The sequence below is a fragment of the Cyclobacterium sp. 10D3-21 genome, assembly GCF_055809755.1.
In genome coordinates this window covers 2,825,898-2,941,240 of record NZ_CM147924.1, presented here as the reverse complement: position 1 = coordinate 2,941,240, position 115,343 = coordinate 2,825,898, and the positions used below count along the sequence as shown (strand labels likewise).

General features: G+C 38.6%; 93 protein-coding genes (2 of these 93 cut by a window edge). 60 read left to right on the top strand and 33 right to left on the bottom strand.

Annotation, left to right across the window (positions count from 1 at the left end; translation table 11 throughout):
• Positions 1-529 carry the 5' end (the start) of a sulfatase-like hydrolase/transferase gene (locus tag AC0L7T_RS11880; RefSeq protein WP_473342852.1) on the bottom strand. Its footprint begins 1,358 nt before the window's first position, so 529 of the gene's 1,887 nt are visible here — the first part of the coding sequence; it begins with the start codon at positions 527-529; its stop codon lies off the left edge, out of view.
• Between the two features lie 269 nt (positions 530-798).
• Here AC0L7T_RS11880 and AC0L7T_RS11875 point away from each other — a divergent pair, with 269 nt between their 5' ends.
• Positions 799-1,767, top strand: a complete 969-nt coding sequence (locus tag AC0L7T_RS11875) for an NAD(P)-dependent alcohol dehydrogenase (RefSeq protein ID WP_473342851.1) — start codon at positions 799-801, stop codon at positions 1,765-1,767.
• Positions 1,768-2,149: 382 nt separating this feature from the next.
• Positions 2,150-2,548 (top strand): GlcG/HbpS family heme-binding protein, encoded by a 399-nt coding sequence (locus AC0L7T_RS11870; protein ID WP_473342850.1) that lies wholly within the window; start codon positions 2,150-2,152, stop codon positions 2,546-2,548.
• Positions 2,549-2,642: 94 nt separating this feature from the next.
• Here the strand turns inward: AC0L7T_RS11870 and AC0L7T_RS11865 are convergent, their stop codons facing one another.
• Positions 2,643-3,518, bottom strand: a complete 876-nt coding sequence (locus AC0L7T_RS11865; protein ID WP_473342849.1) for an AraC family transcriptional regulator — start codon at positions 3,516-3,518, stop codon at positions 2,643-2,645.
• 154 nt (positions 3,519-3,672) lie between these two features.
• On the opposite strand from AC0L7T_RS11865, the gene AC0L7T_RS11860 reads away from it, so the two are divergent.
• The 6 genes from AC0L7T_RS11860 (at position 3,673) to AC0L7T_RS11835 (ending at position 14,477) form a co-directional block, all read left to right on the top strand.
• Positions 3,673-7,170 carry a PVC-type heme-binding CxxCH protein gene (locus AC0L7T_RS11860; protein WP_473342848.1) on the top strand — a complete coding sequence of 1,166 codons (3,498 nt, stop codon included), beginning with the start codon at positions 3,673-3,675 and terminating at the stop codon, positions 7,168-7,170.
• A gap of 22 nt (positions 7,171-7,192) precedes the next feature.
• Positions 7,193-8,053 carry a sugar phosphate isomerase/epimerase family protein gene (locus tag AC0L7T_RS11855; protein ID WP_473342847.1) on the top strand — a complete coding sequence of 287 codons (861 nt, stop codon included), beginning with the start codon at positions 7,193-7,195 and terminating at the stop codon, positions 8,051-8,053.
• Positions 8,054-8,089: 36 nt separating this feature from the next.
• A complete protein-coding gene (locus AC0L7T_RS11850) occupies positions 8,090-9,202 on the top strand; it encodes a Gfo/Idh/MocA family oxidoreductase (protein ID WP_473342846.1) in 1,113 nt (370 codons plus the stop codon).
• A 666-nt stretch (positions 9,203-9,868) separates the two neighbouring features.
• Positions 9,869-11,338, top strand: a complete 1,470-nt coding sequence (locus AC0L7T_RS11845) for a potassium/proton antiporter (protein ID WP_473342845.1) — start codon at positions 9,869-9,871, stop codon at positions 11,336-11,338.
• A gap of 774 nt (positions 11,339-12,112) precedes the next feature.
• Positions 12,113-14,110 (top strand): sensor histidine kinase, encoded by a 1,998-nt coding sequence (locus AC0L7T_RS11840; RefSeq protein ID WP_473342844.1) that lies wholly within the window; start codon positions 12,113-12,115, stop codon positions 14,108-14,110.
• Positions 14,076-14,477 carry a response regulator gene (locus AC0L7T_RS11835; RefSeq protein ID WP_473342843.1) on the top strand — a complete coding sequence of 134 codons (402 nt, stop codon included), beginning with the start codon at positions 14,076-14,078 and terminating at the stop codon, positions 14,475-14,477. Before AC0L7T_RS11840 ends, AC0L7T_RS11835 begins: the two co-directional genes overlap by 35 nt.
• A 148-nt stretch (positions 14,478-14,625) precedes the next feature.
• Here the strand turns inward: AC0L7T_RS11835 and AC0L7T_RS11830 are convergent, their stop codons facing one another.
• The 6 genes from AC0L7T_RS11830 to AC0L7T_RS11805 form a co-directional block, all read right to left on the bottom strand.
• Complete coding sequence (locus tag AC0L7T_RS11830; protein WP_473342842.1) at positions 14,626-15,450, bottom strand: sterol desaturase family protein; 825 nt, start codon at positions 15,448-15,450, stop codon at positions 14,626-14,628.
• Positions 15,451-15,548: 98 nt separating this feature from the next.
• A complete protein-coding gene (locus tag AC0L7T_RS11825) occupies positions 15,549-16,970 on the bottom strand; it encodes a sulfatase family protein (protein WP_473342841.1) in 1,422 nt (473 codons plus the stop codon).
• 183 nt (positions 16,971-17,153) lie between these two features.
• Positions 17,154-18,812 (bottom strand): RagB/SusD family nutrient uptake outer membrane protein, encoded by a 1,659-nt coding sequence (locus tag AC0L7T_RS11820; protein ID WP_473342840.1) that lies wholly within the window; start codon positions 18,810-18,812, stop codon positions 17,154-17,156.
• An 18-nt stretch (positions 18,813-18,830) separates the two neighbouring features.
• Positions 18,831-22,274 (bottom strand): TonB-dependent receptor, encoded by a 3,444-nt coding sequence (locus AC0L7T_RS11815; RefSeq protein ID WP_473342839.1) that lies wholly within the window; start codon positions 22,272-22,274, stop codon positions 18,831-18,833.
• Between the two features lie 159 nt (positions 22,275-22,433).
• Positions 22,434-23,492, bottom strand: a complete 1,059-nt coding sequence (locus tag AC0L7T_RS11810) for a FecR family protein (RefSeq protein WP_473342838.1) — start codon at positions 23,490-23,492, stop codon at positions 22,434-22,436.
• Between the two features lie 310 nt (positions 23,493-23,802).
• A complete protein-coding gene (locus AC0L7T_RS11805) occupies positions 23,803-24,186 on the bottom strand; it encodes an RNA polymerase sigma factor (protein ID WP_473342837.1) in 384 nt (127 codons plus the stop codon).
• 223 nt (positions 24,187-24,409) lie between these two features.
• Between AC0L7T_RS11805 and AC0L7T_RS11800 the strand changes: the two genes are divergently transcribed.
• A complete protein-coding gene (locus tag AC0L7T_RS11800; protein WP_473340714.1) occupies positions 24,410-25,774 on the top strand; it encodes an IS110 family RNA-guided transposase in 1,365 nt (454 codons plus the stop codon).
• Here AC0L7T_RS11800 and AC0L7T_RS11795 read toward each other — a convergent pair.
• Entirely contained in the window at positions 25,694-25,951 is a 258-nt protein-coding gene (locus AC0L7T_RS11795; RefSeq protein WP_473343366.1) for an RNA polymerase sigma factor, read from the bottom strand. The two genes, AC0L7T_RS11800 and AC0L7T_RS11795, sit on opposite strands and share 81 nt — an antisense overlap.
• 298 nt (positions 25,952-26,249) lie before the next feature.
• Between AC0L7T_RS11795 and AC0L7T_RS11790 the strand changes: the two genes are divergently transcribed.
• Entirely contained in the window at positions 26,250-27,812 is a 1,563-nt protein-coding gene (locus AC0L7T_RS11790; RefSeq protein ID WP_473342836.1) for a protein adenylyltransferase SelO, read from the top strand.
• A 558-nt stretch (positions 27,813-28,370) separates the two neighbouring features.
• Here the strand turns inward: AC0L7T_RS11790 and AC0L7T_RS11785 are convergent.
• The 7 genes from AC0L7T_RS11785 to AC0L7T_RS11755 form a co-directional block, all read right to left on the bottom strand.
• On the bottom strand, positions 28,371-28,745 hold the full coding sequence (locus AC0L7T_RS11785) for a DUF3703 domain-containing protein (RefSeq protein ID WP_473342835.1): 375 nt from the start codon (positions 28,743-28,745) through the stop codon (positions 28,371-28,373).
• A 204-nt stretch (positions 28,746-28,949) separates the two neighbouring features.
• A complete protein-coding gene (locus AC0L7T_RS11780) occupies positions 28,950-30,287 on the bottom strand; it encodes a sulfatase family protein (RefSeq protein WP_473342834.1) in 1,338 nt (445 codons plus the stop codon).
• Positions 30,288-30,313: 26 nt separating this feature from the next.
• Entirely contained in the window at positions 30,314-31,792 is a 1,479-nt protein-coding gene (locus AC0L7T_RS11775; protein ID WP_473342833.1) for a RagB/SusD family nutrient uptake outer membrane protein, read from the bottom strand.
• A 45-nt stretch (positions 31,793-31,837) separates the two neighbouring features.
• Positions 31,838-35,299, bottom strand: a complete 3,462-nt coding sequence (locus tag AC0L7T_RS11770; protein ID WP_473342832.1) for a SusC/RagA family TonB-linked outer membrane protein — start codon at positions 35,297-35,299, stop codon at positions 31,838-31,840.
• Between the two features lie 127 nt (positions 35,300-35,426).
• Complete coding sequence (locus tag AC0L7T_RS11765) at positions 35,427-36,374, bottom strand: FecR family protein (protein ID WP_473342831.1); 948 nt, start codon at positions 36,372-36,374, stop codon at positions 35,427-35,429.
• A gap of 151 nt (positions 36,375-36,525) precedes the next feature.
• A complete protein-coding gene (locus tag AC0L7T_RS11760) occupies positions 36,526-37,095 on the bottom strand; it encodes an RNA polymerase sigma factor (RefSeq protein WP_473342830.1) in 570 nt (189 codons plus the stop codon).
• Between the two features lie 282 nt (positions 37,096-37,377).
• Positions 37,378-38,706 carry a Gfo/Idh/MocA family protein gene (locus AC0L7T_RS11755; protein WP_473342829.1) on the bottom strand — a complete coding sequence of 443 codons (1,329 nt, stop codon included), beginning with the start codon at positions 38,704-38,706 and terminating at the stop codon, positions 37,378-37,380.
• Between the two features lie 379 nt (positions 38,707-39,085).
• Between AC0L7T_RS11755 and AC0L7T_RS11750 the strand changes: the two genes are divergently transcribed.
• The 21 genes from AC0L7T_RS11750 to AC0L7T_RS11650 all read left to right on the top strand — a co-directional run bounded on the left by AC0L7T_RS11750 (position 39,086) and on the right by AC0L7T_RS11650 (position 63,084).
• Positions 39,086-40,084, top strand: coding sequence for a 3-keto-disaccharide hydrolase (locus AC0L7T_RS11750; RefSeq protein ID WP_473342828.1), 999 nt, complete (start codon positions 39,086-39,088; stop codon positions 40,082-40,084).
• Positions 40,085-40,588: 504 nt separating this feature from the next.
• On the top strand, positions 40,589-41,686 hold the full coding sequence (locus tag AC0L7T_RS11745; protein ID WP_473342827.1) for a PepSY-associated TM helix domain-containing protein: 1,098 nt from the start codon (positions 40,589-40,591) through the stop codon (positions 41,684-41,686).
• Positions 41,687-42,028: 342 nt separating this feature from the next.
• Positions 42,029-42,370, top strand: coding sequence for a zinc ribbon domain-containing protein YjdM (locus tag AC0L7T_RS11740; protein ID WP_473342826.1), 342 nt, complete (start codon positions 42,029-42,031; stop codon positions 42,368-42,370).
• A 736-nt stretch (positions 42,371-43,106) separates the two neighbouring features.
• A complete protein-coding gene (locus AC0L7T_RS11735) occupies positions 43,107-45,551 on the top strand; it encodes a ligase-associated DNA damage response DEXH box helicase (protein WP_473342825.1) in 2,445 nt (814 codons plus the stop codon).
• A gap of 86 nt (positions 45,552-45,637) precedes the next feature.
• Positions 45,638-46,765, top strand: coding sequence for a PQQ-dependent sugar dehydrogenase (locus tag AC0L7T_RS11730; protein WP_473342824.1), 1,128 nt, complete (start codon positions 45,638-45,640; stop codon positions 46,763-46,765).
• 93 nt (positions 46,766-46,858) lie between these two features.
• A complete protein-coding gene (gene betA / locus AC0L7T_RS11725) occupies positions 46,859-48,529 on the top strand; it encodes a choline dehydrogenase (RefSeq protein ID WP_473342823.1) in 1,671 nt (556 codons plus the stop codon).
• Positions 48,526-50,004: an aldehyde dehydrogenase family protein gene (locus tag AC0L7T_RS11720; RefSeq protein ID WP_473342822.1), complete on the top strand. Its 1,479-nt coding sequence runs from the start codon at positions 48,526-48,528 to the stop codon at positions 50,002-50,004. The genes betA and AC0L7T_RS11720 overlap by 4 nt, the downstream gene beginning before the upstream one ends.
• 144 nt (positions 50,005-50,148) lie before the next feature.
• Positions 50,149-51,558: a high affinity choline transporter 1 gene (locus AC0L7T_RS11715; protein WP_473342821.1), complete on the top strand. Its 1,410-nt coding sequence runs from the start codon at positions 50,149-50,151 to the stop codon at positions 51,556-51,558.
• A complete protein-coding gene (locus tag AC0L7T_RS11710; RefSeq protein ID WP_473342820.1) occupies positions 51,542-52,507 on the top strand; it encodes a nucleoside hydrolase in 966 nt (321 codons plus the stop codon). The genes AC0L7T_RS11715 and AC0L7T_RS11710 overlap by 17 nt, the downstream gene beginning before the upstream one ends.
• Before the next feature lie 91 nt (positions 52,508-52,598).
• Complete coding sequence (locus tag AC0L7T_RS11705) at positions 52,599-54,239, top strand: acetolactate synthase large subunit (RefSeq protein ID WP_473342819.1); 1,641 nt, start codon at positions 52,599-52,601, stop codon at positions 54,237-54,239.
• Positions 54,236-55,633, top strand: a complete 1,398-nt coding sequence (locus tag AC0L7T_RS11700) for an aldehyde dehydrogenase family protein (protein ID WP_473342818.1) — start codon at positions 54,236-54,238, stop codon at positions 55,631-55,633. Before AC0L7T_RS11705 ends, AC0L7T_RS11700 begins: the two co-directional genes overlap by 4 nt.
• A gap of 183 nt (positions 55,634-55,816) precedes the next feature.
• A complete protein-coding gene (locus AC0L7T_RS11695) occupies positions 55,817-56,416 on the top strand; it encodes a YdeI/OmpD-associated family protein (RefSeq protein WP_473342817.1) in 600 nt (199 codons plus the stop codon).
• 45 nt (positions 56,417-56,461) lie between these two features.
• On the top strand, positions 56,462-57,106 hold the full coding sequence (locus tag AC0L7T_RS11690; RefSeq protein ID WP_473342816.1) for a YdeI/OmpD-associated family protein: 645 nt from the start codon (positions 56,462-56,464) through the stop codon (positions 57,104-57,106).
• A gap of 36 nt (positions 57,107-57,142) precedes the next feature.
• Positions 57,143-57,685 (top strand): DUF1697 domain-containing protein, encoded by a 543-nt coding sequence (locus AC0L7T_RS11685; protein ID WP_473342815.1) that lies wholly within the window; start codon positions 57,143-57,145, stop codon positions 57,683-57,685.
• Between the two features lie 137 nt (positions 57,686-57,822).
• Positions 57,823-58,638, top strand: a complete 816-nt coding sequence (locus tag AC0L7T_RS11680; protein ID WP_473342814.1) for an alpha/beta hydrolase — start codon at positions 57,823-57,825, stop codon at positions 58,636-58,638.
• 38 nt (positions 58,639-58,676) lie between these two features.
• A complete protein-coding gene (locus tag AC0L7T_RS11675; RefSeq protein ID WP_473342813.1) occupies positions 58,677-59,384 on the top strand; it encodes an O-methyltransferase in 708 nt (235 codons plus the stop codon).
• Positions 59,385-59,491: 107 nt separating this feature from the next.
• Positions 59,492-59,950 (top strand): DUF1569 domain-containing protein, encoded by a 459-nt coding sequence (locus AC0L7T_RS11670; protein WP_473342812.1) that lies wholly within the window; start codon positions 59,492-59,494, stop codon positions 59,948-59,950.
• Between the two features lie 206 nt (positions 59,951-60,156).
• Positions 60,157-60,501 (top strand): hypothetical protein, encoded by a 345-nt coding sequence (locus AC0L7T_RS11665; RefSeq protein WP_473342811.1) that lies wholly within the window; start codon positions 60,157-60,159, stop codon positions 60,499-60,501.
• Positions 60,494-60,955, top strand: a complete 462-nt coding sequence (locus tag AC0L7T_RS11660; protein WP_473342810.1) for a DUF1801 domain-containing protein — start codon at positions 60,494-60,496, stop codon at positions 60,953-60,955. Before AC0L7T_RS11665 ends, AC0L7T_RS11660 begins: the two co-directional genes overlap by 8 nt.
• 209 nt (positions 60,956-61,164) lie before the next feature.
• Positions 61,165-61,677 (top strand): hypothetical protein, encoded by a 513-nt coding sequence (locus tag AC0L7T_RS11655; protein ID WP_473342809.1) that lies wholly within the window; start codon positions 61,165-61,167, stop codon positions 61,675-61,677.
• Between the two features lie 6 nt (positions 61,678-61,683).
• A complete protein-coding gene (locus AC0L7T_RS11650; protein WP_473342808.1) occupies positions 61,684-63,084 on the top strand; it encodes a carboxylesterase family protein in 1,401 nt (466 codons plus the stop codon).
• Positions 63,085-63,100: 16 nt separating this feature from the next.
• On the opposite strand, the gene AC0L7T_RS11645 is transcribed toward AC0L7T_RS11650, so the two are convergent.
• Positions 63,101-63,988, bottom strand: a complete 888-nt coding sequence (locus tag AC0L7T_RS11645) for a LamG-like jellyroll fold domain-containing protein (RefSeq protein WP_473342807.1) — start codon at positions 63,986-63,988, stop codon at positions 63,101-63,103.
• A gap of 234 nt (positions 63,989-64,222) precedes the next feature.
• On the opposite strand from AC0L7T_RS11645, the gene AC0L7T_RS11640 reads away from it, so the two are divergent.
• A complete protein-coding gene (locus tag AC0L7T_RS11640) occupies positions 64,223-65,800 on the top strand; it encodes a sulfatase family protein (protein WP_473342806.1) in 1,578 nt (525 codons plus the stop codon).
• 21 nt (positions 65,801-65,821) lie between these two features.
• Positions 65,822-69,649, top strand: coding sequence for a PVC-type heme-binding CxxCH protein (locus AC0L7T_RS11635; RefSeq protein WP_473342805.1), 3,828 nt, complete (start codon positions 65,822-65,824; stop codon positions 69,647-69,649).
• On the opposite strand, the gene AC0L7T_RS11630 is transcribed toward AC0L7T_RS11635, so the two are convergent.
• Entirely contained in the window at positions 69,646-70,275 is a 630-nt protein-coding gene (locus tag AC0L7T_RS11630) for a hypothetical protein (protein WP_473342804.1), read from the bottom strand. The genes AC0L7T_RS11635 and AC0L7T_RS11630 overlap by 4 nt on opposite strands.
• 279 nt (positions 70,276-70,554) lie before the next feature.
• On the opposite strand from AC0L7T_RS11630, the gene pdeM reads away from it, so the two are divergent.
• The 12 genes from pdeM to AC0L7T_RS11570 all read left to right on the top strand — a co-directional run bounded on the left by pdeM (position 70,555) and on the right by AC0L7T_RS11570 (position 82,163).
• Entirely contained in the window at positions 70,555-71,238 is a 684-nt protein-coding gene (pdeM, locus tag AC0L7T_RS11625; RefSeq protein WP_473342803.1) for a ligase-associated DNA damage response endonuclease PdeM, read from the top strand.
• A 42-nt stretch (positions 71,239-71,280) separates the two neighbouring features.
• Positions 71,281-72,171: a cell division protein FtsX gene (locus AC0L7T_RS11620; RefSeq protein ID WP_473342802.1), complete on the top strand. Its 891-nt coding sequence runs from the start codon at positions 71,281-71,283 to the stop codon at positions 72,169-72,171.
• 4 nt (positions 72,172-72,175) lie between these two features.
• On the top strand, positions 72,176-72,379 hold the full coding sequence (locus tag AC0L7T_RS11615; protein ID WP_473342801.1) for a DUF3098 domain-containing protein: 204 nt from the start codon (positions 72,176-72,178) through the stop codon (positions 72,377-72,379).
• A 5-nt stretch (positions 72,380-72,384) separates the two neighbouring features.
• On the top strand, positions 72,385-73,179 hold the full coding sequence (locus AC0L7T_RS11610; protein WP_473342800.1) for an undecaprenyl-diphosphate phosphatase: 795 nt from the start codon (positions 72,385-72,387) through the stop codon (positions 73,177-73,179).
• Positions 73,179-73,868 carry a tRNA pseudouridine(55) synthase TruB gene (gene truB, locus AC0L7T_RS11605; RefSeq protein WP_473342799.1) on the top strand — a complete coding sequence of 230 codons (690 nt, stop codon included), beginning with the start codon at positions 73,179-73,181 and terminating at the stop codon, positions 73,866-73,868. Before AC0L7T_RS11610 ends, truB begins: the two co-directional genes overlap by 1 nt.
• Positions 73,855-74,808, top strand: a complete 954-nt coding sequence (locus tag AC0L7T_RS11600) for a bifunctional riboflavin kinase/FAD synthetase (protein WP_473342798.1) — start codon at positions 73,855-73,857, stop codon at positions 74,806-74,808. Before truB ends, AC0L7T_RS11600 begins: the two co-directional genes overlap by 14 nt.
• Entirely contained in the window at positions 74,798-75,493 is a 696-nt protein-coding gene (locus AC0L7T_RS11595; RefSeq protein WP_473342797.1) for a CoA transferase subunit A, read from the top strand. The genes AC0L7T_RS11600 and AC0L7T_RS11595 overlap by 11 nt, the downstream gene beginning before the upstream one ends.
• A 12-nt stretch (positions 75,494-75,505) precedes the next feature.
• Positions 75,506-76,174, top strand: coding sequence for a 3-oxoacid CoA-transferase subunit B (locus AC0L7T_RS11590; protein ID WP_473342796.1), 669 nt, complete (start codon positions 75,506-75,508; stop codon positions 76,172-76,174).
• 59 nt (positions 76,175-76,233) lie between these two features.
• A complete protein-coding gene (gene gldC, locus AC0L7T_RS11585) occupies positions 76,234-76,572 on the top strand; it encodes a gliding motility protein GldC (protein WP_473342795.1) in 339 nt (112 codons plus the stop codon).
• A gap of 617 nt (positions 76,573-77,189) precedes the next feature.
• Positions 77,190-80,081 carry a TonB-dependent receptor gene (locus AC0L7T_RS11580; protein WP_473342794.1) on the top strand — a complete coding sequence of 964 codons (2,892 nt, stop codon included), beginning with the start codon at positions 77,190-77,192 and terminating at the stop codon, positions 80,079-80,081.
• Between the two features lie 13 nt (positions 80,082-80,094).
• Positions 80,095-81,561: an SGNH/GDSL hydrolase family protein gene (locus AC0L7T_RS11575; protein WP_473342793.1), complete on the top strand. Its 1,467-nt coding sequence runs from the start codon at positions 80,095-80,097 to the stop codon at positions 81,559-81,561.
• 5 nt (positions 81,562-81,566) lie between these two features.
• A complete protein-coding gene (locus AC0L7T_RS11570) occupies positions 81,567-82,163 on the top strand; it encodes a nucleotidyltransferase family protein (protein WP_473342792.1) in 597 nt (198 codons plus the stop codon).
• A 150-nt stretch (positions 82,164-82,313) separates the two neighbouring features.
• On the opposite strand, the gene AC0L7T_RS11565 is transcribed toward AC0L7T_RS11570, so the two are convergent.
• Together AC0L7T_RS11565 and AC0L7T_RS11560 are read right to left on the bottom strand one after the other, a co-directional pair.
• Positions 82,314-83,066: a glucosamine-6-phosphate deaminase gene (locus AC0L7T_RS11565; RefSeq protein WP_473342791.1), complete on the bottom strand. Its 753-nt coding sequence runs from the start codon at positions 83,064-83,066 to the stop codon at positions 82,314-82,316.
• Between the two features lie 91 nt (positions 83,067-83,157).
• Positions 83,158-83,466 (bottom strand): hypothetical protein, encoded by a 309-nt coding sequence (locus AC0L7T_RS11560; RefSeq protein ID WP_473342790.1) that lies wholly within the window; start codon positions 83,464-83,466, stop codon positions 83,158-83,160.
• A gap of 157 nt (positions 83,467-83,623) precedes the next feature.
• Between AC0L7T_RS11560 and AC0L7T_RS11555 the strand changes: the two genes are divergently transcribed.
• Positions 83,624-84,784, top strand: coding sequence for an acyltransferase family protein (locus tag AC0L7T_RS11555; RefSeq protein WP_473342789.1), 1,161 nt, complete (start codon positions 83,624-83,626; stop codon positions 84,782-84,784).
• A 209-nt stretch (positions 84,785-84,993) separates the two neighbouring features.
• Here the strand turns inward: AC0L7T_RS11555 and AC0L7T_RS11550 are convergent, their stop codons facing one another.
• Complete coding sequence (locus AC0L7T_RS11550) at positions 84,994-85,461, bottom strand: GAF domain-containing protein (protein ID WP_473342788.1); 468 nt, start codon at positions 85,459-85,461, stop codon at positions 84,994-84,996.
• 107 nt (positions 85,462-85,568) lie between these two features.
• Between AC0L7T_RS11550 and AC0L7T_RS11545 the strand changes: the two genes are divergently transcribed.
• Complete coding sequence (locus AC0L7T_RS11545; RefSeq protein ID WP_473342787.1) at positions 85,569-86,279, top strand: 16S rRNA (uracil(1498)-N(3))-methyltransferase; 711 nt, start codon at positions 85,569-85,571, stop codon at positions 86,277-86,279.
• A gap of 45 nt (positions 86,280-86,324) precedes the next feature.
• Here AC0L7T_RS11545 and kdsB read toward each other — a convergent pair whose 3' ends face one another.
• Positions 86,325-87,059 (bottom strand): 3-deoxy-manno-octulosonate cytidylyltransferase, encoded by a 735-nt coding sequence (kdsB, locus tag AC0L7T_RS11540; protein WP_473342786.1) that lies wholly within the window; start codon positions 87,057-87,059, stop codon positions 86,325-86,327.
• A gap of 161 nt (positions 87,060-87,220) precedes the next feature.
• On the opposite strand from kdsB, the gene AC0L7T_RS11535 reads away from it, so the two are divergent.
• Positions 87,221-89,122, top strand: a complete 1,902-nt coding sequence (locus AC0L7T_RS11535; protein WP_473342785.1) for a CocE/NonD family hydrolase — start codon at positions 87,221-87,223, stop codon at positions 89,120-89,122.
• 168 nt (positions 89,123-89,290) lie between these two features.
• Positions 89,291-89,839 (top strand): ferritin, encoded by a 549-nt coding sequence (locus AC0L7T_RS11530; protein ID WP_473342784.1) that lies wholly within the window; start codon positions 89,291-89,293, stop codon positions 89,837-89,839.
• 223 nt (positions 89,840-90,062) lie between these two features.
• On the opposite strand, the gene pncA is transcribed toward AC0L7T_RS11530, so the two are convergent.
• The 3 genes from pncA to AC0L7T_RS11515 form a co-directional block, all read right to left on the bottom strand.
• Positions 90,063-90,695, bottom strand: a complete 633-nt coding sequence (gene pncA / locus AC0L7T_RS11525; RefSeq protein ID WP_473342783.1) for a bifunctional nicotinamidase/pyrazinamidase — start codon at positions 90,693-90,695, stop codon at positions 90,063-90,065.
• On the bottom strand, positions 90,685-92,166 hold the full coding sequence (locus AC0L7T_RS11520) for a nicotinate phosphoribosyltransferase (protein ID WP_473342782.1): 1,482 nt from the start codon (positions 92,164-92,166) through the stop codon (positions 90,685-90,687). The genes pncA and AC0L7T_RS11520 overlap by 11 nt, the downstream gene beginning before the upstream one ends.
• Positions 92,167-92,229: 63 nt before the next feature.
• Complete coding sequence (locus tag AC0L7T_RS11515; RefSeq protein WP_473343365.1) at positions 92,230-93,051, bottom strand: DMT family transporter; 822 nt, start codon at positions 93,049-93,051, stop codon at positions 92,230-92,232.
• A 154-nt stretch (positions 93,052-93,205) separates the two neighbouring features.
• Between AC0L7T_RS11515 and AC0L7T_RS11510 the strand changes: the two genes are divergently transcribed.
• Positions 93,206-93,649, top strand: a complete 444-nt coding sequence (locus AC0L7T_RS11510) for a peroxiredoxin (protein WP_473342781.1) — start codon at positions 93,206-93,208, stop codon at positions 93,647-93,649.
• Positions 93,650-93,741: 92 nt separating this feature from the next.
• Here AC0L7T_RS11510 and AC0L7T_RS11505 read toward each other — a convergent pair whose 3' ends face one another.
• Complete coding sequence (locus tag AC0L7T_RS11505; protein WP_473343364.1) at positions 93,742-95,085, bottom strand: Gfo/Idh/MocA family protein; 1,344 nt, start codon at positions 95,083-95,085, stop codon at positions 93,742-93,744.
• Positions 95,086-95,114: 29 nt separating this feature from the next.
• Positions 95,115-95,876, bottom strand: a complete 762-nt coding sequence (locus AC0L7T_RS11500; RefSeq protein ID WP_473342780.1) for a 3-keto-disaccharide hydrolase — start codon at positions 95,874-95,876, stop codon at positions 95,115-95,117.
• Positions 95,877-96,152: 276 nt separating this feature from the next.
• On the opposite strand from AC0L7T_RS11500, the gene AC0L7T_RS11495 reads away from it, so the two are divergent.
• The 3 genes from AC0L7T_RS11495 (at position 96,153) to AC0L7T_RS11485 (ending at position 98,668) form a co-directional block, all read left to right on the top strand.
• Positions 96,153-97,334: an aspartate aminotransferase family protein gene (locus tag AC0L7T_RS11495; RefSeq protein WP_473342779.1), complete on the top strand. Its 1,182-nt coding sequence runs from the start codon at positions 96,153-96,155 to the stop codon at positions 97,332-97,334.
• Between the two features lie 219 nt (positions 97,335-97,553).
• Complete coding sequence (locus tag AC0L7T_RS11490; protein WP_473342778.1) at positions 97,554-98,153, top strand: hypothetical protein; 600 nt, start codon at positions 97,554-97,556, stop codon at positions 98,151-98,153.
• The gene (locus AC0L7T_RS11485) at positions 98,150-98,668 is read left to right on the top strand and encodes a 5' nucleotidase, NT5C type (RefSeq protein WP_473342777.1); all 519 of its coding nucleotides are present in this window, start codon (positions 98,150-98,152) and stop codon (positions 98,666-98,668) included. Before AC0L7T_RS11490 ends, AC0L7T_RS11485 begins: the two co-directional genes overlap by 4 nt.
• 341 nt (positions 98,669-99,009) lie before the next feature.
• Here the strand turns inward: AC0L7T_RS11485 and AC0L7T_RS11480 are convergent, their stop codons facing one another.
• Positions 99,010-99,468: a cold-shock protein gene (locus tag AC0L7T_RS11480; RefSeq protein WP_048644070.1), complete on the bottom strand. Its 459-nt coding sequence runs from the start codon at positions 99,466-99,468 to the stop codon at positions 99,010-99,012.
• A gap of 511 nt (positions 99,469-99,979) precedes the next feature.
• Between AC0L7T_RS11480 and AC0L7T_RS11475 the strand changes: the two genes are divergently transcribed.
• Positions 99,980-101,263 carry an acetylxylan esterase gene (locus tag AC0L7T_RS11475; RefSeq protein WP_473342776.1) on the top strand — a complete coding sequence of 428 codons (1,284 nt, stop codon included), beginning with the start codon at positions 99,980-99,982 and terminating at the stop codon, positions 101,261-101,263.
• Positions 101,264-101,408: 145 nt separating this feature from the next.
• On the opposite strand, the gene AC0L7T_RS11470 is transcribed toward AC0L7T_RS11475, so the two are convergent.
• From AC0L7T_RS11470 to AC0L7T_RS11450, 5 genes are all read right to left on the bottom strand, one after another.
• On the bottom strand, positions 101,409-103,142 hold the full coding sequence (locus tag AC0L7T_RS11470; protein ID WP_473342775.1) for an FAD-dependent oxidoreductase: 1,734 nt from the start codon (positions 103,140-103,142) through the stop codon (positions 101,409-101,411).
• Positions 103,143-103,180: 38 nt separating this feature from the next.
• On the bottom strand, positions 103,181-104,338 hold the full coding sequence (locus tag AC0L7T_RS11465) for a n-acyl-d-glucosamine 2-epimerase (protein ID WP_473342774.1): 1,158 nt from the start codon (positions 104,336-104,338) through the stop codon (positions 103,181-103,183).
• 6 nt (positions 104,339-104,344) lie between these two features.
• On the bottom strand, positions 104,345-105,760 hold the full coding sequence (locus tag AC0L7T_RS11460) for a sugar porter family MFS transporter (RefSeq protein ID WP_473342773.1): 1,416 nt from the start codon (positions 105,758-105,760) through the stop codon (positions 104,345-104,347).
• A gap of 298 nt (positions 105,761-106,058) precedes the next feature.
• Positions 106,059-107,162 carry an o-succinylbenzoate synthase gene (locus tag AC0L7T_RS11455; RefSeq protein ID WP_473342772.1) on the bottom strand — a complete coding sequence of 368 codons (1,104 nt, stop codon included), beginning with the start codon at positions 107,160-107,162 and terminating at the stop codon, positions 106,059-106,061.
• Positions 107,163-107,180: 18 nt separating this feature from the next.
• A complete protein-coding gene (locus AC0L7T_RS11450; protein WP_473342771.1) occupies positions 107,181-107,348 on the bottom strand; it encodes a hypothetical protein in 168 nt (55 codons plus the stop codon).
• Positions 107,349-107,368: 20 nt separating this feature from the next.
• Here AC0L7T_RS11450 and AC0L7T_RS11445 point away from each other — a divergent pair, with 20 nt between their 5' ends.
• From AC0L7T_RS11445 to AC0L7T_RS11420, 6 genes are all read left to right on the top strand, one after another.
• Positions 107,369-108,592, top strand: a complete 1,224-nt coding sequence (locus AC0L7T_RS11445; RefSeq protein ID WP_473342770.1) for an S-adenosylmethionine:tRNA ribosyltransferase-isomerase — start codon at positions 107,369-107,371, stop codon at positions 108,590-108,592.
• A 198-nt stretch (positions 108,593-108,790) separates the two neighbouring features.
• On the top strand, positions 108,791-109,648 hold the full coding sequence (locus AC0L7T_RS11440) for an alpha/beta hydrolase (RefSeq protein ID WP_473342769.1): 858 nt from the start codon (positions 108,791-108,793) through the stop codon (positions 109,646-109,648).
• Between the two features lie 468 nt (positions 109,649-110,116).
• Positions 110,117-110,818 (top strand): hypothetical protein, encoded by a 702-nt coding sequence (locus AC0L7T_RS11435; RefSeq protein WP_473342768.1) that lies wholly within the window; start codon positions 110,117-110,119, stop codon positions 110,816-110,818.
• Positions 110,815-113,577 carry a carboxypeptidase-like regulatory domain-containing protein gene (locus AC0L7T_RS11430; RefSeq protein WP_473342767.1) on the top strand — a complete coding sequence of 921 codons (2,763 nt, stop codon included), beginning with the start codon at positions 110,815-110,817 and terminating at the stop codon, positions 113,575-113,577. The genes AC0L7T_RS11435 and AC0L7T_RS11430 overlap by 4 nt, the downstream gene beginning before the upstream one ends.
• A complete protein-coding gene (locus AC0L7T_RS11425; protein ID WP_473342766.1) occupies positions 113,577-114,734 on the top strand; it encodes a DUF4249 domain-containing protein in 1,158 nt (385 codons plus the stop codon). The genes AC0L7T_RS11430 and AC0L7T_RS11425 overlap by 1 nt, the downstream gene beginning before the upstream one ends.
• On the top strand, positions 114,727-115,343 hold the start of the coding sequence (locus tag AC0L7T_RS11420; RefSeq protein WP_473342765.1) for a hypothetical protein. It continues 1,033 nt past the right edge of the window; 617 of the gene's 1,650 nt are visible here — the first part of the coding sequence; its start codon is at positions 114,727-114,729; its stop codon lies off the right edge, out of view. Before AC0L7T_RS11425 ends, AC0L7T_RS11420 begins: the two co-directional genes overlap by 8 nt.

The window sequence follows — 115,343 nt, the reverse complement described above, 5'->3', positions numbered from 1 at the left end:
CGCTTTCATGTGTACCTAAAAAATTGAAAACTGCAAAAAATGGTTGGTCCTTATTTTCTCTGTTTCTCCAATGCGCATTTTTACCAGACGCATCCCAAATTTTGGAGGAATTATAAACCAAGTTATAGTCTTCCTTACTGTTATTCGTACAATAATATCCCGCCTCACGTAAATACTCCGGGTAATACTTAAATGTGTCAGGAAATTTACCCTTGCTCCGCATATGTTGAGAACCAATGGAAGATTGGTGCATGCCAGTGGCAATAGACGATCGGGCTGGCGCGCAAACCGGAGCTGAGGCTATGGCATTGGTGTACAAAACCCCCTCTTTGGCCAACTGATTTAAGAATGGCGTTTTTGCAAATTCATCACCATAACATCCTAAATTAGGGCTGATATCTTCAGTCGTTATCCATAAAATATTGGGTTGCACCGGCTCAAAGGTTTGTCCCTTACAGGACAAGAAAAAACTTATTCCACAGCCAAAAACCAAAGCAATGTAACCTATATTCCTAATTTGAGATCTCATGTAAATGATGCATTTAAAAGGTAGCGTAAACTTTACTAGGTCCTTCCAAAACATTATGCCAAAAGAACACGTCAAAATAATGAGATTAAAAGGCTATTGCAAAATATATTAAAGGGGATTTCCTCCATCCTCTTGTGAAAAGGTCAATTAACGATGATTGTTTTTCATAATCTTCGTGTTTTGGCTATCTTTCTTTTTAAATTATTTTTATTGCTCACAGGAAGAACCAACCATTGTATTTATTTAACCTTTAATGCATCCGCTTAACTATGAAGGCACTCATCTTTGAAAAATACGGCTTACCTGAAAAGGTATTGAAATTAAGTGAGCAAGACACTCCTGTACCAAAGGCCAATGAAGTATTGGTTAAAATCCATTGTACGGCAATCAATGACTACGATTGGAGTATGGTAAGAGGTAAACCATTGCTGTATCGGCTTATGTTTGGTTTGATCAAGCCGAAATCGAAAATAATGGGGATGGAACTTTCTGGAACAGTTGTTCAGCTGGGCGCTGAAGTAGAAAACCTCAGCATTGGTGATGCTGTTTTCGGTGACACTTCGGAACATGGTTTTGGAACTTTTGCTGAATACATTTGTATCCACCACAAAGCATTGGTTAAAAAACCTAAATCCATTTCATTTGAGTCAGCAGCAGCTCTGCCTCATGCGTCTCTTTTGGCGCTACAGGGTTTAAGGGATATTGGCAAGATCAAGGAAGGTATGAAAGTACTAATTAACGGAGCAGGGGGCGGTGTAGGAACGTTGGCTATACAGTTGGCAAAATTGTACCATTGCGAAGTAACGGGTGTAGATAGTAAGGATAAGTTAGCAATGCTTAAGACCTTGGGATATGACCACGTTTTGGACTATAATGAGGAAAATTTTACCAAAAATGGCCTTCAATATGATTTGATTCTTGATTGCAAAACCAATCAATCTCCCCTTTCTTATCCTGGATCGCTGAAGCCAAGCGGTACCTATGTGACTATTGGTGGTAGCCTAATCCATTTGTTAGCAACTTTAATCTGGGGAAAGCTGCTATCACTCTTCTCAAATAAAAAACTGAGTATTCTAAGCCTTAAACCTAATGTAGGCCTGCCCTACATTGCTGAACTTTATGAAAAAAAACAGCTCAAACCAATTATTGACGGTCCATATCCAATGGAGGCTGCCGCTGAAAAACTTCAGTATTTTGGCAATGGACAGCATAAGGGGAAAATTATTCTAAACCTCTAACCCTAAAGACAACCTAGTCAACCCAAAGCAAAGAGGCTGTTTTATGTTCATTTTTATAAATTCAAAAAGGAAGACAATTACGATCGACTAATCTCGAAGTGTTTTTATCACCTTAAGGATTTGCTATTGCCTTTTTTGAACTAAATAAACCCGTTTGGAGAAAATTTGTGGCAATGGTTTCCTGGGAACAACATTTCATTCAGTAAAGGAACTGCATAAAGAATATGGGCCTACGGGGGAGATAGGCTGTATTTTGTCAATTAGAAAGTCAAGCACAAAAGATTTTAATCAGTTTGGCTAGACTCATTATGTAAATTTTTCCTATATTTAATTTTATAATATTAAGTTTTATTAAATCAATTATTATTTAAACCCTATTAATATGAATATTACATTAGCTCAAGCTGAAAAAATCATAGCGGCTGCCAAAGACAAAGCAACTGCCATTGACACAAAAATGAATATTGCTGTAGTGGATGCTGGTGCCAATCTTTTGGCATTTGTACGCATGGATGGTGCTTGGTTGGGATCATTGGATATCTCTATCAAAAAGGCCAAAACAGCACGTTTTTTTGACATGAACACCGGCATAATAGGGGAATTGTCTCAGCCTGGTGGATCCTTATACAATATTGAACATTCCAATAATGGGCTTATCACCTTCCCTGGTGGCGTACCTATAAAAAATAGCTCTGGTGAAGTAGTCGGTGCAATTGGGGTCAGCGGAAGCGCTGTAGAAAACGACCATGCCGTAGCTGAAGCAGGTGCTAAAGCACTTTAAATAAAAAGTATTTAAGCCGGACAATTTGCAAATATTTGTCCGGCCTTTTTTTTATTCCAGAATAATTTTTTTGCTCAAATTGATTGCAATCGAACTATTCATACCTGGTTTGAAAATCTTTTTTATAGGATTTAGGGGTCATTCCAATTCTTTCTTTGAATTGCCGGTTAAAATTTGAAAGCGTATTGAATCCGCTATCGTAACTCACTTCGCTAATGTTTAGATTTTCGGCATGAAGCAGTTTGCAAGCATGACTAATCCTCACTTCTGATAAAAAATCAGAAAAAGATTTATTCATTCTGGACTTGAAATACCGTGAAAAAGAACTGCTCGTCATGTTGATCAAGGCTGCAACCTCTTCCAGTTTAATGTCTTGTTGGAAATGATCCATAACAAATTCGTGAACCCTACTCATTCTATCTTTTTCAGATTCTTTATTGGCATTTGTATATCCTGCTTGCACAATCGTCTTGACTTCACTGGACCTGGAAATCAGCACTAATATTTCAAGTAGCCCGATAATTCTTTCCAAACCTTTCTTTTGAACCAGATTAATCATTTGCATTTTGATTAATTTATTGGTTTCCCCCACTACCTCAAGACCAAGTGAAGCTCTTTTGAGCAAGGTATGCAACTCTTCATATTCCTCTTTGGCATCCATATTCTTTCCTAAAAAGTCTTCAGGAAAATAAACAACTATCCCTTGGGTCTTGAGCTTGCTCTCTTTTTCAAAATACTCCTGATCATTCCTCCAAAGGTGAGGTAAATTAGGACCAGTAAAAACCAGGTCATTTGGTTTGAAAGCCCGCATGTCATCCCCCACAAACCTGGTTCCTCTCCCTTCAAGGACTAAGAAAAGCTGGTACTCTGGATGGAAGTGCCAATTCTTGTCAAAACTAGGCGCTATCAGTTCTTTAACCACGAAAGCGCTGTGTTCAGGAATACGCGATTTTTGAAAGGCCTTCTTCAATAGTAATTATTTTATGTTATATATAGGTTCAAAAATAGTAAAAATTGACAAAAAACAGTCATTATCAGACAAAAAACAGTAAGCATGGTGACAATAAAACGCCCAAATTAGTATCTTGAAATAGGAGTACAATATTACCCAAACTACAATTACAATGAAAAACCTCGGGATAATTGCCATTGCCATGTTATTATGGATGTCATGTGGCACCAAATCTAACAGGATTGAGCTATCAGATGGGCCAAGGAGAGCGGAAATACTATTCCTCGGCCACGAAAGCACGCATCATGATTCAGAAAAATTAATGCCCATTCTTGCCAGGCATTTATTCCAAAAAGGGATCAACCTTACTTATACCGCTGACCCTGATGACCTTAACGAAGAAAAATTAAGACTTTATGATGGCCTTATTATTTATGCCAATCATGAAACCATATCCAAAGAACAAGAGGTAGCACTCAAAAACTATGTAGAGGGAGGCAAGGCATTGATTCCCATTCACAGTGCCTCTTTTTGTTTCCAAAATTCTGATTGGTTTATAGAAACGGTGGGAGGTCAATTTTCTACTCATGGAACCGGTGAATTCACAACTACCATTACAGATCCTTCCCACCCAGTAATGGATGGTATTTCCACTTTTACAACCTGGGATGAAACTTATGTTCACAGCCATTTAAATGAGGACATGACCATTTTGATGGAAAGGGATGAAGGAGACAAAAAAGAACCCTATACCTGGGTAAGAGAACAAGGCAAAGGTCGTGTATTTTATACCGCCTATGGTCATGATGAAAGAACATGGAATCAACCTGAATTTCAAAAATTAGTAGCCAATGGCATTTTATGGGCCATTGGAGATAATATCGCTGAGCAGGTGGCTGAGTTTGACATTCCACAGCCTCAATTTGAGGATGCGAAAATCCCCAACTACGAAAACAATGATCCAGCACCCAGGTACCAACTTCCACTTTCACCCGAAGAATCCATGAAATTGGTACAGGTTCCTGTTGGTTTTGAATTACAGCTTTTTGCTTCAGAACCAGACATTATCAACCCAATGGCCATTGCATGGGATGATAAAGGGCGGCTTTATTCAATTGAGACATCTGACTACCCCAATGAAGTAAGGAAGGATGGAGGCAATGATAAAATCAAGATTTTGGAGGACACCGATGGAGATGGAAAGGCAGATAAAATCACTGTTTTTGCAGAAGGCTTAAATATCCCAACCAGTATGGTTTATGTCAATGGAGGTATATTACTTTCTATGGCGCCAGACTTTATCTTTCTAAAAGATACAGATGGGGACGACAAAGCAGATATTAGAGAAACCATCATTACCGGCTGGGGAAAAAGTGACACCCATGCAGGGCCTTCCAATTTAAAATATGGTTTCGACAACAAGATCTGGGGCGTTTTAGGCTATTCAGGCTTTAAAGGAGAAAAAGAGGGGAAAGCCTTGTCATTCAGTCAGGGAGTATACAGGTTTTCTCCTGATGGCACGAACCTTGAATTCCTCGGCAATACCAGTAACAATACCTGGGGCTTAGGTTTTACTGAAGAATTTAACACCTTTATTTCCACTGCAAATGGTCAGCACAGTGCTTATTTGGCTATGCCCAATAAATTTGTAAAACGACCTGTAAACGGAGGTTCCGTCAATGCTGTTCATGGTATAGACAGCCATTATGATATGCCCCACCTTACGCCATTTCTACGTCAGGTAGATTGGCATGGTAGTTACACAGCTGCTGCTGGACACAATTTTTATACAGCAAGGAGCTTCCCTAAAACTTACTGGAACAAGGTCGCCTTTGTAGCAGAACCAACCGGTAGGGTTTTACACAACGCTCTAATAACCCCCCAAGGATCAGGTTTTAAAGAGAAAAATGGTTTTAACCTATTGGCAAGTTCGGATGAATGGTTTTCTCCTGTCCATGCAGAAGTGGGACCTGATGGCGCAGTCTGGATCGCCGATTGGTATAACTTTATCATTCAGCACAACCCTACGCCCAAAGGCTTTGAAAATGGGGATGGGAATGCCTATATCAATCCTCTTAGAGACTCTAAACATGGTAGAATCTACCGATTGGTTTATAAAGGAGGGGATTATAATACGATGTCCATCGATCCTACCAATAATAATAATCTTATTGATGGGTTGAAAAGTGACAATATGTTTTGGAGAATGACCGCTCAAAGGCTTATTGTAGAAAATCAGAATACCTCAATAATTGAAGACCTCCTTCAACTCCTGGCCGACCAATCAGTGGATGAAATCGGTTTAAATTCTCCTGCGGTTCATGCTTTATGGGCCCTGCATGGAATTGGGGCACTAGATGGAAGCAATGAAATGGCCATGGATGCTGTAACAAAGGCATTGAAGCACCCTGCAGCAGGGGTGAGAAAAAATGCCATTCGGGTATTGCCTAAAAACGAGACAGTTATGCAGGCCATTTTGGCTGCCAATCTGATCAATGATGAAAATCTTAATACCAGAAAAGAAGCACTACTTGCCATTGCAGAGATGCCTGCTTCTGCCGATGTTTCAAGTTTGCTTTTATCTGCTAGTCAAGACGATAAAAATGCTACAGATGCTTATCTTCCTCAAGCATTGTTTGCTGCAGTAATCTCACATCCATCCTCTTTCAACGATTCTTCGATAGCGTATGAACCAATTGATAAACCTGACTCATTGTTATCGTTAAATGAGCGGCTATCCAAGAGCTTAATTGAGGAACAATACAGTTTGGACAGAAGATCTGGAGTTCCATTTCCACCACAAATAGCAGGCAAAGAAATTCGAATCCAAGCCACATTAAGCAAGTCCGATGAACCATTAACAGGGATAATTGTGGCGCAGGGAGACAAGACCAATGGTTATAGCTTGTACATCTTAAATGATCGCGTTTACTGGTTGGTAAAACAAAATGGAAAAGCCTACCAAGCGGTTTCCAGCATAAACTTACCCAAGCAGCAATTTGTATTGAATGCTTCCCTAGAAAAAGGTGGCAAGATGTCGATAAGCATCAATGACAATCAGCTTGCAAAAGCGAAGGCTTCTGGGCTTTTCACCAAGGATTTTGATCAGGAAAGGGTTAGAATAGGGCATGACAATATGGGTACATCTCAGGTGGGGGATTACAAGGATCGCTTTTATTTTAACGGAAGAATGAATTCCAGGTCTTCTTTTCTTAACCTTAAGGTCCCTATAGGAGGTAATGAACCTGAGGCTACTGAAATAGAACAAGGTCAGGATCAAACAAAGAATGCAGGTTCAGTTACCATCAAAATGGGCGTAATTGCCCATGAAATGAAGTTTGACAAGGCCAGCTTTAAGGTTAAAGCTGGGCAGCAAGTAACCATTGATTTTGTAAACAATGATTTTATGCAACATAATCTATTGATAGGTAAATCCGGAAGTTTGGAAACCATAGGCAAAGCTGCAGATGAATTGGCAAGAGACCCTAAAGGCATCGAAATGAATTTTGTACCAAAAATACCGGAAATAATTGCTGCTACTCCTTTGGTGGATCCGGAAGGCAATGAAAGCCTGGTATTCACTGCCCCGAGCATACCTGGAGAATACCCTTTCTTGTGTACTGTTCCCGGGCATTGGAGGATTATGAATGGCGTAATGATTGTAGAATAAGATTTTAAATAAAAGATAAGTAATGGCTTTAGATATAAAATTGGGTGTTAGTACCTGGCTATGGACCTCTCCATTCAGCTCAGATACCATTTCGCTTTTTCCTAAAATAAAGAAGATGGGTTATGATGCTGTGGAAATCCCTGTAGAGGACCCATCATTAATCGATACAGCAATAGTTGACAAAGCCTTAAAAGACAATGGCCTTAGTCCTATTATTTGTGCTGCTTTTGGCCCTAGCCGCGACCTAACGCATGATGATCCTTCATTTCATCAAACCAGTTTTGAATATATACAGGCTTGTTTTGATATAAGTGCAGCCTTGGGTGCGGAATTTGTGGCTGGCCCCATGTATTCGGCGGTGGGCAAGGCACGGTTGGTTTCTCCAGAACAAAGAAAAATCGAATGGGACCGGGCTGTAAATAATTTGCACAAGGTTTGTCAGATGGCAGACAAGTCAGGTCAAAAAATAGCTTTGGAAGCGTTAAACCGATTTGAAACGGATCTGATCAACACAACCACTGACTTGATGCAATTAATTTCTGACATAAATCATCCAGCTGCCAGGGTATTATTGGATGGGTTTCACATGAATATAGAAGAACCAAGTATTGAAGCAGCCATTTTACAGGCCGGTGAAAAGCTGATCCATGTTCAGGTGTCGGAAAATCACCGCGGAACTCCAGGAACTGGACAAACAAGGTGGGAAGACTTCAAATCAGGACTGGAAAAAGTAAAATACAAAGGTACAATCACAATAGAGAGTTTTACTCCTGAAATAAAAGAATTGGCCGGTGCAGTTTGCATATGGAGGCCTTTGGCAGAAAGTCAGGATAAATTTGCTTCTGAGGGTTACAATTTTCTAAAAAATTGGGCCTACAACTAATAAAATTCAATCGTTCAACCCAAATAATTTGTTAACATGAGTAAGAAATTGAATATAGCGATCATAGGACTGGGATTTGGTGCGGAATTTATCCCTATTTATCAAAAACATCCTTCTGCCAATATTTATGCCATTTGCCAAAGAAATAAGGCAAAACTGGATGAAATTGGAGATGCCTTCGGTATAGCCAAAAGGTATACTGATTATGATGAATTGCTAAAAGATCCAAATATCGATGCGGTTCACATAAACACTCCTATCCAGGCACATGCGGAACAATCCCTTAAAGCTTTAAGGGCAGGCAAACATGTAGCATGCACGGTACCTATGGCTACAACCGTAGAGGAATGTCGGCAAATAGTAGCTGAAACGGAGCGAACAGGCCTTACCTATATGATGATGGAGACTGTGATTTACAGCAGGGAGTTTCTTTTTGTAAAAGAAATGTATGAGAGTGGAGCAATGGGTAAATTGCAATTTTTACGTGCAAGTCATCAGCAAGAAATGGCCGGATGGCCCGGGTATTGGGAAGGCCTCCCTCCTATGCACTATGCCACACATTGTGTCGGACCAGTTTTGGCATTGCCTAAAGCAGAAGCTGAATATGTTTCCTGTTTTGGCTCTGGAAAAATTGACGAAAACCTGATTGAAAAGTACGGCTCTCCATTTGCTGTAGAATCCTGCCATATCAAATTAAAGGATTCGGATCTTTCCGCAGAAGTTACCCGATCCCTTTTCAATACTGCACGTCAATACCGAGAGAGTTTTGATGCCTATGGGTCTGAAAAATCCTTTGAATGGACACTAATCGAAGACGAAGACAGTGTGGTTCATACCGGCGAAATACCTGAAAAGGTTAAAATTCCGGATTATGCCCATTTACTCCCGGAAGAGATCGCCCCATTTACTACTGCAGGTGTATACGATGATGGCGACAACCAGCACCTTTCATTTATACAAGGGGCTGGACACGGAGGATCGCATCCACATCTGGTCCATGAATTTATAGCTGCGCTACAGGAAGATAGAGCGCCTTATCCAAATGCCCGGCAATCTGCTAACATTACCTGTGTTGGTATTTTAGCACATGAATCGGCCATGAAAGGAGGAGAAATTATCAAACTTCCTGATTTTACTTTTAATAAATAACAAACCTATTTTACCTATTGTGCCCGGATTCCAACCAATCCGGGTATTTTTTTTGATCGTAAAGAATATTGGCAAAATACAAGTTGCCCAGACCCATTTTAATAAGTCTGTTCATTCATTGATAGAAAGTGATGACAAATGAAAAGAATGTATCGGATAGAAATGGGGCTTTTCAGGTATATGGCCTTATTTACTTTTTACAAGTTTATAATTCAATTTTTCCATCTAACTATTTTTTAAAGTAATGGGGTAAACCTTCTAAGAATTCTTTATTTTTGCTTTTTAGCACGGATTATTCAATAGTTTTCGGAGTGAGGGCCTCAATTTCAAGTAAACAGGACAGCAAAAAAAAACCAGGTGATGACACTGTATAAGTAAAACTGGTAACAGCAAAGGTCAACCAATTTCAGCGTGATACCACCAGATAATAGAATACCTTTTGAATATTTTGAGTTAAATCACTTCTTCAGCTTTTGAGTATAAAAATGAAAGGATTGCCCAAGGCAACACCTTCAAATTTATTTTAGAATCAGGATAAAACGCTATGAACTTCTAATGGCCAATTCCTATTCGAGGAATAATTATTAACACTCTTAATTATTCCTCGATTTAGGTCCCAGAATAATAACTGTTTAACAATTGTTTAAAAGTATAAATTAAGGTTGGATGAATATAACCATTGAGAACATAATACTGATAGGCTCTGTTCTATTACTTATAAGCATAATTGTTGGAAAGCCAAGTTACCGGTTCGGGATACCGACCTTATTATTATTCCTTAGCATTGGCATGTTGGCTGGCTCAGATGGCATAGGAGGTATTTATTTTGACAATCCTGAAGTTGCTCAATTTATAGGTATTGTCTCACTAAATTTCATCCTTTTTTCTGGCGGTTTAGATACAAGGTGGCCTTCCGTAAAACCTGTTCTTAAAGAAGGAATCGCATTGTCTACCTTAGGGGTTTTATTAACCGCTTTAGGTCTAGGCTATTTTGTGTATTGGATCACCGACTTTACCCTTTTTGAGAGTTTACTTTTAGGCGCAATCGTATCTTCTACAGATGCGGCGGCTGTTTTTTCCATTCTCAGGGGAAAAAACCTTGCCTTGAAGAAAAACCTACGCCCCACCCTGGAATTAGAAAGTGGAAGCAATGACCCCATGGCTTATGTGCTGACGATAGCATTTTTATCGCTGGTTCAGCACCCTGACAAAGGCGTTTGGTCAATAGTAACATTGTTCTTTTCACAAATGATTATAGGGGCCATAGCTGGCCTTCTATTTGGAAAACTTAGTAAATGGATAATAAATAAAATTAAACTTGATTTTGAAGGCCTATATCCTGCACTTACCATTGCCTTAATGTTTATTACTTTCTCCGCTACAAATACCTTGTATGGCAATGGGTTTCTCGCGATTTATATTTGTTCCGTTTATCTTGGAAACCAAAACATTATTCATAAAAATACCATTTTAAGAATGTTTGATGGTTTGGCTTGGCTGATGCAAATTGTATTGTTTCTAACACTTGGACTCCTTGTTTTTCCATCCCAGATTATTCCATATATAGGCATTGGTTTAATTATTTCTCTTTTTCTTATCATCGTAGCTCGCCCACTGGCTGTATTCATTTCGCTTATACCATTTAAGATGAAGTTAAAGCGGAGATTTTATATCTCTTGGGTAGGTTTAAGAGGTGCTGTCCCCATTGTATTTGCTACTTATCCTTTATTGGCGGGCATTGACAAGGCCAATATTATTTTTAACATTGTATTTTTCGTTGCTATAAGTTCTGTACTAATTCAAGGAACAACCATATCTTTAGTTGCTAAGTGGCTGAAGGTGGGCTTACCAGAAGGCGCCGTAAAACCTACTCCAAGCCAGGAGTTTCTTGAGGAACATCCCAAAACAATTTTAAGGGAAATAATTCTCAAAAAGGATACTGATGCCATAGGGAAAAAAATTGTGGATTTAAATTTCCCTAAAAATGCCATAATTGCAATGATTGAAAGGGATGAAAATTATCTAATGCCAAATGGCTCGACCATTTTAAAAGCCAACGATAAGTTGGTTGTCTTGACGGATAAACTTGAAAACATCAAAGATGTCTACGCATCACTAAAACTTCACCATGAATAAAACTTAGTAGAAAAAGTTAAAAAGGTTTTACTTTAGGTAGTGCTCAGAAATGGTCTAATTTCCTAAAATTGCCAACATTTTCTAAAAAAAATAGGGGCTAGCTAATACCAAACCATTAGCCTAATCAAAGTTAAAAAAAGTCCTGAAAATATTCATTTACTTCTAACTGGTGGATTAGATAGATTATTTTCTAAACTTCTTTGATTTAGTAGCAAAAATTAAAATCCCGCTAAATTGAAGATAGATTTAAAAAAACCAATATTAAAACTGATAAAATACAACGAAATAATTTTATTTTTCAATTCCTATATGTTTTTAAAAATAAATTTTAGTTGAAATAGTATAATTATTTCTCAAGAAAACTACTACTTATTAGGGTTTAAACTGAAACAAATACCCCCTTATATTAATCCGAAATACTCATATAGCTAGACCAATTCCTAGCAATTGAAAAGAGTAAAAAAGTGTTTCTTGAACGTTTAATATCAGTTTATCAAAAATATTAACTAAATATATGGTACCTTTTGAGAGGATGATGTTCGTGAAACACATCGTTACGGCAAAAAATAATAAAAAAGACGATTTTTTTTAATAAAGGAATCAAATGATTGCTATCATTATATAAATTTAGGAAACGAATTCGCTGTCAGTTTTTAATTTTGAATGGGTCTTGAAACAAGAATTATTATTTTACGCTGTAATAAGTGTACCTATTATGAATAGAAACTTTTTAACAGTAAATTAGTTACCATAATAATTACATTTTTAAATCCTATGTCAAGAACCATTTTTAAAAAACTTAATTTAAATAAAATTGAAAGAGCATTAATTTCAATTTGTTTGGTATTGAGCTTGGCTGTTTTAATTGGATGGTTTATAGGTATTTACGAATTATTGGGTATGACACCTAGTGGTGCCACCATGAAATTCAATACCGCCTTGATTTTTCTTTTAGCTGGTATCCTAATGGCTATCCGTCACAAAAAAGAGAAAAGTTATCGTACTACCTACATGGTTTTAGCCAGTGTTTTAATCCTTATTGGCATTATAACATTAGGGGAATATATAGATTGGGCATTTATTTCAATTGACAATATTTTTGTAACCGACACCTTCTCAGCGAAAAACCCTGGCAGAATGTCTCCTGCCACAGCCATATGTTCAATTTTATTAGGATTAGGTTTTTTAGGAAACTTGATGCCTAATAAAACTTTTGGGAAAATAGGTTTGTATGCTTTCTCATCAACAGCTATAATTTCACTTGTGGCTATTATTGCTTTTATCCTATCAATACCAGTAGCCAACAAGACTTCTTTATTTAAAACGATGGCCATTAATACATCAGGTCTATATTTTTTAATTTCTACCTTACAATTATTTAAAAACCAAAACTCTCCTTTTCACCAAATCTTAACGGGTGATTATGAAGGCAGCAAATTAACACGTAAAATTCTTCCTTCACTTTTTTTGTTTCCTATTTTCTCCAGCTACTTGCTAATTTTAGGAATTCAACAAGACTTCATTACCATCGATTTCGGGCTGGTAGCTTATGCTGCTATTTTCATACCTGTGAGTATCATTTATGTTATATATATAGCATTAGGACTAAACAAGACAGATGCAGAAAGACAGCAACTAGCAAAGGAATTGGAAGAAAATAATCGCTACTATCTCAAACGATTCAAACAAGGAATCGATCGGGTATCCATTGTTTCACTAATGAATACGGATAAAGTAATAACCTATGTCAATGATTCATTTCGAAAGATATCTAAATACTCAAGAAATGAGCTTATTGGAAATACCCATTCCATATTAGATTCAGGGTACCACGATAAACAATTTTTCATCGACATGTATACCACCATCGGTTCTGGTGAAATTTGGGTAAAAGAAATAAAAAACAAAGCAAAAGATGGTACTTATTTTTGGACTTTGACTGCATTTGTTCCTTTCAAAAACGCAAAGGGTGAGATTTCTGAATACATGGCACTAAGTCAAGACATAACGGAACGAAAAGAAGCTGAGGAGTTGAAAATGGACTATGTGAAGAAGCTTGAGTATAAAAACAAAGAGCTCGAACAATTTGCCTATGTTGCCAGCCATGATCTTCAAGAACCTTTACGTACAGTTATCAATTATACAGACCTGCTTGCAAAAAGAAGAACGGATTCATTTGATGAATTAGGTTTAAAAAGCTTACAATTTATTCAGGAGGCAACAGTCCGCATGAGTCAACTAATCAATAGTTTACTGGATTATAACCGTATTGGCAAAGACAATAACCTAACCCTTGTTGATTTTAATGATTTGATAAATGGAATAAAAGTTGATCTTAGCAAAAAAATCAGCGAAACTGGTACCACAATTGTAGTAAATAAATTACCTTCGATTTTAGGCTATGAAACTCAACTAAGAATGCTTTTCCTAAACTTAATTTCCAACGCGATTAAATTCCGAAACGAGGGAACAAAGCCACTAATAACAATCTCAGCAAGCCAACAAGAAAAAGAATGGTTGTTTTCTGTAAAAGACAATGGAATAGGCATTTCCTCAGAACACCAAGAGAAGGTTTTTGTTATCTTTCAACGCCTACACAATAAAAATAAATATGAAGGCTCCGGAATTGGACTGTCTCATTGTAGAAAAATTGTAGATTTGCATGGAGGAAAAATTTGGGTCGATTCGCAGCTAAATGAAGGAAGTATTTTTAATTTTACAATAAGAATCAAAGATCATGAGAAAAAAAGTAAACTGCATCTTATTAATTGATGACGACGAACCAACAAACTTTTTACATAAAATCATTATTGACGACAGTGGTATAGCGGAAAAGGTTGTAGCCGTACAAAGTGGCTATGAAGCGTTAGAATATTTAGAGAAAAAAGAAGAAGGTGAGTACCCTCCTGATATTATCTTTCTTGACATTAATATGCCTGCAATGAACGGCTGGGAATTTATGGAAGAATATGATAAATTAGATGATGGTCTTAAAGGAAAAGTTGTAGTCGTAATGTTAACGACATCTATCAATCCAGATGATAAAGAGAAAGCACTTTCCAGAGGGTTTATCAATGGATTTTTAAGCAAACCACTTACTAAGGAAATGCTTGAAAATATTGTAGACAACCAGCTGTAGTATAATTTCTTTAATATTAAACTTTGTTTTCGGGGTACAATTCCTAAACGGAGCTTATTTAACAGGCAATCTCTTCTTTTTTTCAATGAATGCAAAATTTCAACATCCAATCCAAAAAAAGCAGAAAAAGCGTCTTGGAGACTTGATTTTATTTTCGGTTTTTTGGCTCATATTTAGCGCGTTCAATATTAATAAATGGACTTTTCATAAGGTATAGAAATTTTTGTTTGTTTTTGGAATCAAATTCTTCTAAACCATATTTCATTTTATTTGCATCCATCTTTTTAAATGTGCCAAATAACCGATCCCAAACGATAAATATATCAGCATAATTCGAATCAGTATAAAACTGATCCTGCTGATGATGCACTCTATGGTGGTCTGGCATTACAAAAATCAACCCCAAAGTAGAATTTAACCATCTAGGATAATTAAAATTTGCATGCTCAAAAAAGAAGAATATATAGAGAATAAAATAGTACAATGCTATTGATAAAACATCCGTTCCGAATAACAGAGCAGTAATAATATTCCCAAGGCCAAATACCAAAATTAATTCCATAGGATGAAATCGAAACACTGTTGAAGAATCCATAGTGGTGTCGCTATGGTGAACTCTGTGAAAACGCCAAAGTAAGGGTATTTTATGTGTCCCTTTATGTATCCAATACGCAGTAAGGTCATACAAGGCGACCGAAACAAGCAATTTGGCCCAGATAGGTAGGGAGAACAGATAGAGCAAGCCAATTTGTTGTCCATTCAACCAGCCTATAAGGAAGACTTGGAAAGTCACAAAAAAGATATTGAGAACAACAAGTACAATTTGAAACAACACATTTTGAATAAGGTGTTGCATCCTATTCTTAAAATTAAACCTCGTTTTCATCAACTGCTCTAAGGAAAAGAAAAAGGCGATCAGACCAATGACAATGAAATTTGGGTCAATCCCCAATAGTTTATTTATGAAATCCATAGATGCTGATGTTTTTTCACTAAATAGGCATTAGACAATCTATTAAGTAATGAGATCGCTTTAAAACCAGCCACTTCGAGTTTAAATAACCAATTGATTTATTTCCTATAATCCATTCCTTTCTTACTGTTTTCAACCGATAATAACCATTCAGACAATTCAGTTTCTAACTGCGCTGCAACCTCGGGGAATTCGTTGATAATATTGTTCTTTTCCGACCTATCCTTCAGCAAATCAAATAATTCAAAGTTTTCCAAATTTTCATCAGCAATAAGTTTGTACTGATGGGTCACCCATGACACATTTGGTGTACATATAAAACCCATCGGTTTAATTCTCTCTTCTTCATTGCCTTCGATTGCATCCAATATACTAGTACCGTCCAATGCCCGCTCTTCAGGATAATCTAATCCCAAAAGATCAAGAATGGTGGGTAAATAATCACTGGTAAAAGCAGGGAAATCTATTTTTCTGCCGCCTTCTATTTTATTCTTCCAGATCACAAAAGCAGGCACCCTTACTCCACCTTCATACAAACTCCTCTTTCTACCCCGGAACACCCCTGCGCTACCTGGAGTCCCGTCCTCAGGTCCATTGTCACTACAGAAAAACACAATGGTTTCCTCTTCAATTCCTGCCTTTTCCAAAGTTTCCCATAATCTCCCAATTTGCTTATCCATCGCTGAAATGGTTCCGTAGTACAATTGCTCCGGTAAATCCATGTCAGCATATAAACTCCTGTCTAAACTATCACTGACTACCGGTAAATGAGGAGTATGAAACCAAATGGTGGAGAAGAATGGCTGTTCCATTTTTACTGAATTTTCAATAAAAGGTACCACACGATCCATTATTACGCGAGAATCATCTCCTTGCACATTACTGGTATCCATTTGATTTTCTCCTTTCCAATAAACGGTACCATAATTATTTGTTGAATCATTGCCTTCTACAGCTCTCCACCCATATCGCATGCTTTCTCCTGCTATGAATTCTTTTGGAGAGACCATAGGGTCATAAGTTGGGACTTTGGACTCTGTACAAAAAAAGGTGTCATAACCATGATCAGATGGAACGGTATAATCCTTAAGAAATTTTTCCTTGCCCCCTCTATTAGCGTCGGGAATTGATTTGGACAGTGTACCAAGGTGCCATTTCCCAAAGTGTCCCGTAGCATATCCTTCTTTTTGCAACAGTTCTGAAATAGTAATTTCCTCTTCCTTCATGTGTCCAGTATTGGCATAGGGAATGTCCATTCTTAGTGGATTTCTACCTGTGATCAAACTGGCCCTGGTAGGTGAACATACCGCAGAAGCTGAGTAAAACCGATTGAAAACAACTCCGTTAGCGGCTAGTGAATCCAAAAAAGGCGTCTTTAAAGCTGTATTTCCATTAAATCCTGCATCATACCAGCCTTGGTCATCTGTCATGATTAATATAATGTTTGGCTTTTTGCCAGGATCTTGACAGGAGGAAGCAAAAACCCCTAAAACGAAAAAAAGTTTTAACAATCTACTCATGGTATAGGTTATTGAATCAAATTCTTGAAAATTCAGCAATTCAATATACCTACTTTTAGCCTATTTTGGGCAATAAACGTTCAATGATTCCCATTGTGGCAGACTGTATCCTCTAAATTCAAAAAAGCCCTGACCAAACAGTTTTACCAGTTTAATCAGGGCTTTATTATTTTATTAAAACCACTATCTGTTTATCCATCCTGGATTTTGTTCCATAACGACATCCTTGTTCCTATCGATTACACTTTGTGGAATAGGCCACAGATTAAAATCAAAGTTAAGCGTCAAAGGAGTGATTTCATGTAATGCAAACTTTCTGATTCGATCCACAGCTACAGTACCACCCATTCTCAAGAGCGTGTTCCACCTGCATTCTTCACCGAAAAGCTCTCTGGTTCTTTCATCCAAAATAAAATCAATATCCACATCACCAGCAGAGATTAATACATCACATTGAGCCCGGGTCCGGATTAAATTGATATCATTGGCAGCACTCTGGTTGTCACCTTTCCTATGGTAAGCTTCAGCACGCAATAGAATTGTCTCCGCAAGGCGAATAGCATATTCATCCCTAAAGAGATTGGACCTATTTTGTCCTTGATCAAGACCTACAAACTGATCGGTGGTAAGTTTAAAAATTATGGGATATACCCAACCTCTACCTGCATTTGTCTCATCGATCACATCCTGAGGCACTTCCTTACCAAAAAGATCTGGAAAATTGGGATCATTGTATATAATGGTTCGGATTATATTGTGTTCTGCACCACGTTGATCATTGGCCGAGATGGCTTCCTCCCACACAATATCCCCAGCATAAGGGGTTTGCCTGAAAAAGGCTACACCACGACCACCCGCATCTTCGGCTACACCATCAAATCCTATAATGGCTCTGTAAACAGGCATATAATACCTGGGATAATTCAAAAAAGATTGACCGTCCTCAGCAAGGAAAGCATCAAAATCTACTTGAAATGTCCAGATACTTTCCATGTTTCCATCATTGTAATTGATGTTGTTGATACGAAAAAGGTCCCAGTAAACATCTTTGCCTAGTTCATTCATTCTTTGTCCAAATCGCTCAGTCATTAAACCAAATGTACCACCATCTATCACATCAGAGGCGTGTTTAATCGCCTGATCATAAGCTGAGGCATCGGAACTCTCAATGCCTAGCCCCAAGTAAAATTCAGCCAGATAATGCTGTGCTGCACCCTTTACTATCCTTCCATCCTGTGTTGTGGTCTGAGGAAGGTCCCCTATTATAGCTTCCAGTTCATCAATCGCAAATTGGTAGGTGTCCGCCCGGGTCTCCCGGATATAATCGAACCTTGGCTCAGTAGCTATTTCTTTCACGATTGGCACACCACCAAACAATTCTGCCAACATTCCATGGGCATAAGCGCGGAAAAACCTTGCCTGTGCCAATGTATATGCCCTTTTTTCATCCGACTCGAAGGTAATCTCTTCAAGATTGGCCGCATAAATAGCTGTATTGGCTGTAGCTATCAATTGGTAATAAAAGGTATAGGTATTGCGAAATTCACCTCTTTCAGGGTTGATCCTACTGTAGTCACCGAAGGTAGTAGAAAGCCTGAACTCTGGAGCATCCATTACATCAGTACTAAAGCCTTTGGCCTGGTAGTTTGTGGTTCTGAAATTCCTCACCCGAGAATACATAGTGATCAATAGTTGATCCACCTGGGATTCAGAAGAGAATATGTTCTCGAATGTATAAAAGGTTTTTGGCTCCTCCAGTAAGAATTCGTCATCATTACACCCTACTGCAAAAACCAGAAACAATAGTGAGAAAAGTTGAATTTTATATTTATATATCTTCATGTTTTCTGTCTTTATTTGTTAAAAGCCTACTTTTAAACCCATAGAATAGGTGGTCGGTACAGGATAGGCATTGTCACCAGGCCTAATCCCCGATTCTGCGTCCCCTCCACCATACCAATCCGTAAAGGAGTATAGGTTGTAAATGCTACCATATAACTTTAAAGAGGATACGCTTATCCCGCTAAGCATGCCCTTAGGTAGTTCATAGGATAAGTTAACGTCCTGGATTCTAAGAAAGCCTCTGGACATTAGACCAAGGTACCTGTTTCCATTGAAATCTGGTCTTAGGTAATACTCACTCTTGTTCTCAGGTGTCCACCAATCATGGTCGATTTCATTGGTATCGAACCTATTGTTGAAGGAATTGTGACGAGGGTTTTCCCTTTGGTAAAAGTTATCCTCTCCACCTCCAAAAATACCTGAAAGCATTACATAAAAGCTGAAATTTTTGTATTTGACAGTATTTGACAGACTAAGTCTAAAATTCTCTTGTCTGTAACCCAGTATTCTTCGATCATAATCAGCAGTAATGATACCATCTGGAATACCTTCGGGACCACTTAGGTCTTTAAACTTTGCATCTCCTGGAGTGGCTCCTGTATTGGCGATGTATTCAGTATCAGCCTCCTGAACTACTCCATCATATTCATATCCGTAAATACCATTTAAAGGTTTACCTATAAATAATCTATTGGAAAGGTCATCGTCCTCTATACCATCACCATCATTGTCATCACCATACAACTCAACTAATTTATTTCTGTTTTTCCAGAACATAAGTCCAGAGGTCCATGTGAAATCCTTCTTTGAAATATTGGTAGTTCTTAGGCTTATTTCAATCCCTCTGTTGTCCACTTGACCAAGACTTGATATAATGGAGCTAAAACCTGTCATAATAGGTATTTGCCTCACAAAAATCTGATCGGTTGTGCTGGAAAAATAGAAATCGAGATCCAAAAGAATGTCTCCATTCAACCAGGCAGACTGGAATCCGCCATTAAATGCCGTAGTGGTCTCCCAACCAAGATTTGGGTTCCCCAAGGCGTTTTGTGATATCCCGTACAAAATTGTAGAAGGTGCGTCTCCAAATTCATAGCGAATTCCACCCCCACTTCCACTGGCAAAAGGGGCTAATGTACCATAAGGAGATACGCCCTGATTACCATTTTGGCCATAGGATGCTTTTACCTTCAGGTAATTCAAATAATCCCCTCCTTTGAGGAACTCTTCTTCTGAAAGCGTCCATGAAACACCAAGTGATGGGAAATTACCCCATTTTTTTTCACTACCGAAAACTGATGATCCATCTCTTCTAACAGTAGCAGTCAGGTTATACCGATCTAAATAGGAGTAGCCAATACGGCCTACATATCCAATATTTGCTCTTTCAACAACATTCAGATTATTTCTTTGAATAGTTCCTTTATGGATTCCATTGATACCCAATAAGGTATTGCCGTTATCGGAATAATCATTCCCACTTGCTTCAACCAATTTAGTGTAAGAATAATCCCTTGTTGCTACGAATGTGGCATCGAGATAATGGTCTCCAAATTGTTTGTTATAGTTTATTATATTGTCCATCACATAGGTGTGATAGTTTGTTCTACGATTGGATCCATTTGCCTGAGCCAATGTCTTAGCTACCTCAGTAGGTGAGTATCTTTGGATAAAAGGTTGCACCAATTGTTCCTGGATATAATAATTCTCGTGATAGAACCTGTCCTGAATATTATTATTCGCATTAATGGAATAATTGAATCGATAGGTAAGCCCGTCGATCTTAGGAACTTTAACCAATGCATAAGTTGCTATTCGGTAAAAATTTCTTTTGTCAAGGTCATCAACCCCTTCGCTCAAATCCCATAATGGACTTGGGATAGATGATCCGGTTGGATACCTTTCCAGAAGCGTCCCCGTATTGGATTGAGGATTTTCAGGCATGGCATCCCATCGATAGGGATATCCTTGCGGAGCCATTGAATAAGCCCTGCCAACATTCGCTCCAAGACCTGAATAATTATTATTGTTGTAGGCACCGTCTATTCCTACCTTCAGCCAATCGGTCACCTCTGCATCCAATTTTGAACGCACAGAAATTCTTTGGTAATCGTCACCTACGATAGCACCTTCGTTGCTATTGTAACCACCTGAAAAGTAATAGTTTAATCTATCAGACCTTCCAGCTACAGACACTTGATGGTTTTGGATAGCGCCATTTCTTGAAATCAAATCCATCCAGTCAGTGTCCACACCTTGGGCAAAAAGTCTGGTTCTGGTCACATCATCAAAAACAATTTCAGAGGGTGAATTGATAGAGGGAGTTTGGGCCACATATTTCTGGGTCCACCGATCAAGGTTCATCATGTCAAATTGATTTTGCCAACGGTTGACTCCAAAAGAACCATCATATTTTATGATTGGTTTGTTGGTTTTCCCTCTTTTTGTAGTGATCACAATCACCCCATTTGCAGACCTTGATCCATAAACTGCGGCAGCTGAAGCATCTTTAAGTACATCAATAACGGCTATGTCATCGGGATTAATGTCTGTAATACTTCCCAGATAAATAATCCCATCCAATACGATTAAGGGAGAGTTTGATCCATTAATGGAATTTTGCCCCCTTACCAAAATACCAGGAGTGGAACCCGGGGATGTTTGGGGAGCTACATTAACGCCTGCGATGGTTCCTTGTAATGACTGAAGCGCATTACTGGAAGTCGAAAGCGACAATTCTGAATCTTCCAATTTTACAGTTCCCACTGCACCACTTATGTCTTTTCTACGGGCTGTACCATATCCTACAACCACCACTTCATCCAACGAGGCGATATCTGTAGAAAGTTCTAAATCAATTACTGTCTGATTTCCCACTTCCACTTCTTGGGGAGAAAATCCCAAATAACTAAATATCAAAACGGAGTTGTTATCTGGGACAGTAATAGAATAGCTACCATCAATATCTGTGACCGTCCCTTGAGATGTTCCTTTCACAATAACATTGACACCAGGAATCGTCTCTCCATTTTCGTCCGAAATGGTACCGGTAACCACTTTTTCTAGTTCCACAAATAGATTACTTCTGGATATTTCAGGAGTTGTCAATATTATGTATCGGTCCCTTACAGCATGTTCTACATTGGTCCCAGCAAACAATTGGTTTAAAACGTTGTCAATGGATTCATCGCTAACATCAATGGACACCTTTCTGTTTACATCCACTACTTTCTCACTGAACATAAAATAAAACTCACTTTGAGCTTCAATATCATGGAGAACCTCTCTTATTACATCATTTTCAAAAACCAAGTTAAGTTTCTTCGTTTGGGAGTAGGTTTTTCCAGCAAATACTGTGATGGCTGAAAAAACGATTAAGAAAGAAGTTAATTTAATAATTCTAACTGCTTTTTGGAAATTGGGAATTTCCCCTCCCCTATAATTACGGTTATTTTGTTTCATACTCTTGTAGTATTACGATTTGAAATTGCCCTGTGCAATTCTTCAGGGTTTATAGTAAAATTTAATTGTAGAAATTGTAACATTCCTACCTTTGTAGTAAAACATATTATTTCATAGGCATTTGCTTTTAGGTTAGGTTAAAAATGTATAAATGCGGTATTACCGCTTTTCTATTCGAATTTTCTGTTTTGAAAAAGAACCATCAGCTTTTTTGATCCTGGGGTAAACTTTATAGCTGATGTCGGTAACCTCCTTCATTAAATCAAGGATAACCATGAGTGGATCATCCTCTAAGGTTACTGTATAGGTGTAATCCCTAATCTCATCATTAATTTCAAAATCAACATTAAATTTTCTCCCCATCTTTTCAGCGATGTTGACAATGAGTTCATTCTCAAAAATCATTTTCCCATCTTTCCAGGCAATGTATTTTTCTATGGCGCCAACCGAAGAGGTTATTTCTCCTGAATTTGTATTTATAGTTACATGCTGACCGGGCACTAACCCACCAATCGATTGATTTTTACCTTCAGTCATGCTTCTTTCAACAACTACACGCCCTTCTTCAAGGGTAGTGGCGACAAAATCATCGTTTTGATAAGCAGAAACGTTAAAAGAAGTTCCTAGTGCTTTAATGGTTAGCCCTTTAGTTTTAACAACAAAAGGCTTTTCAGGATTATGAGCCACTTCAAAAAAACCTTCTCCTTGTAGGCTTATTGTCCTTGTGTTACCGCTAAAAATGCGTGGATATTTAATTTTACTTCCGTAATTAAGGTTTACTTTTGAGCCGTCAGACAATTGGACAACCACTCGACTACCAATAGGTGCAATTATTTCCAGTGTATCCACCGAACCAGCAGAGAAATATTGTCCTTGATAATTGTTGGATAACATCAAGAAAACCAAAGCCCCTATCAGTGGTAAAAATAAAACTGCCGCAACACGGCTAAACCAATTAATTACATGTTTTTCTTCCTTTATAGAGATGTCATTAGAATGACTGCTAATATTTATTTCATGGTGTATTTTGTCTAGAATGGCGGTAAATTTTTCCGGGTTATTAATATCCTCTTCTTTATCTGAAGCCTCCCATTCCTCTAAACACCAGTTTTTAAATTCATCCTCATTTTCTCTGGATTTTAACCAGCCAGATAGCTCCTCAAATTCCTGATAGGTACATTTATTATTTAAGTATTTGCCAAGTATTTTTTTATTCATAAACCCACTGAATGCATCCTTCTGAAATGTATAAAATATTAGATTTTAGCCTATAATTAAAATTTAATTTTGTCTCAAACCCTATTATATAATACGCATGGGCCAAATTAGGGGACTAGATAGAATGGAAACTTTCTTAGCAAACCGGACAATTGAAGAAAAAATTATAGCAACTTGATAAACGAATAAAAACGCCTTGACCACCTCACTATAAGTGATTTAAGTAACACACCTGAGACTATAAATAGGTATTCGTAATTGTTATTTTTTAGTCTTATTAATTAGGAAGTAAAACAAAGGCCAGATTTACCTAAATCATTAAATATATAAAAAAGGTATTGATAGCTAATTCATTGTTCAAATTAGATTTTAAAAATTTCAATGCGGTTACTAAGTGATTTTTTACCGTGTTTTCAGATATCCCCAACTGTTGTGCAATTTCTTTGTGACTAAATCCCTTATCACGGCTCATCCCATATATCTCCTGCTGTCTTGAAGTCAATTGAGACAACAAATTTTTAACATTTGCAGTAAGCTCATTAAAGTGGATTTCATTGATTACATTGTCAGGACTTGTAATGCCTTGAACAGCCATTAAATACTCCCTGCTGTTGGACTCGGTAATCTTTTTACGAAGAAGACTAATGGTTGCGTTATAGGCAATCCTCCATATATGAAACACATTTACTTTCAAAGCTAACGGGGTGTTGCATCATCCCGACATTTTCTTAAATTAGTAAGGCTCTTTGTAAGGCCGATTTTTAAACTGTTGCTTCTGATTATTCGGAAAGCACGGGCGCAATCCTGGTTGGGATGCTTGCGATTACTTTAGTGGCGGTTCCGGTTTTTACCGGAAACCCCGTTCAGAATATTTTCTTGCCAAAAGCACATCCCCTTAGAGCCTAAGTTGTCTCATTATGGAACAGGAATTTGTATCAATGCAAGTCATTAATCCGCAGGCTGCGGGTATCGATGTAGGCAGTCGCTCCCATTGGGTGGCTGTGGGGCAATCCGAAAAGGATGTGCGTGAATATGGAGTCTTTAATCAGGATCTGTTCGCTTTGGCAGATTGGTTAAAAGAAAAAGATGTCAAAACAGTGGCCATGGAGAGTACCGGTACTTACTGGCAAAACTTGTATGCGGTTTTGATTTCCAAAGGGCTTCATGTGGTGCTTTGTAATGGAAAGTTTACCAAAAACATCAAAGGTAAGAAAACAGATATAAAGGACTGTCAGTGGATTCAGAAACTGCATACGCTAGGGCTTTTGACCAGTAGTTTTCTGCCTGATGGTAAGACAGAAGAACTCCGGACCTACTGCAGGCAAAGGGCTAATCTACTTCAATTAGCCGCCTCTACATCCAAGAAGATGCAAAAGAACCTTAGGTTGCTCAACTTAAGATTGGACGTAGTGGTCAAGGATATCTGTGGGCTGACTGGTCTGTTGATTATTAGGGCTATTTGTGATGGTGAAACTGATCCAGAAAAACTGGCCTCTTTCAGGCACGGAAACTGCCGGAAAAGTGAAGAAGAGATAGCCAAAGCCTTGCAGACCAATGGCAGGAAAGATTACCTTTTCGCACTCCAGCAGGAACTGGATACCTACGACCACCTCCAAAATAAAATCAATGAGTGCGATATGGAAATTGATAAGATGCTAAATGAAATCATCAATTCCGATGACAATAAGCGACAGCATTTTATCGATGCGAAGCCCCACAAAAGAGTCAACAAAAATACCCCAAAGGACATTGATCTTAATTTGAAGTCCTATCAAATGTTTGAAGGTACTGACCTGCTTGCAATTGAAGGGATGAGTTATTCTACTGTTCTGGCACTAATGAGTGAGGTTGGCCTTGAAGGAATTAGGAAATTCAAAACAGCCAAGCATTTTACATCATGGCTGAGGCTTGCACCTAACAATAAAGTAAGTGGGGGAAAAGTACTTTCCAGTAAAGTTCCAAAAGGAAGCAACAGACTGAAAATCGCATTACGGAATGCTGCCAATGCCATTGGGAACCTGAAGGATTCTACACCACTACGAGACTTCTTCCATAGAATAAGCTTTAGAAAAGGAAGGGTTTCGGCTATAAGTGCCACTGCCCGTAAGCTGGCGGTTATCATCTGGAATATGGTGGTGAAGGGAGTTCCCTATATTAATCCGGAAGGCTATCTCTTCCTAGATCAGAAAAGAAAATTGGGTTTAGTTAAACGGATAAAGAAACAAATCGATAAATTCGGTCTGACTAATGAGGACCTTGGGCTCGAAATTGAGCCAATTTGAAGGTTTTTTTGTAACGTTAGTCAGAATGGTAAAAATAAATGAATCAAAAGATCGGTAAACATCTATTTTATCCCTGTTCTCCCAAATTTTAATAAAAACTTCCTGAACCATACCTTCAGCATCTTCTTTTTGCTTCAAATACCTAAATACAAACCTGTAGAGTTTATGACAGTACATATTGTAAATAGCATCAAAAGCGGTCATGTCTCCTTTTTTTAGGAGTGCTACTAATTCAAGTTTATGATTCTTAGTTTTCAAAAATTTAGATTGTTAACAATCTCAAAAGTACTCATTCAAATGTATAATACAATATTTTTACCGACTATCAGGATGGAAAACCTTTGAAAACAATAATAAAAGTTAAATCAGACAGTATATTGGGTGGAAAGAAATATTGGAAAGCCTTCTAGAACTACTTTTATGCTTTAACCGTTTGTCTTTATAGAATAGCGACGAAGTCAATAGAATAAAAATAATGAATCTTAATCTAAAAAACACTTTCATACAAGAATTACCTGCGGACCCAATTTTGGAAAATAGCCGCAGACAAGTTAAAAAGGCTTGTTTTTCTTATGCTACACTGAAAAAAACTGCAAAACCTGAGCTTTTACATGTCTCTAACGAAATGCTGAAAAACCTAGGTTTGACAGAGGCCGATAGTAAATCCACGGCCTTTTTAAATGTGTTGACAGGAAATACTGTAATGGAAAACACAAAACCTTATGCCATGTGCTATGGAGGCCATCAGTTTGGAAACTGGGCAGGCCAATTAGGTGATGGTAGGGCCATAAACTTATTTGAAGTAGTACATGATCACAAGCAATGGACCGTTCAGCTTAAAGGAGCAGGTACAACGCCCTACTCTCGGACAGCAGATGGATTAGCGGTATTACGCTCCTCAATTCGAGAGTATTTATGCAGTGAGGCCATGCACCACTTAGGCATACCAACCACAAGAGCTTTATCTCTGGCATTAACAGGTGACGAGGTAATGCGTGATGTATTGTACAATGGCAATGCAGAATATGAAAAAGGTGCCGTGGTTAGCCGTATTTCCCCCAGTTTTATACGCTTTGGTAGTTTTGAGATTTTTGCTTCAAGACAAGATACAGAGACACTAAAAACATTAGTAGACTATACCATACGTCACCACTTCTCCCATTTGGGTACTCCTTCGAAAGCTGTTTATATCGCTTTTTTTAATGAAGTCGTTCAACGGACTTTAAGCATGATTGTCGATTGGCAGCGTGTTGGTTTTGTTCATGGAGTAATGAATACGGATAACATGTCCATTTTGGGTTTGACCATTGATTATGGCCCCTATGGTTGGTTAGAGGGTTTTGAAGAAGGTTGGACACCAAACACAACCGACATTCAGCACAAAAGATACCGATATGGCAACCAGCCCAATATAGGCCTATGGAATTTATACCAATTGGCCAATGCCTTGTATCCATTAATTGAAGAGGTAGAACCTTTAGAGGCAGCATTGAATCAATACAGAACAGAATTCCCTAAAGCCATGGCTCAAATGATGTGTGGCAAAATAGGTTTAAAAACAAATGATCAAAAGGACAATGCTATAATCCAGCATTTGGAGACCCTTCTTCAACTAACGGAAACCGATATGACGATTTTCTTTAGGAAATTGGCAGCCTTTAAAAAAGACCAACCGGATGAAGGCCTGGAATTGATTAAAGAGGCATTTTACACTCCCACAGAAGTAACCGATACCATTAAGCAACAATGGAAAGATTGGTTTCAACATTATGCTACCCGTTTGCAAGTGGAAGCAGTCTCGGATTCGGAACGAAAAAAAGCCATGAACGCAATAAATCCCAAATATGTATTGCGCAATTACATGGCTCAACTGGCCATTGATGATGCCGACAAAGGTGATTACGCGCTTATTGATGAATTGTATCAAATGCTAAAAAACCCCTACGCCGAGCAACCTGAAAATGAAAAATGGTTTGCCAAACGACCTGAATGGGCAAGGCATAAAGTGGGCTGCTCCATGCTTTCCTGCAGCTCATAACAAGCTTCTTGTTTGGTAGCTTATTACAAATATTTCATTCACTACTAATGACCCAAGTTCAAGCCAAGATCTTAAGACCGACTAAATCGTCACTGCGAACCCTTTTTTTGGGGCCACTGAGGTGGGAAAGGGTGTGGCCCTCTCTTATTGCTGAGAATTAACACAGTTTTCTCCACGAAATACCCTCACTGAGCCACGAAATGAAGGATTGGTTAGGAAATCAAAGAAATTTAAGTCAATGACAATTTAATTTTCATTATATAGAAACCAACCATGTTATTGGGTTTTATTCACAAACTTCCTATTGGGTATTCTGAGGTACTGTATTCCGATAAAAAATATGTGCTTACGCGTGCGGATTTTAATAGTGGGAAGAGTATTAAAATTTACGCCCAAGAATTGGGGGGCACCAATTTTATAAGTTTAAATTATTATATAACCTCCAGTAAAGAATTGCTAAAACCCTGCGAAATGCCTGAAGAGAAAGTTATTCATTTTTTAAAAAACCTTCAGGTGATAGGTTAATTTCAATCCAATATATAATTCAGGTATTCCTTTTCACTGTTTCACCCCTGTTTTTGCAAAAATATCCTGCAATTCTTTTTCAATTGGAAAAGGCTTTAAAGGGGGCACATTTGCTCCTCCAGGATTGCCCACAGGTACTTTACCTACAAAGGACTTCACTCCTCCAAAAATCAATCGCGGAATTTGTCCGAAGATTTCTTTCAAACTTTTAATCTTAAAACCAAATTGCAACATTTTCCAGTGAACATAACTGTGTGCATAAGGGTATCTTTGTCCCAATATATGGGCTTTTTCCAAATGCATCCATGCATTTTCCAGATTTCCAGCATTGTACTCAATGCTATACTTCTTAATCTCCTCTTTAAAATAAGGTGCTAATTTAGTGGGAATCGAAGTGTAAAGTTTCATACCAAAAACTATTAGGATTTATATTGGAAATATACCTTCAAATCCCTAACGATTTTTACCCACCAAATGGTTGAGAGTAAATCACTTTTTTTAATAAAAAATCATTGAACATATAGGTTATCGTTCAAAATCAGTAAGCAAAAACAAAAGCTAATCCAAGCTAAAAAAACAAGGAAAGGGATAAAATCCCTTTCCTAAATAATATTATTTACCCCACCAATTATCCAGTGAAGCAGTGAGTTTCTTCACTACCTCAGGATGTTTATCGGCTAAGTTGTTTTCTTCCAATGGATCCTTAAGAATATCGTAAAGCAAAACCTCCTGCGTATCCTTATTGGCTACGCCTGGGACTATAATCTTCCATGGACTGGTGATAAGAATTCTGCTTTCAAGCGTTTTTTCCTTAGCATTTACCCCTTTCATGTCATGGGCAAAATCCTGACTGTAAATCACCTTTCTCTTCTTCAGTGCTTTCTTATCCATAATATTGATTCCTTGCATATCCGGAAGCGGATCAAGGCCTACAGCAGCCATAGTAGTCACAGCCATATCAATACTACTGGTCAGATTGGAATGATCCATCTTGGGTTTTATTTTACCTGGCCACTTGTATATGATAGGTGTTCTAATGCCCATGTCTTGTGGGGCTTGTTTGGAACCTTCCACATATTTATTGGGCACATTTGGATCTTGTATCCAACCATTGTCCGTGACAAAAACTACCAAAGTATTGTCAGTAAGTCCTTTCTCCTCCACCCTGTCCAGGAGCTGCCCAACAGTAATGTCAAACCACTCGCACATGGCCCAATAGGCCGCAACTGATTTGGTAGGCGCTAAAGGCAAGTACTTCTGGAGTAAGGAATCCGGTGGATTGTGTGGGGAATGAGGTAAGAAGGGTGCATACCATACAAAGAACGGTTTGTCCTCATCAATCGCATGATCCATAAAATCGAATATAGGATCCATGCCTTCCCGGCCTATTTTAAGCCCTTCATCTCCATGTCTTCCCCCTCGGCTTGGATCACCATGTGTCATTCCATCTGTAAATCCACCCTCTTTGTAGTTTCCACCCCACCATTTCCCAGCCTGAAAAGAAAGGTATCCCAATTTTTTCAAAACCATTGGTATGGTAGGATGTTTCTGAAATTCATCCAGGTAATCCTTGTACAATCTGGATCTGGCCATTTGCCAATCATTATTGTATCGCTTTCCCTTAAAATCAAATTCCGGATCATTTCCGGTAATCCCATGTTGATAAGGATACAATCCTGTAATGATACTGGCTAAGGAAGGACTGCAAAGTGGTGCTGTCACATAACCTCTGGTGAATGTATGTCCTTCACCAGCCAGTTTGTCTATATTTGGCGTTTTAATATGTGGGTGCCCAGTAAATCCATAATCATTCCACGATTGATCATCCGAAAGAATATAGATAATATTGGGTTTCTCTCCTTGGGCATAGGAAGTCATTTTGGTAAATGACACCAAAATAAACATTATTATTACCCATTTTAAAGGACGAATCCTACTTACTTTTTCCATTCTAAATTATTTTGGTTATTGCGTTTTTAATAGCCTGAATTTTGTTCTAATCTGTTAATTAAAATCTGCTCGGCAGGAATAGGTGCCAACAATTTATTTGCTGTCACATTAAAGGAGGCATCAAATAGGAAGGGTTTCATTTCTTTTTCCCTGATCCCATGAGCTGACATGACCTCCACTGCTTTGCCACTTCTCTTTAAATCGTACCACCTTTGGTTCTCGAAACAAAACTCTACCTGGCGTTCATTCATAATCAAGTCTTGTAAACTTGTTTGATCATATCCGTTCAGCGCATCTGTTAGTCCGGCACGGTCTCTCACCATTTCTACATACGGAATGGCTTCTCCTGTTCTGCCCAAACCATTCAAGGCCTCGGCGTACATTAGTAAAACATCTGAATAGCGCAATACAGGCATATTGTCCCCACATCTATCATCAGGTGCAGAAACTGGTGGTTTGAATTTTCCAATATAGGACAATTCTCTTGTTTCACCGTCCCAATCGGGTCCTGTCCAGGTGTTAATTGAAACAGCTTTTCTTTTGTCGCCATCCTCAAAAGCATTTATTAGGTCTTCAGTGGGCATATTCCAGCCTGCAGACACCATACTTATATTCGGTCTGTTTGTGATCTCTCCTTCAGAGCTCCAAGGGGCAAACATAAATATAAACCTATTGGAAAGCTCCCTGTTATTTTCAGAAAACTGGATAGAAAAAAGCGTTTCAGTGAAATCAGGATTAGAAGGATCATACAAATCAGCATATTCAGGAAGTAAACTGTATTGATTGGAATCAATCACTTCTTTGAGAATACTTGCTGCTTCGGTGTAATTTTTTTGGGTAAGATAAACTTTACCTAAAAGTGCCTGGGCCGCATATTTATTGGCTCTACCATCTTCCTGAACAGCAGTAGCATTGGAGAAATGAGTTGTTGCGTTTGTAAGGTCACTGATGATTTGCTGGTAAACCTGCTCCTCAGTTGATCGGTCTATATTGACCGCTTCCTGAGCGGTAATTGGGTTGGTTACCAAAGGAACGCCTCCGTATTGTCGCACCAAATTAAAATAATAGAGGGCCCTTAAGAACAAGGCTTCTCCTTCTGATCTGTCTTTATAGGCTTCATTTGACCAGGATACTCCTTCTCTGTCAATTTCTGCCAACAGCTTATTGCAACGGGTGATCCCATTGTAGGATTCATCCCAAAATTGCCCATAACCACGGTTGTCGGAGGTGATGATAAACTGGTCAATTACACCTCTTACAGCTTCTCCTGTTCTGATATTGTATTGAAAACTCGTATTGTCGGATATCAACTCTGCCAATACCCAATGCAAATCCTTTTCATAATTTCTCATGGGCACGTAACAACCGTTGGCCAACAGGATAAACTCTTCCTGGGTCTGATAGAAATTGCCTTCATTTAAAGTCGTCTCTGGGAAGATCTCGAGAAAATCCTCTGAACAAGAACTCATTCCCAAAAAGACAAGTATATATAGTAACTTTTTCATGTCTGAATAATTTTTGTGAATCTCAGGTTTCGATTACAAATGCGTTTAAAAAGATAAATTAATACCTATGGAAATGGTTCTGGAGAGTGGATAAGAAGTCATATCAAATCCTGGAACCAAGGTATTGTTCTGGTTAGCCGCCTGCCCTTCAGGATTGGCGCCTTTATAATTGGTAAACATGGCCAGATTTTGAACTGTCATGTAGATCCTAGATCCTTTTACCACCTTCAAACGCTCCAGAAAATCACTTGGCAGGGTATATCCTAAAGTAAGATTGGATATTCTCACATAGGAAGCATCTTCTACCCATAAACTTGAAACCCTGTGACCCCAACTAGGTCTGACTTGAGGAATGCCTGAATGAATCCCATCTCCAGGAACTTCTGTGCTCCTCCATCGATTTTCCCAGTCTTGGTCCACATTGAAAAAGCCCTGAAGGTTATCTGTTGTTTGGCGCAGACCATTCATTACTTGTCCGCCACTTTGCCCATTGACTATTATACCCAGGTCAATGTTTTTGTAAGCAAAATTATTGGTGAGCCCAAATATAAAGTCTGGATGAGGGTTTCCAATAATGGTGTAATCCAATACATCATTGATCAGGCCATCTCCATTAACATCCCTATACTTCACATTGCCTTCGTATACCTGAGGCGTTTTTACAATATCAGGATTTTCCATATCCTCTGGCGTATACACTCCCTCTAATACAAAACCGTAAAACTGCCCGATAGGCTTACCTACTACTGAAACGTGAGTGGGATTACCATCATTATTTCCTGCCAGGATCCTAACCGTATTGTCATTTAGAGACATGACTTTGTTTCTATTGAAGGCAATATTGGCATTAATGTCCCAGGTAAAAGCCCCAACATAAGGCGAACCACCCAAGGCAATTTCTAGTCCCATATTTCGAACATTCCCCTGGTTAATGGTTTGTGAATTAAAACCTGTTATGGTAGGAATGACATCATTCAACAACATGTTATTACTTTCCCTTCGGTACAAGTCTATCAATAAGCTAAGTCTGCTTTCGAGGAATTGAAAATCCAGTCCAAGGTCAAATTGATTGGATTCCTCCCATGTCAAAAATGGATTGGCAAGTCCTACGGTAGAAGCGGTTACTTGATTGGTGCCAAACACATATGATCCTGCACTAATGGAGGCAAGGTGCGCATAGTTACCAATATTATTGTTGCCACTTTTACCATAACTTCCCCGGATTTTAAACTCATCTACCCAGTTGATATTTTGGAAAAAATCTTCCTCTGAAACTCTCCATGCTGCAGCGATAGAAGGGAACATGGCAAAGCGGTTTTGATTGCCAAACCTTGAAGATCCATCAGAACGGAAGGTAGCTGTCAACAGGTACTTGTCTTTCAACGCATAATTCACTCTTCCCAAATAAGAAATCATGCTCCACTCGTTGATTGCTTCTCCCCAATTATCAATACTTTGGGCCGCATTAATGGTGGTTATAAGGTCGTTCGGAAAAGGACTTGCTCCTAAGGAAATATTATTGGAAGTAAACTTCTGTGTAGTGTATCCAAGCAAGGCATTGATTCGGTGGTCACCTCTGGTTAAATCATAATTTACCGTATTTTCTATCAACCAATCAAAACTATTGCTTCTGGAGTTATAGGAAGAACCTGTTCCTGGTGTTGGAGGCCTGTTGGACGCGCCAATGGAACTTGGAATATACTGCTCATATTTTGACACTTCAAAAATAGTATTCAAAGAAGACCTGAATCTTAAATTAGGCAGAATCTCCAACTCAGCAAATGCCAATCCAAGGTTTTGGAAAGTGTTTTGCTGCATTTTTATCTCCTGTAAGGCGAATAAAGGGTTCACAAAACTCCATGCAGAATGGAATCGACTTTGAGGGGCTACAATGTATGGCTTAATATTTCCATTGGCATCATAAGGAGTTGAAATGGGATTGGCCCATATACTTACTCCCAATATATCATTTCTATTTAAATTGGTATTTGCTCGGTCTTGCTTGATAAAAGTTGGTTGAATAGATGCCCCAATTTTAAGTTTGTTAGTTACATTGCTTTCAATGCCCAGATTGCTACTAAACCTTTCTATTCCGGTATGTTTCAACACACCCTCTTGCTTGAAGTAACCTAAACTAAAATTTATCCTGGAATCTTTGGTGCCTTTTTGCATGCTAAAATTATGGTCCTGAATTTTAGCTGTCTGTAAAACAAGATCATACCAGTCTGTTCCCTTACCTAATAGGGCATCCAAATTCCTGTATTCCTCAGGGTAATCGGCCAAGGTAGGTTCCCTTCCTTCAGTTTGCCTAACTCCGATATCAATTCTATCGCGTTGGAATTGGGCAAATTCTCTTTGATCTAAAAGTTGTGGTCTTCCCTTCTGTGGCGCTTGCTGTACCCCTACCATTGAAGAAAAATTGATGGTTGTTTGATCAAGTTCACCCTTTTTGGTCGTAATCATTATCACTCCATTGGCACCTCTGGAACCATAAATGGCTGTAGAAGAAGCATCTTTAAGGATCGTTATGGACTCAATATTATTCGGATCAATAAACATCAAAGGGTTTAGGGTTTGATTCATCCCAGAGGAATAAGGCATTCCATCAATCACATAGAGCGGTTCATTGCCTGCTCCAAGGGATCCACTACCCCGGATTTTGACTGAGGTACCTGCTCCTGGCGCACCTGATACTTGCTGGATTTGTACACCTGCCACTTGTCCCACCATTTTCTGGTCCAAGGAGGAAACAGGCAAATTTTTGATCGCTTTCTGATTGACCGATGAAACCGCTCCTGTGACATCCTCTTTTTTCTGGGTTCCATACCCTACTACTACCACCTCATCCAAGGCAGCCTGATCATCCATCAAGGTGATTGAAAAAGTAGTTTGATTGCCTACAATGAATGTTTGGCTTTTATAACCTATAAAGGAGATTTTTATCACCGCACCAGCGTCTGCATTCAAAGAGAATTTTCCATCAATATCAGTTACTGTTCCGGTGGTGGTGCCATCAATAATTACTGTTGCACCGGGGATAGGGTTTCCACCTTCATCCAGTACTGTTCCATTGATAGGTACAAACGCATCCTCGGCATCGTTTATAACTGAAGTGAAATCTGACACTTCCCCTTCCTCATTTTCGGTCGCAAGGCCGGGCTTGACATAAATTGTATTGTTTACTCTTTTAAACTCAAAAGCCGTAACCTGTGCCAGGTGCTGGAGCACTTCTTTCAGGTTGCTTTTCTCATAAGAAAAGGTAAATCGATTGTTATCCTTGACTACTTTTTGATTGTAGGTAAAGTTAAAAAGGGTTTTTTCCTGGATTAGTCCCAGTACCTCTTTAAAAGTATTCGATTGAACGCTAATACTTAGGCTAACATCCTCTAAGTTTTGACTTTTTGAGGTGGTAGCCATTAGAAATTGCATTGCAATCACCTGGACAAGGAAGGCATATAAAAGCCTCTTTGATACCATGATCAATAGTTTTAGTAAATTAATTTCCATAATTTTAAATGCTTAAAATTCTTTTCGGGTTAGTTAATTGATGAGTGTTTTGAGTTGGATCCAGGACTGTTACAGCAGTTTCTGGATCCTTTTCTTATGCGTTGTTCATTACATAGGCTATAAAGATTTATTTACAATTTTTAAGATCAATCGTGATTGTTTTGGTACTTATATCCGTTTGGTATTCAAAATCCAATATGTGTCGCAATCCCATTAAAATCGTTTCTATTCGCTCTCCGGTGTAAGCTCCAGTGATGACACATTCAATCTCTTTTTGTGGCATCTCCACTTCAATATTCACTCCATAGGCACGCTCCAGAATAGAGAAAACAGAAGCTACTGACTCGTCCTCAAAAACCAATTTCCTAGTATGCCAACCAATAAAGAAATCTGGATTCACTTCTTTCACCTGGATTTGATCGGTATTTATAATGGCCTGTTGTCCTGGATTTAATTCAACGCCTTTATTGGATTTTAAATTGGCTACTTTGACCTTACCGCTTGTTACAGTAATCTCAGGCTGATGGTGGGTATTCACATTAAAAGAGGTACCCAAAACAGTTATCTCAGAGGATCCGGTAACCACTTTAAATGGCTTGCTTGGATTTGGCTTGATATCAAAAAAAGCTTCCCCACTCAAATGGACAATGCGCAACTCTTCTGCAAAAGTTTCTGGAAATTCAAGACTGCTATTTTCATTTAAACGTACCTTACTACCATCTGAAAGTGTAACTGTTGAACGCATTCCCTGCTCAGTCCTCTTCACCAACATCGGGATTTCAGCTGCTTGATTTGACATTTCCCAAACAGCTAAGCCTACCAAGGCAAAAAAGAAAAGTACAGCAGCAAATTTTCTAACCATTAAGAATATTCTCCTGCCAGATGATTTTGGCTTTCCTGTGGAGCCTATTTTTTTCCACACGTTTAATTTTGCTGCATTCATTTCATTTTGGGAAGGAGCTTTACCCAAATGTGCCAATTCATCCAATAAAGAATCGAATTGTTCCTTTCTTTTGGGGTCTAACTTCTCAGATCTGTACTTATTTGCCCACTTAATTAATTGCTTCAATTGCATAAAACTCCAAAGGGTTATATAGGGAAGTACCAGAATACCGAAGGATCAGCTAGTCGGCAACGAAAAAAAAAAGATTTTTTTTTCGTTTAGGCTAAATAAAGTGCTGAATTTGATTTAAATGGGGCATTAAAAGAAAAAATTAGGCAACAAATCAATACCAACTAACCAGACAAATTACGATGAACTCTAAGGATTGTCTTAAGAGGTACAAAGCTTTCTTGATGTGATTTTCCACCGTAAAAACAGAAATCCCTAATTTTTCAGAAATCTGTTTATTGCTTAAATAACTAAATCTGCTAAGGGTGAAAACATTTCTACATTTTACAGGCAATTTTTGAATCCCATTCTCCAGCTGCTTACGGGTATCCCTTTCTTCAAGGTACTCATCAGTAGAGCAAATACCTTTTGTATTTTCAATTAAATATAGCTGCTCTTTGTTCCACTTATTTTTTCGGATTTCTTTTGCAATCTGATTCCTTGCAGCACCAAAAAGGTAAGGGAGTACTGTAGGATGACTCAGGTTTGGTGGCTTTCTCCATATGGAAATAAAGATGTTTTGAACTACATCTTCTGCAGTCTCCCTGTCTTGCATGACCTTGAATACAAATCCAAAAACTGGATCAAAATGGCGCTGATAGAGTACTTCAAAAGCCTTATGGTTTTGATGCTCTCCAATCAACTGCAGCAGTTCCTGGTCACTATGATTTGTAATTCTGGTCAATTTTGGGATTTGAACAACTCAACTAGTAATACGCTAATTAAAAGAATAAAATGCACATTCCAAATAAAGATTTTGATAAGAGAATAGGAATTTCAGTATAATCCCAAAACATCAACCTCACAACTTTAGAAATAAAAAGGATTATGCAGATTTATCAAATTACGACCAGCTTTGCTATTGTTTGTATAAAGCTATTTGGAACAAATTAAATTCTTATTAAAAAAATTATAATTATATAGCCAAAAGAAATTTTATCAGTAATATTCTAGCATTAGTTATAAATTAAACTTTCGGAAAATCCCATTCTCCATGGTAATCTGGTTCGATGAACTGGTTTGCTGCCTTATTCCCTTTAAAATTACCTGAGGCTTCATTCCAGTTTAAAAATTGGGTACCAGACCTGGCCGCAATATTTCCCATATGGGCGTACAATGCTACATTTCTACCCGTTTCTATTGGGCAATTGGTAACACCTCTACTTCTCACACAACTTAAAAAATCCAGGACATGAAATTCCATATCGCTTTTCCCTTTAAAATCAAAATTAGCCTTGGCCAATTGTGTGGCTTTTTCACTTTCTCCTTTGTCTCCCTGCCGGATACTCCAATCGCCTCTATCTGCCAAAATAATTCCATTGTCCCCTATGAATTCCACCCCATAGGCTTTGTCATACGGACCTGACTGTATCCCTGCTGTATGTGACCAATGGATCATATAATCGTCCATGGGATAACTGACATCCATAATTTCATAGGTCTCCCGGTAATAAGGGTTCATGTTATAATTGGCCGCAGAAGCAAGCACAGTTTTTGGTTCATCGCTTATATTCTTGGCCCAAAGTGCCATGTCCAACAAATGGACGCCCCAATCGGTCATTAAACCTCCTCCATAATTCCAGAAATGCCTCCAACTACCATGCACATGGTTGGGATTATAGCCTCTTTTTTCTGCTGGACCCTGCCAAAGTGCATAATCCAATCCTTTTGGAACAGCTTGGTTTGGTACTTTAGGTGCTCCCATACCATAAGGAAAATTCGCCCACACATTTACTTTCTTAATTTCTCCAATACCTCCCGCATGAATGTGTTGCATGGCACTATTCCATACTTCCCCACTCCTTTGCTGTTGGCCAACCTGGACTACTCTGCTGTATTTATTGGCTGCGGCCACCATCACATTGCACTCAGCAATACTGTTCGCCAATGGTTTTTCAACATATACATCTTTTCCTGCCTGACAAGCGTATACCGTAATCAGACAATGCCAGTGGTCTGGCGTACCAATAATCACAGCATCTATTTCATCGTTTGCCAGCAACTTCCTGAAATCCCCATAACCTGCTGGGGTTTGCCCGAATTCGTTGTTTACATCTGCTATTCGCTTTTCTAAAACATTTTTATCTACATCACAAATACCCAGGCAGTTGACCTGACCCGTTTTCATCAAGTGACTTAAAATATTGAACCCCTTACTTCTTGCCCCAATCAAGCCAATATTAATTTTATCGTTTGCAGAAAAACTGGGAACACCAAAAGAATTTGAGTGCATTAGCCCTATTCCTGCAACCGTTAAAGTACTGTTTCTAAGAAAAGCTCTTCTGGATTGCTTCATAGTTTTCAAAATTTTATAAATTGAATATATAGATTATACGCTAGTTATGCCATGAATTTAAGTTTTATACTCTATAATTAATGAAAAACCGATGAATAGGCATATTAATTTAGTTTTGGCAATTGGTACACGGGGTTTAATCAAATGGCAACCCAACAATTTTATATTAACGAATTTTCTAGTCCAACGAAAAATTTTTTTCATGTTATAAACTTGAGAATCATCATTTTAGATTAGCGTAAATAAGCAGGGCTATCTACCAAAGCCACAAAGTATTTATTGAAGAAAAAAGTCTAAGAATAGAAAAAAATTTTTACATTCAATATTTATTCTGCTAAGTGACCTTAAACCTTAACAAATAACTCAAAAATAACACAAGATGAAACATATTTTAAGTTCTCTCCTATTTCTCTTTATTGCCATTAATAGCTATGGCAATACCCTTTCAAACAATCAAATGGCCAACCCATTTTTAGGCATGTGGGGCCTGGAAATCGAAGGTGGTGGTATCGGATGGCTTCACGTAAATGAAGACCAGGGTTTTCTAGACGCCGAACTTCTGTGGATTGGAGGAAGTGTATTGCCAGTATCAAACGTTTATCTGGCAGATGAAAACACACTTGTAGTCACTAGAACCAATATTTCAAAGAAAAGTGATGACCGAAGCCATACCATTACCAATACACTGAGAATTGAAAAGACTGGAAACTCTTTAAAAGGAACCATGTCTGGCCCACGAAGAAATGGGGAATACGTAGCAAATTTCACGGGTTTTCCCATGCCTCCAATGCCAGATAAACCAGACCTTTCAAAAGTGGTGTATGGCCAACCAATATCATTGTTCAATGGAAAAGACCTAACGGGTTGGGAATTGATGAACCCCAATCAAAAAAATGGTTTCAAAGTAGAAAATGAAATATTGGTCAATGATCCAGTACAGCCTGAGAATGGAAAGCATATTTCTTATGGAAATATCCGTACCCAGCAAGAATTCAAAGATTTCAACCTCAAACTTGAAGTAAATGTACCGAAGGGAAATAACAGTGGTGTTTATCTCAGAGGAATTTATGAAATTCAGGTGGTAGACTCTTATGGAAATGATTTGGATTCGCACAACATGGGTGCTTTGTACAGCCGTATTCAACCTAGCCAAGCTGCAGAAAAACCTGCAGGAGAATGGCAATCAATGGACATTACTTTAGTCGATCGTCATGTAACCGTAATATTAAACGGTGAAAAAATCATTGACAACCAACCCGCATGGGGACCAACAGGCGGTGCCATGAGTGCTGATGTACTCGCTGCAGGCCCCATCTATTTACAAGGGGACCACGGAAATGTAAGTTACCGCAATATCGTATTGACACCTGTCAAATAAGCAGGATTAGTCGACTTACTTCTAAGGCCTAGAAATTAATAAAAACCACAGGCTTGTTTCTGTGGTTTTTATATTTAAGCATTGGGCTTTAAGTGAAATACTTAATTCAATATGCATCAAAACCACATAGTTTTTTTCTGTCCCAACTTATTTGGCTTACTACTCCCCTATAACGGCATCTCACTTTAATTCGAAAGAAAAACCATGCCTAAACAATATTTAAAAAAATAATATTTAAATTCAAGGCTTTAAACTCGGATTCTGCCAAGTAATTCAGTATTCTATTCCCGATAATAGATTAGGAAAGTGGTTTAATCGCAATGAAATCAGTTCAATTGGCAACTTAGGCACAACACCGCTGTGCCGCTGCCGGAAATAGAGGCGATTGACTGATTATGAATCGATTGCAACACTTCCCCTAAGCACGGGACAGACTAGTACAAATTCTAATGCATAACCCGATTTAAAATTAATCACCCAAATCACATTAAATTTTATTCATTGATGTCCATTAGAAAAGTCCTTGCCAAAATACACTTGATAATTGGCTTGGGAACTGGCTTTCTATTCTCAATTATAGCCCTGTCTGGAGCTTTATATACCTGGGAACCTGAGGTAAGTCGCATTATCTATCAGCATGAAGTTGAAAAACAGGAAAAGCCTTTTGTCACTATTTCAGCAATTAAAAATACCATAAAACAAGCCTTACCTGAAGGTGATTTCCGTACGGCGCTCTACCGCGATCAAGAAAGTAGCATCGAAGTGTTATTGTATGTTCCAGGCACCTATTACCTGGCGCAAATCAATCCTTATACAGCTGAACTCATTCATTTACAAGACATGAAACAGGGTTGGCTCAACCATTTAAAAAACCTGCACCGTAACCTTTTATTGGGCGATATAGGTAGAGAAATTGTACATTGGGTGACATTATTGGCACTACCAATGTTGATTTCTGGCCTGGTATTGTGGTGGCCACTCAAAGGCTGGCCTAAAAAAGAGAAGTTTCAAATTAAATGGACTGTCTCTCCAAAAAAATTAAATTATGATCTCCACAACATCCTGGGTTTTTATGCCACCTGGATCCTGATTTTTAGTATAATCACAGGACTATTTTGGGGATTTGCAGTTGTAAAAAATGTCACCAAGGAAATCAGTGGAGAAAATAAAATGGTCTATGATAGCCCCAATTCCAAGGTTCCAAGTAATGTACAAGAATTAAACACCAACGAACTTTTAAACGAATTGATCAAAAAGTACCATGCTCAATTTTCTGAATCCCAGGTAAGGATAGGTATTCCCCATCGTAAAGATGAGGCCATCCACCTTTCGGTAATTGATCCGTATAAAGGTATCAATGCCGTCGATCATTTTTATCATGATCAATACAGTGGTGAACTTATTCAAGGTGAATTTTTAAATGGTTTATCTGGTGAAAGAAGTACATTTAATTTAATAAATGGAATGGTTTATGACATTCATTTAGGCGGAATCATGGGGCTTCCAGGAAGAATTCTGGTGTTTTTAGCTTCCCTTATTGGCGCCTCACTCCCAATAACAGGATTTATATTCTGGCTTGGCAAAAACAAGAAAACCCGGTAAACTCATAAATCAAGTCAAGCGCCACTATAAATCAAAAGGTAAGTGTTCAACCATGTAATACTTATTGCTCACTTAGATCCTTTACGACATTAAATTTTTTACCAGAAACTAGCGTTGCCCGGACAAAACTCATAATCCATTTAAGTAACTGATTGCTATGAATTAACGATCAATCCATTTGAATGAAAATGTCCAATTAATCTGGCAACTAAATCCTCACTGATCGTTCGAAATATTGCTATTAATGATAATTAATAGCCTTAATTTGAATGATTTCATAATAATGGCATCGAAAAATTGATTTTTTTTGCCTTATTTGCACTAAATCTTAATCCAGAAAACATGTCACAATTCCCACCTTGTCCAAAATGTCAATCTAAATTTGCTTATTCCACTGGAGGTCCATTATTGACCTGTCCAGAATGTGGTCATGAGTGGAACCCCGAAGAAGCAGAAGTAGTCGATTCTGGATTAGAGGTAAAAGATGCAAATGGAAATGTCTTAGTGAATGGAGATTCCGTAATTGTCTTGAAAAATTTGCCTGTAAAAGGATATCCTCAGCCAATAAAAGCGGGCACAAAAGTAAAAAACATTCGTCTTACGGACGGGGATCACAACATTGATTGTAAAATCGCAGGTTTTGGGTCAATGGCTTTAAAGTCTGAATTCGTAAAGAAAGGCTAAACATTATTGACAACTCAAACTGGCTAGAACCATCAATATGGCACAAATTCTATTCGATTGATTTAAGTAAGGTACTATGAATTTAAAGGGCTTCCTGTACCAAAGTTCACAATAGAATTTGTGCCATTTGTCTAAGCATTTAATTCCATACCAATTGGCTTAAGACAGATTTTTAACCTCTCATGATGCTTCTAGGAGTATGGATGCCGCCACATTTTTTAGATTTTAATTTCAAGCCTGTATTTTTTCAGGCTTGAAAAAGCCCAAACCAAGTTAAAGTACATTGCCTAATACTTTAAACGGGAAAAAATTTTCGGTTATATCAGCTAAAAACATTGCTTAACTTAATTGTGGCAAAGAAATAATATTTTTTAAAAGCTATTCCTAACGCTAAAATCACTCACTATCTAAATCCTTTCCCTGAGAATTTTCATCCTCTCAAAACATTTGGGATAATTCTTGTTATACCTTTTGTAATTCGGCCCTATTAGAACAAAACAATTGATCACAAATAGTGTTTTTCATATTACTACCGTTAATTGGTTTTAAAGAAAAACACCTGACATTTAAAGGTGCCTGAGTTTCGGTAATGATTTACAGCTTCCTTGCTAATGGGACACAACAAATACCTGATTTTAGATGGCTTACAATACAAACCTTGTTGATTATTGTTTTTTTAAATTTAACCTCAATTTATTTGAAGGAATAGCATTTCACTTTACTGGAGTTAAGAAACATGAAAAATAATTGGGTAAAGGATTGGTATTCTTCAAAAAATAGAACTCCATACGATTTCCAGAAAGCTTGCCTCAAAAATTACGGCGAAGGAAAAAGTGGCCTATTGAATGCCCCAACAGGCAGTGGCAAAACAATGGCCCTTTGGATACCCATACTCAATGAATATGTAAGTCAATATCCGGACAGTTGGACAAAGCCTAGAAAGAATGGCTTACAGTTGATTTGGATTACGCCGTTACGAGCACTTGCCCAAGACCTAAGCCAAGCCATGATAGAGGTTTGTCAGGAAACTGGCTTGCCATGGAGGATTGCTGTACGAAACGGAGACACCTCTACTAAACAAAGGCAGCAACAAAAAAGAGCCATGCCTGAGTGTCTGATAACCACGCCTGAAAGTCTTCATTTACTAATTGCGCAAAAAGGGAGTCAAGATTTATTTCAAAATCTGAAAGCCATTGTTGTTGATGAATGGCATGAATTATTGGCCAACAAGCGCGGGGTTCAAGTTCAATTGGCCATTAGTTATTTGAGGACCCTTGTCAAAACCCCACTTAAAGTCTGGGGAATATCAGCTACTATAGGTAACCTATCCCAGGCCCACACTGTCTTGTTAGGCCCTCAGACCCCGATATTAATCATAAGGAGTAAGCTTAAGAAAAAGATAAAGGTAACATCTGTTTTACCAGATGAAGTAGAAAAATATCCTTGGGCTGGACATTTAGGTGTTAAGCTATTGCCTAAAATTATTCCAATAGTAGAAAAGAGCCAAACCGTATTGCTCTTTACAAATACGCGTTCTCAGACGGAAATTTGGTATCAAAAAATCTTGGAAGCAAAACCAGAATGGGCAGGGATAATGGCCATGCATCATGGTTCTCTGGACCCTCAAGTTCGGGGATGGGTAGAAAACGCACTTCATGAGAAAAAATTAAAGCTTGTGGTCTGCACTAGCAGTTTAGACCTTGGGGTAGATTTTCGGCCTGTGGACACCATTATCCAGGTGGGTGGACCAAAGGGGGTTACCAGATTTGTACAGCGGGCAGGGCGTTCTGGTCATTCCCCTGGAGCTACCAGTAAAATTTTCTTTGTCCCTACCCATTCCCTGGAATTAATAGAAGCCAGTGCCTTGAGAAAGGCCATAAATAAAGGTGAGTTTGAAGACCAGATCCCCATGGAGGCATGCTATGATGTAGGGGTACAGTTTATGGTCACACTTGCTTTAGGGGATGGATTTGAATCAGAAAAGGCCTACCGAATAATTAAAAGCTGCTTTGCCTATAGAAACCTTTCAAGAGAACAATTCGAATGGATGTTAGCTTTTATTACCGTTGGAGGTAAAGCATTGGGAAACTATGCGGAATTTTCAAAAGTCAGCCTGTCAGAGCAAGGGCTTTATCAGGTAACTGACAGAAAAATAGCCATGCGTCATAGGCTCTCAATTGGCACGATTGTAAGTGATCCTATGATCCAGGTAAAGTTCATTACAGGTGGTTATATAGGCTCAGTGGAAGAGAGTTTTATTACCAAGCTAAAGCCTGGCGACTCTTTTTGGTTTGCGGGACGGAACCTTGAATTTCTAAAAATCAAGGAAATGAAAGCATTAGTAAGAAGGTCAAAAAAGAAAACAGGAACGATTCCCCGGTGGATGGGCGGAAGAATGCCGCTATCTTCAAGGCTTGCGGAAATGATTCGACAGGAGTTACAAAATGCCTCATTAAACCAATTGGACTCCATAGAGTTAAAAACCATACTGCCCATTTTAGAACTTCAAAAAACGATTTCAAGAATACCCGATCAACAATCCTTGCTGATCGAAAAATGTCAAAGCAGAGAAGGCTACCACCTATTTTTCTATCCTTTTGAAGGAAGATTTGTTCACGAAGTTCTCGCTGCTTTAGTCGCTTATAGGATCAGCGTAAGCCATCCAATAAGCCTCAGCATAGCCATGAATGACTATGGCTTTGAATTACTTTCAGAAAGCCCAATTCCCATTGAGGACAGTTTGGAGGAAGATTTATTTCGGATGGAAAATTTAATGGAGGACATATTCGCAAGTATTAATGAAAGTGAAATGGGTAAAAGACGGTTTAGAGAGATTGCGGCAATCGCTGGTTTGGCTTTTCAAGGGTACCCAGGCAAAAATGTACCTACCAGACATCTTCAAGCCAGTTCTGGGATTATTTACGGTGTATTTGAAAGTTACGATCCTGATAACCTGTTGTTAGAACAAGCCCGACAGGAAGTAGTCCAAATACAAATGGAAAAAAACAGATTGTATCAGGTAGTTGAGCGGGTTAACAAACATGAGATCCACTTGATTAACACAAAAAAAATCAGCCCATTTGCCTTTCCTATAATGGTGGATAGACTTAGCCGAAACAACATAAGCTCAGAAAATCTGACCGACAGAATCCTTCGACTACAAGTTGAACTGCTAGATTAAAACTTGTTTAGGAGCATTTTTAAATTTAAATTAGCTTTTTAAATACCAAAATAAATCTAACCTATTCCATTATTTACTTAGTCCTTATGAAATCATTATTACTTACCCTTTTGGTGATCAGTTCGTATATGACCTGTATGGGTCAAACACCACCCAATGGCCCCGAAGTTACGGATCCTGAATGGAATGCTTATGACATAGAAACAGTAGTTGATGGTTTCAATATACCATGGGGATTGGCTTTTTTACCTGATGGAAGTATGTTTATCACGGAGAAATCCGGTGATTTAGTACATTTCAAAAACGGTCAGAAAACCAATATTAAAGGATTGCCTGAAATTTGGGCAAAAGGTCAGGGAGGTCTTCTTGATGTGGCTTTACATCCGGACTTTGAAAACAATAAATGGGTTTATATTTCTTACGCTTCTTCAAGAGGTACTGGAAAAGGTGCTCACACGGCCATAGGCCGCGGTCAATTAGAAGGGAGCGAATTGGTTAATTTTGAAAGACTGTATAAAGCCTCACCTAACACGGAAGCTGGTCAACATTATGGATCAAGAATCGCTTTTGATAAAGAAGGTTACTTGTATTTCTCTATAGGAGAAAGAGGTAATAAATTTGAAAACCCACAAGACATCACCCGTGATGGCGGAAAAGTTTATCGCCTATACGATGACGGAAGGGTACCAGAAGACAATCCATTTTACAATGAATCTGGTGCAAAAAAGGCAATTTATTCTTATGGACACAGAAACCCTCAAGGTATGGCTGTTCATCCAAAAACTGGAAAAGTATGGGTAAATGAGCATGGACCTAGAGGAGGTGATGAAATCAATGTTGTTAAGAAAGGAGCTAATTTTGGCTGGCCAGAAATCACTTACGGCATTAATTATGACGGAACAATATTAAGTGAAGAGACTTCTAAACCAGGAATGGAACAACCATTGTATTATTGGGTACCATCCATTGCTCCTAGTGGTCTAGCTTTTATATCGGAAAGCAAATACCCTGAATGGGAAGGTGACGTATTATCAGGATCATTGAAGTTTGGTTATTTAGAAAAACTTACCATAGAAAACAATAAGGTCACAAAAAGAGAAAAGATTATTGACGGAATGGGAAGAGTTCGAAATGTCGTACTTGGCCCAGACGGAATTATTTATGCCGGAATAGACGGTAAAGGGATTGTCAAAATTGTCCCAAAAGGAAATTAAAATTTAATTGTTCGAACAATTGTAATTGCTGCTGAAAAATTGACTTTTAGCAGCAATTGCTTTTTTGACAGGATAATTGTCCTACATTACAAAATGTCCAAAGAAAAGTATGATTTTATAATTATTGGCGGAGGTTCTGCAGGTAGCGTACTAGCCAATAGATTAAGCAAAGATCCTTCAAATAAAGTACTTGTCATAGAAGCAGGAAGACCTGACCATGGTTGGGATTTTCGAATTCATATGCCTGCGGCCCTTACCTATCCGCTAACCAATAATTTTTACAATTGGGGTTACGAATCCGAGCCAGAACCACACATGCACAACCGAAGGATATTCCAACCTCGTGGAAAAGTATTGGGTGGTTCAAGTGTTATCAATGGAATGATTTTTATTCGTGGCAATGCCATGGATTATGAAAAATGGGGCAATGAAAAAGGGATGGAAAAATGGGATTATTCCCATTGTCTACCTTATTTCAAACGACTAGAAAACCGCCTTATTGGTGGTGACACCTACAGAGGGGATAAAGGCCCCCTTTACTTGACCACACCTAAATGTGACAATCCATTATTCAAAGCTTTTTTTGAATCTGTTCAGGAAGCTGGATATCCTCTGACTGACGATGTCAACGGCTATCAGCAAGAGGGCTTTGGAAAGTTTGATGCCACCATCTATAAAGGTAAAAGATGGAATGCCGCAAGGGCCTATGTCCACCCTATTAAAGACCGTAAAAACTTAACGATTCACCTAAAGTCAACTGTCAGCAAAATCTTGTTTGAAGGCACTACTGCAATTGGCGTGGATTATATTAAAAACGGAAAAAAAGCACAGGCCTTCGGTGAAAAAATTATTTGTTGTGGTGGAGCCATTAATACACCACAAGTGCTACAACTTTCTGGTATAGGCAATGGCAAGGAGCTTAAAAAATTAGGCATACCTGTAGTAGCAGACCTCAAAGGTGTAGGTGAGAATTTACAAGACCACCTGGAAGTGTATGTGCAATGGGCGGCTAAAAAACCTGTTAGTCTTTACCCTTCACTAAAATTTTATAACCAACCAAAAATAGGCCTTGAGTGGTTGTTCAAAGGAACCGGTGTGGGCGCAAGCAATCATTTTGAGGCTGGAGGATTTATCCGCGGAAATGATGCCGTTGCTTACCCTAATCTACAGTATCACTTTTTACCTATAGCCATTCGATACGATGGTTCTGCACCAAATGAAGGCCATGGCTTCCAATTACATGTAGGCCCTATGAATACGGATGTTAGAGGTCATGTGAAAATAAAATCTTCAGATCCGGGAATGTATCCCAGCATAAAATTCAACTACCTTTCCACCGAACAGGAAAAGAAAGAGTGGATAGAAGCAATCAAGGTTACAAGAAAGCTAATCAATCAAACTGCTTTTGATGAGTTAAGGGGAAAAGAATTGTCTCCAGGAGCAAGTGTAGAAACAGATGAGGAAATCCTTGATTTTGTTGCTCGAGAGGGCGAAAGTGCCTACCATCCTAGTTGTACAGCCAAAATGGGCTATGATGACATGTCCGTAGTAGATGCCAATTTAAAAGTCCATGGCATAGACAACCTATATGTTGTAGATGCTTCTGTAATGCCTCATATTACCAATGGCAATATCTATGCTCCAGTCCTTATGATTGCCGAAAAAGCGGCCGACATACTTCTTGGAAATACTCCTGAGGCTCCTCAAGAGGTTCCTTATTACAAATACCTTCCTGAAAAAGAACAAAACCAATCTTCCAATTGATCAAAACTACAAATCTATATATAGATGGTTCCTGGCAAGATGCCATTTCAAAAGAAGTCAGAACCATTTACAACCCATTTGACAATCAACCTTTAGCTACTGTAGCAGAAGGTGATAGAGTAGATGCACAGAATGCCATCAAAAGTGCCAAAGCTGCTTTTGAATCTGAAGAATGGCGAAATCTTTCTGCGACTGAACGAGGAAGGATGGTCTATATTTTAGGAGACCTTATTGAGAAGAATAAAGAAGAACTAGCAGAACTAGAAACTTTAAATACTGGAAAAACTCTTGCTGAAAGTCTTTGGGACATGGAGGATATCGCAGGGATATTTAGGTATTATGGGGGGCTTGCTGACAAAAATGAAGGAGAGAGCATCGCCAGCCCAAATCCCAATAGTCAAAGCCTATTGGTAAAGGAACCGATAGGTGTTGTGGGCATGATTTGCCCCTGGAACTACCCCCTTCTTCAGGCGGCATGGAAAATAGCACCAGCATTGGCTGCTGGATGCACAATGGTGATTAAACCAAGTGAATTCACGCCATTAACTACCCTTTTGTGGGCGGGTTTGACAGAAGAGGTAGGATTCCCTAAAGGGGTTGTCAATATCGTTTTAGGTCCAGGTCATACTATAGGTGCTGAGCTTGCCGAAAACTGGGAGGTAGACATGGTCTCTTTCACAGGAGGAGTAGTCACTGGTAAAAAAATAATGCAGGCAGCTGCAGGTAATGTCAAAAAAGTTGCACTGGAACTTGGGGGTAAAAACCCTCATATTCTTTTTGAAGATGGAGATTGGGAGACGGCTATAGATTTTATATTGAACGGCGTATTTTTCCACGCAGGACAAATTTGCTCTGCAGGCACCAGAGTAATGGTGGCTTCTTCTATTCATGACAAGGTGGTAAAACACCTGGAACAAAGGATAAGTAAAATTCGTCTCGGAAACGGAATGGATAAGGACACACAAATGGGTCCTTTAATTTCCCAAGCCCAATTGGATAAAGTGACAAATCACGTTCAAAAGGCCATTAAGGAAGGTGCTGAATTAGTTGTTGGAGGCAAGAAACCTACCGACCCAGCATTAATAAACGGTTTCTTCTATGAGCCTACCTTGCTTACTGGTTGCACTGCCAATATGGCGATTGTAAAAGAAGAAGTGTTTGGCCCTGTAATCCATGTGGAGAAATTCGACACGGAGGATGAAGCCATCAAAAAAGCAAATGACACCATTTATGGTTTATCAGCAGGTTTCTGGACCCGTGATGCTCAAAGAATAGAAAGGGTATCAAAAGCGCTTCGATTTGGCACCATTTGGGTCAATGATTTCAATGTCTATTTTGTGCAAGCCCCCTGGGGTGGCTACAAACAATCAGGCCAAGGCCGAGAACTTGGCCATGCCGGATTGGAAGAGTTTCAAGAAATAAAACATATTTATCAAAACTTCAACCCCTCGCCCTTAAACTGGTTCGGAAATTAAACCACCAAAGTTATCGATACCAAGACCTTAGGAATCCTCATAACAGTAATATTTTATTTAATTATTCTTTACATTGGATATTATGCCAGTAAAAAAGAATCCGGTGACCAAACATCACAAGGGCTTTTACTAGCTGGTCGCCGAATGCCCGCCTGGATCGGGATTTTCACCATGACTGCAACATGGGTAGGTGGCGGATACCTCATAGGCACAAGCGAAGCCGTATATGATAGCGCCAGAGGACTGGTTTGGGCGCAAGCTCCTTGGGGTTATGCCTTAAGTTTAATATTGGGGGGCTTGTTCTTTGCAAAAAAAATCCGAAGTTTTGGGTATACCACATTCATCGATGTATTCGAACATAAATACGGCAAAAAAACTGCTGCAATTTTATTTATCCCAGCGCTTATAGGGGAAATTTTCTGGAGTGCTGCTATTCTGGCAGCCTTGGGAATAACCTTCGCCACCATTTTTGAATTGGACCTGGAAACATCTATTTTGGTTTCAGCAAGTATAGCTATAGGCTATACCATGATGGGGGGATTATGGTCAGTAGCTTATACGGATGTAGTCCAACTTATTTTCATAATAGTAGGCTTAGGCATCTCTATTCCATTTGCTTTGGATAAAATCGGTGGAATAGATGCTGCATTGACCATTTATGACCAACAAATAGCAAACGGATTCACCTTATTCCCAAGTCTAAACGCCTTTACAGGAAATGATCCGGCATGGGGAAATAGTATATGGGTGTGGCTTGATTTTGCCTTGCTCCTGATCATGGGTGGAATTCCCTGGCAGGTATATTTTCAGCGGGTCTTGTCTTCAAATTCGGATAGGTCAGCGGTCAGGTTGTCCATTTTGGGAGGAATATGTTGTGCTTTAATGGCCATCCCTGCGATACTAATTGGCGTTGCGGGTGTTGGCTTCGATTGGACGCAATCTACCTTAGGGGTAGCCCCTGAACCAACCATGGTCCTACCTTATGTATTGCTAGAAATGACTCCTCCAATCGTTGCAGCATTGGGGCTTGGGGCTGTAGCGGCAGCGGTGATGTCTTCAGTAGATTCTTCCATATTATCTGCTGCTTCAATGTTTACCTGGAATTTTTACAGACCATTGATCAACCCTTCCTGTACGGACAAACAAATCAAAGGATCAATTAGATTGGCCATATTGATAATAGGTATGATTTCTACCTGGCTTGCCTTAACACTTCAAAGTGTATATGAGCTATGGTACCTTTGTGCCGATCTCGTATATGTTGTCTTGTTCCCTCAATTGGTGATGGCATTGTACTTTAAAAAAGCAAATAAAAATGGAGCCATTGCAGGAATAATCGTTGGTTTATTATTAAGGTTTGGTGGCGGTGAACCCATCTTTGGGATTTCTCCATTCCTACCTTACCCGATGGAGGACCCTATTGCAGGAATTCAATTTCCATTTAGAACATTCTCCATGGTTTGCAGTTTAATAACTATTCCAATAGTATCTTTGCTTTTTCCTGATAAAAATCAGATTGATAAACCCACTTTAATAAATGAATCTTCAAGTTAAATTATTCTTTCTTTTACTTTTTGCTATTTCACTACCTCTAAAAGCACAGGTACCCATCATCCTCGATGCCGATTTGGATTCTGACGTAGATGATGTTGGCGCTTTGGCAATGCTCCATACTCTGGAAGACAATCAACGAATCAAAATTTTAGGTGTGGTTGTCACTAGTGATGATATAGATGCTGCAGGCTGTGCCGCTGCAATCAACACTTATTACGGTAGACCTGATATACCGATTGCTGTCGAAAAAGGGCTTGCTCTCAGGAGTTTCTCAAAATACACGAAAACATTAGCGACAGCATTTCCTCATCCTTTAAAACAAGACCGGGAGCCTGAGGACGCCACTCAACTTTACAGAAGATTGCTTGCCAATTCTCCTGACAATAGCATTATCATTATAAGCATTGGCCATTTGACAAATGTGCGTAATTTATTGGAATCCAAGCCTGATAAAATTAGTCCATTGGACGGCAAGGAACTGATCAAAAAAAAGGTGAAACTTTGGTCCTGCATGGGTGGGCAATTTCCAAATGGAAAAGAAGCTAATTTTTATCGACCTGATCCAGAGTCTACTCAAGTTGCTGTAAAGAACTGGCCAGGAGAAGTGATTTTTTCTGGTTGGGAAATAGGTAATGACATCATCACTGGGGCTGATTTTCTAAAAAATGCGCTTCCTGCTGACCATCCTGTTAGCCTTGCCTATAAATTATTCAATGACTATTCAGGAAGACAAAGCTGGGACCAGACTTCCATCCTTTTTGCCCTTTCTGAAAAAAAGTATTGGGAAATGAGCCCCAAAGGCAATGTTCTCGTTAATAAAGATGGAAGCAATACCTGGCAAGAAGATCCTGAAGGATTACATCGATACTTGATTGAATATTTACCTCCTTCTGAAATTGCAAAAACAATTGATTCTATAATGATTGGCGTTTATAGGCCTGGTTTTTGAGGCATTTAGTGCTACTTGAGTTATTTATTCAACGTTCGGTTTTATCAATCATTAAATAGAAACTGAGACCATAACCACAAACTTTTATTGTATGAAAGCATCTGATTTATTTGTAAAAGCACTGGAAAAAGAAGGTGTAGAATATATTTTTGGTCTTCCAGGAGAGGAAAATCTCGATATTTTAGAGTCCTTGACCCACTCAAAAATAAAATTAATCTTAACAAGGCATGAGCAGGGAGCCGGATTTATGGCGGCTACTTATGGAAGGCTTACAGGAAAACCAGGCGTATGCATGTCCACATTAGGTCCTGGTGCTACCAACTTGTTTACTCCGGGAGCTTACGCACAATTGGGTGCGATGCCAATGCTCATGATTACTGGACAAAAGCCCATTAAGAAAAGCAAGCAAGCACGTTTTCAAATAATAGATGTGGTCGATATGATGAGACCGATCACCAAATACACAAAGCAAATCGTAGATGGCAATGTTATCGCTTCTAACATCCGTGAGGCTTTCCGTTTGGCGACAGAAGAACGACCAGGAGCTGTTCACCTTGAACTCCCTGAAGATATAGCACAAGAAGAAGTTGATGACCATGTTTTTGAGGTAGTAGGCCATTTATCACCAAAACCAGATGATGCTGCGATTCGCTCCGCAGCTGAAATGATTCAAAATGCTAAAATGCCTCTTTTACTTATAGGGGCAGGAGCCAACCGAACAGTGATATGCAAAGCACTTGCTGAGTTCGTTGATAAAACGGGAATCTATTTTTTCACTACACAAATGGGTAAAGGAGTAATCGACGAAAGACACCCTAAATACCTTGGTACTGCCGCGCTGTCCAGCAATGATTTTGTGCATGCTGCAATTGATGAATCTGACTTAATCATCAACGTAGGCCATGATGTGATTGAAAAGCCCCCTTTCTTCATGAAACAGGGTGGTAAAAAGGTTATCCATGTTAACTTTTCTGCTGCAGAAGTAGATCCAGTATATTTCCCACAACTAAACGTTGTCGGTGATATCACTAGTTCTGTAGAGAAATTATCCGAGACAGTGAAACCTTCAAATGGCTGGGATTTTAGTTTCTACAAAAAAGTAAAAAAAGAAGTTTCGGCACATCTTGGTAAATACTTCGAGGACGAACGCTTCCCTACCCTACCCCAAAGATTAGTGAATTTATTGAGAAATAAACTTGGGGGAAAAGACGTGATTACGCTGGACAATGGTGTTTATAAAATATGGTTTGCCAGGAATTATACTTGTTATCATCCCAACACCCTTTTACTAGACAACGCATTGGCAACCATGGGCGCTGGGCTACCATCTGCCATGTGTGTAAAATTGTTAAACCCGGATAAAAAGGTGGTAGCTATATGTGGTGATGGAGGATTTATGATGAATTCCCAGGAACTGGAGACCGCCGTTCGTCTTGGACTAAATATGGTCGTAATCATCCTTAATGATGAATCGTATGGAATGATCAAGTGGAAACAAAAAGACATGGGATTTAAAGATTTTGGTTTAGATTTTAAGAATCCTGACTTTGTCCAATATGCCAATAGTTATGGCGCACATGGCCACCGTCCCGAAAGTGACAAAGAATTACAAGAAATTCTGGATAAAGCACTTAATAGTCCGGGAGTACATGTAATCGACCTAAAAGTTGATTACTCTTTAAACCACCCGATTTTAAATGTAATGTTGAAAGAAAAAATTTCGAAGTTATGAATGACCAACTAAAAGTATATTCACCTTATGACAAAACGCTAATAGGTACATTACCTATGGCCAACGAAGATGAGTTGGAGCAAAAAATAAAAACTGCTCATGCCCTTTTTCAAGATAGAAACCAATGGATTCCAGCGCATAAAAGAATTGCTATTCTGGAAAAAGCAAGGGCTTTGATGGAGGAAAAAGTAGAAGAATTAACCAATAAAGCTGCTCAGGAAGGCGGAAAACCATACCAAGACTCCAAAGTAGAGGTAAAAAGAGCGATAAACGGATTGAAAATCGCTACAGAAGAAATCTCTCATATGAAAGGTGGACAAATTCCAATGGGAATTACCGAATCTTCCGTGAATAGATTGGCCTTTACTATCCGTGAACCAATTGGCGTGGTCGCTTCTTTGTCTGCATTCAATCACCCTTTAAATCTAATTGTTCACCAGGTAATAACAGCTTTCGCTGCAGGTTGTCCGGTTATCGTCAAACCAGCCAGTAAAACACCATTTTCCTGCCTGGCACTGGTAGAGATACTAGAGGAGGCTGGCGTTCCGGATGGTTGGGTACAAACCATCAATTGTAGCAATCAGCTTTCGGAAAAATTGATTAGCGATAAACGAATTAATTTTCTATCCTTTATTGGCTCTGCTAAAGTTGGCTGGTCACTAAAATCAAAAATGGCACCAGGAACAAGGTGTGCATTGGAACATGGAGGGGCTGCACCTGTGATAGTAGAAGCAGACGCTGTGATGGAAGACATGTTACCCTTATTGGTGAAGGGTGGTTTTTACCATGCAGGACAAGTATGCGTTTCTGTCCAAAAAGTGTTTGCACATCGATCCATTGCAGAAAAACTAGCAAAAGACATTGCTGCCTCTGCTAAAAAATTAAAAGTAGGTGATCCATTGGCAAAGGACACAGAGGTTGGTCCATTGATTCAAACCGGAGAAGTAGATCGTGTAGATGAATGGGTGAAAGAAGCCATTTCTGGTGGTGCTAAGCTGCTATGTGGTGGTAAAAAAATCAGTGACACTTGCTACGAACCTACGGTATTACTCAATCCATCAAATGAGGCCAAGGTTTCAAAATTAGAAATTTTTGGCCCTGTAGTATGTGTCTACGCCTATGACGATAGAGATGAAGCCATTGCATTGGCCAACAGTCTTGAATTCCACTTTCAAGCGGCTGTCTTCACAAAAGATTTAGACGTCGCCTTAGATACGGTTCATAAATTAAATGCTACTGCTGTTATGGTAAATGACCATACTGCCTTTAGAGTAGATTGGATGCCTTTTGGGGGAAGAGATGTATCGGGTGAAGGAATGGGAGGAATACCCTACTCTATGCATGAGATGACCCGTGAAAAACTCATGGTTTTTAAAAGCAAATTATTACCTTGATCTTTATTTATTATCAACATAAAAAAGGCTTTTCAATTGATTTGAATAGCCTTTTTTATTTCAACCTAGTAGCAATAGCAAAGGCTTATTCGAGCAAAATTAAGAGACCACAATAATTTATTTTTTGCATCCGTGCAGATATTGTGATATTTTAGAGTACACTTATTTTAATCAGCTGTTGCTATGAATACTGATGTCAATTTTTATTTCGTCAAAGCCAGAAAGTGGCAAGCAGAAATGAGTCTATTAAGAAAGGTCATTTTGGAATTCCCATTGACCGAAGAGTTAAAATGGGGTGTTCCCTGCTACACAATGCCCTCAAAAACCTCTGAAAAGAAGCATAATAATGTGCTTTTGATTCATGCTTTTAAGGAGTATTGTGCTGTATTGTTTATAAAAGGGGCACTACTAATTGATACCGACAAGGTCCTTGTCCAGCAGACTGAAAATGTGCAGTCAGCTAGACAAATGCGATTTACAAATGAAGAAGAGGTGAACAGGCTTTCACCAACCTTAAAAGTTTTAATCGAAGAAGCCATTTCAATAGAGAAAAAAGGCTTAAAAGTACCAAAGAAAAAAACAACAGAATATGCCATTCCTGAAGAATTTCAGATGGAACTAAATAAAGATCCTGGCTTACAGGCTGGTTTTAAATCACTTACTCCTGGGAGACAACGGGCCTATCTATTGTACTTCTCTTCTGCAAAACAATCTAAGACCCGATTCACAAGAATAGAAAAATACAGGAACAATATCCTTAATGGCAAAGGCTTGGATGATTAAAAGACCAATTGCTCCAAATAAAATCAGTAAAACGAAAAGAAATCCATGAACTTAGGTGTTGACCATTATTTAAAAGATGGCTGTGGGCGTTGCCCATTGGGAGCTACCCCCGCCTGTAAAGTCAATAACTGGCAGCAAGAGTTGAAATATCTAAGAAAAATCATTCTTAGCTGTGGCCTGACGGAACAGATAAAGTGGGGCGTTCCTTGTTACACTATTCATAATCCCAAAACAAGCAAGTCAGAAAGCAACGTACTAATAATGAGTGCTTTTAAAGAATTTTGCGCAGTAAGTTTTTTTAAAGGGGCTTTGCTCAAAAATGCGGACAATATCCTTGAAAAACCTGGTGAAAACACACAGGCAGCTCGAATAATAAAATTTACCAATCTCCAGCAAATATTGGATAAAGAAGGTCAATTGAGAAATTGGATCTTTGAAGCCATAGAAGTAGAAAAATCAGGTTTAAAGGTGAAAATAAAGGATACCTCCAATGAAGTTTTGCCCGAAGAATTAAAGTCAAAATTTACCGAATATCCAGACTTTAAACTGGCTTTCAAGGCATTAACTCCAGGAAGGCAGAGAGGCTATATTTTGTATTTTTCGCAACCAAAACAGTCCAAAACCCGGGTTTCCCGAATAGCAAAATGTATCCCCAATATATTGGATGGAAAAGGTCTTCAAAACAAATAGCTTAATAAAAAATTCAATAAATTCACACCAAAAAACATGGAGAAGAAAGTCGCGATTTTAAGAGGAATTAATGTTGGCGGAAAAAGAAAAATCCTAATGGCAGACTTAAAAGCCTTGTTTGAAAAATTGGGATTTAAAGAGGTCTTGACCTATATTCAAAGTGGAAATGTTATTTTCACTTCTGAAAATAAAACTAGCAAAACCGAAATGGCCGATTCAATCGAAAAATCAATTAAAAGTGAGTTCGGCTTCGATGTTCCGGTCATTGTAAGAGCTGCTCAGGAATTACACAATACTTTTAAAAACAACCCTTTTTACGGGGAAGCTGGTACAGAAATTTCCAAACTTCACATAACATTCCTAAACAATGAACCTGAAAAGGAACACCTTGAGAAAATTCAAAGATTGGATTTTAATCCTGATAAATTCATAATTAAAGGAAAAGATGTTTTCATTTATTGCGAAGGCAAATACCATCAGTCCAAGTTAACCAATAACTTTTTTGAGAGTAAACTTAAAACCTCTGCAACTACAAGGAACTTAAAAACCGTCAAAAAACTTTGCGAATTAAGCCTATAAACCCACCCAATGAAAAAGGATATGAACTCATTGCTAATGAAATCCTTAATTATTTTAAGTAATTTAAAAATTCAATTGACATATTTTTAAAAATCAAGCATTTATAAACTCCCAAAATATTTAACCAAACTTATCCCATGAAAAGAATTGTATTGATTTTATGCTTTGCCTTATCGGCATTGTTTACCTATGCGCAGGGAGACAACTATGAAATCGCTGAGAACATCCCGTACTATAAGAATGAAATAAGAAAATCAGACGCTTACTTGTCTGAACGATGCGTTCTGGATATTTACTACCCAAAAGGCGTAGAGAATTTTGCCACAGTAGTATGGTTTCATGGGGGAGGAATTACAAATGGTAAAAAAGAAATCCCTGAAGCCCTAAAAAATAAAGGTATAGCTATAATTGGTGTCAATTATAGGTTATCCCCAAAGGTGAAAGCCCCCGAATACATTAAGGATGCGGCAGCAGCGGTTGCCTGGGCCTTTCAAAACATAGCGGACTATGGAGGAGACCCATCTCGTATATTTGTCTCCGGACATTCTGCAGGTGGGTATTTGGCGAGTATGATAGGTTTAGATAAATCTTATTTAGGAACCCATGGAATTGACGCTAATGACATTGCCGGATTGATTCCATTTAGCGGCCACACGATTACCCATTTCACGGTGCGTGGGGAACAGGGGATTCCTGGAGAACAACCAACCATTGATAAATATGCGCCGCTATTTCATGTTCGTAAAGATGCTCCTCCGCTTTTATTGATTACCGGGGACCGTGAACGCGAACTTTTGGGCAGGTATGAGGAGAATGCCTATCTAATGCGTATGATGAAAGTGGTGGGACATAAAGAAACTGTCTTGTATGAAATGGATGGATATGGACATGGCATGACGCATCCTGCCTTTCCTTTATTAATCAATGAAATCAAAAGAATTACGGAAAAATAATCCTTGCTAAATTGCAAGTCTCTAATTGTGCAGCTACTTTGAAAAAGGGATGCATTGATGTAAAATACAAAGCCTTAAAAAACCATTTTGGATTAGAAAACCAGTTGGTCGAAAATAAAAAAATAAATTTAGCTAAAACCATACCTATGGATCAGTCCAATATTAAAGACATTCCCTCAGCATACCCAAAAATTCAAGCCAAATCGGAGGAAATTGGCTTTAGCATGCCCTCTGATTTGTACATTGGCAGTTTGCTAAAAACACTTATTTCCTCTCGTAAAAATGCCAATATTTTGGAATTGGGTACAGGGATTGGTTTGTCATTGGCCTGGATGGTGGATGGATTGGGAAAAGATGGTTTACTTACCACCATTGATAACGATCCTAAATTAACGAAAATTGCGCAGGACTTTTTTGGAACAGACCCAAGGCTTTCTATCCTTTGTGAAGATGGCGAAAAATGGATAAAAGGCTATTCGGGCCCGCAATTCGATTTAATCTTTGCCGATGCATGGCCAGGGAAATACAGCCAGATAGATGAAATATTATCTATGATAAAAGTCGGTGGCTTTTACATAATTGATGACATGAATCAACAGACAAACTGGCCAATAGGACATGCGGAAAAAGCCGAAAACCTAGTTAAATACCTTGAAAAAAGAGAAGACTTTAACCTAACCAAAATGAATTGGTCAACGGGTGTAATTCTTATGACAAAAGTAAAGCAGACTAAGGGAAAACATTAATATTTCAAATATAAACCTATCCCAAAGAACCGTAAGAAATCGCATTTAGAGGACTCGTTTTGGTCTAAAAATCGTAAATAGCACATTCAAACTTTAAGGACATTAAAATGGCTTTACCCAATATATTTAACAAAAGTGTGACCGATGAAATGATTGCACGAATCAATAAGCTGAAAGCGGATACAAAACCTGCATGGGGTAAAATGTCGGCTCCTCAAATGCTTGCCCACTGCAATGTGACATATGAAATGGTGTACGAGAACAAACACCCCAAGCCAAATTTTTTCTTGAAGTTTATTTTAAAAACTTTCGTAAAAAACATAGTTGTTGGAGAAAAGCCATACAAACGCAATTCCCAAACAGCTCCGGCTTTCCTGATTACAGATTCAAGGGATTTTGATTTAGAACGTAAAAGGCTCATCGATTACCTGAAACATACACAGGAACTAGGAGAAGAAAGCTTCGACAATAAGGAATCTCATTCCTTTGGCAAGCTTAGCAAAATAGAATGGAACAATATGTTTTACAAGCATCTTGACCACCATTTGACGCAATTTGGGGTTTAAATAATTTTACTATATTCTTTTTTTTCCAAATTCGAGAGGTGCTAACAAAATGTATCGGTCCAAGCCTAGGAATTTAAACGCTCCAGAGATTTTAATTTAGGAAACATCATTTGTAAATTATACTTCTTAAATACTTATAAATTTGGGTAGGTTAGAATTTCAACACTGCTTATAGAGGAGTTGGTAAAACATAGAATAATTTAACGATGAATAGGCCTACAAATAAAAATCTTTTACCCTTCCCGGAATTTGCTAAACGGGTTATCAATTATGGATCCATTGCTTCTGCCATTCTTATAATCTCTCTGGGAATAGGCATATTGGGTTACCACTTTATTGGTGAATTGGAATGGATCGACAGTTTGTACAATGCATCAATGATATTGACTGGTATGGGGCCTATTGATGAAATGTCTACTGACGCAGCCAAGATATTTGCTTCAGGCTATGCGCTTTTCAGTGGCGTAATATTTTTAAGTACAGTCGCCATTTTTTTTGCTCCTTTTGCGCACAGGTTGATGCATTTATTCCATATAGAATCAAATGATTAAGGCTAAAAAATCAATTCCTTATAATCATTTGATCCGTACAGAAAACTTGTCCTATACTATTAATACCATCAAACAATCCCTTAACCAATTGAAGAAAATAGACTCTTTTTACCACAACACGCCTGAACCTGAGCGAAGTGTATTTTTGGCTATCAGTAATTTCATACTATCTCTGGATGGAAATATCAGCACTGATTTGAAATACGGCATGCCCTTTTTTAGCTTTAAGAATAAAATGTGTTGCTACCTGTGGAAAGACAAGAAAACAAATGAACCCTATATCGGAATTGTTGAGGGAAATAGAATTAACCACCCCCAACTAGAAAAAGGCAATCGAAGTCGGATGAAGATTTTACGCGTTGACCCTAATTTAGACATTGACATAGAGACCATCGGTGAGATATTAAACAGCGTAATTGCCCTATATAAAGATGGGACCATCAAAATCAAATAATTGAAGTGCTCAATTTTCTGCAGGGATTTTGGTAGCAAAAATAGCTAAGCTATTATAATCAGAATTTCAATCTAATGTTAGTCATTCACCAATAAACAAATGGTAATAAAGCCTTTAGAAAGTTAAAATTCCCACTATATATTTCTATTTTCCACAGTAATCGCCTATTATAGTGGTTAATTCTTCCAACTAGCCCAAAAGGACCAAACATGCAATTTTACAATTACAAGCGAAGAGATTTACGCGTTGGAGCACACCTTTTAGGTGCAATCCTACTATTGATAAGTGTTTTCGTCTTACTTAGTCCCCTTTTTATTGAAGCTGGAGATAATTTGCAAAAAACCTTATGGGTTGGATCAATTTCTTTCATTATTGGACTCCTTATTATCAATACCTATGAGGGCACCTTGATTAATCTTGATGACCATAAAGTCAAGGATTACTTTTCATTTTGTGGTTTTAAAACTGGAGATTGGAGAAAACTACCTTTGGTTAAAACCATCAAGTTGGTCCCAATAGAACAAAAAACCACCAATACACCGAATGGAATAAGTCCGACCTTTAGCACGATTAAATCCAGTTATGAAATCATCCTCTTTTTTGCTCCTGAACATCCTACTTATGCCTTTTCCTATACCAATAAATCTGTAGCTCAAAAGAAGTTGAAACTACTATCAGAAAAGCTTTTGGCAGATGAAATTCATGGAATCAACGTAAATTAAAATTTTATGAAGCGATTGTTTTTCTTGTTCGGTATATTTTTCATTGGGTTGCTCCTTATTGCAATCCTATATCAAAACATTTTACTTTATTTTATTAGCAATTCCATTTATGGACTTCCTTCCTTCGGAAATTGGTTCTTGGTTGTTACAAGCATGGGCATGGTTGCCAATGGCTTTGGACTTGCCTATTTTTATCACAAAGGGTACAACCAACCCCTTCTTTTAGGTGCATTATTGGCTCTTCTTGAGATTTGCCAAGGCATTATTTTATATTTAATTGTTAATAACAATGCATTTGCGCAATTGGAATCTTACTTTCTTTATGTAACTGGATTTAAATTGATTGCCGGACTTCTATATGGTTTCAGCCTGGTTCTATCTAAAACAAGGAAAGTTATTTATTTGAAGGTAATGGGCATACTCATTTTGATTATAGTCGGAATAGCTTTGGCCATTTTTTCTCTGGTAGTGAAATATCCAGCCCTGAAAGAAAACGAAACCATAGAATTCATTTCCTTGGGGTTATCCTTTGCAGGGCTATTAATACCAATACCCTTGGCGCTTTTGTTTTACCATGAATCAAAGGGAAGCAAAGAAAATGAAGAAATAAAAACCAACCCTGATCCTTATTATGCCCTTGCGGTACTGGCGGTTGTGCTTCTCCTTATATTTGGCGGAAAAATAGGTACCCAAGCCTATTGGAAAACACACATTTCTCCCATTGCAAAAAGGCTTGCAAAACCTTTTGAACATAGAATATATACCAATAAAAACGGTGATAAATTAAATTACCGTTTGCTCACTCCCTACCAATTAGACTCTTCAATGGCCTATCCCCTTGTTGTTTCTTTGCATGGTGGGGCAGGTTGGGGTACAGATAATTTCAAGCAAATTGAAGGATCACTGTTTGCCAGAATGTTTTCAAAAATAGAAAACAGAAAAAAATACCCTGCATATATTCATGTACCACAGGCTCCATCAGGTTCTTCATGGGGAAATCTGCCAAACCATACCACAATAGACAGCTTGGTATTTGAGTCCATCAAGGCTTTAGAGAAAGAATTTAAAATTGATAAGAAGAGGATATATGTTGTCGGACATTCATTGGGAGGATATGGGGCCTGGCACTTTATTGAAACAGCTCCTGACTTATTTGCGGCAGCTATTCCAGTAGCAGGGAAAGGTAACCCTTCAAAAGCTTCAGCATTGGCCAATTCCAAAATATGGGCTTTTCATGGAGCCAATGATAAGAATGTGCCTGTAAGTGGTTCAAGAGACATGATAGCGGCAATAAAAAAAGAAGGTGGCCACCCAAAATACCACGAAAGTCCCAATGCAGGCCATGGCTGGGAAATTATCGATGAAGAACCAGGATTACTGGATTGGCTTTTTGAGCAAAGGAAATAAAACCACTTAACCAGGCTTAATCCTGGTTAGCCATGAAATCATTTTCCACCATTGTTTGCTGAAAAATCTCATCTATCTCTTTCTCCTCTAAAACCTTGTCAAAAACAGCCAATCCTCCAATTAGTCCATTGAAAAAATTCCCCATCCCTCTGGAAAGTACTACTGCCCCCACTGTGAAATCCGAACCGTTATTTCCTATACCCTCTTTAAAAAGATAGGGGTTTTTGGAATGAACCAGGCCATCAGGAAGTCCTTCAAAACCTTTGGTATTATTAATAGGCTCAGGTGCTCTTTCCTGAAACTCCCCATCTAAAAAGGCCTTAATGTATTCACCATCATAGGTAAAAGCAATATAGTGCCATTTCCCTTTGGTTAGTTTTTGCTTACTTGCTGCATAATCGCAACTGTAAGGAAATGGTGGTGTAGGGCCACCCGAATAAGAAATATGGCCACAAACCTGAGCTGCACCATTATAATGTGGGAGGTCTACAAACAATCCATATTGGCGTTTACCTCCATCCGTATATTCATTCCACATTCCGCCGACAAATCCAGTTTTGCCTTCCCACTTTACCCATGCCATTACCGTAACACCCTGATTTTTACCATGGATATTGAGTTTATCCGTTTTTTCATGAGGCAGAGAGAAATAGGCCTCATTTTCCATTCGAACTGAATATCCTGACAAAGGCCCTTCAGCTACTCTTTCCACTTTTCCATTCATTTCCTTGAGTGGAAATTCTCCCTTGCCTACAGCTAACCTTTCATGGCCTGCCTCTTCTTCAAAACCCCAGGCAGCTACAAGGCCTTCCCTTTCTTGAAGTTGAGTCAAGAGGTTACTTTCCTTACAGCTGAGTAGAAAGAATGCAGGAATTAAAAAATAGGCGTATTGTGAAAATCTCATAGCAGGTAATTTATTAGTTGATCAAATATAACAAAGGGACCCGATTCCACAAAGGCTATTGCCAGTCTCAAACTCTTTCTGTGTTTCTTTTAACTTATTACAATTCACAGCAGGGAAATTGGAAAATAAAATTTGTAGTAAGGTTTTGCACTTAACTATTCCTAGATCACCCAATATTCTATATATTGTTCACTTCTTTAGGTATTTATAATTAAAGAAATGAAATTCATCAATATGAAAAGACTACCTTATCTGCCATGGATGTTAAAAGTTTACTTTTTTTTCGTCCTTGTAGTTTTAGCAGGATGTTCTGGGAAGCAAGTGGTTGAAATAGAAGAAGCCAAAGCGCCTAATATACTGTTCATTTTCACAGATGACCATGCCTATCAAGCCATAAGTGCTTATCAGAGCCGGTTGGCAGATTTGGCCCCAACCCCCAATATTGACCGTATCGCAGCAAACGGTATCCTTTTTAACAAAGCTTATGTAACCAATTCCATATGTGCTCCTTCAAGAGCTTCAGTACTCACTGGTACACATAGCCATGTAAATGGGCATAGAACAAATGGGGATACATTTGACGGCAGTCAAATCACCTTCCCCAAGCTGCTCAGAGAAAACGGTTATAATACCGCATTGATAGGCAAATGGCACTTAAAATCTGTTCCCACAGGTTTTGACCATTGGGAAATTCTTCCCGGACAAGGGCACTATTACAACCCAGATGTTATTTCAGCAACAGACACCAGCATAGTAAAAGGATACGTCACAGATATTATTACGGACAAATCTTTGAAGTGGCTCTCCGAAAATCAGGATAGTGGAAAACCATTTATGCTAATGTTGCAACACAAAGCACCTCACCGAAAATGGGAAAAAGGACCTGAGCATTTGGATCTTTATGAAGACGTTACTTTCCCGGAACCAGAAAATTTATTTGATGATTATGCTACCCGAGGTACCGCGGCCAAAACACAAGACATGAGTTTAAATAAAACCATGGATTTGGCTTCTGATTTAAAGATATGGACAGATGACAATAAAAATGGTCCAATATTTAAGCGTACCTATGAGAGGATGGATGATGCACAACGCTCCAATTGGGATGCCACCTATGACCCTATAATTGAGGATTTCCAAGGTAAAAACCTCAAAGGTGATGACTTAATCCGTTGGAAATACCAAAGGTACATGAAGGATTACCTTGCCACTATAAGATCAGTGGATGACAACGTAGGCCGTGTATTGGATTACCTAGAAGAAAATGGCCTCAGCGAAAACACTTTGGTGGTTTACACTTCTGATCAGGGGTTTTATTTGGGAGAACACGGTTGGTTCGACAAGCGTTTTATGTATGAAGAATCTTTCAGAACTCCCCTATTGATGCAATGGCCAGGAAAAATCCCGGAAGGGATTACCAGTAACAAACTGGTTTCTAATCTTGATTTTGCCCAGACATTTCTCGACTTGGCAGATGTGCCTGCCCCAGACCGTATGCAAGGCCGAAGTTTAGCCCCTTTGATGATGGGGAATGAACCACAAAATTGGAGGGAATTTCTTTATTACCATTATTATGAATTTCCTGCTGTTCACAGTGTTAGAAAACACGAAGGTGTAACGAGTGAAAGGTATAAATTAATGCATTTTTATGAATTGGATGAATGGGAACTCTATGACCTTGACGAAGATCCAATGGAAATGAATAATATCTACAATGACACTTCTTATGACTCCATTAAAACGGCCATGACGGATCGTTTAAAAAGGATTAAGACCCAATATGGAGTGATCGTACCCAAAAGCAATTATTAAATCAAAACAAAGCCTAAAACCATGCGAATAACCTATTCTCTAGTCCTGATTGCATTCATTGTTTTCGGTTGTGGAAAAAACATTAAAAATGAAGAATCCAAAGCATTAACCGGAGCTGATAGCCTTATTGTTAAGCTTGGCGAATCAAATGAACAAATACAGGTTTTTAGGAAGGGAGAATTGGATCAACCAATACTAACGCAGGTGGTGGAAGCAGGTTTCAGACCCTACATTCACCCACTAGTGGCTCCAGATGGAAAAGGCATTCTGACAGAGAAAAGCCCCGATCATCACAAGCATCAAACGGGTATCTATTGGGGTTTTACCAGGGTAAATCAAAGGGACTTTTTCCATAATCCAGGAGCAGACTATTGGAGAAAAGTCGCTGTGAACCTATTGGAAGAAGAAGGTGAAAATGTGTCCTGGCAAACGGTCTATGAAATGCTGGACAGCCTGGGTAATCCATTAATGACAGAAACGCAGACCTGGACATTAAAAGCTCAAGGGGAAGAATACCTTTTGGATTTGGATTGGAATGGTAAGGCACAACAGGACATTAGGATAGGCAAGTATGATTATGGTGGATTATTTGTCCGCATGCCCTGGAAGGAAGGCATGAGCGCAGCAATCACCAATACTACCAGGCATATAAATGAATTGGCCGAAGGGAAAAATTCAATGTGGATCAACCTGGGCATGCAGGTAGAAGGAAGAGAGAACATGGCCAATATTGCCCTGTTTGATCATCCTGACAATAAGGCTTACCCACAAAAATGGAGAGTAGACAGCCAATTTGGGATGGGACCTGCTTATACAAGGGACGAGGATTGGGAAATTGATAGCGGTGCCAATGAACACATTAAACATAGGCTATTTTTCTACACCGAAGAATTCAATGATGTAGCTATTACTGAGGCCTGGGCCGAATATACAGATCGAAAAGGCAAGTACAACACTGCCTCATTGTGGCAAATGGCCAGAGATGAAGGTAGAAAAGCCAAATTTTTAAATCCGCAGGAAGCAGTAGGTGAAATGACAATAAAACCTGGTTTTAAGGTCAATGTATTTGCTTCAGAGCCAATGATCACCCAACCCATGGCATTTTGTTGGGATGATAAAGGAAGGCTTTGGGTAGCTGAAAACAAAGATTATGAGTCTCGCCAACATGGTTTTTCAAACAGTGGTAACAGCCGCATTTTAATTTTGGAAGACAGCGATGGAGATGGTCAAGCGGATACCAAAAAAGTGTTTATGGAAGGCCTGGCCTTTCCTGCTGCATTGGCAGTGGGTTTTGATGGGGTATATGTAGGTGCGCCACCAAACCTCCTTTTTATCCCCGACAGGGATCAGGATGACAAAGCAGATATAAATGACATCGAAGTATTGCTTACTGGGTGGGGGATAAGAGACCGACATGAAACACTAAACAGCTTACATTGGGGGCCTGATGGATGGCTTTATGGTCTTCAAGGTTTTGCTACACCTTCCAAAATAAGAAAACCGACCGAGGAGGAGAAAACAAAATTGTATTACCATAAAGACCCCTTCCCTGAAGACTTATTAGAAGCCGATGGTGTGGATATTAATGGTGGCGTTTGGCGGTATCACCCTACAAAACACAATTTTGAAGTAGTGGCTCACGGATTTAGTAATCCCTGGGGAATAGATTACGATGCCAAAGGCCAACTCATTATGTCAGCATGTGTAATACCCCACCTTTGGCATGTGGTTCCTGGCGGTATTTATCATAGACAGGGAGGACAGCATTTCAATCCCTATATATATGAAGACATTAAAACAATCACCGATCATAGTCATCGCTCAGCCCACGGCGGCGCTCGAATCTACCAGTCAGATGCTTTTCCTGAAGAAGAAAGAGGTAAAGTTTTTATGGCCAATATTCACGAACATGCTGTTTTAACAGATAAATTGGTTCCAAATGGTTCGGGCTTCGTAGGCAAACATGCCGATAATTTCTTAATGGCCAATAATGCACAGTGGGTTGGCTTTAGTATGGAAGTAGGCCCTGAAGGCGGGGTTTATGTATTGGACTGGCACGATGCTGATATTTGTGGGCAAGAGGTGCTTAACGGTGAAACAGGAAGGGTTTTCAGAATAATGCCCGAAAAGAGCTTGGCTGAAAACTGGAAAGGCCGATATTCAGACCTCAATTTACTTTCTGATTTAGAACTGGCTGAATTGCAAACCAGTGAAAGTGATTGGCATGCCAGAAGAGCCAGAGGTGTCCTTCAAAAAAGGGCTGTCACTAGCGAAATAGAAGAAAAAGCGATAAAAGCCTTAAAGAAACTTTTTGCGAATGAAGAAAATTCCGACTTACGATTAAGAGCCCTATGGACTTTGCATCAGACGGGAAATTGGCAACCAAGTGATCTGATTCAGAACCTAAAGGATAGTGATCCTTATGTTCGTTCCTGGTCAATTCAATTGCTTTGTGAAACCAAAAACCCACCCGAGGAAGCCCGAAAATTGTTTCTGGAAATGGCCAAAAGTGACCCCTCACCTACTGTACGGCTTTACCTGGCTTCTGCATTACAAAGGATTCCTGAAAACTGGAAATGGGACCTGACAGCTGATTTATTAAGCAGAAAAGAGGATAGCAATGACCATAATATTCCCAAGTTAATTTGGTTTGGCATATCTGACCTAATTGAGAAGGATGCCGAAAGATTCTTAGAATTGGCTAACCAGTCAGAAATTCCGTTGCTTACCGGGTACATGGCAAGAAGAGCCGTGGATGGTGATCAATTAAAGCCCCTCGTTGCCAGCATCCAAAAGGCCACAACCAATAAAACCTTATTACTTGAGGGTATGATCAGTGGAATGGAAGGAAGAACAGATTTAATCGTGCCTGATAATTGGAAAACGCTGGAGAGTCAATTAAAAGGCAACAATGCCACGGGCAGGCTTACTGAGGACATTAGTGCACTCTTTGGTGATGCTGAAGCTACCCAAAAAGCCCTGGCCAATTTACAAAACAGTTCCGTAAGTCAGGCAGACAAAATAAAGTCCTTGCAATTATTGGCTGCCAGACAAAAAAATGAACTGGTTCCCTTACTTCTTGATTTATTTAAAGATGAAGGCTTACGCACTACAGCCATAAGAGCTGCAGCAGCATTCAATAATGATGATTTGGGCAAAGCACTGATAAAAATGTATCCAAATGCTTCAGCTGAGAACCAAGTAGAAATCCTTCAAACCTTGTCCACACGACCCAGTTATGGCAACTTACTTCTTGATGAAATAAAAGCGGGAAATATTGTCAAAAAAGAAATCCCTGTTACCTTAGCCAGACAGCTTCACCGTGTAATAGGTAGTGGATTTGTAGAATTTTGGGGTCCCATAGAGCATGTGCCCAATGATGCGGCTGCCTACGACAGCTATCGGTCAATTTTGACAACAGAAGCATTGAAAAAAGCAGACCTTAAATCAGGAAAACAGCTTTTTATGCAATCTTGCGGCACTTGTCACAAAATATTTGGTGAGGGGGCTGAAATTGGACCTGATCTTACAGGTTCTAATCGGGGGAATACTGATTATATTCTTTTGAATGTTCTTGAGCCTAGTGCTGAAATTCAGGACGCCTATAAATTGGTAGTCATCACGACAATGGACGGCCGCACTTATGCCGGCAATGTAGTCGCAGAAAATCTCAAACAACTTACTTTAAAGATTGCTGGGCAGGAACCGGTGAAGATTAATAAATCAGCGATTCAAAACAAAGAGGTTACCAACGTTTCATTAATGCCACCAGGCTTATTTGAATCACTTTCCGACAAAGAGGTGGTTGATTTAATGGCCTACTTAAAAAGTCCAAAAAAAATTAATTAATAGAAACCAGTGCTAAATTTAATTCTAATACCTGCTGAATTGGTCAACAAATGGCTCCATTTTGAGGATAGGTCTCCCCAATGAGGTTGATCGCCAAGGTAATATCCCAAGTCATAAGATAGCTTGTAATAGATGGCCAGATTTGAGTTCAAGTCAAAATTTACTCCTACTTGGGGCACAAGAATAGCTTTGGTGAAAACCTTGGTTGCCCTTTCCGAAGAAATGACAACTTTCTGATCTGATTTTAGATTAATAAATTGAAAACCTACTTCTCCTCCAGAAAACAAAGAAATGTAATCACTGATAAAATAATCATAGCGAAACAAAGCTTTTGTTTCAAATAGTTGTTGGAATTGAGAGGACAAGCTTTCTTCAGTAATGATCCTATTCAGATTAAAAACACCGAAATTAATTCCATAATTAAAAGAATGAGCCAAACGGTAATCATTCAATTGGTGATTAAATCCGAGCTCATATCCTATTGCAGGTTTATAAGTATCCTTTTGCTCGCCTAGCAATACCTTTTGCGTAAGTCCGCCACTTATTTCAATTTGTTGCGCCAAAACATTGTCTACGGACAAAAATAACAAATAGCTTAAGAGAGTGATAATGGCTATTTTCTTCATGAATTTTAATCTCCTATGATCCTGGTTTGAAATAATTTGAATTTCTAATACCGCCAATGAGAAGACAATTTCTATTCCAATATTGATGGAATAGAAATTTTTAAAAGAATAGGCTTTTTTTGAAAAAAGTGACAATTCTGGGTAATCTTTATTCCATTAAAATTCGACATACAACTCAAAGGCAGCATTTAAAAATGCTTCTTAAGCGCTAAGAATTGATAAAGGGTGTCTCTTTACCCAAAGAAAAAACTACCTTTGTGAGCAAAATTTCTAAAGCCTTTGACAACATTCGACAACGGAAAATACATTTGGGATCATGAGCTGGTAACCTTGCATTTATTAAAGGAAAAAGCCATTTGGTTAGCGAATGAGAATACTCTCTTATTGGCCGACACTCATTTTGGTAAGGCCTCTCACTTTCGCAAGGCAGGTATTCCTGTTCCTGAAAATATTCATTTAGAAGATTTTGCCCGAATCCATGAACTACTGAGCAGCACAGGAGCGTCAAAAGTGATTTTCTTAGGTGATCTGTTTCATAGTGATGCCAATGAAAGTTGGTTTACCCTTCTTGAGTTTATTGAACTTCACCCCAAAATTAGTTTTCAACTGGTTTTGGGTAATCATGATATTTTACCCGAAAACCTTTACCAAAACAGTCCATTAAAAACACATTCAGGCGGTCTAATATTGGGAAATTTACTTTTAAGTCACAAACCTCAGGAAGGACTCCCAAAAGATACTTTAAATATTTGTGGCCATATTCACCCTGGCATCGTATTAAAAAAAACAAGTAAACAAAGGTTCAGGCTACCCGCCTTTTATTACAAAAACAATTCATTGATCATGCCTGCTTTTGGCCAATTTACCGGCTTATTTTCCATGGATGTAAAAAGTGCTGAAAGCGTCATGGTTACCACCCCAGAAAGGGTAATTCCAATCAAATTAAATAATAAGGTTGGTTAAGTAAATATACCTGATTAATTTTGACAAACACATTATTATGTGATGGCCAAATTAAAGAGAAAAAAAACAAGGCTGGGGAGTTATAAATTCACCAGCGTACTATTCAGCATTACCCTATCTTTGCTAATGATGGGATTATTCGGTGTAATTGCCATTCAGGCAAAAAAGCTGACTTCCATCATCCGTGAAAATATAGAGGTGCAGGTATTTCTAAACAAAGAAATAAAGCAATCTAGTATTGATAAGCTTGTTGGACAAATGGGCAAAAAACCCTATGTCCTTCAAAAAGAAGAGGTACCGGTAATTAAGTTCACCAGTAAAGATGAAGCGGCAGAGGTTTTTCTAGAGGAAGTGGGTGAAGATTTCACCAAATTCCTTGACGACAACCCTTTAAGGGATTCTTTTACATTCTCAATTAATGAAGAATTTCAAACCCCTGAAAAAATTGATAAAATCGTAACAGAGATAGAAGCAATTCCGGGTGTTTTTGAAGTCACCTACATGCAAGACGTCGTTTCTTCCATAAATGAAAACCTGTTAAAAGTGGGTATTGTTTTGGGAGCTTTGATATTAATTCTACTGGTTACGGTGGTTATCTTAATAAGCAACACAATAAAATTAGCCTTATTTTCACAACGGTTTTTAATCCGAAGCATGCAATTGGTAGGTGCCACTAAAGGATTTATCAGAAGGCCGTTTTTGTGGAGAGCTTTCTTATATGGTGCTTTGGCTGGCGTAATTGCATCAGGCATTATTTTTAGTCTATTGGAATATGGTAAGAACTTCATTGAAGGTTTACAATTACTTTATGACATAGAATTGCTTGCCATGTTATTTGGCACCTTAATTTTATTAGGGGCGCTTATGTCCTGGTTAAGCACGTACCGCTCCATCAATAAATACCTCAACATGTCTTTAGACGAATTATACTAAGAATATGAAAAACAATCCATTGCCTTTTTCGAAAAAAAATTACCAGCTTATGCTTATAGGCATAGCCATTATCGTGGTTGGTTTCACCATTATGGGAATGGACAATACCCTTCATGGTTTTGGATTTATGGGTTTGACCTTAGGTCCTATCGTAGTATTGTCAGGTTTTCTTTTTGAATTTTACGCCATTTTTTATAAATCAAAATAAAAATAATGACCATTTTTGAAGCAATTATTTTGGGCATTGTTCAGGGCCTCACTGAATTTTTACCTGTTTCCTCCAGCGGCCATTTAGAAATAGCCGGAGCGCTGTTAGGAAGCCAATCTGTACCCGAAGAAAGTTTACTATTTACCGTCGTGGTTCATTTTGCTACAGCATTAAGTACAATCGTGGTGTTTAGAAAAGATGTAGCAGACTTATTGGCAGGGTTATTTCAATTCAAAAACAATGAAGAAACACAATTTTCTCTGAAGATTATTGTCTCTATGATTCCTGCAGTGGTTGTAGGTTTACTTTTTGAAGAACAACTAGAACAGTTATTTGGAGGTAAAGTGGTTTTTGTAGGTTTCATGCTGTTGATCACGGGCCTATTACTTTTCCTTGCTGACAAAGCAAAAAACACGGGTAAGCCAGTTTCCTTTTTTAATGCAGTAATCATTGGCTTAGCTCAGGCAATTGCAATGCTGCCAGGTATATCCCGGTCAGGAGCAACTATCTCCACTTCGGTTTTATTGGGAATAGATAAAAATAGAGCTGCAAGATTTTCCTTTTTAATGGTTGTTCCACTCATCTTAGGTAAAATCGGAAAAGATATCCTCTCTGGAGACCTTACCTACCAAAGCGATCAGTTTGGCAGTATGGCCATTGCATTTGTTGCTGCATTTATTGCAGGACTTGCGGCATGTACCTGGATGATCCAGTTGGTAAGAAGAAGCAAATTGAGCTATTTTTCAGTTTATTGTGTCATAGTCGGAATACTAGCCATCGTTGCTGGAACATATTATTAATGGACAATCAGCAAAAACCATACGGAGAAGTATTTCTTGTCAATAAGCCTTACCAATGGACTTCCTTTGATGTTGTAAAAAAACTTAGGAATGCGCTTAAGGTAAAGAAGGTAGGACATGCGGGCACCCTTGACCCTTTGGCCACCGGACTCTTGATTATTTGTGCAGGAAAAGAAACGAAGAACATAGAAAAATACCAGGCCCAAAAAAAGGAATATACCGGCACCTTTGTGTTGGGTAAAACCACTGATTCTTTCGATTTAGAACAGGAGGTTATAACTGTTGCAGATCCTTTCCATTTGACAAAAGAGGAAATTTTAAAAGCTGTTGCCACCCTTACTGGTGACATTATGCAAATTCCTCCGAATCACTCTGCGATTAAAAAGGACGGAAAGCGCGTTTACGAGTCAGCTAGGAAAGGCATAACCGTAATACTAGACCCCAGACCAGTTACGGTAGAAATATTTGAAATAACTAGTATTGAACTTCCCGAAATACATTTCAGAATAGTCTGTTCTAAAGGCACTTATATTAGAAGCCTTGCAAGGGATCTGGGAGACGCCTTGGGTGTAGGTGCCTATATGTCTGCACTTAAGCGAGATGCAATTGGTGAATACACTCTTGATAAAGCTTGGGAACTTGATCAATTGATAGAAAAAATCAAAAAAGAGCAAAATGAAAATTTATAAATCTCTTGATGATTTCCCTAATATTGAAAAACCTGTAGTCACCATTGGCTCTTTTGACGGTGTGCACCTTGGACATCAGAAAATACTTAAAAGGATCCATAAAATTGCCAAAACCATTCAGGGAGAAACCGTATTGGTCTCCTTTTGGCCACACCCAAGAATGGTATTATTTCCTGAATCCCACGGAATTAAATTGCTGTACAGTTTTGAGGAAAAGGCAGCACTTTTGGAAAGTTTTGGGGTAGACCATCTTTTAAGCATTCCTTTTACAAAGGAGTTTTCCAGAATGGAATCGAAGGATTTTATTGAGAAAATTTTAGTAAATAAAATCAAAACCAAAAAACTGGTCATCGGCTATGATCACAGATTTGGCAGAGGAAGAGAAGGTAGCTTTGCTCATCTGGATGCAGAGCAAGACCGGTATAATTTTGACCTGGAAGAAATCCCTCGAAAGGATATCGATAATATCGGCATAAGTAGTACTAAAATTAGAAAAGCGTTAGGGACAGGCAATATAGTTCTTGCCAATGAATTTCTGGGCAGGCCTTATAACCTTCAGGGAACAGTTATAGAAGGAGATAAAATTGGTCGGACAATCGGTTATCCAACAGCCAATATCCAACTTGAGGAACCCAATAAATTGGTACCCATGGATGGTGCCTATATTGTTAGGGTTATAATAGGTGAAGAATCCTATAAGGGCATGCTCAATATAGGCATGCGACCAACGGTATCAGGTGAACGTAAGAATATTGAAGTAAACATTTTAGATTTCAATCAAAATATTTACGGTAAAACCATCAATCTGCAGTTATTAGAATTTTTACGACCAGAAAAAAAATTCGAAGACCTTGATGCATTAAAAACGCAATTAAGTAAAGACCGAAAACAGGTGGTAGATTTCTTTTCAACGTTAAATAAGAAGTCTAATGATAAATAAAACTGTTAAAGACGGCATTGAAGCAATATCCGATATAGAGAATGGCGCTGTTATACTTATCGGTGGGTTTGGATTATGTGGCATTCCTGAGGCAAGCATCAATGCACTTCTAACCACAAATCTTAAGGATTTGACTTGTATTTCAAATAATGCAGGAGTGGACGATTTTGGTGTTGGATTGCTCATAAAGCAACACATGCTTAGAAAATTAATTTCCAGTTACGTTGGTGAAAATCTGGAATTTGAAAAACAATATGCAGCAGGAACGCTAGAATTAGAGTTGATCCCACAAGGAACACTAGCTGAACGAATCAAGGCTGGAGGAGCTGGTATACCTGCTTTCTATACACCTGCGGGTATAGGTACCCATATGGCTGATGGAAAAGAAGTAAGAGAGTTTGACGAACGTTTATTTTTATTGGAGCGTTGGATAAAAGCAGATTTTGCACTAGTTAAAGCTTGGAAAGGCGACACAGCTGGAAACCTGATCTATAAAGGAACAGCCCGAAACTTCAACCCACTTATGGCTACAGCAGGTAAAATAACAATAGCCGAAGTCGAAGAGCTAGTACCTGTTGGTGAGCTGGATCCCAATCAAATTCATACTCCTGGGATTTATGTGCAGCGTATTTTCCAGGGAAATAATTATGAAAAAAGAATAGAAAATAAAACCGTTAGAAAATAATCTTTACTAAGCATGCTAAGCAAAAAACAAATAGCTCAGAGAATAGCCAGTGAGATCAAAGACGGTCAATACATTTACCTGGGCATAGGCATTCCAAATTTGATTGCCAACTATCTTCCAGAACAGCTAGAGGTGGTTTTCTTATCTGAAAATGGCCTTTTGGGTATAGGCCCATATCCTGAAAAAGAGGATATGGATCCAGACATAATCAATGCCAGTAAAGAAACAATATCCATGGTTAAGGGTTCTTCTCTATTTGATTCAGCAGAAGCATTTGCCATGATTCGGGGAGGCCATATTGACTTATCCATTTTGGGAGCATTGGAAGTTTCAGAAAATGGCGACATCAGCAACTGGAAAATTTCTTCAGGACTTATCAAAGGTGTGGGTGGCGCATTGGATCTGGTAGCCTCAGAGGCCAAACTTTATGTGGCCATGCATCATTGTCACAAGGATGGTAGCTCCAAATTGCTCAAGCATTGCGAGATGCCCATAACTGGTATTAAATGCGTACAGAAGATATTCACTGACTTGGGGGTTTTCACAATTCTGCCTGAAGGTGGTTTTAAATTGTGCGAAAGAGCCCCAGGAGTAACTATTGAAGAAATAAAGGCTAAAACAGAGGGAAGACTTGTTATCAAGGGAGAAATAAAGGAAATGGAATTGTTTGCACAGGATTAGTAAAGGACCTTTGCCAATTCTTTCTTAATTTTGCATGAATTAATAGAATAATTATAAAAATGAAAAAATCTGAAATCAAATTTACCGTTTCACTTGACGAGGGTAATCTACCAAAGAGTATAGAATGGGATGCTACTGACAAAGAAACCGAAGGGCTAGAATCAACCAGAAGCATTAGTTTGAATATTTGGGATACCCTTAACCAAAGCACCTTAAGAATCGACCTTTGGACAGGAGAGATGTCAGTTGCAGAAATGAAAAGGTTTTATATTGACATCTTGGGTGGTATGGGTCAAAACATATTAAACAGTACTGGAGATGAATATTATTCCGAAGAGATTAAGGCCCTTTGCGACCGCTTGGTGAAACATGTTAACGAAGAAAACGAAAAGAAATAATTATTTTCATTCTCTATGAAAATAAAAGCAAATGGATAATCCTAAATGGGTTATCCATTTTTTGTTTTTGTAAAATAAATCTCTTCGTTTTAATATTCCCGTAAAACTATTTTGAGAGAACCTTCACCATTGATACCTATTACAATTCTTGTTGTAAAGGGGAAGCCTTCAGTCTATTTAACACCGCTTACCTATACTTTCAATGCGGAACAGTCTCTAATATTTCTTCTCCTTGGTGAAGGGACTTCTTGTAAAAGACTCAATCAAACTTCTATGCATCTAATTACAGAACATAAGGTTGAAACCTATGTTGCCTTTTCTAATTTCTGGTAGCTGTATTAAATTAATTTGGGAGTAAAACGCACAATTTTCCAAGAAAAGATTTACCGAAGAAAACACTTGATAGGGAACACTTTAAACAACCAAACCTGTATCAAAATAAATATTCAGCATTTTAGCTATCTTATTATTATATTAATTCGTAAATTTTATTGTAGATTATAGAACACATTTAGACGGATAACATCTTTGCGCTATTGTTTTCAATAATAATTGATCAGGATGATACGATGTAAATTGTTTTGCATTACCCATTTGACACCTAATCCCAAAGTGCCATGAATACGAACCAACAACAAAAGGGTTTCCATTATTATTTACTTTTTGTTTTGCTATTGATTGTCCCTGTAACCACCTCATTCGCACAGGAATCCACCACCATATCGGGGACCGTCAAAGACCAGGATACAGGCGAAACATTGATTGGTGTAAATATTCTCGTAAAAGGGAAAGTTTCGGGTACCATCACCGATGTAAAAGGTAATTTCTCTATTACTGTTAACAGTCCTCCACCCCTTACTTTGATCTTTTCAATGGTCGGTTTTGCCAGTCAGGAAGTACTCATTTCTACTTCTAATCCTTCACCTTTAGAAATCATTTTGGCGGAACAAACATTTTTGGGACAAGAAGTTGTAGTGTCTGCTTCTCGGGTAGAGGAGAGTATTCTTCAATCCCCGGTTTCCATTGAAAAAATGGATATTCTGGACATAAGGGAAGCACCTGGGGATTCTTATTACAAATCCATAGGCAATTTAAAAGGAGTAGACATCACGAGTTCTTCTATAAATTTTCAAATTCTAAATGCCCGAGGTTTTAACTCTACTGGTAATACCCGCTTTGTTCAACTTACCGATGGAATGGACACTCAGGCGCCCTCTTTGAATTTCCCCATTGGAAACCTCAATGGGCCTTCCGAGCTCGATGTAGAAAGTGTTGAATTTATACCCGGTGCCTCATCTGCACTCTATGGGCCAAATGCCTTTAACGGCATCCTACTGGTAAATAGCAAAGATCCTTTCGATTATCAGGGATTAAGTGCCTATTACAAACAAGGCGTCAACCATATCAGCTCGAATTCAGGTGAGCCTGGATCGGCACAACCTATGTACGAAGGGGCCATAAGATATGCAAAGGCTTTTAATAATAAATGGGCTTTTAAAATAAGTGCATCAATGATGCGGGCTGAAGATTGGTATGGCACAGATGAAACTGACCTTAATTCAGTTTCCCAAGGAGATTTACCATTCAACCCCGGAGCAAACCTTGTTCACACCTTTGGAGATGAAGTATCCAATAATATAGGCTTGTTTAGAAATGTGAGTGCTCTGCAGCAACAAGCCAATGCGCTTGGAATAGGGGCTTATATAGGAAGTATTCCTGACCAGGTTGTTTCAAGAACGGGCTACCCTGAAAAGAATTTGGTGGATTATGGTGCCCGAAATTACAAATTAAACGGTGCTTTACATTACCGAATTTCTGACAATGCGGAACTATTTTATTCCTTAAATTACGGTTCAGGAACTTCTATTTACACAGGTGCACAGCGGTATTCTCTTAATGAATTTTTCATTACCCAGCACAAACTGGAATTGAAAGGAGACAATTTTTTTGTCCGAAGTTATACCACCAGAGACAATTCCGGGAAATCTTATATCTCTGACTTAAATGGAATTTTGGTCAATGATACCTGGAAGGACAATTCAACATGGTTTGGTGAGTACACGTTAAATTACCTAGGGGCACTGGCAAATCAACAGGTTGTTCCAGGTACTTTAGGAACTGTTCAGCAGCAAACTGCTGCCCATCAATTTGCAAGGCAACAGGCAGACACAGGAAGGTACCTGCCGGGAAGTACTGAATTTAATACAACAGCAGAAAATATTCGTGCAGATTTCATTCCTAGTGGCTCATTGTTTTATGACCGCTCCAGGATGTATCTCACTGAAGGTCAATATGACTTCAAAAATGAAGTGGATTTTATTGACCTTCAAATAGGAGCTGCCTACAGGCTTTATGAATTGCGGTCCAACGGGACCATTTTTGCCGATGGCGGGGGAAACGACATCACTATTTCAGAAATAGGTGGTTATGCCCAAGCATCCAAACGTTTGCTTCAGGAAAAATTAAGGGTAATAGGTTCCTTAAGGTATGATAAAAACGAAAATTTTGATGGTCAGTTTAGTCCGAGAATTTCGGCAGTATTCACTGAAAACAATCATAATTTCAGGTTATCCTACCAAACAGGTTTTAGAATGCCATCTACACAAGCGCAGCACATTGACCTCAACGTAATATCTGCCCGGTTGATTTCAGGTTTACCTTACTATAGAGAGAAATATAAAATATATGAAAATGGATACTCATTGGCTTCCGTTCAACAATATACTGCTGCTGTAGCTGAAGGAGCCAGCCCAATTGCGGCATCTGCTACTGGGCTATTAGAACCAGTGACTTCCCTTCCCGCATTGAGTCCTGAAAAAGTTAAAGCGATAGAAGTCGGCTATAAGGGCTTGCTAATGGACAACAGACTATTAATAGATTTTGCCTACTATTACAATAGATACAATAATTTCATTTCTCAAACGGCTATTCGAAAAGCACCAGGACCAGTATTTCCTGGTGCTGACCCAAGTTCAGATGAAGGAGCCATTAATGCCATCAATGCACCTTCCCTTCTTACCCCAGTGACCACCCCAGGACAAGAGAATACCTTTCAATCCTACACCAATATTGTAGACAGAGAGGTGCGTGCGCACGGTTTGGTTTTAGGTATCAATTTTAATCTGCCTGGTAATTATACTATAGGTGGCAATTATAATTACAACAAACTATTAACTGAATTTGAGGCAGGGTATCTTTCTGAATTCAATACCCCTGAACACAAAACGAATATCATCTTTGGCAACCGAAAACTCACCGACAAATTTGGATTTAATATAGCCTATAGGTACCAGACTTCATTTAGGTGGGAATCTAGCTTTGCAAGAGGAAATGTTCCTGAAATCCATAATCTGGATGCTCAAATATCCTACAAAGTAAAAAGCATGAAATCCATCCTAAAATTGGGCGGGTCCAATGTGCTAAATAGCCGGTATTTTCTAAATTTTGGTGGCCCTACCACTGGCGCCATTTATTATCTGTCCATCACATTTGATGAATTGCTAAACTAAACCAATTAAAATCATGAAACGATTTCAAACGTTTTTTACCTATTTGGCCATTGGTTTACTCCTCTCCTGTCAATATGAATTTCCAGAACCTGACCAATTAACACCTGATTCCGGACAGGCGGATTTTACCAAAATGGTCACTATTGGAAGCTCAATTACCGCAGGTGTTATGGATGCTGCATTGTACGATAGGTCACAACAAAATTCCTTTGCCGTTATTTTGGCCAACCAATTGAAAGAAGCTGGCGGAGGAGATTTTAATGTCCCTGACATTAATGCACCCGTAGGAGATTTAATCCTCACGCCAACAGGTGGGAATTTAGGGCGTTTAATACTTACAGTGAATGCAAATACTGGCAGCATTTTGCCCTCCCCAATTGTACCGGGAAATGCAATAACGTCCTATACTGGAGATAAATCTGCCATTAATAATTTCGGGATAAGTGGGCTGTCTTTGGCAGGTGCACTTCTGCCTGCTTCCGGAAACCTACTAGAGCCTACCCATCCATTGTTCAACCCCTATTATGCACGATTTGCCAGTGACCCAGGAACATCAACACCTATAGTTGACGCGGCAACGGCATTGGCAGATGGAGGGACGTTTTTCGTTTTTTGGTTAGGAAAAAATGATGTTTTGCCCTATGCGTTGACAGGAGGTGCCATTCCCGAATTATTGACCAGTGAACAGGATTTTTCACAACGCTATCAAGTTGCTCTTGGAACCATACTTCAGGCCAACTCTGAAGCCAAAGGGGCTATAGGAAATATTCCCAATATTAATGAACTCCCTTACTTTAGTACAGTAACATGGAATGCTTTACCCCTATCGGACGGATTGGCCAACCTGGCCAATGGTGCCTATATTGGCTATAATTCTGGTCTGGACAACCTTGTAACCGCTGGGATGATTAGTGAAAGTGAAAGGGAGCTAAGAAATATTAATTTTGCTGCAGGACAAAATGGTTTTGTTATAGAAGATAAAACCCTGACAGATCTATCGGGCCTGGGATTACCTTCAATAAGACAAAGCAATGAAGCCGACAAAATTGCCCTAACGACCGGACAAATATTGGGTCAAACTCCTGGAAATGATCCCACTTTAATCTATGGTGTCACAGTGCCCATTGGAGACGGATACGTCTTGCTTCCATCTGAACAAGATTTAATGACCGAAAAGATAACTGCATTCAATCAGATTATTGCAGCAGCCGTATCCGCCAATGCCGATAGATTGGTTTTGGTTGATGCCAATAATTTTATGGACAATATTGGACAGGGGCTGGTATCAGCAAATACTGTACCCCTGACAAACTCCATAAGTCCCCCCAATGGTGTCTTTTCTACTGATGGTGTTCACCCAAATGCGAGAGGAAGTGCGGCGCTAGCGAATCATTTCATTACGACCATCAATGAGAAATGGAATAGTACCATACCGTTAACCAATCCAAATGCATTCATAGGCAACGATCTTCCACGTTAGGTTTCATGAAAACAGGTACCATCCTATTGGCTGCCGGGAATTCCAGTAGATTAGGAATCCCCAAACAGTTGATTAATTTTAATGGCAGTACCCTTCTGCAAAGCATTACTAGTATTGCCCTGAACGCCACATTAGAGCCGGTAATCGTAGTGGAAGGACATGATAATTACCCACTTATTCCACACCCAAGACTTAAAAAGGTGGTTAACATGGATTGGGAAAAAGGAATGGGAAGTTCCTTAAAATTGGGACTAAAAACGCTATTGGAGAATTATTTACCAGACCAGGTTTTGATTCTTTTATCAGACCAGCCAATGGTAAGTAAAGAATTGATTCAACAATTGATAGATTCAAAGGCAAATAGCAAATTACCAATAGCGGCTTCCTATTATCAAAATTCCCCTGGAGTTCCAGCCATTTTTGACAAGTCAGTTTTTGATAAGCTAAAATTAATGCCAGATAAGGAAGGTGCGAAAAAGATACTCATTTCCAATCCAGACTTGGTGTCGTTGGTCAATTTTGAAGCTGGAAAGATCGATATAGATACCCCTTCTGACTTGATCGCCTTCAAAAGGTCAGATTGGAGCCATTTTGACAGCTAAAAACAACCTTAGAATAAAATAGCTGTGACATAAAAAGCAAATACGCCATCACACCAAAAAAAATAAATCGTCACAAGCGCATTGTTTAGGGTTTAAACTTTTGAATATCCTTCAAAGCAATGCGCTTGCGACCAATTGGCTAGACAATATCTAGTTCACTGTAATGGTGGCATCTAGGAGAGAAGCAGCCGCTTCGTCCAGATAGATACCGCAATCTCCATGTTGTTGCAAAATACTTGCAGGAAACTCCGGACTAACTTCATTTTCAAGACAGGCTTTGACTGCCTTAGCTTTTCTTTCATCAGGTACTGAACAGATAATCTTTTTAGCTTTCATTATCTGCTGTATAGACATGCTTATTGCTCTTTTTGGCACATCTTCTAAAGTTGGAAACCAGCCTTCTCCAAATTGTTGTTGACGGCAAGCCACATCCAAGTTCACAACCAAATAGGGCGTTTCAATTTCAAAATCAGCCGGAGGATCATTAAAAGCCAGGTGGCCATTTTCTCCTATACCTACCATCGCTACATCTATTGGGGATTTGGTAATGAGGTCATTCAATCGCTTGGTTTCTTCCGCAGGATCCTTCTCGCCATCGATAAGGTGAAAGGCCTTTAATTCTTTAACCTGATCCAAAAATCTTTCTTTAAGGTATTTCCTAAAACTTGCAGGATGAGTGATAGGTAAACCAAGGTACTCATCTAAGTGAAACATGGTGACCTTACTCCAGTCAATCTCTTTATGTGTCAATATCGTTTGAATTGTTTCAAATTGACTTGTTCCGGTAGCCAAAATAATATTGGCCTCACCATTATTTTGGATTGCTTCCAAAATTGCAGCTGCAGCATGATCTCCTGCTAACTTGCCCATTTCAGCTGGGTCTTTTCGATTATAAATCTTCATTTAATAGGTATATTTGTTTGATATTGAATTTATTGTTGACCTAAATTATCGATATCGGTCAATCCTTTTTGGCAAAGAACATAAATATTTGCTACCCATGATCAGGTAAAATATTGGTATTGCCTCCAAGGGACAAAGTTACATCTACAGGGGTATTGTTTCTCCAAGCGCCTCTGGTAAAATCGGGAATATTGAGTGTTTCTCCTCTATTGGCTACAGACCTTTCACTTAAAGGCCCTATAACACTCCAGGCCGCCGCTTCATATACGTCCATATCCAATGGGCGATGGGGGCTTTTAACTTTAATATTTTGAGTTTTTATATCAGTGCCCAATCCAGTCAATGCAACCAAATCAGTCAAACTTCCTATTTTTAAAAAATATCTTCTTTTATTCATCATAATATTATAATACCAGATATTATCAAAACTTACCCCTTCCTTCCCATTTCTTTTATGGTTAATGAAATAAAATTCCTTTTTAATTACAAAAATTTAAAATAAATTGGGAGTATTAAGTTATTTAAATAACTCCCCAAATTTACTGAAAGTCTTCGTCATGACAAACCCACCCATCAATCAAAATGGTCCAGAGAAAAATTCTCCGGTTACTTCTTCACCCACAGCTTCCAAAAGGCTACTCTCTATAGATGCATTAAGAGGGTTTGACATGTTGCTTATTGCAGGAGCTGGTTCATTTATAGTACTTTTAAAAGGTAAAACAGGTATATCAGCCGTAGACTGGGTAGCTGGACAATTTTACCACCCCGCCTGGAATGGGTTTTCTTTTTATGATTTTATTTTTCCTTTGTTTTTATTTATTGCTGGGGTTTCGTTAACGTTCTCTCTCAACAAGGGCAGATCATTGGGTATGTCCAAAAAAACCCTTTATAAAAAAACATTCACAAGAATGCTGGTTCTCATTCTTCTGGGGATTTTGTTTAAAAACTCACCTGTCCCATTTTTCGAACCCTCACAAATAAGATTTGGGAGTGTATTGGGTAGAATCGGTATTGCTACTTTTGTGTCTACTTTGATTTATTTGAATTTTGATTTCTATAAAAGATTAGGTGCTGCAATTATAATCCTTTTGCTTTATTATGCTGCCTTATTTCTAATTCCTGTTCCTGGATATGGAGCGGGTGATTTAAGTTTTGAAGGAAATTTAGTCGGTTGGTTTGACCGTACTTTTTTACCTGGAATTCTTAAACAAGATATTTTTGATGAATTAGGCATTTTAACTCAAATTCCTGCGCTCTGCCTAACCCTATTTGGCACATTGGCTGGAGAAATTCTAGGAAAAGCATGGTTGGATACCAAGAAAATAAAATACCTGGCCATTGCAGGAATTACGGCTATACTATTAGGTTTGGTATGGGGATTACATTTCCCAATCAACAAGCACTTGTGGAGCAGCTCTTTTATCCTATTAACTAGCGGTATGAGCTTCTTAACTCTACTTTTGTTCTACGTGGTAATAGATGTTTGGAAAATAAGAAAATGGGCTTTTTTCTTTCAGGTAATAGGCCTTAACTCTCTAACCATTTATTTTGCTTACAGTTTTATCAACTTTCGCTTCACTAGTGAGAAGTTATTTGCTGGTCTTTATTCCCCACTTGCTGAAGAATGGCATCCTGTTTTTCAAGCCTTCGGTGCGCTCCTTCTGGTTTGGGTGTTTTTATACATCCTTTACCGTTTAAAGATTTTTGTGAAGGTATAATAAAATTAACCCCCCCTTACCCACTCACATAGAAAAGCCCCTCAATTATAACTCTCATTAAAAGGGTTAGTATTGAGAGGCTTTTTTACAAAATATACTTGATATTTGAAGGCTAAAGCTCAATTTTTATCGCTATTGAATAAAACAGCAATGAGTTACTGTTATTTTCTATGCTGTCACTAAAGGGCATGTCTAATGCCTATTTAATATTAAGCCTTTACTTTTGTGGCTAAGGCTGCAGCTATCTCCATCAAAGCTTTCGTTTCTTCCTCATTAAATTCATAGGGATCTTTCATTGCTATACCCAAAGTACCATATAGCTTCCCTTCTAAGATCATAGGGGCTGTGATGGCTCCTTCTACCTTTGTGTCTTTAGCACCTGGCCTCACTACTCCTGAATCATCTGTTTGTAAATTACATACTTGGACTGCTTCCATTCTTTCAGCAGCAATTCCAGCCATACCTTTGCCCACAGGAATGGTACTCATTTTTGGTAAGAGAAAGTCTGGAATTCCTACCTGAGCCTTAAGCTCTAATAGTCCAGTATCTTTATTTAATACATGCAATGTACCCGTTACACAATTAAACGAAGCAAGAGTTTCTTCAAGCCAGGATTGCCACTCCAAATTGCTTGTATTAAAAATCTTTTGGGCAAGATCAGAATTGGTTACCATCATTAAATTTATTTCGTTTTCAACAAACAGATTTCTATTACAATAATAAACAAATCCTGTTTAACCTTTGCGGTTAATTTTATAAATTCGTAGGAATAAACGACAATACCATGCAGCTTTTTTATGAAGAGGAGATTAACGGGGACGTATTTACATTGGATACTCAGGAATCCAACCACTTAGGTAAGGTATTAAGGAAAAACATAGGAGACACCGTGTTGTTCACGAATGGAAAAGGGTCTTTGTTTACCTGCCATATTGAAGACAACAACCCAAAAAAATGTCGACTAAAAATAGTGGAGCAGCGCTTCACCCCTATGGATAAATACCATATTCACCTGGCCATCGCTCCTACTAAAAATATGGACAGGATGGAATGGATGCTGGAGAAAATCGGAGAGGTAGGATTCAATGAAATTACCTTTCTAAAAACTGCGCATATTGAACGGCCAACCATTAAACTGGATAGACTTCAGAAAAAACTTATTTCTGCTTGCAAACAGAGTTTTAAAACATGGTTACCCATAATAAACCCTATTGTAGACTACGACAAATTCATTTCTGACGCAGCTTTTCAAACACATGAACGCTTTATCGCCTATGTAGATAAAGACAATGGCAAGCACCTTATCCATCAAACTACTCCCAATCAATCCTATTTGGTGTTGATAGGTCCTGAAGGTGATTTTAGTCCTAAAGAAATTACTTCCGCTATTGAAAATGGATTTAAACCTTGTTCCCTTGGCAAGCACCGTTTAAGAACTGAAACTGCTGGCTTTGTAGCTGTACACACCTTGAACTTACTGAACCTGGAAGAATAATCCTGACCTTAGTTATAGTACCCTCCGAATGCTATTCAAAAAAGTTTATTTGGAAAAGTGTTTGTCGTAATAAATAAGCGCCCTTTCAAGATCCTCAGGAACATCTATTGCTACCGCCTGATGGTTAGTAGATACCATTTTTATGCGAATACCATTTTCTAACAATCTCAATTGTTCAAGCATTTCAACATTTTCCAATAGGGACTTTTCCCATTTGGTAAATGACATCAAAAGCTCCTTTTTATAGGCATAAATCCCTATATGGCGGAAATACTCAGGAGAAGAAGTTTCATTTCTCTGGAAAGGTATAGGGGAACGACTAAAGTAAAGGGAAAAGTTATTCTTGTCAGTAACTACCTTCACAATATTGGGGTTAATTATAAGGCTAGTTTCCTTTATAGGTGACATAAGTGAAGCTACCTCCACGGTTTTATCCTCAAATGCTGCAACCAAGTTAGATAGTGACTCCTTGTCTTGAAAAGGTTCATCTCCTTGCACATTTACAATTATGTCTGCTTCAATCGAAGCTGCTGCCTCTGCTATCCTATCAGAACCACTTTCATGTGCCTTTTGACTAAAAAACACTTTACCTCCTTCTTTGCTTACAGCATCGGCGATTGATTGATGATCTGTCACCACCATAACCTCATCAAAAACACCCGTAGCCAGTGTACTCAAATAGGTTCTGGCGATCAATGGTTTTCCTCTCAAATCCGCTAACAACTTTGCAGGGAAGCGAGTGGCTCCAAATCTTGCAGGAATTAAGGCAATGGTCTTCATTTATTGGATTTACAAATTCAACTTTAACTGTTTATCAATGATTTAGAATAAATTCTTTGTACGATTTTATCCTAAATCAATAAAATAAGGATTATATTAATAGCAAAGCTAAGCAATTTGAGAGCAATTTAGGGTAAAATACAATATCTTTATTAACAGCAATGGACACTAATAAACAAAATATGAGCCTGAAAAACATCCGTACCATTTTGGTCCTTTTAACCTTATTCCTGGTCTGCCTACATCCTGCATTTACCCAAGAGGTCAATGAGGTAGGTATACTATATGAAAAATCAGAACATGACATTCCTATGCGGGATGGGGTCCATCTACACACCGTTGTATATACTCCTAAAGACAAATCAAAGCAATATCCTATTTTGATGCAAAGGACGCCCTACAGTGCAGGCCCCTATGGACTGGGTAAAATGAAAAACAAACTGGGCCCCTCTCCTTTTTTAATGGAGGACGGCTATATATTTGTTTACCAGGATGTGAGGGGCAGATGGATGTCTGAAGGCTTGTATGACAACATGCGCCCCACACTTTCAGAAAGAAGGGTTAATTCTAAGGAGATAGACGAAAGTACCGATACCTTTGACACCATCGAATGGTTGCTCGCCAATGTAGAAAACCACAATGAAAAAGTCGGTATCTGGGGAATAAGTTATCCTGGGTTTTATAGTGCTGCTGCCCTTCCGTTTTCACATCCCAATCTCAAAGCAGTTTCCCCCCAAGCACCAATAGGAGATTTTTACTTTGATGATTTCCATCACAATGGCGCATATTTGTTAAGTTACTGGTTGGCAACAACAGTTTTTGGCTACCAGAAAGAAGGCCCCACAGAGGAAGCCTGGTATGGCATGGTTAACCCAGAAACCAATGATGGCTACCAATTTTTCATGGATATGGGTTCACTCAAAAATGCCGATAAATGGTATGGTGAGGATAATTTCTTCTGGCAACAGTTAAAGGATAACCCCGATTACAATTCCTTTTGGCAAAAGAGAAGTATCATTCCTCACCTAAAGGATGTGAAACCAGCAGTATTGATTGTAGGTGGCTGGTTTGATGCAGAGGATCTTTACGGGCCACTTACTATTTATAAAACCATTGAAAGCAACAATCCTAACACCTATAATGCCCTCGTTATGGGTCCATGGTCTCACGGCGATTGGTCAAGGGAGACAGGCCATCAAATTGTTTCAAACATTTACTTTGGTGATTCTATTTCTTCCTGGTACCAAAAGAATATAGAACGTGAATTTTTCAATCATTTCTTAAAGGAATCTGCCGAGGGTAAACCAGCCCTTCCAGAAGCATATATGTTTGATACAGGAAAGCATAAATGGGAAAAATTCGATGAATGGCCTCCAAAAAACAGCCAATGGAAAAGTTTCTACCTGCAAGATGAAGGCAAGCTTTCAACAACAATGCCTAAAGGAGACAGGTTTTCTACTTATATATCCGATCCCGCCAAACCTATACCCTATAGCCAGGACATTAAATTAAACTTCACCCCTCGAAAATACATGGCAGATGATCAACGGTTTGCAGCCAGAAGGCCCGACGTTTTAACCTTTGAAACTGAGGTCTTAAAGGAAGACATGACCTTAGCTGGCGAGATTATGGCTCGTTTGAAAGTAGCCACTTCTCAAACTGATGCAGACTGGATCGTGAAATTAATAGACGTATACCCTGGGGATTACCCCAACCATGAGTATGTGTTGGATGGTGTTGATTTGGGCAATTACCACCTTATGGTTCGATCAGAGGTGCTCAGAGGAAGGTATAGGGAGAGTTTTGAATTTCCAATACCATTTGTTCCAGACCAAATATCTGCGGTAGATTTCAGGTTACAGGACGTATTTCACACCTTTAAAAAAGGCCATAAAATCCAGATTCAGGTGCAAAGTACCTGGTTCCCTTTGATAGACAGAAATCCTCAAAAATACATTGAGAACATTTTTGAAGCTGAAAATGAAGATTTCATTAAAGCAACACACAGGGTATTCCATACAATGGAATTTGCAAGTAAAATTGAATTTATGGTACTTCCTTAGAATGGTTTAAAATTAGGATTTGCACATTCACATTTGGAGAATGGCCAATGAAAATAACTATATTTATCTTTTAATATGCAACTAGAAAGTGATGGAAAGTGAATAATGCAGCCAAAAAGCTTTAAAAAAAGAGGATAGTTGCTCAATTAACCTAGAAATAAAACAATTATGAAAACTAAAGAAAAAGAAATTGTGACCTTAAAAAGGTCATTACTGATGGATACTGAGGAAAAGCTTAACAAACAAGTGGAAATGGAAGGCAAATCTTCTGCCTACTACCTCTCTATGGCTTCATGGGCAGAGATGCAGGGATTTTCCAATTCTGCTCGATTTTTGTATGATCATGCAGAAGAAGAAAGAGGGCATATGCTTAAATTATTCAGGTATATCAATGAGGCCGGTGGACATGCAATCCAACCCGAAGTCACGAATATCAGGCAGCATTTTAATTCTCTAAGAGAGGTTTTTGAATTGATTCTTGAACATGAAATTGAAGTTACAAAGTCTATCAACATCATTGTAGATCATTGTTTCAACGTGAAAGATTTTGCCACCTTCAGTTTTATGCAGTGGTATGTCACTGAACAACGTGAAGAAGAAACCCTTGCAAGAAGAGCCTTGGAGATTTTCGATATAATAGGTGAGGAAGGTATTGGGCTATGGACTATCGACCAGGAAATGGGCAAATTACACGCAACCAAAGAGCCTGAAGTTTAATTCAAAAACATATACGTATAATTTAAAACCCTTCAGTTACCATTTCTGGAGGGTTTTTTATTACCTCTTAATCAACTTTTTTCGATTTTATTTTAACCCAATTTTTTAATAGGCTTGTCCTCCATTGTATGATGAAATGAGCTGTCAAAAAGGGAGGGACAGGCTGGCAGAATTACTATTACGATATCCAGATTAGCGAAGGATATCAATAATATTGAGCTGGTTAAAGCAATGCACTGCTTTGAATTAGAATGGCTCCCTTATTTTCCATTTCTTTGAATGCGTCTTTTGTATCGTTCGGGGAAATATTCACACCTTTGGTAGCGTCCTTCAATAAATAGGTTTTGAATCCTAAATCCAAAGCATCTAGCACGGTATATTTGACACAATAATCAGCTGCTAAACCAGTTACAAATACTTTTTCTACACCTTGACTTTTTAAGAAGTCACCTAATCCGGTTTCTTCTATCTTCCCATTATCGAAAAAACCACTGTAAGAATCAACTTCAGGATTGGTGCCTTTTTTAAATATTTTGTTCCAGGTTTGCCCCTGTAGCGACTTAGGAAAACCTGCCCCTTCTGAATTTTCTACGCAGTGGATGGGCCACAAGTACTGATTAACACCCTTTAGGTTTATGAAGTCACCAACTTCTTTACCGGGATGATTGGCAGCAAAACTTCCATGGTTGGCCGGATGCCAATCCTGAGTAGCAACTATCAGGTCAAATTTATCCTGAATGCTATTGATAACGGGTATAACTTCATCCCCGTCACCTACAGCAAGTGCTCCCCCCGGCAAAAAGTCATTTTGTACATCTACTATGATGAGGGCACTCTTTTTCTGGTCAATTACCATTGTCCATTGCTTTAGCTTTCAATACCAATGCTGTCCTATACTCATACAAATTTGCTTCCAGTCCTACTGGATATATGTGTGGGTTAATTAGCCTTTTATGGGTTTTATCAAAAATGGCTAACTGGTCCTGGGTACGTTGCCTGATTTGTTGGAGACTTGGTCGATTGTAAATTTTTTCCCCTTTGCTGAAAATCGGCTTTAGAAGCACCTCTACTTCAGCATGGTCTACAGAAATCTTTTTCCTTCGGGTAGGGTCAATAGGGTCTATAATGGTAACGGTATCACTTTGATCCATACCCTCAAGGTAAATCATATCCGCTATGGCTTTCCCTTTAGAAGTATATCTCAATACATTATGGAACCCGGGTATATTTATTTTTATAGATTGTTGGGACAATTTAATTTTTGGAACCCAGTCTCCGTCTTTACTTTTCAAAGCCGATAACTTGTATACCGCACCAAGAGCAGGCTGATCATAAGCAGTTACCAGTTTCGTCCCTACCCCCCAAATATCAATAGACGCTTCCTGCATCTTCAAAGAGGTGACAATATGTTCATCTAGGTCATTACTGGCCACGATCTTAACATTGGGGAACCCTGCTTCATTTAACATTTTTCTAGCGAGGTTACTAAAGTAAGCCAAATCGCCAGAATCTATTCTTATTCCTTTTAATTCTTTGCCTTTTTCTTTTAGCTTCTCGGCTATCACTATGGCATTTTTGACACCTTGAACGATATCATAAGTATCTACCAATAAGGTTGTATTGTCTGGGAAGGTTTCAGCATAGGATTCAAAAGCTGACAATTCAGTATCAAATGACATGATCCAACTGTGAGCATGTGTTCCAGAAACCGGTATACCGAAAAGCTTGGCCGCCATAACATTTGAAGTAGAGGCACAGCCGCCAATATAGGATGCCCGACTGGCTGCAAGTGCTCCATCGATCCCTTGCGCCCTTCTCAAGCCAAACTCCATTACAGGGTCGCCATTGGCCGCCAAAACAATCCTTGCAGCCTTAGTGGCTATCAAAGTTTGGAAATTGATGATGTTCAACAAAGGAGTCTCTAAAAGCTGGCATTGGATCAATGGGCCTTTGACCCTTACCATTGGCATGTTTGGAAACACTACTTCTCCCTCCTCTACCGCATCTATGTCACAGCTAAAAGTCATGTTTTTCAGGTATTCAATGAATCCGCTTTCAAAAACTTTTTCACCATTGGTCTCTTTCATTTCAGCTAAAAAAGCCAGGTCATTGTCACCAAACTTCATATTTCTGCAATAATCGATCACATAATCCAGGCCTGCTGCTATTGTGAATCCACTTTGAAAAGGATTTTTTCGAAAAAACAGGTTGAAGATGGCCTCTTCCTCTGCTTTACCCGCTTTCCAATAGGCATAAGCCATGGTAAATTGGTAATAATCAGTCAGTAGGGTTAGAGAGCTGTGATAAAGGTCTTTGGTGATTTTCATATAATGCGGTGCTATAAATCTCAAATTTACGGGATTAAGCGGCTTAAACCACATTTTGACCCATTATTTTGATTTTGGTTTTCTTACATATAAAAAGTTAAGGATAACTCCTGAAAGAACCAATAACATGCCCCCGTAAGTAAATAAATTATAGGTCTCGTCAAAAAGAATGTATCCAAAACCTAAAGCATAGATTATCCCAATATAATTAAGGTTAGCCACTTTTGCCAAATTTGCATTTTGATAAGCCATGGTCATATAATACTGCGCTAGTTGAGTCAAAGCTCCGATCAAAAGCAATAAAGCCCAATCCCAGCCTTCAGGCTGTTTCCAGAAAAAATAACTAAGCACTCCCGCAACAGGAATAGTGACAAGTGGAAAGTAAAACACAATCACCAATGGATGCTCGGTATTTTTGAGCTTTCTGATCACATTGTATGCCAAGCCAGAAAACAAAGCAGAGACAATCCCTATTCCTAAAAATAAGATATCAATTCTGGGGTCAAATCCTTCGATCGTTATTACCCCTAAAAAGGCAATTGCAAAAAAAACGAATTGCATGGGTTTAACTTTCTCTTTTACTATAAAAATGCCTAAAATACTCGTGAAGATAGGGCCTAGGTATTGAATGGTTACCGCACTTGCCAGGGGAATATTCTGTAAGGTATAGAAAAATGTAATTAAGCCCACGGAGCCCACTACACCTCTTATCACCAACAATCGCTTGTTGTTCCCCAATACTGGAACATGTTTGCGCTTTAAAACCAGGTAACTAAAAACAAGGCTAAATACAGAGCGAAAAAGGATTATTTCAATGGCAGGAATATGGGGCAAAAACTTCACAGCTACATTCATCAGTGCGAAAAAACACACCGCCAGCAACATGTGCTTTACACTTGAATTACTCAAACCGTCTTATTTAATCGTAAATAAAAATTACCCCATTAAAAGCACTTTCTATAAAAATTGGTTCCTAAAAACAGATAAAAGGAGCAAAACAAAACTAATTCTCTTAAAATTTGTTTAAGTGTTTAAAAAAATGGGATTAAGAAAAGGACAAAAAGCACCAGACTTCACGTTACCTTCCACATCAGGTTCTGATTTTAAGCTTTCTAGAGATCTCTTCGGTAAAGCATGTATTATATATTTTTATCCAAAGGACTTTACAGGTGGCTGTACTGCCCAAGCCTGTGAATTTAGAGATCAATTTGAGGAATTCCGAGATTTAGACCTTCCTGTTATCGGAATTAGCAGGGACGATATGGAAACCCATCTACGCTTTAAAAAAGAAAATAAACTGCCATTTGAGCTGTTGTCAGACATGAGTGGCGAAGTGTGCAAAAAATACGACGCATTGGTGCCTATCCTTGGTATTCCAAAACGAGTCACTTATTTATTGGATAAAGGACATGTCATTAAGGATGAATTTCAAGACATGTTCGACGCCAAAGGGCATATAAAAAAGATGTTGGAAAACTATTGAACCGAAAAGAGTATTTGTTTTTAGGTCGTGAAAGATATTTCAAAAAAAGGGATGCATGAATGCATCCCTTTAGATTGTAAATTAAATTTTGATTACACTTTTGGTAACTTCCACCCGTTGTTGTAATTGGCTTTAATTAATTTATTTGCTTTGCCACTTGTAAATTGGCCTTTGTCTGCGTCCCAATAAATTTTCTCACCTAATTTATAGGCAATATTCCCCATATGGGCATTTATTGCCGCAATGGAACCCGTTTTAATTCCGCAGTTTAGCATGGAAGGATCATTGGCTTTCATCGCTTCCACGAAATTCTTACAATGAATCCTCTGAGCAGACCCCTCAGGTTTAACAAGTTCCATGGCCTCAATTTTCTCTTTTTTGGTGCCATTTACGTTTTCAGTTTCGGCGATCACTTTCCAACCACCTCGGTTTACCACAAGGGTGCCATTGTTTCCAATAAAAGCGATCCCCTCAGTAGTGCCATAATTCCCTCCATCAATACCTGTGGCATGTTCCCATAGCATATTAAACCCGTCGTATTCATAGACTGTTTGCAAGGTATCAGGTGTTTCTGAAGCGTCATCCGGATAAGCCAATTTGCCTCCTGAAGCCATGATAGATTTTGGAGCACTTACTCCCATAGCATGCAGGGCAATGTCAATTTCATGTACACCCCAGTCTGTCATCAACCCACCGGCATAATCCCAAAACCAACGGAAATTGAAATGAAATCGATTGGCATTGAAAGGTCTGTCTGGCGCAGGTCCAAGCCACATTTTATAATCTACACCAGCAGGAGGCTGACTATTGGGTAACTTTGGAACAGGATTCATCCATCCTTGGTAAGCCCAGGTTTTGACCAACCTGATATTTCCTAGTTTACCTGATTTTACCATTTCTATGGCTTGAGCATATTGCGATCCACTTCGTTGCCACTGTCCCACCTGAATCAATTTACCGTATCGATCAGCGGCTTTAACCATCAGGTTACATTCTTCAATAGAATTGGCTAAAGGCTTTTCGGTATAGGCATGCTTACCTGCTGAAAGACTATCTATCAAGTTCAGGCAATGCCAGTGATCGGGTGTACCGATAATTACCGCATCAATGTTGGGATCTTCAAGCATCAGCCTGTAATCCTTGTATTGTTTAGGCCTTTTTCCTCTTAGCTTATAAACATCTTCCGTACGTTTATCCAATACGCTTTGGTCTACATCCGCCAATGCTACACAGTTGACTTCAGGTATACGCAAATGGCTGTGCATATTTGACCACCCCATACCATTGCAACCAATCAACCCGAAATTAATTTGGTCATTTGCTCCTATTCGGGTAGCACGCGCGCTCAAATGCTCAGCTGACAAAAAATTAGGCAAAGTTGCTAGCCCCGCAGAGGTAAGCAACGATTTATGAATAAATTTTCTTCTGGAATTCATCATTAAGTATGTTTAGACAAATGAATGGATCAATCTAACTTTCTGGCCCATATATTTCTAAAACTAACTGGGTTCCCATGATCTTGGATATGAAATGGTAACTCCGCGTCATGCGCTACATAATGAGGTATACCTATATATTGTGTTGGACCTTTAAGTGTTACATTGTTTTGAACAAGGATTCCATTGTGAAAAACTGTAATTCTCGCTGGGCTTATTAACATGCCTTTCGCATCAAACCGAGGGGCAGTAAAAACCACATCGTAAGTATTCCATTCACCAGGTGGGCGGGTAGCATTTACCAAAGGTGGGTGTTGTTTATAAATACTTGCAGCTTGTCCGTTGGAGTAGGTTTTGTTATCATACGAATCCAAAATCTGTAATTCATATTTCCCCATTAAGAAAAAGCCTGAATTACCACGGCCTTGACCGTCTCCTTTAACTACACTTGGAGAACGCCATTCTAAGTGTACCTGAACATCACCAAAAGTTTCTTTGGTCTGGATTCCTCCAGTTTTGGCTACTACGGTAAAAACACCGTCTTTCACTTCCCATTTAGGAAAGCTCCCATCCTTCTCACTTACCCAGGCATCCAAACTACTTCCATTAAAAAGCACTATGGCATCTGCAGGGGGCAGGTGATTCTCGTTCCCAGGACTCACTGGTTGCACAACCGGCTCATAAAATTCAGTAGCTTGGGGTGGTAATTTAATTTCTTTTTCCTGAGCTGTCACAGAAAAGGTTCCACTGACACCCAATACTAAAAACAAATAAAAGAATTTTGATTTCATTGGTATATTTTTGGTTTATGAATTTGTAAATTTCAAATTAAGTGATTTGTACCAGATAAACCCTAAAATAAGGGCATTAATTTTATCATACATGGACAATTCAATGGATGACTACCCAATAATTCTCACTAAAAAAATGTTTTAAACCCACCTTCATTGATAAGGGTTTCATTACAGGACTTATTATGATTACTTTTGTTTTTCATCCTATTAAAACCAACTATTACTGCGATTAACTGTGCTAGAAACAGGATATTTCCATTTGTATTATTAATTATGAACAACCGACAGTTATTTTTATCTCATTTGGCTCAAACCACTGATTTCCCTCTGATGATAGAAATAGAAAAAGCAGAGGGAGTATTTCTGTATGGTCCAAATGGTGAAAAATACATGGACTTAATTGCTGGAATTGGGGTAAGCAACATTGGCCACCGTCATCCAAAAGTTTTGGCAGCTATCCAGGGTCAATTGGATAAATACCTTCATTTGATGGTCTACGGAGAATACATCCAGCAACCTCAAACACTTCTGGCACAAGCATTGGTAAAGACTCTTCCTAAAGAATTAGACAATGTATACCTGGTCAATAGCGGTAGTGAAGCGATCGAAGGTGCTTTAAAACTAGCGAAAAGATACAACAACCGGAGGGAAATCATCTCCTGTACAGACGCTTACCATGGTTCTTCACACGGAGCATTATCAATCGGTGGGAATGAGCTTTTCAAGCGAGCTTACAGACCCTTGCTACCTGGTATAAGAAATATAGCCTATGGAATCGAAGACCAACTTAAGTTTATTACCACAGAAACGGCTGCCATAATATTAGAAACAGTACAAGGTGAAGCAGGAATTAGGGTGGCAGACAAGCATTATTTCAAGGCCTTGCGTGAAAAGTGTGACGAGACTGGAACGCTACTTATATTCGATGAGGTGCAAGCTGGGTTCGGTAGAACAGGGAAGTTTTGGGCTTTTGAGCATTTTGGAATACAGCCAGATATTTTGGTATGTGCCAAGGGTATGGGTGGTGGAATGCCAATTGGGGCTTTCATTTCTTCTAAGGAGATCATGGATGTTTTCAAGGAAAACCCCTTACTGGGTCATATAACTACTTTTGGTGGACATCCCGTGAGTGCCGCAGCATCTCTGGCTACCATCAAAGCGATTTTAGATGAAAACTTAGTCGAACAAGTTGATGAGAAAGCAGAATTGTTCAAAAGCTTGTTGAAACATCCCAAAATCAAGGAGATTAGAAATAAAGGACTGATGATGGCAGTAGCTTTCGACTCTTTTGAAGTATTAAAACCAATTATAGACCGCTGTATAGAAGGTGGAGTCATTACAGACTGGTTTTTATACTGTGACAATGCCATGCGCATAGCACCACCACTTACCATCAGTAAAGAAGAGATTCGTATGGCATGTAATTGCATTTTACAATCCATCAATGAGGATTAATCTGAATTTAAAATAAACTAGATTTGGAGTTACCTAAATAGTGAATGTTCATAAAGGTAGATTTTTATGGATCACTATTGTTTGCATTTAAATTTTGATTCAAAAATGGAGATGCAAATTGTACTGAGAACAAATGGACAAAACATTGAAATTTTGTTTATTTTGCACAGAAATTGATTATACAAGAATAGATTAATTAAAAAATTAACCAATTGCATTATGATGATTCGCTATTTTTTATTCACCTTATTTCTATCACTAAGCTTAAAACTATCTGCTCAGGAACAACCTGCTGCTGAATCTGAAGGGTTAGAAAATGGTACGATCGAACAACAATTTGACTATTTAAAAAAGGTTTCAACAAACTACCAAGAGTACAAAGTAATCAAATTCCGTTCCCTAGAAAAACTGCAATCCAATATATTGGACTCTATAAAAGGATACCAATCCACTATACAGGAATTAAAAACCACACTGCAGGAAAACAAAATGCAAATTAACGATTTAAATCAGCGGCTTACCACCACCATCGCTGATTATGATAGGGCTGTTGAAGAAAAAGATAGCTTTAGCATGTTTGGTATGTTATTGCACAAGAACTTTTACAATAATCTGGTATGGGGTATAATAATACTCTTAATTTTAATATTGGCTATTTCTTATTTCCGATTTAAGAGAAGTCATCAAATAACAGCTGAAACACAGCAAAGCCTTGAAGACCTTAGGGAGGAATTCGATTTGCACCGAAGAAACACATTGGAAAGAGAACGGAAACTTAATCGCCAATTGGTTGATGCTTTAAATAATAAAGATTCATGAAAACCATTGCCATAGATATGGACGGTGTACTGGCAGATGTTTATCAGCAATTTATTGATATGCATTATACTGAAAGCGGCATAACCCTACAAAGAAGTGACATGGTGGGAATGTCTGAAGCAGAAGCCTTTCCTCACCTTTTAAAGCATGTGAATACCATAGGTTTCTTTGAAACAGTTCCACTCATTCCCGGAGGACAGGAAGTTGTAGAGGAATTATCAAAGCAGTATAAAATTTTTATTGTCTCTGCTGCCACTGAGTTTCCGCTAAGTCTGTCAGAAAAACACACTTGGCTTAACAGATATTTCCCGTTTATCAGCTGGCAACAAATGGTATTTTGCGGCTCAAAAGAGATAATTAAAACGGACATCATGATCGATGATCATTTTAAAAATCTCAATGGTTTTGCTGGTAAAACTTTTCTTTTCACACAGCCTCACAATGAGCAATCCAATCCGGGAAAACATGAAAGGGTAAATACTTGGGACGAAATAAAAAAAATTCTATTGGGATAAAGCCCATTTTTAATGCTGGTATCAAATCACCCTATTTATTTAACCTAATATAGGCGCATTTCCAACACCATTCTAAACACCCAAAAACCACCTCAAATTCTGTTATTTGAATGGTCTTGAGGTGGTTTTATATAGCCATGTAAATGTAAAAAATTGGGCTGGACAAGAATTTATTGTAAATAAAAAATCCATCCTTGCAAAAACCAGAACACGATTTTTTTTGGATGGATTTTAACAATTTAATGGTGCCTATAGGCAAATATTTTCTTAAGCAAAAAGATGGTAGCGCAATAGCTGTTCCACGTCTTAGCAAAAGGAATTTATATAAAATGATTTAAGGATTAAGTGGCCAATTTTACATCAATAGCACTTAAACCTTTAGGAGTTTTCTCAGTTTCAAAGGTTACCTGATCATTTTCTCTGACATCATCAACCAGTCCTTTTACATGGACGAATATACTATCCTGAGATTCTAAATCTTTGATAAACCCGTATCCTTTGGATTCATTGAAAAAAGTAACTTTACCTTTTCTTCTGAGATCTTCCGGATCAATCGGTGCTTGCTTAGACACACTTACTTCGATGTCTTCAAGCTCAATTTTTTTCTTCTTAACTGTAGGATCAGGAGGCGTTGAAGTGATATTCCCATCTTCGTCTACATAGGCAATCATATCATCCAGGTCTCCTCCTTTATTGGAATTGGATTTCCTTACCTCTTTTTTTTCTTCCTTCTCTTTCTTCTTCCTTAATCTTTTTTTCTCTTTTTCTTTTTTATTAAAAGTTTCTTTCGATTTTGCCATAAATTATTTTTTGTTCTTACGTTAGTTTCATCCAGATATTAACCCGATCTTCCAGTAAATGCTTCCCAAATAATTGAAATGTTATTCATCAGGAAGAGCAAGTGTTCTGAAAAAAACCCATGTCAATCCAGTACTATCTTCAAGATAATTGGGTATTATTTCTCCGGGTAGCCACAAATTTGGCCAAAATAATGGATTTTTCCTATTTCAACTCATTAATATATTTTTAAAATCGTCTGCTAATGGCCTATTAACCTAATTTAACCTTCAACTTGAATTAAGTTTTGAATAAAGTTAAAAATTCTTAAAAACTTAGATGAGTTGAAACATGCGGTTTGGGAAAATCCTGGTGAAGACAAAAGGAGGAATTGACAATGAATTTTCACGCATCATTACCCTAGAAAAGCAGAATTATTGTATTTTCGGGATTAAAGAATGCTACTATTCTATAAATGGATTAATGAACCATAAAGCAGTAGTTTTTACCAATTTTAACCAAAATCATATATCAATGAAAAAATGTTATTTCTTATTACTTTTCGTTGGACTAATCTTCAGCCAACTAGCCTTGGGACAATCCCAACAAGGCCAGCTTATCCGAATAATGGTAAGCCCCTCTTCTTCAGACATGATTTATCAAAAAGGCGATAACATTTCATTTAATGTGGCGGTATATAAATTCGGGAAGTTAATAGAAGGGGCTGAAATAGAATATGAAATTGGTCCGGAAAAAATGGATCCGGTCTTAACAGGAACCAGCACCCTAAAAAAAGGGACGACCACAATTAAAGGAGGGAAACTAGATGTTCCTGGTTTTGTCAGGTGTCAGGTAACCTATAAAGAAAATGGAGAAACCTATAGAAACACAGGCACTGCTGGTGTGACACCTTTGGCTATCCAACCAACGACTACCTTACCTGATGACTTCAAAGCATTTTGGGATGAAGGCAAAGAGGCATTAAAAAAGATTCCTTTGGAACCTGTACTCACACTAATGCCAGAACGTTCAACCCACCATACCAATGTTTACCATGTTTCCTTTAAGAACATCAGTGGTGACATTTACGGGATATTAACCAAGCCTAAAAAACCTGGGAAATATCCTGCCATTCTACATGTGCCAGGAGCCGGAATCAGACCTTACTCTGGGGCCAACTTTAATCAGGATGTCATCTCTTTACAGATTGGAATTCATGGCATCCCTGTCAATCTATATGAGTCCTCTTTGTATCAGGATTTAGGTGCAGGTGCCTTAAATGGCTACAATAGAATCTTTCTTGATAATAAAGACAAATATTATTACAAGAGGGTATATTTAGGTTGCGTGAGAGCCGTAGACTTTATTTTTGCACAAGAGGAATTTGATGGTGAAAATATTGGCGTGATGGGCGGAAGCCAGGGAGGTGCCTTATCTATCATTACCGCAGGCCTGGATGAAAGAATCAAATACCTGGTGAGCTATTATCCAGCTCTATCAGACCTTACAGGTTACCTACACGGCCGTGCCGGAGGTTGGCCTCAATTATTCAAAGACGAATGGAGCAATCAACCTGATAAAATTGAAACTTCAAAGTATTATGATGTTGTTAATTTTGCAAGATTTGTAAAAGTTCCAGGGTTTTATTCCTGGGGTTTTAATGACAATGTATGCCCTCCAACTTCCATGTATTCTGCCTATAATGTAGTACCTGGTAAAAAGGAATTGTCTCTCTATCACGATGCCGCACATTGGCGTTATGCTGAACAAAGCCAAGAAGGACACGATTGGTTAATCCAAAAAATCGGGGTTAGATAATTTTTAACAGAAAGTTTAAAGTGCCTGAAAATGCAATATTTTCAGGCACTTTTTTTGGCAATTGAATTCACAATAGCCATTGTCTCCTTTCGCGTGAAATGGCATAATCTCATAATAAAAGGACATAGCCTATTACAGATATAGCCTACTTATCAGTCGCTGGCCAAGCCGTCTCAATCCCTTGTGACCTTACAAAGGACTGAAATTCTTTTAACAAATCGCTATCCTCTCTTACTGCCTTTGGCCTCACTTTCTTACTTATCGCAAATGGAACCAACATACCTACTGCCTCTCCAATACTCCATTCTACAGGGTGCAAACGGTAACAACCATTGGTAATATGTGTGGTCCCAATATTTTTATTCGCTGGTAAAAGATTTTCCGTTTCCTGTGGGATCAATGCTCCTAAAGGAATCTGAAATGGCAGGGAACCAAAATCTATGTAATTGTCTCCACCACAACTTGGATGTAAATCGATATGGTAATAACCAATCCCCACACTATCATAAAAATCTGCAGCTTTTAAAGCCTTTCCTTCAAGTCCTGAAACCTGGGCACGTTGGGCAGCCCCCACATGCTCTTCTTTCACAGTAAACAGGGCTTTTATTCTCCTGGCCTCTCTCACATAAGGATATTTTGCCAAGCCATCTTCCGTACCCATTAAGTCATTTCTCAACCTGAGTCCAGGCCAGCCCTTGCCACCATCCGATCTAGGGGCTTCCGTTTGCAACCAATACAGCAAAGACAAGCTTTGTTGCTTGCCAGCATCCAGGTGTTTTTTAAATTCATCCTCACTTACATCTACAATATTTCCAGACACATAATCATTTTGTGGCCAATTGACCAAGGTGGCATCGCCTTGATAAAACCCCGGCTGATGGTTGGCTTGAGAGATAATCTTTCGATAAACCATCAAGTTCAAACTATTCCCTGTCTTTATTCCCTCAGGGTGAAATCCAAGTTCCTTGGGTTCCAGATCTTTTGGGCTGCTGTAGTTAAGTTCAAGCATTTTTCCAGACCAGGGAGGGTTCATCTCAGGAGTGAAATTTTTCCAATAATCGTAGTCTGAAGGTTTAGGAATTGTCCAATCCTCCCCTTTTACATAATCAATTGCAAAACAAACCGTAAAGGCTTGATTGTTATCTGGCCTATGGGTCACTCCAGCATGCCATTCTCCAGTGTCACCTTTGGCTTCGCTACCAGTAACATAGGCCGTACCGGTCAAAGGAAGCAAGTCACCCAACTCCGTGGCATCCACAAAATACTCCCCTTCCAAAAGTACATTCTTGTTTGTATGCAAGTTTTTAGCAATCAATGCCTGCACTCTTTTCCCAGCTACTTTTGCCCTTACTACCTTGTGATGTTTCAATAAAATAAGTTTGCGAGAACTTTCATATGCCGCAAACATTTCCTGCAAAACCATATGCCCAACCTTTGGCTCGAAGCAAAGACGCGAAACCGATCCACCACCTGGGTTAAGTAATTTGTTTGACGCTGCTTCAGGGGTTAAAGGGTAATACCTTTTGTAATAATCCCTGATTTTCTCTCTAAAAATCCTGTACAATTCAGGTGCACCATGTGACTCGATCCATTGGTGTTCATCGGGGGGAACACCCTGTTGGGATAGTTGCCCACCTAACCAATCTGTCTCTTCTGTCATCACTACAGTCAAACCATTTCTTAGGGCTGCGAAAGCCGCCGCACAGCCACCTAGTCCAGCTCCAGCTACCATCAGATCTGCTTGTAATATTTTTCCACTTTCGTTTATGGCCACACTTTTCCTGTTTTGACTAGCATGTACCGGTAAACCTGTAAGTGTGGCTGAAGCGATGGTTCCACCACCCAATACCACCTTACCCATAAAGTTTCTTCTATTCATCTTATCTATATTTAATAGGCTAAAAATTGAATATTGTATTATTTGATTTTCTCTAAATTTTTCCAGACTTGATACAATCCCCGTGGTACATGAAAACAGCCTTTCCATTTGCCACCTTTTAAAGGCAATTGCACTTTACCGTATCTGTCCAGATAGCCAAACCACTCCGGAGAATCGGGATCTTTAAAATGTTCCCAAGTATAGTCATGTACTTTATTAAACCATTGAAGGCACTCATTATTGCCTGTGATGGCATATGCCTTGGATAAAAAGACCAATGTTTCCAAATGAACCCACCATAATTTTTGGTTCCATTCTAACTTTTCGGATGGGTGGCCGCAAATATCCAGGAAATAATATATGCCTCCATACTCCTCATCCCAGCCATATTCAAGCGTTCGTAAGCCAGTAGCGATTGCTTTCTGGCACAAGTCCTCATCATTGTACTTTTGGCTTAGGTCAAGCATAAACCACATTGCCTCGATGGCATGCCCCGGACTTGTTAATCTACCTTCATAAGAATCAGAAAAACTTCCATCCACATTCACATTCTCCAATATCAATCCTGTTTCTTCTTGAAGAAACACCTCCATCACTTCATGGATAACACCTGGAACCAATGTTGCTACTTTATCCTCATCCAGCAAAGACTCCATTTCCAGGGTTAAATTGCTCAAAATCATGGGCAAAGCAAAGCTTTTTAAATTCCTTGTGCCTGGAAAGGTTTTGTTGTAAATGCCTTTTGGGTTGTCCCTACGTTTCAAAATATTTTCAAAGGTCTTCAAGGCTATTTCTGCATACTCCTCCGAGGGTGCCACTTTGTGCAGAGCAGCAAAAGCCATGGCTGCAAAGCAATCAGAAAATATATTATATGGCTGAACCAATGGATTCCCTTTTTGATCTAAAGAAAAATAAAAGGCTCCATTTTTATCCCTACCATGTTTAATTAAAAAAGCAGCGCCGTTCTTGGCCAAATCAAGCCATTCTTTATTTGGTTTTACCCGGTCGTACAACACGGCAAACATCCATACTTGTCTGGCTTGCAACCAAACGAATTTATCTGTGTCATATACTTTCCCATACCTATCAAGACAGGTAAAATAGCCTCCATTGATTTTATCAGGGCTATTTTTCTCCCAAAACGGAATCACATTGTTTAGTAGTTCCTCTTTGTATAAATTCAAATATTGCTTCATTACTAATTATTTATTTTTTATCCCTTTTCCAAACCAGTAATTTTCTATCTCCTCCAAACTCTTACCAGCTGTCTCGGGTATTTTTTTCCAGATTATATACAAGTAGGGAAAGCACATCAATGCAAAAAACAGAAACGTACCTGAAGGCCCCAAATTTTCCAAAAACCAAGGGGTCAATTGACCTACTAAATAGGTGCCCACCCAAAGGGAGAAACCAGCAATTGACATGGCTAATCCTCTTACCTTATTGGGGTACATTTCAGATAGCAAAACAAAAATGACTGCAGAGATCGATATGGCTGTAAAAAAAATGTAGGCCAGAAATAGAATCAATAAGAAAAGGGATGGTAAGCCATAAATTTCGCTACCATAAAAATAAAAGCTTATCAAAAGTAAAGAAAGAACCATCCCAGAAACGCCAAAGTAAACCAGTTTTTTCCTTCCTACACGATCTATAATAAACAAGGCCAGAATGGTTGTTAAGACGTTGACGACTCCTACCATCACCTGATAATAAAGCGCATCTCCCCCACTCAAACCAGACTGCTCAAAAATACTTGGCCCATAATACAGCACAGCATTGACGCCCATAAATTGGCCTAGAATGGCAATGGCCATTCCTAGCAGTACCGGCTTTAGAATTTTCGGGTTTTTTAGCAGCCCCCAGCTACTTTCTGAGATCTGGTCAGCCTGTTTCAATACTTCCTCTACTTTTTGTTTTCCAATAACAGCGGAATGGTAAAGTTTCGCAAACACATTTTCTGCTTTAGCGGTTTGATTGTTAATAACAAGCCACCTGGGACTTTCTGGTATAAACAACAGCACGATAAAAAACAGGAATGCAGGAATGATTTCCATGCCCAACATTGCCCTCCAGACTTCCTCATGAAAAACCTGGGACAATAAGGGGCTTCCCTTGAAAAGTTGCGTTTCAGCGATGCTCAATAATTCAAAATTCATTAAAAAGGCACCCAAAAACCCAATGGTAATGGCCAACTGATACAAAGAAACCAGGCTCCCTCTAATAGCTGAAGGAGCAACTTCAGATATATACATTGGCGAAACAATCGAAACCATCCCAATACCCGCTCCTCCTATAATTCTATATAAGATCAATTCATTATAACTACTGGCAATGGCACAACCTATAGCTGAAATCGAAAATAAAACTGCTGAAAGGAGCATCACTTTTTTCCTTCCGTATTTATCTGAAAGTCCACCGGCAAAGCTTACACCGATTATCGACCCTAATAAAGCACAACCAACATACCAGCCTTGAGCGATTACAGACAGCTCAAATTGTTGACTCACTTGACTAATCGTTCCTGAAATAACAGCAGTATCATACCCAAACAAAAACCCTCCAATGGCTGCCACAAGAGATAAGAATATTATATAGGTGTAAGAAGGGTTTATCTTCATAGAATGTGCATTTTTTATTTTTAAAAGAGATAAAGTGAAACAGTCTATTTGAGCGTTTAAAATACGGTACCTAAAATAGTTGATTATACTTGATATATGCAACAGCCTTTATACGAGCTGATCAAATTGCTAGAAATAATAAATTGAGTGCTAATTTTCAATCTCCAACGGACCTTGTTTTTCTACCTATCCATTGATTATTTGGAAAGGCTTCTATCCCAAGAGTTCCTCTGTGAATCATGGGCTAAGGATAAAATGCAGCTAACCTGGAATAAGTACCCTATAGCAGAACCTGAATTTAATCGTTTAATATTTCAGGTAATTTCCAATCAAGCTTGGTATCATAGCCTATTTTACCTTTTGAGATCTTCAATGGAGAGTCTACATTGTTATGGTACAATTGTCCCGTGCCCAAGCCTTGAGGCATTTCACCTTTCAATGAGGAGGTAAGTTGGGCAATTGCATTTAACCCAATATTACTTTCCAAAGCTGAGGTCATCCACCAGCAAGTACTTGTTTGTTGGGCAAGGGCCACCCATTCTCTAATAGCTACTATACCACCAAGTAAAGTAGGTTTTAGAATAAGAAATTGAGGCCTTATCGATTCAAGGAGTTGAAGCTTATTTTCTCGACCATATATTCCTATCAGTTCTTCATCCAGAGCAATTGGGATCGGGGATTTCTTACATAATTCACCCATTTCAGCTATCAATCCAGGTTGAATGGGTTGCTCAATACTATGAATTTCAAATTTGGCTAACCTTTCCAGTTTTCCCAGGGCATCTTGAGGAGCAAATGCGCCATTTGCATCTACCCGGATAGAAATTTTATCCTTAGAGAAACGAGAACGTATTTTTCCTAGAAGCTCACATTCCTGATCGAAATCAATGGCTCCTATTTTCATTTTTATACAGTCGTAGCCTTGCTCGATCTTTTGATCAATCTGCCTTTCCATAAATTCCTTCTTCCCCATCCAAACCAATCCATTTATGGGTAGTGGGGAACCTGTATCGTAAAAACTATTGTCTAAAATTTTTCGACGGCCTCCATTGATCAGATCTAACAATGCTGTTTCCAGCCCAAATTGGATACTTGGAAAATTCTGAAGCATCATGTTGTCAATCTGACTGAGAAGCATTTCCTGACTAGCCTGGAATTCCATTTTCTCCACTAATTTCAAAATCTTAAAGGCTTCTTCCAGAAAGTTAGGCACATCATCCTTGCTAAGCCCTTTTAAAGGGCCTGCTTCCCCCATGCCAATTATCCCTGGATATAGGTCCGAAGTGACTTGAATAAAATACGTTTTTTTCTCTTTAAGTATTCCTCTACTGGTTCCTGCCTCAAATTTGAAATTTAATGCATAGGCTTTAATGGAACATTTAACTTTAAATAATTGGGTCATTTTTATTTTTCGTTATAGTCAAATATGACCATTTTCTTCCAAACCATAAAAGTTAAAGATGGCCGAATAAGGATAATTGTCCCAGTTATTATTCAAATGGTCAAGGTCTCCATAGAAACATGGCATAATCTCCTGCAATTGGATGTAAAGGGCTATATTTGCATCGGATTTGAAAAAAATGTTCAATATCGAGAATTATTAAAAATATGCGCATTAAAAGTGCTCCAAAGCTTCAGGATTATTTCTACGAATTACCAGATGAATTCATCGCCAAATACCCCCTTGAACTCAGAGATAAGTCCAAATTATTGCATTATGAAAATAGCACTATCCGTCATGAGAAATTTTCGGGTATTGCAGGTTTAATACCTAAAAACAGTCACCTTGTTTTCAACAATACAAAAGTAATTCCAGCCAGGCTTCATTTTCAAAAATTAACTGGTGCGAAAATTGAAATCTTTTTATTAAATCCACTCCTTCCATCTTCTATTATTCAACAATGCATGGAAAGCACTGGACCAGTAACATGGAAGTGCATGATCGGGAATCTTAAAAGATGGAAAGAAAACGAACAGCTTTCTTGCCAGATCGATATAGAAGAAGTCACCTATAATATTCATGCGAAATTAATCAATCGAGAAAACAGGGAAGTTGAACTAAGCTGGAGTCCCAACGATAAATCTTTTGCCGCAATTGTAGAGGCAAGCGGAGAGGTCCCGCTTCCTCCCTATCTGAACAGAGCGGCCGAAGAAGACGATAAACTGCGCTACCAGACGGTTTACTCCGACAAAGAAGGTGCTGTGGCGGCGCCCACAGCCGGCCTCCATTTTACCGATAAAACCCTCGATGATTTAAAATCAAATGGGATTTCTATTGAATACCTTACATTGCATACAGGAGCAGGCACTTTTCAGCCCATTAAACATGACAATGTCATCGAACATCCAATGCACAGTGAACAAATGGTTTTCTCAAAACAAAATATCCTAAATTTAATAGCTGCAAAGGGTAATATTATTGCTGTGGGAACTACCTCCATGCGTTCCTTAGAAAGCCTTTATTGGTTTGGTGTTAATTTATTAAATGGGAAATCTGAGCTATTTCACATAGAAAAACTAGACCCGTACCAGGAATACCCCAGTCTACCAGGGAAAATTGAAAGCTTAAATGCCATTCTTAATTGGATGGAACAAAACGAATTGGATCAACTGACTGGCACCACTGAAATTTTTATTTTCCCAGGGTATAAATTTCGACTCTGTAATGGTCTGGTAACCAATTTTCATCAGCCAGGCTCTACATTAATCCTGTTGGTGGCAGCTTTTACACATGGGAATTGGAAGGAAATTTACGAGGAAGCAATAGCTAATAAATACAGATTCTTAAGCTATGGGGACAGTAGTCTATTGTGGAATGAGAAATTACCTTAAGTTTAGCATTTGAAAATGAATGGCTTTAACTGCTAATAAAGCAGGTTTTTAGCAAAGCCTACGCTTTCCCATAATGGCTCGTTGACAAAGCCATTTAGGTGTGCATTGGATATTTATAGTGGATCTTTGGGGATAATTCCCCATTTTACGATAATTGTTAAGCCACAAAAGAAAATATAAAATCTTAACTTACTTACAATGGGATTTTCTATCAAAACAAACGTGATACTATCACTTCTGTTCGTAATTGTCAATACTTCCTATGCGCAGGTAGACACTGTGAGACACTTCAGCCAAAGTCTCAAAAAGGAAATGCGCTATGCCATCACTTTTCCAGATTCTTATGATAAGAATGATAGCAATTATCCTGTGGTATACCTTTTACATGGAGCAGGGGGGAATTACAGCAATTGGCATAAAAATGGTAAAAGACCAGGACTTTTGTCTGAATTGGCCAATACCTATGATTTTCTTATTGTAACGCCGGAAGTGGGGCCATACAGCTATTATTATGACAGCCCGGTGCTCGACTCTGTTCGCTATGAATCCTACATTACAATTGACCTAATTAAAGAGATCGATCAAAAATACAGAACCATTGCCAATAAATCCGGAAGGGCAATTACTGGTCTTTCTATGGGAGGACATGGCGCATTGATGTTAAGTGCAAAACATCCTGAATTATTTTTCGCAGCAGGAAGCATGAGTGGCGTAATGAATATCGACACCAGGGAATGGGATATTGATGAAAATAGAAAAGAGTTAAGAATTAAGCAGCAAAAGGAAATGCTAGGAGCTATCGTTTATGATGCTCCTTTTAGTACGTATACTGCTGTAGGTTTAATTGAAAATATGGAGGAAAATGGTGTGAATATGATAATCGACTGTGGTACAGAAGACTTCCTATTGAACACTAACAGGCAAATGCATCAGCTCCTCCTAAAGGCGGGTGTCGCACATGATTATATTGAAAGACCAGGCTCTCATAACTGGGATTACTGGACCAATGCACTGCCCTATCACTTTTTGTTTTTTGATGAGCTCCTAAGAAAATAATTAGCTGACAATTCTCCTCAATATTGCAGGGCGGTAGCTTTTTATTACTTTTTTAAATTCAACTCTAAAAGATCTTTTTATCAATGGACAAAACTTCAGAGGAAAATTCATTTTGAATCAAGCCTTCAAAATGAAATCATGCGCCTTCCATTTAGACTTAAGCTTGGTAGCCATAAAGGATTTGTTAAACCTTTGTCCCAGGCAGCCCATTCCCTTAATTGAAAAATCTTCATTTTTAAAGTGATGCTCCAAAACAACAATCAAGTCATTTTTTTTGCATTTGGTTCTCCTATCCCATTGCTCCAATGAATCCGCAATGGGGTTATTGGTAAATGCATCTTCTCCTTTTCCGTTTAACTCATTTTTTTTTCAGTAATACCAAAGACACTTGTTTATTCTATTATAAAATGTTCTATATTTCAGATGTTTTAGTTTACAATTATCGATCTAATAGATTTGCTATTTAATATGCTCAAAATTCTATTTGTAGCAATTGTTTTGATAGGACCCTTTCAAGGAAAGGCTCAAGACGTACCTTCAAAACAGTATGCAGAAAAGTATGAAGAGATCATACAGTATTTTCCTGAAATAAATACCGGCACGCATTATGTTGAGGAAAACAGATCTTTAGATGGACATCCATTTTATTTGTCTTCTAAAATCGATTTTGGTTCTTTAGTAATTGGAGATTTCTACTTTGAGAAAGTGCCACTTCAATATGACATATGGGAAGACTGGGTCATTTCATTTTCATCCGTTTTTAACCAAAGGATGATCTTAAATCATCTAAAAATAGACCGCTTTCAATTAATTGATGGTTCCACATTTGTCAAAAAAGAGAAGCCTGATGGTTTCCTATTTCATGCTAATGGTTTTTATCGAGAAATTGTAACTGGAAAAACTGGCCTATATGCAAAACACAGGAAACAAAAAAAACAAGAATCTTCTACTATAGAACTTTTAAGAAGCTACGATGAAGTGATTAGGTATTTTTTCGAACTAGAAGGTGCCTTGGTACCTGTCCCAGGTAGAAGAAACCTTTTTGAAACCTTGGGGATTTCCAAAAAACCAGCAAAACAAGAACTCAAAAGAGCTGGCTTAAGGTATAAAAAAAACAAAGAAGCCTATTTGAGGACTTTGGTGAATATGGCTAATAATGTCCAACCATGATTAAGAATTTATTAAAGCTAAGTAGTTTGTTTCTGATAATGCTCGTGCAGCTTTCTGTTGCTCAAACACCAGATCAGGACCGTATTTCAGGAATTTTTTCTGGTATTTCCTTTAATCAATTTGCCCAAATGATCGAGGGTAAATCTGATTATCAATTGTTCTTCAAGCATGCTGATGTAGACACGCTAACCATTAATATCAATGCATATGATAGTCCTATCGAGGACATTCTAGATGAAGTATTTAAATCCACAGGACTCTTTTATGCTATCGATAATGAAAAGAGGATTTTCATAAGTAAAGGATCAGCTTTGGATATGCGACTCCCAGCGGGCTTCTTTGCAATTCAAAAACCAGAAAAAGATTTAAACCTGCTGGCAAACAGTCAACAGGAAACAGAAGATAGAACATTCGCCAAAAACAGGCTTTGGGAAATAGGAAACAATAATGCTTCTCCGGGAGCGAGGGATGCTATTTTGAAGGGCAAAATCACCAGCGCTGAATCAGAAGAACCTATTATAGGAGCACTGATATATACCACTGGACAAAATGCAAAATCCATATCAGATGAAAATGGAAATTACACCATTACCCTACCTAAGGGCCGACATACCTTGATTTTCCAAAACTTTGGTGCTTATCAGGAACAAAGGCAAGTGAATCTTCTTGGTGATGGGCAATTAAATGTGGAAATGGACGATAACATCATTTCCCTAACTGAAGTTACGGTAACCTCAGAAAAATCCGCCAATATAGAACGTCCTGAAATGGGTTTGGCATCCATCACTGTACAGTCCTTGAAAAAATTGCCTTCGGTATTAGGCGAAGTGGATGTCCTCCGGGCCATATTGACCCTTCCGGGGGTGAAGACGGTAGGGGAAGCCAGTGCTGGCTTTAATGTAAGAGGCGGAGCGGCAGATCAGAACCTGATTTTATTTAATGGAGCTACCATATATAACCCTACACATCTTTTTGGGCTTTTTTCCGCCTTTAACCCTGATATGATTGAGAGTGTAGATTTGTATAAAGCTGGCGTTCCTGTTCAGTTTGGCGGAAGATTATCTTCCGTATTGGACATCAAGAGTAAGTATGGTTCAACAGAAGAGATCAAAGGTGGAGGGGGTATAGGCCTGATGACAAGTCGGCTGTACCTGGAGGGGCCGATTTCAGACAAAACTACTTTTGCTGTCGGAGGAAGAAGCACCTACTCTAACTGGTTATTTGGTTTTTTGGATGAGGATTCTGAATTCCGAGATAGTAGGGCATCTTTCCATGATTTGAATCTCAACATGAAGCATCAAATAAACGAAAACAATGAGCTAACCATCTCTACCTATTGGAGCAAGGATTCTTTTCGTTTTGATAGAGACACCGTATTTAATTACCAGAACTTAAACTTAAGTTCCACCTGGACCCATTACTTCAGCGACCGACTTGAAGGAAAATTTCATTTGGGGCATGATCAATATACTTTTGAAATTCAGAGCCAACAAGACCCTTTAAATGCCTTTACTTTTGGATTTGGAATGGATCAAAGCAGTTGGAAAAATCATTTTACCTATGATTTAAATGACAAACACCAATTGAGTTTTGGTATGAATGCTATTTATTACAACCTCAACCCTGGTAAACAAGTACCCCAAGGAAGTGAATCCATACTTTTAAATGAACGCGTAACTCGGGAAAATGCCCTGGAAACATCCTTTTTTCTAGGAGATGATTATGAATTCAACCCAAAACTAATGTTCAGTTATGGATTACGGTATGTGGTTTATAATTACCTGGGGCCAAACACGGTCAATGAATACCCGGCAAATTCCATAAAAACAGAGGATACCAAAACAGGAGAAAAAACCTATGCATCAGGAGACCTTATAAATACCTATCAGGGTCCGGAAGTTAGATTCTCTGCACGATATGCTTTGGATAACTTCACTTCCATAAAAGCGGGATACAATAGCATGAGGCAACACTTACACATGCTCACAAATACTTCAGCCATCGCCCCTACCGATACCTGGAAGTTAAGCGACCCACATTTAGCACCCCAAATGGGACAACAATGGGCCATTGGGTTCTTTAAAAATTACCAATCAAACATAATAGAAACCTCCATAGAAGTCTATTATAGAAAAATGAAGAATTTGGTGGATTTTAGGAGCGGTGCATCTTTAATTTTAAATGACAATATTGAACAAGATGTACTCAATACACAGGGTAAGGCCTACGGCATCGAGTTAATGGCGAAAAAAACCGAAGGAAAAGTAAACGGATGGGTAAGTTATACTTACTCGCGGTCATTGTTAAGGACCAATCCGGATGAATTGGGTGAGAAAGTTAACAAAGGTAAATTATACCCAAGTAATTTCGATCAACCACATGACATTATGCTGGCAGGTAATTTTGAATTTACAAAGCGAATTAACACCTCGGTTAATGCCAATTACAGCACAGGGAGACCAATAACACTTCCAATAGCCAAGTTCTATTACAATGGATCGGAAAGGGTTTTCTATTCCGATCGAAATGACTACCGGATTCCAGATTACTTCAGGGTAGACATCTCTTTCAATATTGAGGGAAATCATAAAGTCAAAAAGCTTGCGCATGCCTCCTGGTCATTAGGTATATACAATGTACTCGGTAGAGCTAATCCTTATTCCGTATACTTTTCACCAGAAAATGGATCAATTCAGGGCTATAAGCTTTCTATTTTTGCAAGACCTATTCCTTTTATCACCTATAACTTCAGATTTTGATGGATGCTGTATTCAAAATAAAACACCTTCCTGTAATTCTAGGTATTCTTGTATTATTCTTTGGTTGCCGAGAACCTTTTTCTCCCGAGCTCAAAGACCTTAACGAGAGTATTTTGGTGGTAGAAGGATTTATAGAAGTGGGCGGTGGTACCACTAGTATTAAGCTTAGCATGGCTTCTCCACTTTATACAGATATCCCAAATTTCCCTGTACCTGGAGCAATCATTACCATTTTTGGAGAGAACGGTGACAGTTGGGAGTTAAATACGAATAGTTCAGGAGCCTATGAAACAGATGCTTTTCTACCTGAAGAGGAAGCATATACACTTACCATTGACTTGAGCAATGGCCAAAGTTATGTTTCAGATAAAATTATGCCTATTGTAAGTCCAGAATTTGACATCACATTTACCAAACAGGACGGCAATGTGCAGATATACAGTAACACCACAGGAAATGATGAGGCAGAGTTTTTTTTATGGCAATATGAAGAAACCTGGATGTACCGAACGCCACACACTTCATTCTTTAATTATGACAAGGTTACAAAGCAGATGGTCGATATTCCATTAGATCAATTGACCAACAGGTGTTATAATTTTGATCAATCCAGAAGGGTAATCCTGGAGGCATCATCTCGGTTTGAAAACAATAGAATATTTCAAAAAGAATTGCTAACAATCGACAGTCTATCTGAGAAGTTAGGTATCCGTTATCGCATAAAAGCACGGCAATATGCCATAGATCGAGAAGCATATATTTTCTGGGAAGGAATAAGAAGAAATTCGGATGATATTGGCGATATTTTCAGCCCTTTACCCTCCGCTGTGACAAGTAATATTCATTCTACAGAAGATCCAGAAGAATCTGTTATTGGCTATATTTCTGCCGGAAAATCGAATGAAAGAATCCTATATATCAACACAAATGAAGTTGTCCCCTGGCGAACTTCATTAAAGGATTATTATGGCTGTATTATAGATACTATCGCACCACCAGATTATGAAGAGATCTTTGGTTTATTGAATTTTATACCCTTGTTTGAATATTGTGATGATTTACCTTGCGGAGGTTATTTTGCTTCCACAGAAGGATGTACAGATTGTAGACTTCGAGGAGGAGTTCTTGAAAAACCAGAATATTGGAAGGATGAGTAAGCAGTTAAAAATTAATTTTGTAACCTTGACTTTGTTTATTCTGGGTCTTTGGTTCCTTGGCAGTTATCAAGTAATAGCGCAAAGTAGCAAGCAACTTCCCGATGAAGAAATAATCGTTCAAGTTGTTAATCCCGTATCCCTAACGGAGGAATACTTATGGATGAATGTTTCTGTAACTTCAGGTGGCGAACCAAGTCCATCTAAAGTCATATATATGGAGTTATTGGACCGAAATGGGATATCAGTGGTAAAGGATCTCGCTGGACTTGAAAAAGGCGAAGTCAATTCCTATCTGATGCTTCCTTCCGATTTGCCTTCAGATCATTATCTTTTAAGAGTCTATACTAGAATTAGCCCTTATATTTCAGGGAAAAAAGGGGTTTTTCAATCTTTGGTTACAGTTATCAACCCAAAAATTCCTCCTATAATTACACCTACACTAGCCTTGGCGGAAGGCGGTTCCGTAATGCCACTCGAAACCAAATTTATAGCTCGCAAGGACAGTCTTATAGAAGTGTCAATTCCATTAGCTAAAGCAACGGATATCTCTGTGGTAGTAAATAAAACTACGCCATTTGACAATCTTAAAATGGCTTTAAATTACCCAGA

What these genes read in the sequence shown, in the direction of transcription:
- AC0L7T_RS11875 (WP_473342851.1), top strand. Translation starts at nt 799, where the DNA reads ATGAAGGCACTCATCTTTGAAAAATACGGCTTACCTGAAAAGGTATTG.
- AC0L7T_RS11870 (WP_473342850.1), top strand. Translation starts at nt 2,150, where the DNA reads ATGAATATTACATTAGCTCAAGCTGAAAAAATCATAGCGGCTGCCAAA.
- AC0L7T_RS11860 (WP_473342848.1), top strand. Translation starts at nt 3,673, where the DNA reads ATGAAAAACCTCGGGATAATTGCCATTGCCATGTTATTATGGATGTCA.
- AC0L7T_RS11855 (WP_473342847.1), top strand. Translation starts at nt 7,193, where the DNA reads ATGGCTTTAGATATAAAATTGGGTGTTAGTACCTGGCTATGGACCTCT.
- AC0L7T_RS11850 (WP_473342846.1), top strand. Translation starts at nt 8,090, where the DNA reads ATGAGTAAGAAATTGAATATAGCGATCATAGGACTGGGATTTGGTGCG.
- AC0L7T_RS11845 (WP_473342845.1), top strand. Translation starts at nt 9,869, where the DNA reads ATGAATATAACCATTGAGAACATAATACTGATAGGCTCTGTTCTATTA.
- AC0L7T_RS11840 (WP_473342844.1), top strand. Translation starts at nt 12,113, where the DNA reads ATGTCAAGAACCATTTTTAAAAAACTTAATTTAAATAAAATTGAAAGA.
- AC0L7T_RS11835 (WP_473342843.1), top strand. Translation starts at nt 14,076, where the DNA reads ATGAGAAAAAAAGTAAACTGCATCTTATTAATTGATGACGACGAACCA.
- AC0L7T_RS11830 (WP_473342842.1), bottom strand. Translation starts at nt 15,450, where the DNA reads ATGGATTTCATAAATAAACTATTGGGGATTGACCCAAATTTCATTGTC.
- AC0L7T_RS11825 (WP_473342841.1), bottom strand. Translation starts at nt 16,970, where the DNA reads ATGAGTAGATTGTTAAAACTTTTTTTCGTTTTAGGGGTTTTTGCTTCC.
- AC0L7T_RS11820 (WP_473342840.1), bottom strand. Translation starts at nt 18,812, where the DNA reads ATGAAGATATATAAATATAAAATTCAACTTTTCTCACTATTGTTTCTG.
- AC0L7T_RS11815 (WP_473342839.1), bottom strand. Translation starts at nt 22,274, where the DNA reads ATGAAACAAAATAACCGTAATTATAGGGGAGGGGAAATTCCCAATTTC.
- AC0L7T_RS11810 (WP_473342838.1), bottom strand. Translation starts at nt 23,492, where the DNA reads ATGAATAAAAAAATACTTGGCAAATACTTAAATAATAAATGTACCTAT.
- AC0L7T_RS11800 (WP_473340714.1), top strand. Translation starts at nt 24,410, where the DNA reads ATGGAACAGGAATTTGTATCAATGCAAGTCATTAATCCGCAGGCTGCG.
- AC0L7T_RS11795 (WP_473343366.1), bottom strand. Translation starts at nt 25,951, where the DNA reads ATGTACTGTCATAAACTCTACAGGTTTGTATTTAGGTATTTGAAGCAA.
- AC0L7T_RS11790 (WP_473342836.1), top strand. Translation starts at nt 26,250, where the DNA reads ATGAATCTTAATCTAAAAAACACTTTCATACAAGAATTACCTGCGGAC.
- AC0L7T_RS11785 (WP_473342835.1), bottom strand. Translation starts at nt 28,745, where the DNA reads ATGAAACTTTACACTTCGATTCCCACTAAATTAGCACCTTATTTTAAA.
- AC0L7T_RS11780 (WP_473342834.1), bottom strand. Translation starts at nt 30,287, where the DNA reads ATGGAAAAAGTAAGTAGGATTCGTCCTTTAAAATGGGTAATAATAATG.
- AC0L7T_RS11775 (WP_473342833.1), bottom strand. Translation starts at nt 31,792, where the DNA reads ATGAAAAAGTTACTATATATACTTGTCTTTTTGGGAATGAGTTCTTGT.
- AC0L7T_RS11770 (WP_473342832.1), bottom strand. Translation starts at nt 35,299, where the DNA reads ATGGAAATTAATTTACTAAAACTATTGATCATGGTATCAAAGAGGCTT.
- AC0L7T_RS11765 (WP_473342831.1), bottom strand. Translation starts at nt 36,374, where the DNA reads ATGCAATTGAAGCAATTAATTAAGTGGGCAAATAAGTACAGATCTGAG.
- AC0L7T_RS11755 (WP_473342829.1), bottom strand. Translation starts at nt 38,706, where the DNA reads ATGAAGCAATCCAGAAGAGCTTTTCTTAGAAACAGTACTTTAACGGTT.
- AC0L7T_RS11750 (WP_473342828.1), top strand. Translation starts at nt 39,086, where the DNA reads ATGAAACATATTTTAAGTTCTCTCCTATTTCTCTTTATTGCCATTAAT.
- AC0L7T_RS11745 (WP_473342827.1), top strand. Translation starts at nt 40,589, where the DNA reads ATGTCCATTAGAAAAGTCCTTGCCAAAATACACTTGATAATTGGCTTG.
- AC0L7T_RS11740 (WP_473342826.1), top strand. Translation starts at nt 42,029, where the DNA reads ATGTCACAATTCCCACCTTGTCCAAAATGTCAATCTAAATTTGCTTAT.
- AC0L7T_RS11735 (WP_473342825.1), top strand. Translation starts at nt 43,107, where the DNA reads ATGAAAAATAATTGGGTAAAGGATTGGTATTCTTCAAAAAATAGAACT.
- AC0L7T_RS11730 (WP_473342824.1), top strand. Translation starts at nt 45,638, where the DNA reads ATGAAATCATTATTACTTACCCTTTTGGTGATCAGTTCGTATATGACC.
- betA (WP_473342823.1), top strand. Translation starts at nt 46,859, where the DNA reads ATGTCCAAAGAAAAGTATGATTTTATAATTATTGGCGGAGGTTCTGCA.
- AC0L7T_RS11715 (WP_473342821.1), top strand. Translation starts at nt 50,149, where the DNA reads ATGCCCGCCTGGATCGGGATTTTCACCATGACTGCAACATGGGTAGGT.
- AC0L7T_RS11710 (WP_473342820.1), top strand. Translation starts at nt 51,542, where the DNA reads ATGAATCTTCAAGTTAAATTATTCTTTCTTTTACTTTTTGCTATTTCA.
- AC0L7T_RS11705 (WP_473342819.1), top strand. Translation starts at nt 52,599, where the DNA reads ATGAAAGCATCTGATTTATTTGTAAAAGCACTGGAAAAAGAAGGTGTA.
- AC0L7T_RS11700 (WP_473342818.1), top strand. Translation starts at nt 54,236, where the DNA reads ATGAATGACCAACTAAAAGTATATTCACCTTATGACAAAACGCTAATA.
- AC0L7T_RS11695 (WP_473342817.1), top strand. Translation starts at nt 55,817, where the DNA reads ATGAATACTGATGTCAATTTTTATTTCGTCAAAGCCAGAAAGTGGCAA.
- AC0L7T_RS11690 (WP_473342816.1), top strand. Translation starts at nt 56,462, where the DNA reads ATGAACTTAGGTGTTGACCATTATTTAAAAGATGGCTGTGGGCGTTGC.
- AC0L7T_RS11685 (WP_473342815.1), top strand. Translation starts at nt 57,143, where the DNA reads ATGGAGAAGAAAGTCGCGATTTTAAGAGGAATTAATGTTGGCGGAAAA.
- AC0L7T_RS11680 (WP_473342814.1), top strand. Translation starts at nt 57,823, where the DNA reads ATGAAAAGAATTGTATTGATTTTATGCTTTGCCTTATCGGCATTGTTT.
- AC0L7T_RS11670 (WP_473342812.1), top strand. Translation starts at nt 59,492, where the DNA reads ATGGCTTTACCCAATATATTTAACAAAAGTGTGACCGATGAAATGATT.
- AC0L7T_RS11665 (WP_473342811.1), top strand. Translation starts at nt 60,157, where the DNA reads ATGAATAGGCCTACAAATAAAAATCTTTTACCCTTCCCGGAATTTGCT.
- AC0L7T_RS11660 (WP_473342810.1), top strand. Translation starts at nt 60,494, where the DNA reads ATGATTAAGGCTAAAAAATCAATTCCTTATAATCATTTGATCCGTACA.
- AC0L7T_RS11655 (WP_473342809.1), top strand. Translation starts at nt 61,165, where the DNA reads ATGCAATTTTACAATTACAAGCGAAGAGATTTACGCGTTGGAGCACAC.
- AC0L7T_RS11650 (WP_473342808.1), top strand. Translation starts at nt 61,684, where the DNA reads ATGAAGCGATTGTTTTTCTTGTTCGGTATATTTTTCATTGGGTTGCTC.
- AC0L7T_RS11645 (WP_473342807.1), bottom strand. Translation starts at nt 63,988, where the DNA reads ATGAGATTTTCACAATACGCCTATTTTTTAATTCCTGCATTCTTTCTA.
- AC0L7T_RS11640 (WP_473342806.1), top strand. Translation starts at nt 64,223, where the DNA reads ATGAAAAGACTACCTTATCTGCCATGGATGTTAAAAGTTTACTTTTTT.
- AC0L7T_RS11635 (WP_473342805.1), top strand. Translation starts at nt 65,822, where the DNA reads ATGCGAATAACCTATTCTCTAGTCCTGATTGCATTCATTGTTTTCGGT.
- AC0L7T_RS11630 (WP_473342804.1), bottom strand. Translation starts at nt 70,275, where the DNA reads ATGAAGAAAATAGCCATTATCACTCTCTTAAGCTATTTGTTATTTTTG.
- AC0L7T_RS11620 (WP_473342802.1), top strand. Translation starts at nt 71,281, where the DNA reads ATGGCCAAATTAAAGAGAAAAAAAACAAGGCTGGGGAGTTATAAATTC.
- AC0L7T_RS11615 (WP_473342801.1), top strand. Translation starts at nt 72,176, where the DNA reads ATGAAAAACAATCCATTGCCTTTTTCGAAAAAAAATTACCAGCTTATG.
- AC0L7T_RS11610 (WP_473342800.1), top strand. Translation starts at nt 72,385, where the DNA reads ATGACCATTTTTGAAGCAATTATTTTGGGCATTGTTCAGGGCCTCACT.
- truB (WP_473342799.1), top strand. Translation starts at nt 73,179, where the DNA reads ATGGACAATCAGCAAAAACCATACGGAGAAGTATTTCTTGTCAATAAG.
- AC0L7T_RS11600 (WP_473342798.1), top strand. Translation starts at nt 73,855, where the DNA reads ATGAAAATTTATAAATCTCTTGATGATTTCCCTAATATTGAAAAACCT.
- AC0L7T_RS11595 (WP_473342797.1), top strand. Translation starts at nt 74,798, where the DNA reads ATGATAAATAAAACTGTTAAAGACGGCATTGAAGCAATATCCGATATA.
- AC0L7T_RS11590 (WP_473342796.1), top strand. Translation starts at nt 75,506, where the DNA reads ATGCTAAGCAAAAAACAAATAGCTCAGAGAATAGCCAGTGAGATCAAA.
- gldC (WP_473342795.1), top strand. Translation starts at nt 76,234, where the DNA reads ATGAAAAAATCTGAAATCAAATTTACCGTTTCACTTGACGAGGGTAAT.
- AC0L7T_RS11580 (WP_473342794.1), top strand. Translation starts at nt 77,190, where the DNA reads ATGAATACGAACCAACAACAAAAGGGTTTCCATTATTATTTACTTTTT.
- AC0L7T_RS11575 (WP_473342793.1), top strand. Translation starts at nt 80,095, where the DNA reads ATGAAACGATTTCAAACGTTTTTTACCTATTTGGCCATTGGTTTACTC.
- AC0L7T_RS11570 (WP_473342792.1), top strand. Translation starts at nt 81,567, where the DNA reads ATGAAAACAGGTACCATCCTATTGGCTGCCGGGAATTCCAGTAGATTA.
- AC0L7T_RS11565 (WP_473342791.1), bottom strand. Translation starts at nt 83,066, where the DNA reads ATGAAGATTTATAATCGAAAAGACCCAGCTGAAATGGGCAAGTTAGCA.
- AC0L7T_RS11560 (WP_473342790.1), bottom strand. Translation starts at nt 83,466, where the DNA reads ATGATGAATAAAAGAAGATATTTTTTAAAAATAGGAAGTTTGACTGAT.
- AC0L7T_RS11555 (WP_473342789.1), top strand. Translation starts at nt 83,624, where the DNA reads ATGACAAACCCACCCATCAATCAAAATGGTCCAGAGAAAAATTCTCCG.
- AC0L7T_RS11550 (WP_473342788.1), bottom strand. Translation starts at nt 85,461, where the DNA reads ATGATGGTAACCAATTCTGATCTTGCCCAAAAGATTTTTAATACAAGC.
- AC0L7T_RS11545 (WP_473342787.1), top strand. Translation starts at nt 85,569, where the DNA reads ATGCAGCTTTTTTATGAAGAGGAGATTAACGGGGACGTATTTACATTG.
- kdsB (WP_473342786.1), bottom strand. Translation starts at nt 87,059, where the DNA reads ATGAAGACCATTGCCTTAATTCCTGCAAGATTTGGAGCCACTCGCTTC.
- AC0L7T_RS11535 (WP_473342785.1), top strand. Translation starts at nt 87,221, where the DNA reads ATGGACACTAATAAACAAAATATGAGCCTGAAAAACATCCGTACCATT.
- AC0L7T_RS11530 (WP_473342784.1), top strand. Translation starts at nt 89,291, where the DNA reads ATGAAAACTAAAGAAAAAGAAATTGTGACCTTAAAAAGGTCATTACTG.
- pncA (WP_473342783.1), bottom strand. Translation starts at nt 90,695, where the DNA reads ATGGTAATTGACCAGAAAAAGAGTGCCCTCATCATAGTAGATGTACAA.
- AC0L7T_RS11520 (WP_473342782.1), bottom strand. Translation starts at nt 92,166, where the DNA reads ATGAAAATCACCAAAGACCTTTATCACAGCTCTCTAACCCTACTGACT.
- AC0L7T_RS11515 (WP_473343365.1), bottom strand. Translation starts at nt 93,051, where the DNA reads ATGTTGCTGGCGGTGTGTTTTTTCGCACTGATGAATGTAGCTGTGAAG.
- AC0L7T_RS11510 (WP_473342781.1), top strand. Translation starts at nt 93,206, where the DNA reads ATGGGATTAAGAAAAGGACAAAAAGCACCAGACTTCACGTTACCTTCC.
- AC0L7T_RS11505 (WP_473343364.1), bottom strand. Translation starts at nt 95,085, where the DNA reads ATGAATTCCAGAAGAAAATTTATTCATAAATCGTTGCTTACCTCTGCG.
- AC0L7T_RS11500 (WP_473342780.1), bottom strand. Translation starts at nt 95,876, where the DNA reads ATGAAATCAAAATTCTTTTATTTGTTTTTAGTATTGGGTGTCAGTGGA.
- AC0L7T_RS11495 (WP_473342779.1), top strand. Translation starts at nt 96,153, where the DNA reads ATGAACAACCGACAGTTATTTTTATCTCATTTGGCTCAAACCACTGAT.
- AC0L7T_RS11490 (WP_473342778.1), top strand. Translation starts at nt 97,554, where the DNA reads ATGATGATTCGCTATTTTTTATTCACCTTATTTCTATCACTAAGCTTA.
- AC0L7T_RS11485 (WP_473342777.1), top strand. Translation starts at nt 98,150, where the DNA reads ATGAAAACCATTGCCATAGATATGGACGGTGTACTGGCAGATGTTTAT.
- AC0L7T_RS11480 (WP_048644070.1), bottom strand. Translation starts at nt 99,468, where the DNA reads ATGGCAAAATCGAAAGAAACTTTTAATAAAAAAGAAAAAGAGAAAAAA.
- AC0L7T_RS11475 (WP_473342776.1), top strand. Translation starts at nt 99,980, where the DNA reads ATGAAAAAATGTTATTTCTTATTACTTTTCGTTGGACTAATCTTCAGC.
- AC0L7T_RS11470 (WP_473342775.1), bottom strand. Translation starts at nt 103,142, where the DNA reads ATGAATAGAAGAAACTTTATGGGTAAGGTGGTATTGGGTGGTGGAACC.
- AC0L7T_RS11465 (WP_473342774.1), bottom strand. Translation starts at nt 104,338, where the DNA reads ATGAAGCAATATTTGAATTTATACAAAGAGGAACTACTAAACAATGTG.
- AC0L7T_RS11460 (WP_473342773.1), bottom strand. Translation starts at nt 105,760, where the DNA reads ATGAAGATAAACCCTTCTTACACCTATATAATATTCTTATCTCTTGTG.
- AC0L7T_RS11455 (WP_473342772.1), bottom strand. Translation starts at nt 107,162, where the DNA reads ATGACCCAATTATTTAAAGTTAAATGTTCCATTAAAGCCTATGCATTA.
- AC0L7T_RS11445 (WP_473342770.1), top strand. Translation starts at nt 107,369, where the DNA reads ATGCGCATTAAAAGTGCTCCAAAGCTTCAGGATTATTTCTACGAATTA.
- AC0L7T_RS11440 (WP_473342769.1), top strand. Translation starts at nt 108,791, where the DNA reads ATGGGATTTTCTATCAAAACAAACGTGATACTATCACTTCTGTTCGTA.
- AC0L7T_RS11435 (WP_473342768.1), top strand. Translation starts at nt 110,117, where the DNA reads ATGCTCAAAATTCTATTTGTAGCAATTGTTTTGATAGGACCCTTTCAA.
- AC0L7T_RS11430 (WP_473342767.1), top strand. Translation starts at nt 110,815, where the DNA reads ATGATTAAGAATTTATTAAAGCTAAGTAGTTTGTTTCTGATAATGCTC.
- AC0L7T_RS11425 (WP_473342766.1), top strand. Translation starts at nt 113,577, where the DNA reads ATGGATGCTGTATTCAAAATAAAACACCTTCCTGTAATTCTAGGTATT.